The sequence below is a fragment of the Mesorhizobium sp. LNJC394B00 genome (assembly GCF_000502555.1).
Classification (GTDB): domain Bacteria; phylum Pseudomonadota; class Alphaproteobacteria; order Rhizobiales; family Rhizobiaceae; genus Mesorhizobium.
Genome location: NZ_AYWH01000008.1, coordinates 57,334 through 168,329, shown reverse-complemented (window position 1 = coordinate 168,329; position 110,996 = coordinate 57,334). Strand labels below are relative to the sequence as shown.

112 protein-coding genes, 1 tRNA gene and 6 pseudogenes (2 of these 119 only partly in view) are annotated in these 110,996 nt (G+C 62.9%); 53 read left to right on the top strand and 66 right to left on the bottom strand.

The genetic code is table 11. The features are described from left to right. Nucleotides 1-168, top strand: partial view of an aromatic ring-hydroxylating dioxygenase subunit alpha gene (locus tag X751_RS140395; RefSeq protein ID WP_023696407.1) — the end only. The gene continues 1,035 nt to the left of window position 1, outside the view; 168 of the gene's 1,203 nt are visible here — the last part of the coding sequence; its start codon lies off the left edge, out of view; the stop codon is at nucleotides 166-168. A 15-nt stretch (nucleotides 169-183) separates the two neighbouring features. Here the strand turns inward: X751_RS140395 and X751_RS140400 are convergent, their stop codons facing one another. Continuing rightward, nucleotides 184-1,596: an aminotransferase gene (locus X751_RS140400; RefSeq protein WP_023745794.1), complete on the bottom strand. Its 1,413-nt coding sequence runs from the start codon at nucleotides 1,594-1,596 to the stop codon at nucleotides 184-186. A gap of 327 nt (nucleotides 1,597-1,923) precedes the next feature. On the opposite strand from X751_RS140400, the gene X751_RS140405 reads away from it, so the two are divergent. From X751_RS140405 to X751_RS140415, 3 genes are all read left to right on the top strand, one after another. Beyond that, entirely contained in the window at nucleotides 1,924-2,805 is an 882-nt protein-coding gene (locus tag X751_RS140405) for an ABC transporter permease (RefSeq protein WP_023745793.1), read from the top strand. Then, nucleotides 2,802-3,626 carry an ABC transporter permease gene (locus X751_RS140410; protein WP_023745792.1) on the top strand — a complete coding sequence of 275 codons (825 nt, stop codon included), beginning with the start codon at nucleotides 2,802-2,804 and terminating at the stop codon, nucleotides 3,624-3,626. Before X751_RS140405 ends, X751_RS140410 begins: the two co-directional genes overlap by 4 nt. Nucleotides 3,627-3,717: 91 nt before the next feature. Further along, on the top strand, nucleotides 3,718-4,791 hold the full coding sequence (locus X751_RS140415) for an ABC transporter ATP-binding protein (RefSeq protein WP_023690124.1): 1,074 nt from the start codon (nucleotides 3,718-3,720) through the stop codon (nucleotides 4,789-4,791). Between the two features lie 40 nt (nucleotides 4,792-4,831). Here X751_RS140415 and X751_RS140420 read toward each other — a convergent pair whose 3' ends face one another. From X751_RS140420 to X751_RS01000000164140, 5 genes are read right to left on the bottom strand one after another with little or no spacing between them, the layout of a single operon-like run. Further along, nucleotides 4,832-6,127 carry a flavin monoamine oxidase family protein gene (locus X751_RS140420; RefSeq protein WP_023745791.1) on the bottom strand — a complete coding sequence of 432 codons (1,296 nt, stop codon included), beginning with the start codon at nucleotides 6,125-6,127 and terminating at the stop codon, nucleotides 4,832-4,834. Then, entirely contained in the window at nucleotides 6,124-7,200 is a 1,077-nt protein-coding gene (locus tag X751_RS140425) for an extracellular solute-binding protein (protein WP_023690122.1), read from the bottom strand. Before X751_RS140425 ends, X751_RS140420 begins: the two co-directional genes overlap by 4 nt. Continuing rightward, the gene (locus X751_RS140430) at nucleotides 7,197-8,399 is read right to left on the bottom strand and encodes an ABC transporter substrate-binding protein (protein WP_023745790.1); all 1,203 of its coding nucleotides are present in this window, start codon (nucleotides 8,397-8,399) and stop codon (nucleotides 7,197-7,199) included. Before X751_RS140430 ends, X751_RS140425 begins: the two co-directional genes overlap by 4 nt. A gap of 58 nt (nucleotides 8,400-8,457) precedes the next feature. Beyond that, a complete protein-coding gene (gene betI / locus X751_RS140435) occupies nucleotides 8,458-9,138 on the bottom strand; it encodes a transcriptional regulator BetI (protein WP_023690120.1) in 681 nt (226 codons plus the stop codon). Between the two features lie 27 nt (nucleotides 9,139-9,165). Beyond that, entirely contained in the window at nucleotides 9,166-9,852 is a 687-nt protein-coding gene (locus X751_RS01000000164140; protein WP_245265822.1) for a class I SAM-dependent methyltransferase, read from the bottom strand. Between the two features lie 314 nt (nucleotides 9,853-10,166). Here X751_RS01000000164140 and X751_RS140440 point away from each other — a divergent pair, with 314 nt between their 5' ends. From X751_RS140440 to X751_RS140455, 4 genes are read left to right on the top strand one after another with little or no spacing between them, the layout of a single operon-like run. After that, the gene (locus X751_RS140440) at nucleotides 10,167-11,786 is read left to right on the top strand and encodes an NAD(P)/FAD-dependent oxidoreductase (RefSeq protein WP_023745789.1); all 1,620 of its coding nucleotides are present in this window, start codon (nucleotides 10,167-10,169) and stop codon (nucleotides 11,784-11,786) included. Further along, nucleotides 11,773-13,338, top strand: coding sequence for an NAD(P)/FAD-dependent oxidoreductase (locus X751_RS140445; RefSeq protein ID WP_023745788.1), 1,566 nt, complete (start codon nucleotides 11,773-11,775; stop codon nucleotides 13,336-13,338). The genes X751_RS140440 and X751_RS140445 overlap by 14 nt, the downstream gene beginning before the upstream one ends. Before the next feature lie 51 nt (nucleotides 13,339-13,389). After that, the gene (locus tag X751_RS140450; RefSeq protein WP_023745787.1) at nucleotides 13,390-14,616 is read left to right on the top strand and encodes an aminomethyltransferase family protein; all 1,227 of its coding nucleotides are present in this window, start codon (nucleotides 13,390-13,392) and stop codon (nucleotides 14,614-14,616) included. 2 nt (nucleotides 14,617-14,618) lie between these two features. Then, on the top strand, nucleotides 14,619-14,864 hold the full coding sequence (locus X751_RS140455) for a hypothetical protein (protein WP_023690115.1): 246 nt from the start codon (nucleotides 14,619-14,621) through the stop codon (nucleotides 14,862-14,864). A gap of 3 nt (nucleotides 14,865-14,867) precedes the next feature. Here the strand turns inward: X751_RS140455 and X751_RS140460 are convergent, their stop codons facing one another. The 4 genes from X751_RS140460 to X751_RS140475 form a co-directional block, all read right to left on the bottom strand. Beyond that, nucleotides 14,868-15,926 carry a dipeptidase gene (locus tag X751_RS140460; protein ID WP_023690114.1) on the bottom strand — a complete coding sequence of 353 codons (1,059 nt, stop codon included), beginning with the start codon at nucleotides 15,924-15,926 and terminating at the stop codon, nucleotides 14,868-14,870. Nucleotides 15,927-16,175: 249 nt separating this feature from the next. Then, a complete protein-coding gene (locus X751_RS140465; protein WP_023683956.1) occupies nucleotides 16,176-16,475 on the bottom strand; it encodes a GNAT family N-acetyltransferase in 300 nt (99 codons plus the stop codon). Then, complete coding sequence (locus tag X751_RS140470) at nucleotides 16,468-17,100, bottom strand: alpha/beta hydrolase (RefSeq protein ID WP_023683957.1); 633 nt, start codon at nucleotides 17,098-17,100, stop codon at nucleotides 16,468-16,470. Before X751_RS140470 ends, X751_RS140465 begins: the two co-directional genes overlap by 8 nt. Before the next feature lie 4 nt (nucleotides 17,101-17,104). Then, complete coding sequence (locus tag X751_RS140475) at nucleotides 17,105-18,037, bottom strand: VOC family protein (protein ID WP_023724468.1); 933 nt, start codon at nucleotides 18,035-18,037, stop codon at nucleotides 17,105-17,107. Nucleotides 18,038-18,251: 214 nt separating this feature from the next. Here X751_RS140475 and X751_RS01000000164135 point away from each other — a divergent pair. Further along, nucleotides 18,252-19,800 (top strand): annotated as a pseudogene (locus tag X751_RS01000000164135) (alkaline phosphatase family protein). Between the two features lie 89 nt (nucleotides 19,801-19,889). Here X751_RS01000000164135 and X751_RS140480 read toward each other — a convergent pair. Beyond that, entirely contained in the window at nucleotides 19,890-21,194 is a 1,305-nt protein-coding gene (locus tag X751_RS140480) for a PRC-barrel domain-containing protein (RefSeq protein WP_023670087.1), read from the bottom strand. A gap of 258 nt (nucleotides 21,195-21,452) precedes the next feature. Here X751_RS140480 and X751_RS140485 point away from each other — a divergent pair, with 258 nt between their 5' ends. Further along, a complete protein-coding gene (locus X751_RS140485) occupies nucleotides 21,453-22,373 on the top strand; it encodes a diacylglycerol kinase family protein (protein WP_023670088.1) in 921 nt (306 codons plus the stop codon). Between the two features lie 26 nt (nucleotides 22,374-22,399). Here the strand turns inward: X751_RS140485 and X751_RS05630 are convergent, their stop codons facing one another. Then, on the bottom strand, nucleotides 22,400-22,627 hold the full coding sequence (locus X751_RS05630) for a hypothetical protein (RefSeq protein WP_023670089.1): 228 nt from the start codon (nucleotides 22,625-22,627) through the stop codon (nucleotides 22,400-22,402). A 154-nt stretch (nucleotides 22,628-22,781) separates the two neighbouring features. On the opposite strand from X751_RS05630, the gene X751_RS140490 reads away from it, so the two are divergent. Then, nucleotides 22,782-24,314, top strand: a complete 1,533-nt coding sequence (locus tag X751_RS140490) for an HWE histidine kinase domain-containing protein (RefSeq protein WP_023745786.1) — start codon at nucleotides 22,782-22,784, stop codon at nucleotides 24,312-24,314. 163 nt (nucleotides 24,315-24,477) lie between these two features. Here X751_RS140490 and X751_RS140495 read toward each other — a convergent pair whose 3' ends face one another. The 3 genes from X751_RS140495 to X751_RS140505 form a co-directional block, all read right to left on the bottom strand. Then, nucleotides 24,478-24,939 (bottom strand): hypothetical protein, encoded by a 462-nt coding sequence (locus X751_RS140495; protein WP_023670091.1) that lies wholly within the window; start codon nucleotides 24,937-24,939, stop codon nucleotides 24,478-24,480. 11 nt (nucleotides 24,940-24,950) lie between these two features. Further along, nucleotides 24,951-25,277: a DUF883 family protein gene (locus X751_RS140500; protein WP_023670092.1), complete on the bottom strand. Its 327-nt coding sequence runs from the start codon at nucleotides 25,275-25,277 to the stop codon at nucleotides 24,951-24,953. A gap of 124 nt (nucleotides 25,278-25,401) precedes the next feature. Continuing rightward, the gene (locus X751_RS140505) at nucleotides 25,402-26,163 is read right to left on the bottom strand and encodes a Crp/Fnr family transcriptional regulator (protein WP_023670093.1); all 762 of its coding nucleotides are present in this window, start codon (nucleotides 26,161-26,163) and stop codon (nucleotides 25,402-25,404) included. Nucleotides 26,164-26,502: 339 nt separating this feature from the next. Here X751_RS140505 and X751_RS140510 point away from each other — a divergent pair, with 339 nt between their 5' ends. Further along, on the top strand, nucleotides 26,503-26,820 hold the full coding sequence (locus tag X751_RS140510) for a response regulator (RefSeq protein WP_050485906.1): 318 nt from the start codon (nucleotides 26,503-26,505) through the stop codon (nucleotides 26,818-26,820). 56 nt (nucleotides 26,821-26,876) lie between these two features. Here the strand turns inward: X751_RS140510 and X751_RS140515 are convergent, their stop codons facing one another. Next, entirely contained in the window at nucleotides 26,877-27,428 is a 552-nt protein-coding gene (locus tag X751_RS140515) for a sigma-70 family RNA polymerase sigma factor (RefSeq protein ID WP_023670095.1), read from the bottom strand. A gap of 3 nt (nucleotides 27,429-27,431) precedes the next feature. After that, nucleotides 27,432-27,635, bottom strand: coding sequence for a NepR family anti-sigma factor (locus X751_RS140520; RefSeq protein WP_023670096.1), 204 nt, complete (start codon nucleotides 27,633-27,635; stop codon nucleotides 27,432-27,434). A gap of 212 nt (nucleotides 27,636-27,847) precedes the next feature. Between X751_RS140520 and X751_RS140525 the strand changes: the two genes are divergently transcribed. From X751_RS140525 to X751_RS140550, 6 genes are all read left to right on the top strand, one after another. Beyond that, the gene (locus X751_RS140525) at nucleotides 27,848-28,642 is read left to right on the top strand and encodes a response regulator (protein WP_023670097.1); all 795 of its coding nucleotides are present in this window, start codon (nucleotides 27,848-27,850) and stop codon (nucleotides 28,640-28,642) included. Between the two features lie 220 nt (nucleotides 28,643-28,862). Further along, nucleotides 28,863-29,030, top strand: coding sequence for a DUF1328 domain-containing protein (locus X751_RS1000000166045; RefSeq protein ID WP_023670098.1), 168 nt, complete (start codon nucleotides 28,863-28,865; stop codon nucleotides 29,028-29,030). A gap of 163 nt (nucleotides 29,031-29,193) precedes the next feature. After that, on the top strand, nucleotides 29,194-30,228 hold the full coding sequence (locus X751_RS140535; protein WP_023670099.1) for a PAS domain-containing sensor histidine kinase: 1,035 nt from the start codon (nucleotides 29,194-29,196) through the stop codon (nucleotides 30,226-30,228). Between the two features lie 129 nt (nucleotides 30,229-30,357). After that, entirely contained in the window at nucleotides 30,358-30,534 is a 177-nt protein-coding gene (locus X751_RS1000000167575; protein WP_023745785.1) for a hypothetical protein, read from the top strand. A 142-nt stretch (nucleotides 30,535-30,676) separates the two neighbouring features. Beyond that, nucleotides 30,677-31,003 carry a hypothetical protein gene (locus X751_RS140545; protein WP_023670101.1) on the top strand — a complete coding sequence of 109 codons (327 nt, stop codon included), beginning with the start codon at nucleotides 30,677-30,679 and terminating at the stop codon, nucleotides 31,001-31,003. Nucleotides 31,004-31,086: 83 nt separating this feature from the next. Then, nucleotides 31,087-31,329, top strand: a complete 243-nt coding sequence (locus X751_RS140550; RefSeq protein ID WP_023670102.1) for a YMGG-like glycine zipper-containing protein — start codon at nucleotides 31,087-31,089, stop codon at nucleotides 31,327-31,329. 39 nt (nucleotides 31,330-31,368) lie between these two features. Here the strand turns inward: X751_RS140550 and X751_RS140555 are convergent, their stop codons facing one another. From X751_RS140555 to xylF, 4 genes are all read right to left on the bottom strand, one after another. Beyond that, nucleotides 31,369-33,015 carry a CHASE domain-containing protein gene (locus X751_RS140555; protein WP_023745784.1) on the bottom strand — a complete coding sequence of 549 codons (1,647 nt, stop codon included), beginning with the start codon at nucleotides 33,013-33,015 and terminating at the stop codon, nucleotides 31,369-31,371. Nucleotides 33,016-33,170: 155 nt separating this feature from the next. Beyond that, nucleotides 33,171-33,968 (bottom strand): ATP-binding cassette domain-containing protein, encoded by a 798-nt coding sequence (locus tag X751_RS140560; RefSeq protein ID WP_023670104.1) that lies wholly within the window; start codon nucleotides 33,966-33,968, stop codon nucleotides 33,171-33,173. 12 nt (nucleotides 33,969-33,980) lie between these two features. Further along, the gene (locus X751_RS140565) at nucleotides 33,981-35,297 is read right to left on the bottom strand and encodes a sugar ABC transporter permease (RefSeq protein WP_023745783.1); all 1,317 of its coding nucleotides are present in this window, start codon (nucleotides 35,295-35,297) and stop codon (nucleotides 33,981-33,983) included. A gap of 144 nt (nucleotides 35,298-35,441) precedes the next feature. Beyond that, a complete protein-coding gene (gene xylF, locus X751_RS140570) occupies nucleotides 35,442-36,482 on the bottom strand; it encodes a D-xylose ABC transporter substrate-binding protein (RefSeq protein ID WP_023683968.1) in 1,041 nt (346 codons plus the stop codon). Between the two features lie 265 nt (nucleotides 36,483-36,747). On the opposite strand from xylF, the pseudogene X751_RS0134015 reads away from it, so the two are divergent. Continuing rightward, nucleotides 36,748-37,509: pseudogene (locus tag X751_RS0134015) on the top strand (ROK family protein); the annotation flags it as partial. A 35-nt stretch (nucleotides 37,510-37,544) separates the two neighbouring features. Next, nucleotides 37,545-38,090, top strand: a pseudogene (locus tag X751_RS0134010) (ROK family protein); the annotation flags it as partial. Nucleotides 38,091-38,120: 30 nt separating this feature from the next. On the opposite strand, the gene phoB reads toward X751_RS0134010, so the two are convergent. The 7 genes and pseudogenes from phoB to X751_RS01000000164130 all read right to left on the bottom strand — a co-directional run bounded on the left by phoB (nucleotide 38,121) and on the right by X751_RS01000000164130 (nucleotide 49,446). Beyond that, complete coding sequence (gene phoB / locus X751_RS140575; protein WP_023822590.1) at nucleotides 38,121-38,810, bottom strand: phosphate regulon transcriptional regulator PhoB; 690 nt, start codon at nucleotides 38,808-38,810, stop codon at nucleotides 38,121-38,123. 16 nt (nucleotides 38,811-38,826) lie between these two features. Next, the gene (gene phoU, locus X751_RS140580; RefSeq protein WP_023670109.1) at nucleotides 38,827-39,531 is read right to left on the bottom strand and encodes a phosphate signaling complex protein PhoU; all 705 of its coding nucleotides are present in this window, start codon (nucleotides 39,529-39,531) and stop codon (nucleotides 38,827-38,829) included. 40 nt (nucleotides 39,532-39,571) lie between these two features. Continuing rightward, a complete protein-coding gene (pstB, locus tag X751_RS140585; protein WP_023670110.1) occupies nucleotides 39,572-40,396 on the bottom strand; it encodes a phosphate ABC transporter ATP-binding protein PstB in 825 nt (274 codons plus the stop codon). Between the two features lie 17 nt (nucleotides 40,397-40,413). Further along, the gene (gene pstA / locus X751_RS140590; RefSeq protein WP_023683971.1) at nucleotides 40,414-41,730 is read right to left on the bottom strand and encodes a phosphate ABC transporter permease PstA; all 1,317 of its coding nucleotides are present in this window, start codon (nucleotides 41,728-41,730) and stop codon (nucleotides 40,414-40,416) included. Beyond that, the gene (gene pstC, locus X751_RS140595; protein ID WP_023745782.1) at nucleotides 41,727-43,187 is read right to left on the bottom strand and encodes a phosphate ABC transporter permease subunit PstC; all 1,461 of its coding nucleotides are present in this window, start codon (nucleotides 43,185-43,187) and stop codon (nucleotides 41,727-41,729) included. Before pstC ends, pstA begins: the two co-directional genes overlap by 4 nt. A gap of 95 nt (nucleotides 43,188-43,282) precedes the next feature. After that, entirely contained in the window at nucleotides 43,283-44,311 is a 1,029-nt protein-coding gene (locus X751_RS140600; RefSeq protein WP_023670113.1) for a substrate-binding domain-containing protein, read from the bottom strand. A 496-nt stretch (nucleotides 44,312-44,807) separates the two neighbouring features. After that, a pseudogene (locus X751_RS01000000164130) lies at nucleotides 44,808-49,446 on the bottom strand (PAS domain-containing protein). A 188-nt stretch (nucleotides 49,447-49,634) separates the two neighbouring features. On the opposite strand from X751_RS01000000164130, the gene X751_RS140605 reads away from it, so the two are divergent. Next, entirely contained in the window at nucleotides 49,635-49,991 is a 357-nt protein-coding gene (locus X751_RS140605) for a hypothetical protein (protein ID WP_023742935.1), read from the top strand. Between the two features lie 110 nt (nucleotides 49,992-50,101). On the opposite strand, the gene X751_RS140610 is transcribed toward X751_RS140605, so the two are convergent. Continuing rightward, nucleotides 50,102-51,007, bottom strand: coding sequence for a DUF2865 domain-containing protein (locus tag X751_RS140610; RefSeq protein WP_023737394.1), 906 nt, complete (start codon nucleotides 51,005-51,007; stop codon nucleotides 50,102-50,104). 292 nt (nucleotides 51,008-51,299) lie between these two features. Here X751_RS140610 and X751_RS140615 point away from each other — a divergent pair, with 292 nt between their 5' ends. Further along, nucleotides 51,300-51,515 carry a hypothetical protein gene (locus tag X751_RS140615; RefSeq protein WP_023690098.1) on the top strand — a complete coding sequence of 72 codons (216 nt, stop codon included), beginning with the start codon at nucleotides 51,300-51,302 and terminating at the stop codon, nucleotides 51,513-51,515. A 135-nt stretch (nucleotides 51,516-51,650) separates the two neighbouring features. Here the strand turns inward: X751_RS140615 and X751_RS1000000167115 are convergent, their stop codons facing one another. The 6 genes and pseudogenes from X751_RS1000000167115 to X751_RS140635 form a co-directional block, all read right to left on the bottom strand. Next, nucleotides 51,651-51,911: a hypothetical protein gene (locus tag X751_RS1000000167115; protein WP_032887139.1), complete on the bottom strand. Its 261-nt coding sequence runs from the start codon at nucleotides 51,909-51,911 to the stop codon at nucleotides 51,651-51,653. A 55-nt stretch (nucleotides 51,912-51,966) separates the two neighbouring features. Then, on the bottom strand, nucleotides 51,967-52,842 hold the full coding sequence (locus X751_RS140620) for a glutathione S-transferase family protein (RefSeq protein ID WP_023696433.1): 876 nt from the start codon (nucleotides 52,840-52,842) through the stop codon (nucleotides 51,967-51,969). After that, nucleotides 52,826-53,454: pseudogene (locus X751_RS01000000164120) on the bottom strand (VOC family protein). The gene X751_RS140620 and the pseudogene X751_RS01000000164120 overlap by 17 nt, the downstream one beginning before the upstream one ends. Nucleotides 53,455-54,137: 683 nt before the next feature. Further along, a tRNA-Glu gene (locus X751_RS140625) sits at nucleotides 54,138-54,212 on the bottom strand. Between the two features lie 91 nt (nucleotides 54,213-54,303). Next, nucleotides 54,304-54,711: a VOC family protein gene (locus X751_RS140630; protein ID WP_023735221.1), complete on the bottom strand. Its 408-nt coding sequence runs from the start codon at nucleotides 54,709-54,711 to the stop codon at nucleotides 54,304-54,306. 13 nt (nucleotides 54,712-54,724) lie between these two features. Beyond that, nucleotides 54,725-55,105 carry a hypothetical protein gene (locus tag X751_RS140635; RefSeq protein ID WP_023735222.1) on the bottom strand — a complete coding sequence of 127 codons (381 nt, stop codon included), beginning with the start codon at nucleotides 55,103-55,105 and terminating at the stop codon, nucleotides 54,725-54,727. Between the two features lie 26 nt (nucleotides 55,106-55,131). On the opposite strand from X751_RS140635, the gene X751_RS140640 reads away from it, so the two are divergent. Next, complete coding sequence (locus X751_RS140640; RefSeq protein ID WP_023745781.1) at nucleotides 55,132-56,190, top strand: RluA family pseudouridine synthase; 1,059 nt, start codon at nucleotides 55,132-55,134, stop codon at nucleotides 56,188-56,190. A gap of 244 nt (nucleotides 56,191-56,434) precedes the next feature. Next, on the top strand, nucleotides 56,435-57,346 hold the full coding sequence (rpoH, locus tag X751_RS140645; RefSeq protein ID WP_023670124.1) for an RNA polymerase sigma factor RpoH: 912 nt from the start codon (nucleotides 56,435-56,437) through the stop codon (nucleotides 57,344-57,346). 162 nt (nucleotides 57,347-57,508) lie between these two features. Here the strand turns inward: rpoH and X751_RS140650 are convergent, their stop codons facing one another. The 4 genes from X751_RS140650 to X751_RS140665 all read right to left on the bottom strand — a co-directional run bounded on the left by X751_RS140650 (nucleotide 57,509) and on the right by X751_RS140665 (nucleotide 60,027). Then, nucleotides 57,509-58,381, bottom strand: a complete 873-nt coding sequence (locus X751_RS140650) for an MBL fold metallo-hydrolase (RefSeq protein WP_023690091.1) — start codon at nucleotides 58,379-58,381, stop codon at nucleotides 57,509-57,511. Nucleotides 58,382-58,527: 146 nt separating this feature from the next. Continuing rightward, nucleotides 58,528-59,187: a peroxiredoxin gene (locus X751_RS140655; RefSeq protein ID WP_023683982.1), complete on the bottom strand. Its 660-nt coding sequence runs from the start codon at nucleotides 59,185-59,187 to the stop codon at nucleotides 58,528-58,530. A gap of 189 nt (nucleotides 59,188-59,376) precedes the next feature. Next, nucleotides 59,377-59,742 carry a cell division protein ZapA gene (locus X751_RS140660; protein ID WP_023670127.1) on the bottom strand — a complete coding sequence of 122 codons (366 nt, stop codon included), beginning with the start codon at nucleotides 59,740-59,742 and terminating at the stop codon, nucleotides 59,377-59,379. 12 nt (nucleotides 59,743-59,754) lie between these two features. Continuing rightward, the gene (locus tag X751_RS140665; RefSeq protein WP_023670128.1) at nucleotides 59,755-60,027 is read right to left on the bottom strand and encodes a DUF4164 domain-containing protein; all 273 of its coding nucleotides are present in this window, start codon (nucleotides 60,025-60,027) and stop codon (nucleotides 59,755-59,757) included. A 273-nt stretch (nucleotides 60,028-60,300) separates the two neighbouring features. Here X751_RS140665 and tkt point away from each other — a divergent pair, with 273 nt between their 5' ends. The 8 genes from tkt (at nucleotide 60,301) to X751_RS140705 (ending at nucleotide 70,082) form a co-directional block, all read left to right on the top strand. Continuing rightward, entirely contained in the window at nucleotides 60,301-62,292 is a 1,992-nt protein-coding gene (gene tkt, locus X751_RS140670; RefSeq protein WP_023745780.1) for a transketolase, read from the top strand. Between the two features lie 155 nt (nucleotides 62,293-62,447). Beyond that, nucleotides 62,448-63,458: a type I glyceraldehyde-3-phosphate dehydrogenase gene (gene gap, locus X751_RS140675; RefSeq protein WP_023683984.1), complete on the top strand. Its 1,011-nt coding sequence runs from the start codon at nucleotides 62,448-62,450 to the stop codon at nucleotides 63,456-63,458. Nucleotides 63,459-63,664: 206 nt separating this feature from the next. Then, complete coding sequence (locus X751_RS140680) at nucleotides 63,665-65,551, top strand: potassium/proton antiporter (RefSeq protein WP_023745779.1); 1,887 nt, start codon at nucleotides 63,665-63,667, stop codon at nucleotides 65,549-65,551. A 145-nt stretch (nucleotides 65,552-65,696) separates the two neighbouring features. Further along, nucleotides 65,697-66,899, top strand: coding sequence for a phosphoglycerate kinase (locus X751_RS140685; RefSeq protein ID WP_023745778.1), 1,203 nt, complete (start codon nucleotides 65,697-65,699; stop codon nucleotides 66,897-66,899). A 120-nt stretch (nucleotides 66,900-67,019) separates the two neighbouring features. Beyond that, the gene (locus X751_RS140690; protein ID WP_023745777.1) at nucleotides 67,020-68,045 is read left to right on the top strand and encodes a class I fructose-bisphosphate aldolase; all 1,026 of its coding nucleotides are present in this window, start codon (nucleotides 67,020-67,022) and stop codon (nucleotides 68,043-68,045) included. 174 nt (nucleotides 68,046-68,219) lie between these two features. Beyond that, the gene (locus X751_RS140695; RefSeq protein ID WP_023683988.1) at nucleotides 68,220-68,960 is read left to right on the top strand and encodes a thioredoxin family protein; all 741 of its coding nucleotides are present in this window, start codon (nucleotides 68,220-68,222) and stop codon (nucleotides 68,958-68,960) included. A gap of 62 nt (nucleotides 68,961-69,022) precedes the next feature. Then, nucleotides 69,023-69,736: an SGNH/GDSL hydrolase family protein gene (locus X751_RS140700; protein WP_023745776.1), complete on the top strand. Its 714-nt coding sequence runs from the start codon at nucleotides 69,023-69,025 to the stop codon at nucleotides 69,734-69,736. Between the two features lie 25 nt (nucleotides 69,737-69,761). Then, entirely contained in the window at nucleotides 69,762-70,082 is a 321-nt protein-coding gene (locus X751_RS140705) for a hypothetical protein (RefSeq protein ID WP_155924185.1), read from the top strand. A 9-nt stretch (nucleotides 70,083-70,091) separates the two neighbouring features. Here the strand turns inward: X751_RS140705 and X751_RS1000000166035 are convergent, their stop codons facing one another. Beyond that, complete coding sequence (locus X751_RS1000000166035) at nucleotides 70,092-70,253, bottom strand: hypothetical protein (RefSeq protein WP_023683991.1); 162 nt, start codon at nucleotides 70,251-70,253, stop codon at nucleotides 70,092-70,094. A 204-nt stretch (nucleotides 70,254-70,457) separates the two neighbouring features. On the opposite strand from X751_RS1000000166035, the gene X751_RS1000000166030 reads away from it, so the two are divergent. From X751_RS1000000166030 to X751_RS140715, 3 genes are all read left to right on the top strand, one after another. Continuing rightward, nucleotides 70,458-70,628, top strand: a complete 171-nt coding sequence (locus X751_RS1000000166030; RefSeq protein ID WP_023670139.1) for a hypothetical protein — start codon at nucleotides 70,458-70,460, stop codon at nucleotides 70,626-70,628. A gap of 182 nt (nucleotides 70,629-70,810) precedes the next feature. Next, nucleotides 70,811-71,221 (top strand): hypothetical protein, encoded by a 411-nt coding sequence (locus X751_RS140710; protein ID WP_031247235.1) that lies wholly within the window; start codon nucleotides 70,811-70,813, stop codon nucleotides 71,219-71,221. Between the two features lie 126 nt (nucleotides 71,222-71,347). After that, nucleotides 71,348-72,067, top strand: coding sequence for a YafY family protein (locus X751_RS140715; protein WP_023683994.1), 720 nt, complete (start codon nucleotides 71,348-71,350; stop codon nucleotides 72,065-72,067). A gap of 63 nt (nucleotides 72,068-72,130) precedes the next feature. On the opposite strand, the gene X751_RS140720 is transcribed toward X751_RS140715, so the two are convergent. From X751_RS140720 to X751_RS140725, 3 genes are all read right to left on the bottom strand, one after another. After that, nucleotides 72,131-72,823 (bottom strand): DUF1013 domain-containing protein, encoded by a 693-nt coding sequence (locus X751_RS140720; protein WP_023670142.1) that lies wholly within the window; start codon nucleotides 72,821-72,823, stop codon nucleotides 72,131-72,133. A gap of 326 nt (nucleotides 72,824-73,149) precedes the next feature. Continuing rightward, nucleotides 73,150-73,290, bottom strand: a complete 141-nt coding sequence (locus X751_RS1000000166025; protein WP_023670143.1) for a DUF1127 domain-containing protein — start codon at nucleotides 73,288-73,290, stop codon at nucleotides 73,150-73,152. A gap of 325 nt (nucleotides 73,291-73,615) precedes the next feature. Beyond that, the gene (locus X751_RS140725; protein WP_032893124.1) at nucleotides 73,616-74,626 is read right to left on the bottom strand and encodes an NAD(P)H-quinone oxidoreductase; all 1,011 of its coding nucleotides are present in this window, start codon (nucleotides 74,624-74,626) and stop codon (nucleotides 73,616-73,618) included. Between the two features lie 146 nt (nucleotides 74,627-74,772). Between X751_RS140725 and X751_RS140730 the strand changes: the two genes are divergently transcribed. From X751_RS140730 to X751_RS140740, 3 genes are all read left to right on the top strand, one after another. Beyond that, on the top strand, nucleotides 74,773-74,967 hold the full coding sequence (locus tag X751_RS140730) for a DUF1192 domain-containing protein (protein WP_023670145.1): 195 nt from the start codon (nucleotides 74,773-74,775) through the stop codon (nucleotides 74,965-74,967). Nucleotides 74,968-75,063: 96 nt separating this feature from the next. Beyond that, nucleotides 75,064-76,302, top strand: coding sequence for an MFS transporter (locus X751_RS140735; protein ID WP_023670146.1), 1,239 nt, complete (start codon nucleotides 75,064-75,066; stop codon nucleotides 76,300-76,302). 32 nt (nucleotides 76,303-76,334) lie between these two features. Next, a complete protein-coding gene (locus X751_RS140740) occupies nucleotides 76,335-76,598 on the top strand; it encodes a metalloregulator ArsR/SmtB family transcription factor (protein WP_023670147.1) in 264 nt (87 codons plus the stop codon). Here the strand turns inward: X751_RS140740 and X751_RS140745 are convergent. From X751_RS140745 to X751_RS140760, 5 genes are all read right to left on the bottom strand, one after another. Beyond that, nucleotides 76,564-77,103 carry an SRPBCC family protein gene (locus X751_RS140745; RefSeq protein ID WP_023727308.1) on the bottom strand — a complete coding sequence of 180 codons (540 nt, stop codon included), beginning with the start codon at nucleotides 77,101-77,103 and terminating at the stop codon, nucleotides 76,564-76,566. The two genes, X751_RS140740 and X751_RS140745, sit on opposite strands and share 35 nt — an antisense overlap. Before the next feature lie 16 nt (nucleotides 77,104-77,119). Beyond that, complete coding sequence (locus tag X751_RS140750; RefSeq protein WP_032893136.1) at nucleotides 77,120-77,494, bottom strand: nuclear transport factor 2 family protein; 375 nt, start codon at nucleotides 77,492-77,494, stop codon at nucleotides 77,120-77,122. Nucleotides 77,495-77,517: 23 nt separating this feature from the next. Continuing rightward, nucleotides 77,518-77,844: a metalloregulator ArsR/SmtB family transcription factor gene (locus X751_RS0133995; protein WP_023699361.1), complete on the bottom strand. Its 327-nt coding sequence runs from the start codon at nucleotides 77,842-77,844 to the stop codon at nucleotides 77,518-77,520. Between the two features lie 5 nt (nucleotides 77,845-77,849). After that, complete coding sequence (locus tag X751_RS140755; protein ID WP_023683999.1) at nucleotides 77,850-78,506, bottom strand: glutathione S-transferase family protein; 657 nt, start codon at nucleotides 78,504-78,506, stop codon at nucleotides 77,850-77,852. 116 nt (nucleotides 78,507-78,622) lie between these two features. Further along, nucleotides 78,623-79,456, bottom strand: coding sequence for an alpha/beta hydrolase (locus tag X751_RS140760; protein ID WP_023727309.1), 834 nt, complete (start codon nucleotides 79,454-79,456; stop codon nucleotides 78,623-78,625). A gap of 115 nt (nucleotides 79,457-79,571) precedes the next feature. On the opposite strand from X751_RS140760, the gene X751_RS140765 reads away from it, so the two are divergent. The 3 genes from X751_RS140765 to X751_RS140775 all read left to right on the top strand — a co-directional run bounded on the left by X751_RS140765 (nucleotide 79,572) and on the right by X751_RS140775 (nucleotide 81,019). Further along, entirely contained in the window at nucleotides 79,572-80,099 is a 528-nt protein-coding gene (locus tag X751_RS140765) for a helix-turn-helix domain-containing protein (protein WP_023684001.1), read from the top strand. Between the two features lie 79 nt (nucleotides 80,100-80,178). Next, on the top strand, nucleotides 80,179-80,412 hold the full coding sequence (locus X751_RS140770; protein WP_023684002.1) for a hypothetical protein: 234 nt from the start codon (nucleotides 80,179-80,181) through the stop codon (nucleotides 80,410-80,412). A 175-nt stretch (nucleotides 80,413-80,587) separates the two neighbouring features. Beyond that, a complete protein-coding gene (locus X751_RS140775) occupies nucleotides 80,588-81,019 on the top strand; it encodes a heme-binding protein (protein WP_023690074.1) in 432 nt (143 codons plus the stop codon). Between the two features lie 122 nt (nucleotides 81,020-81,141). On the opposite strand, the gene X751_RS140780 is transcribed toward X751_RS140775, so the two are convergent. From X751_RS140780 to X751_RS140795, 4 genes are all read right to left on the bottom strand, one after another. After that, a complete protein-coding gene (locus X751_RS140780) occupies nucleotides 81,142-81,543 on the bottom strand; it encodes a hypothetical protein (RefSeq protein ID WP_023670154.1) in 402 nt (133 codons plus the stop codon). Nucleotides 81,544-81,736: 193 nt separating this feature from the next. After that, nucleotides 81,737-82,684, bottom strand: coding sequence for an agmatinase (locus X751_RS140785; protein ID WP_023745773.1), 948 nt, complete (start codon nucleotides 82,682-82,684; stop codon nucleotides 81,737-81,739). Between the two features lie 198 nt (nucleotides 82,685-82,882). Next, nucleotides 82,883-83,065 (bottom strand): 50S ribosomal protein L32, encoded by a 183-nt coding sequence (gene rpmF, locus X751_RS140790; protein WP_008834724.1) that lies wholly within the window; start codon nucleotides 83,063-83,065, stop codon nucleotides 82,883-82,885. Between the two features lie 153 nt (nucleotides 83,066-83,218). Then, on the bottom strand, nucleotides 83,219-83,926 hold the full coding sequence (locus X751_RS140795; protein ID WP_050587122.1) for a transglycosylase domain-containing protein: 708 nt from the start codon (nucleotides 83,924-83,926) through the stop codon (nucleotides 83,219-83,221). Between the two features lie 132 nt (nucleotides 83,927-84,058). Between X751_RS140795 and X751_RS140800 the strand changes: the two genes are divergently transcribed. Then, nucleotides 84,059-84,976 (top strand): polyprenyl synthetase family protein, encoded by a 918-nt coding sequence (locus X751_RS140800; protein WP_023693656.1) that lies wholly within the window; start codon nucleotides 84,059-84,061, stop codon nucleotides 84,974-84,976. Between the two features lie 97 nt (nucleotides 84,977-85,073). Here X751_RS140800 and X751_RS140805 read toward each other — a convergent pair whose 3' ends face one another. After that, nucleotides 85,074-86,075 (bottom strand): NADP-dependent oxidoreductase, encoded by a 1,002-nt coding sequence (locus X751_RS140805; RefSeq protein WP_023745772.1) that lies wholly within the window; start codon nucleotides 86,073-86,075, stop codon nucleotides 85,074-85,076. A 68-nt stretch (nucleotides 86,076-86,143) separates the two neighbouring features. Next, nucleotides 86,144-86,959: an oxidoreductase gene (locus X751_RS140810; RefSeq protein WP_023745771.1), complete on the bottom strand. Its 816-nt coding sequence runs from the start codon at nucleotides 86,957-86,959 to the stop codon at nucleotides 86,144-86,146. Between the two features lie 102 nt (nucleotides 86,960-87,061). On the opposite strand from X751_RS140810, the gene X751_RS140815 reads away from it, so the two are divergent. After that, nucleotides 87,062-87,649, top strand: a complete 588-nt coding sequence (locus X751_RS140815; RefSeq protein ID WP_023745770.1) for a TetR/AcrR family transcriptional regulator — start codon at nucleotides 87,062-87,064, stop codon at nucleotides 87,647-87,649. A gap of 308 nt (nucleotides 87,650-87,957) precedes the next feature. On the opposite strand, the gene X751_RS140820 is transcribed toward X751_RS140815, so the two are convergent. Next, a complete protein-coding gene (locus X751_RS140820; protein WP_023745769.1) occupies nucleotides 87,958-88,851 on the bottom strand; it encodes a LysR family transcriptional regulator in 894 nt (297 codons plus the stop codon). Between the two features lie 154 nt (nucleotides 88,852-89,005). On the opposite strand from X751_RS140820, the gene X751_RS140825 reads away from it, so the two are divergent. From X751_RS140825 to X751_RS01000000164115, 4 genes and pseudogenes are all read left to right on the top strand, one after another. Continuing rightward, nucleotides 89,006-89,839, top strand: a complete 834-nt coding sequence (locus X751_RS140825) for an SDR family oxidoreductase (RefSeq protein WP_023745768.1) — start codon at nucleotides 89,006-89,008, stop codon at nucleotides 89,837-89,839. A gap of 239 nt (nucleotides 89,840-90,078) precedes the next feature. After that, entirely contained in the window at nucleotides 90,079-90,570 is a 492-nt protein-coding gene (locus tag X751_RS140830) for a (2Fe-2S)-binding protein (protein WP_023730815.1), read from the top strand. Further along, the gene (locus tag X751_RS140835; protein WP_023745767.1) at nucleotides 90,567-91,559 is read left to right on the top strand and encodes a xanthine dehydrogenase family protein subunit M; all 993 of its coding nucleotides are present in this window, start codon (nucleotides 90,567-90,569) and stop codon (nucleotides 91,557-91,559) included. The genes X751_RS140830 and X751_RS140835 overlap by 4 nt, the downstream gene beginning before the upstream one ends. Then, nucleotides 91,556-93,948: pseudogene (locus X751_RS01000000164115) on the top strand (xanthine dehydrogenase family protein molybdopterin-binding subunit). Before X751_RS140835 ends, X751_RS01000000164115 begins: the two are co-directional and overlap by 4 nt. Nucleotides 93,949-94,113: 165 nt before the next feature. Here X751_RS01000000164115 and X751_RS140840 read toward each other — a convergent pair. From X751_RS140840 to X751_RS140855, 4 genes are all read right to left on the bottom strand, one after another. Further along, nucleotides 94,114-95,214: an ABC transporter ATP-binding protein gene (locus tag X751_RS140840; protein ID WP_050592396.1), complete on the bottom strand. Its 1,101-nt coding sequence runs from the start codon at nucleotides 95,212-95,214 to the stop codon at nucleotides 94,114-94,116. Nucleotides 95,215-95,228: 14 nt separating this feature from the next. Further along, the gene (locus X751_RS140845) at nucleotides 95,229-97,433 is read right to left on the bottom strand and encodes an iron ABC transporter permease (protein ID WP_245265821.1); all 2,205 of its coding nucleotides are present in this window, start codon (nucleotides 97,431-97,433) and stop codon (nucleotides 95,229-95,231) included. A 75-nt stretch (nucleotides 97,434-97,508) separates the two neighbouring features. Continuing rightward, on the bottom strand, nucleotides 97,509-98,561 hold the full coding sequence (locus X751_RS140850; protein ID WP_031247227.1) for an ABC transporter substrate-binding protein: 1,053 nt from the start codon (nucleotides 98,559-98,561) through the stop codon (nucleotides 97,509-97,511). Between the two features lie 34 nt (nucleotides 98,562-98,595). Next, nucleotides 98,596-99,429: an inositol monophosphatase gene (locus X751_RS140855; RefSeq protein WP_050592393.1), complete on the bottom strand. Its 834-nt coding sequence runs from the start codon at nucleotides 99,427-99,429 to the stop codon at nucleotides 98,596-98,598. A 218-nt stretch (nucleotides 99,430-99,647) separates the two neighbouring features. On the opposite strand from X751_RS140855, the gene X751_RS140860 reads away from it, so the two are divergent. The 3 genes from X751_RS140860 (at nucleotide 99,648) to X751_RS140865 (ending at nucleotide 103,318) form a co-directional block, all read left to right on the top strand. Further along, on the top strand, nucleotides 99,648-100,667 hold the full coding sequence (locus X751_RS140860; RefSeq protein WP_031195645.1) for a substrate-binding domain-containing protein: 1,020 nt from the start codon (nucleotides 99,648-99,650) through the stop codon (nucleotides 100,665-100,667). Between the two features lie 37 nt (nucleotides 100,668-100,704). After that, nucleotides 100,705-100,890, top strand: a complete 186-nt coding sequence (locus X751_RS1000000167110) for a hypothetical protein (protein ID WP_023684018.1) — start codon at nucleotides 100,705-100,707, stop codon at nucleotides 100,888-100,890. An 85-nt stretch (nucleotides 100,891-100,975) separates the two neighbouring features. Continuing rightward, on the top strand, nucleotides 100,976-103,318 hold the full coding sequence (locus X751_RS140865; protein WP_023745762.1) for a response regulator: 2,343 nt from the start codon (nucleotides 100,976-100,978) through the stop codon (nucleotides 103,316-103,318). Here the strand turns inward: X751_RS140865 and X751_RS140870 are convergent, their stop codons facing one another. The 6 genes from X751_RS140870 to X751_RS140890 form a co-directional block, all read right to left on the bottom strand. Continuing rightward, nucleotides 103,319-104,071, bottom strand: coding sequence for a Stf0 family sulfotransferase (locus X751_RS140870; RefSeq protein WP_023745761.1), 753 nt, complete (start codon nucleotides 104,069-104,071; stop codon nucleotides 103,319-103,321). It lies immediately after the preceding gene. An 80-nt stretch (nucleotides 104,072-104,151) separates the two neighbouring features. Next, on the bottom strand, nucleotides 104,152-105,288 hold the full coding sequence (locus tag X751_RS0133980) for a sterol desaturase family protein (RefSeq protein WP_198022460.1): 1,137 nt from the start codon (nucleotides 105,286-105,288) through the stop codon (nucleotides 104,152-104,154). Between the two features lie 164 nt (nucleotides 105,289-105,452). Next, nucleotides 105,453-106,004, bottom strand: coding sequence for an AAA family ATPase (locus X751_RS140875; RefSeq protein ID WP_023745760.1), 552 nt, complete (start codon nucleotides 106,002-106,004; stop codon nucleotides 105,453-105,455). Nucleotides 106,005-106,018: 14 nt separating this feature from the next. After that, on the bottom strand, nucleotides 106,019-106,876 hold the full coding sequence (locus X751_RS140880; protein WP_023745759.1) for a lytic transglycosylase domain-containing protein: 858 nt from the start codon (nucleotides 106,874-106,876) through the stop codon (nucleotides 106,019-106,021). 3 nt (nucleotides 106,877-106,879) lie between these two features. Then, nucleotides 106,880-108,133: a flavodoxin-dependent (E)-4-hydroxy-3-methylbut-2-enyl-diphosphate synthase gene (gene ispG / locus X751_RS140885; RefSeq protein ID WP_023745758.1), complete on the bottom strand. Its 1,254-nt coding sequence runs from the start codon at nucleotides 108,131-108,133 to the stop codon at nucleotides 106,880-106,882. Between the two features lie 294 nt (nucleotides 108,134-108,427). Next, a complete protein-coding gene (locus X751_RS140890; protein ID WP_023684024.1) occupies nucleotides 108,428-108,607 on the bottom strand; it encodes a YdcH family protein in 180 nt (59 codons plus the stop codon). Nucleotides 108,608-108,847: 240 nt separating this feature from the next. On the opposite strand from X751_RS140890, the gene X751_RS140895 reads away from it, so the two are divergent. Continuing rightward, the gene (locus X751_RS140895; protein ID WP_023673103.1) at nucleotides 108,848-109,051 is read left to right on the top strand and encodes a YdcH family protein; all 204 of its coding nucleotides are present in this window, start codon (nucleotides 108,848-108,850) and stop codon (nucleotides 109,049-109,051) included. 24 nt (nucleotides 109,052-109,075) lie between these two features. Here X751_RS140895 and X751_RS140900 read toward each other — a convergent pair whose 3' ends face one another. Then, a complete protein-coding gene (locus X751_RS140900) occupies nucleotides 109,076-109,891 on the bottom strand; it encodes an IclR family transcriptional regulator (protein WP_023745757.1) in 816 nt (271 codons plus the stop codon). A gap of 156 nt (nucleotides 109,892-110,047) precedes the next feature. On the opposite strand from X751_RS140900, the gene X751_RS140905 reads away from it, so the two are divergent. Together X751_RS140905 and X751_RS140910 are read left to right on the top strand one after the other, a co-directional pair. Further along, entirely contained in the window at nucleotides 110,048-110,878 is an 831-nt protein-coding gene (locus X751_RS140905) for a transporter substrate-binding domain-containing protein (protein WP_023673105.1), read from the top strand. A 69-nt stretch (nucleotides 110,879-110,947) separates the two neighbouring features. Next, nucleotides 110,948-110,996 carry the beginning of an amino acid ABC transporter permease gene (locus X751_RS140910; RefSeq protein ID WP_023693641.1) on the top strand. The gene runs 617 nt beyond the window's last position, so the window shows 49 of its 666 coding nt (coding positions 1-49); it begins with the start codon at nucleotides 110,948-110,950; its stop codon lies off the right edge, out of view.

Below are 110,996 nucleotides of genomic sequence, written 5' to 3'. Positions count from 1 at the left end.
TCCATGATCTCGGAGGCCTTCGAGGGTTTTTATCTCTCCGACCTCGAATACGGTGTGCGCACCCACCACGACCATCTGCGCAAGCAGATCCCGGTGCTGGGCCTGGAGACGGCGCCGGAGGAGAAGGACATGTGGAACCTCAATGAGGCTATGCGCTCGCAGGTGTAGGGGCGGAACTGCCAGTCACCCCTGCCACACGCCCTCTTTGCGCAGATCATCCATGGTCCGCGAAATGCCTTCGCGCAGGATCGCCACCATGTCGTCGATCTGCTCTCGCGTGATGATCAGCGGCGGCGACATCACGCACATGTTGATCAGCGGCCGGACCAGGAGGCCGAGTTCGTGGCAATGCGCGTCGATGCGCTTGCCGACATCCTTGTCGAGCTGCAGCGGATCCTTGCTTTCGCGGTCGGCTACGCACTCGACGCAGCCCATCAGGCCCATGCCGCGGACTTCGCCAACCAGCGGCAGTTCCTCCAGCGTCTTCAACTGCGCCTGGAAATAGGGCGCGACATCGCGCGTGTGGGCCAGCACGCTGTCTTCCAGGATATCGAGGTTCTTCAGCGCCACCGCGCAGCCGATGGGATGACTGGTATAGGTCAGGCCATGGCCGAACATCGCATCGGGATGGTTGGAACGGCGCATTTCCTGAAGCAGCCGCTCCGAGATGATGACGCCGCCAAGCGGGAAATAGCCTGATGTAACGCCCTTGGCGAAGGTGATCATGTCGGGGTCGATGCCGAAGCCATCGCCGGAGGCAAAGACATGGCCGAGCCGCCCGAAGCCGGTCACCACCTCATCGGAGATATAGAGGATATCGTTGTCCCTGCAGATTTCGCGAATGCGCTGGAGATAGCCATCCGGCGGCACGACGACGCCGCCGGATGCCTGCACCGGTTCGCCGACGAAAGCACCGATCTTCTCTGCGCCGACGCGGGCGACCGTATCGCGAAACTGATCGACCAGGAAATCGCAGAAGGCGGCGATGTCAATGCCTTTCGGCCGCCGGAACGGGTCTGGCGAGGACAGTTTGACGACCAGATCGTCGGCGCCGTCCATCCAGTCGCGGTCGCGCGGCCGGCCGTTGAGCGAGGCCGACAGATAGGTCGAGCCGTGATAGGCGCCGCCGCGGCTGAGGATCAGCTTCTTTTCCGGCCGCCCGCGCACATTGTTGTAGAACTGCATGAAGCGCAGCGCCGTCTCGACAGCCGACGATCCGCCGGTGGTGAAGAAGGTATGGCTGAGATCGCCCGGCGCATGATCGGCGAGGCGCTTGGCGAGCTCGGCCGACGGCGCATTCATCGTATACCAGGGCGTGTTGTAGGACAGCATCATCGCCTGGTCGTACATCACCCTGGCCAGCTCCTCGCGGCGGTGGCCGACATTGATGCACCACATGCCGGCCGGCCCGTCGATCAGTCGCTTGCCTGTTACATCGGTGATGTAGATGCCATCGCCCTCGCCAATCAGCGCACGCGCTTCATTGCCGACCGAGCCGGCATAAGGCCAGGGCTGGATGAGATGGCGCTTGGCCAGCTCGACCGCATCGCCACCGTCAGCCATTTCCATCGCTCTTAGGTCTCTTGCAGCCGCCATCATTGCCTCGCATCGTCTGAGCGTAATTTCACCGGACAGAAAGCGAAGCGCCAAGGGCAGGAAAGCCGGCTTTCTTCACTTCATTTTGAATGTCCGTTCAATCAATATTGCAGAAATAGCGCTTGATTTCAATGCACGGATGCGCTCATGATGAAAGAAAGCCGGCAAGCTTGGAGCGCAACCAGCAAAGCGCGCTCCGCAAAAATTGGGAACAGGCAGCCGGCCCGGTCAATGGGAGCATCATGGCGGAACAGTTCGAGCCAGCAACCGAGATCACGCCCGGGTCGCTGCAATGACGGTAGCTGCCGAAGGGGTGCCCACGCGACCATGACGCGAGCAAGGCGAAACGCCCTTCTGCAGTCCGAATCCGTCCAGGGCCTTGCCCTGATCAGCCCGACCTTGGTCTACGCTTTGATCCTGCTGCTGGTGCCGATCCTGGTGGTCTTCGCCCACTCCTTCTGGACGCAGAACTACCTCACCATCGACCATACATTCACGCTGGAGAATTATCGCATCGCGCTGACCGAGCCGATCTACCGCGATCTGCTCTGGCGCTCGCTCTACATTTCGCTGACGGTGAGCTTTTTCACCGTCATCCTCGCCTATCCGATCGCCTATTTCATCTCGTTCCATGGCGGTCGCCACAAGAGCCTGTGGCTGTTCCTGATTACCATCCCGTTCTGGACCAGCTATCTCCTGCGCGTGATGTCATGGAAAGTCATCCTCGGCTATAATGGCGTGCTGAATTCCGGCCTGATGGGCCTCGGCATCATCGACGAACCATCGACCGCGCTACTCTACAATTCCAGCGCCGTCATCATCACGCTCACACACGCCTGGGCGGCCTTCGCCATCCTGCCGATCTTCGTTTCGCTCGAGAAGGTCGACCGCACCTTGGTCGAGGCTGCCACCGATCTTGGCGACGGCCCGCTGCGCTCCTTCCTGCGCGTGACGCTGCCGCTGTCGGCGCCGGGCGTCATCTCGGCCGCTCTCATCGTCATGATCCCCACCGTCGGCGACTACGTCACCCCAAGGCTGGTCGGCGGCAAGGATGGCGTGATGATCGCCAATGCCATCGAGTCGCAGTTCCATAAGGCCTCCAACTGGCCACTCGGCGCGGCATTGTCCGTGACCACCATGCTGGTCGTGACGCTGATGGCGGGCGCCACCGTGCTCATCATCCGCGCGCTGCAGAGGCTGGCGCGATGACGGCGAGGCGGCGCCTTTTTCCCGGCGGCTGGCTGTCCGCCTACGCCTTCCTCTACGTCGTCTTTCTCTATCTGCCGGTGATCTTCCTGCCGATCTTCTCGATCAACACCACGCCGACGCCAAAATTTCCTCTCACCGGCTATACGCTGAAATGGTACCAAGACCTGCCGAAGACGCCGGCGCTGCTTGACGCCGCCTGGAACAGCCTGATCGTCGGTATCTCGGCATCGGTGCTGGCGACGCTGCTCGGCATCCTCGCCGCCCGCTCGATCACCCGCTACCGCTATCCCGGCCGCCGCACAATCAATGGCCTGATCATGGCGCCGCTGGTGCTGCCGGAAATCATCCTCGCCATCTCCATGCTGCTGGTCATGCTGCAGTTAGGCCTGAGCCTGTCGCTGTTCACCGTCGTGCTCGGCCATGTCCTGATCTGCATTCCCTATTCGATGACGGTGCTGACCGCCGGTTTCGAGGGCTTTGACCGCAGCCTCGAAGAAGCCTCCGCCGATCTCGGCGAGAGTGCCTTCGGCACCTTCCGGCGGGTGACGCTACCGATGGTGGCGCCGGCGATCATTTCCAGCCTCCTGGTCTGCTTCACCATCTCGCTCGACGAGTTCGTCATCGCTTTCTTCCTGACCGGCACCGAGACGACGCTGCCGATCTATATCTGGGGCCAGTTGCGCTTTGCCGCCAAGCTGCCGGGTGTGTTGGCGCTGGGCACGCTGCTGCTGGTTGCCTCTTTCGTTTTGATGACCGTTGCCGAGATCCTGCGCCGCCATGCGGCCAGACGCACCCAGAGCGAGGGAGGCCTCTATGCCTGAGCAGTCCCGGGCCGAACGGCCTCAGGATGAGCCATCCAAGCAAGATAATTCCGAGCGGGCCCAATCTGATCGACCCCAAACCGACCGGGCAATGATCGAAATCCGCAGCGTTACCCGCAGCTATGGGGCGTTCAAGGCGCTCGACGACGCCTCGCTGACCATCAAGGAGGGCGAGTTCTTTTCGCTGCTCGGCCCTTCCGGCTGCGGCAAGACCACGCTGCTGCGCATGATTGCCGGTTTCGACAACCCGACCAGCGGCTCGATCTCGGTCGGCGGCCAGTCGATGGAAGGCATCCCGGCCAACCGCCGGCCGACCAACATGGTATTCCAGAGTTATGCCATCTTCCCGCATCTCAATGTCGAGCAGAATGTCGCCTATGGGCTGAAACGGCTCAGGCTGGGAGGAACGGAAGAAAAGCGCCGCGTCGAGGAAGCGCTGGCGCAGGTGTCGCTCACCGGCCTCGGCAAACGCCTCGCCACCGAGCTTTCCGGCGGCCAGCGCCAGCGCGTGGCGCTCGCCCGCGCCTTAGTGATGCGGCCCAAGGTGCTGCTGCTCGACGAGCCGCTGTCGGCTCTCGACAAGAAATTGCGCGAGCAGATGCAGGTCGAACTGCGCCGCCTGCAGCAGGCGGTCGGCATCACCTTCGTGCTGGTCACCCATGACCAGTATGAGGCGCTCGCTATGTCCGACCGCATCGCCGTAATGTTCGGCGGCAAGATCGCCCAGGTCGCCTCGCCCAAGGAAATCTACCAGCGGCCGGTCAACCGCCAAGTCGCCGATTTCCTCGGCGGCATGAATTTCGTAAAAGCGCAGATCATAGAGGAGAATGCCGCCTCGCTGGTCGTCGACACGCTGGGCTTCGGCCGCGTCAGGACCGACAAGCCGAAGGCCTTCATGCGCAATGGGGGCGGCGCCACTCTGGGCATCAGGCCGGAGCGATTGCGCGTGCTGTGGGACAATGCGACGGCGAAATTCGAAGTGGCCGGCAAGGTGGTCGAACGCCACTATTTTGGCGAGATCACCCACCTGATCGTCGAGATACCCGGATTGGAAAAGCCACTGTCGGTCACCGAGACCAACGACTTCGGCGCCGACGATATCCCCGTCGGCACGTCGGTCCGCCTCGGCTACGATCCCGAGGCCCTGGTGGCGATGGCGGACTGAGCATGATCCCGAAAAGTGGGAACCGATTTTCGGAATAAGATCATGCTCCACTAAGAATTTTAAGTTCCGTCGCGATCTGTTTGGCTGCGATCCGCCCCATCACGATGGCGCCTTCGACATAGCCCGGGAATGACGGCGACAGTTCCGACGATGCGAAATGAACAGGATCTGCGCCGGCACGGATCGTGCGCTCGGCATCCCGTGCCGTCACATCGACAATAAGGTCGCTGTAGGCGCCGCCGCTCCAGCGGTCATCGATCCAGTCGCGCTGGCTGAAATCGACAATGTCGGCCGCCTCCGCGCCAAGGGCATCAACGAGCCTTGCCGTGACCTCCGCACGCAACGCCGCGTCCGCGAGCGGACGCCAATGCAAGGCCAGCGGTCCGCCGACGAAGACGACCAGCGCGGCATGTTGCGCATCCTTGCTGGCGTCACAGGCGAACAGGCCCGGCAGGTCGCGCCACATCACCATGCCGCACAGGTCGCGCTCGCGCCAGAACGGCGTGGGATAGCGCACCAGGATCTTGATCACCGCACCGCTTTCCCAGACGCCGAGCGCCTTTGCGAGAGCCGGCGGCAGAGCGGGCGCGAAATCCAGCTTCGCGGCCGTCGCCGGCGGCAGCGCGACCAGCACTCTTCGCGCTTCGATGGCGCTGCCTGCCGAGACGGCACGAACCCCTTGCGGCCCGTGCTCGATGCGCGTAACCGGCTCGTTCAGCCGAACGCTATCGCCGAGATCTCCCGCCATGTCCTCGGCCAGCGACTGCATGGTTTCGAGCAGCGAATATTGCAGCTCGGGCACCTCGTTGGTGATGCGGCGGTCATTGTCGATGAGGTACCACAGCGGCACCTTGTCCATCGCCAGGCACCACAGGCCTTCGATCATCGAGCGGAAAGCCGTCTTGGCGTCAGTGGGATCAGGCTGGCGTTCGAGCCAGGCGGCAGCGCTCATGCCGGCGATCGAGGGATCGTCCGGCTCGATCGCATTCATCCGCTCGCGGATTGCGATCGCGCCATGATAGGTCCGTTCGGCCTCTTCGACCGACAGCGATGGATGGGTGATGAAATCGCCATTCACATAGGTTTCGACGAAGGCCTTGCCACGGGACGCGGCCAGCGCCGTCACCTCCGGCATGTCTTCGCAGAAAAACTGGCCGCCGCTGTCGATGCGCTCGCCAAGCCCGTTGCGAATAGCCTCGACCCTGCCGCCGACGCGGTCGCGTGCTTCGAGCAGCACGACATCGATGCCGGCCTTTCTCAGCTCAAGCGCAGCCGACAGGCCCGTGAAACCGGCGCCGACGATGACGACATCGGTTCTTTCAGTCCTGTCGCTCAATAGCCGGCCTTGATCTTCTCGAATTCCGTGACCATGCGCTGCTTGAGCTCAGGCGGCACCGGCTGCTGGAACAGCGTCTTGTCCAAAAACTTGTCGAGATTGTCGAAGCCACGGTCGCTCAGCACCTGATGGTCGATCGCGGCCATCCCGGCGCTGTTGCCGTGGCCGTAGCCGAAGGTCTTGACCAAGTAATCGGACACGGCATGCGCGTTGACCGCACTGAGGAAATCATAGGCCTGATCGAGCTTGCCCGGCGCATCCTTCATCAGCACATAGCCGCACACCCAGGTGGATATGCCTTCCCTGGTGTCGCGGTTCATGGCGATCGGCATGCCTTGGCCCTTGAGCGTCACGAAGGTCTCATTCCAGCCCCAGACGAGGTCGACCTCATTGCCGGTAAAGGCCTGGTTGAGGTCGGTGTCGTCGGTCCAGTAAAAGCGGACGTTCTTGTGGACGTCACGCAGGAAGGCGGACGCCTCCTGGAACTGCGCGTCGGTCATCTTGGTCCAGTCCTTGAGGCCGATGACCAGGCTGGCCAGCGCATAGGCGTCATCGACATTGTCGCCGATGGTGACGCGGCCCTTGAATTTGGGATCGGCGAAAATCTTCAGCGACTGCGCTTCCTCCGCCGTGACCTTGTCGGTGCGGTAGAGCAGCGAAGTGTTGCCCCAGTCGAACGGCATGAACCAGGCCTTGCCGTCGGCGGTGACGGCGAGATCCTTCATCGCCATGATGCCGGGATTGAGATCCTGCCAGCCGGCGATCCGGGAGGTGTCGAGCGGCTGCAGAATGCCGGCCGCGCGCCACTTGGTCACGCTTTGCGAGCAGGGGTGGGCGATGTCGGCCTTGAAGCCGGCGCGCATCTTCTGGAACGCTTCCTCCTCGTCGCCGAAGAAAGCAAAGGTCGGCTCGGCGCCGTATTTGGCGGTGTAGTCGGGGTGCAGCAACGGATCTTCATAACCCGACCAGTCGAACACGACGAGGTCTCCGCCGCCTTCGGCATAAGCAAGCACGGCGCCTGCGCCGACCGTAAGGGCGGCAGCAAGAGCAAGGCGGCGAAGCATGGAATTCATGGCGCGAAACTCCTCATCGCGAAAAGCGGCCGGGCGACGTTACGGAATTTCAGCGGCCTTGGCGAGACCGTCTGCCCGGCGCACTGACAGGCAGACGGAGGAAGCCGGACAGAGCTTTTGTACCCCGCCTTGATCTTCTCGAATTCGGCGATCATCTTGAGCTTGAGCGACGACGGCACGGGCGATTGGAACAGGGTCTTGTCGACGAATTTCTGCACATCGTCATAGCCCTTTTCTTTCAGGATCGCCGGGTCGACGCCGGCCATGCCCTTGGCGTTGGCCTGGCCATAACCCCAGTCCTTGACCAGCACCTTGGCGGTCTCGGGATCGTTGATCGCGTTGAGGTAGTCATAGGCCTTGTCGACATTGCCGGGTGCGTCCTTGAACAGCACGTAGCCGCAGACCCAGGTCGAGATGCCTTCGTCCGTATCCTTCTTGGACTTGATCGGCACACCGGCAGCGACGGATTGTACCGTGGCATCGTTCCATGCCCAGGCGAGATCGACCTCGCCGCCGCTCAGCAACTGGACGACGTCCGTGGTATCGGTCCAGTAGGAGCGGACATTCTTGTGCACCTGGCGCAGGAAGTCGGACGCCTGCTTGAACTGGTCGTCCGTCATCTTGGTCCAGTCCTTGAGCCCCATGGCAAGGCTGGCCAGCGCATAGGCGTCGTCGACATTGTCGCCGATCGAGACCCGCCCCTTGAACTTGGGATCGGCGAAGGCCTTCAGCGACTGCACATCCTTCGCGTCGATCTTGTCGGAGTTGTAGGTGAGCTGGGTGTTGCCCCAGTCCCACGGCATGAACCAGGCCTTGCCGTCCGAAGTGGTGGCCAGATCCTTCATCGCCATGATGCCGGGATTGAGATCCTTCCAGCCGGTGATCCTCGAGGTGTCGAGCGGCTGCAGCAGCCCCGCCTCGCGCCACTTTGTCACGCTCTGCGAGCAGGGATGACCAAGATCGGCCTTGAAGCCGGAGCGCACTTTTTCGAAGGCTTCGTCCTCGTCGCCGAAGAAGGCGAAGGTCGGCGAGTCGCCGTTCTTCTCGACATATTTGGGGTGGAAGCTCGGGTCCTCATAGCCGGACCAGTCGAACACGATCAGGTCCTTGTCGGCGGGGACCGCAATCGCCGCGGCCGAACCAGCCAGCGTCGCCGTCAGCGCCAATGTCAGTGTCAGGCGTCGGGCTATTCTTTTCATGCTGTTCCATCCTCTTTGTTTCTGATTGTTCGCTCCGGCTTGGATCCGCCGGTTGTTGTCAACGTCCGCTGTCCGGCGGGTAGTGCTTCGGAAAGGCGGCCGACAGGAATTCGTTTGCCGCCTGTAGCGCGCTCTCACGGGTGACGTCCTCGGTCCCCATCATCAGCCGCAGCCACAAGCCCTCCAGCATGGCGCTGAGCGCCAGCGCCATGACCTGCGGCTCATAGCCATAACCACCGCCCTGCTTGAGCGTGGCACAGAGGTCGATGAAGATCTTCTGGTAGGCCGCGTCGCGCGCGCCGCACAGCGCCTGGTAGGTCGGCCGCGACTTGGCCTCGCCCCAGAACGCGCACCACGCCGCGAGCTTGCGCTTGTTGCAGATCGAACGGTCGAAATCGGCGGCGACCAGCGCCCGCAGCTGCCGGGCTGGATCCTCGCCGGCCTTGGTCAGCGCGACGCGCCAATGCGCCGCATATTCGTCGGCCATATAGGCCAGGGTGGCGACGAGCAGCTTCTCCTTGCTCTCGAAATGGAAGTTGACGATGCCGCGCGACAGGCCGGCGCCGTCAGCGACATCGGCCATCGTCGTTTCCGAATAACCGCGCTTGGCCAGCGAATCGATGGTCGCTTCGATCAGCTGCTGTTGCCTGACCTCCTTCGACGCCTTGCGGCCGCGTTTTTCCGGCTCGGTTTTTCCAGACGTGTCGGAGGATCGCTCTTCGCGCGCTGCAGCTTTCATCGGTGCCGTCATGCTCCACATTGCCGGCTATCCCACCACAGCCGGCTTCCACCCGCGAAGATGAGTGGGACGGTGCTCGCCACTGTCAAGCACCTTCTGCATGGCTTCCCAGGTCTTGATGTTCTTGTCGACATAGGCCGCTCCGACCGCGACTGCCGCCGTCTCGTAGAGCGGGCCTTTCAGCCTTTCCAGCTCGCCGCGTGCGACCTCGCGGTACCAAGAATTGCGGTCCTTCACAGTGACATCGGCAAAGCCGGCGCTGCGCATCGCTTGCGCATAGCGTGCCGGCGAGGCCATGGCGAAGGACAGGCCTTCGGCCGCGACATAGGCCTTCATCTCAGATGACGGCTCGCCGTCATGGCCGATCAGCCAGTCGGAGGCGGCAAGGACGCCGCCCGGCTTCAGCACGCGGAAGATTTCCGCAAACAGCGCGTCCTTGTCGGACACGTGCACCAGCGCATCCTTGGAGAAGACGACATCGAACGAAGCGTCGGCAAAAGGCAGCGGCCCCGGCGGCGCCTGGACGAAGCTGGCGCGGTCTGAAAGCCCTCGTGCAGCGGCATGCTTTCTGGCCGCCTCGATCACCGGCCGCTCGATGTCGAAGCCGGTGGCATGAGCAGCACCGTGGCGCTCCACCAGATGCAGCGCGATGCCGCCGGAGCCGCAGCCGATGTCGAGGATCGTCTTGCCCCTGAGCGACAGCCCTTCGACCACCCGGTCGACCTCGTCTGGTCCGCCCGGCGACAGATAGCCCTCGCCCCACGCGCCTCGAGGAAGCGGATCGCGGCGTCGTCATATTCCGGCTCGCCATCTGCCGTTTCGATCATCAGACCTTAAGTCCCGTCAGCCGAATTGCGCAGGTTCGAATGCCGGCAAAGCGTAGCGTATTAACAGGAAAACGCAATATCATTTGTTGAACATTCATTCAGAACGGCTGGACAGAATAGCCGCTGCCGTGCCAAATTCCGCGCATTCGGCGACAAATCACGCGAAAATGAAGGGTCGAGCACCATGAAGGCTGGGCGCGAATGAAAGCTTGGGATGCGATCGTCATCGGCGGCGGACACAACGGCCTGGTCAACGCCTGCTATTTGCAACGCGCCGGGCTCGACGTGCTGGTGGTGGAAAAGAACGACTGGGTCGGCGGCGCCGCCACCAGCCGCGAGTTGACGCCGGGCTTCCTCTACTCCAACTGCTCCTATGTCTGCTCGCTGTTTCGCCCCGAGATCATGCGCGACCTCGAACTGCCGCGTTTCGGCTTGCAGGTTATTTCCTATGAAGGCGGCGCCGTGTTCACCCGCGACGGCGACTACCTCGCCAATTACCGTGACCACGATGCGCACCGGCGCGAATTCGCCCGCTTCTCCAGGCGCGACGCGGAGGCCTATGACCGCTATTCGCGCGACGTGACGCGGCAGTGCCGTTTCATCCAGCCGCTGCTGATGCGCACCGCACCGGACCCGGCCAGTCTCAAGCCGCGCGACCTCGGAGAGCTTCTCTATCTCGGCAAGAAATTCGTCGGCCTGTCATCAGAAGAAATGGCGCTGACGCTGCGCTTCTGGACCATGTCGATCTCGGAATTCCTCGACGAATATTTTGAGACCGATGTCATCAAGGCGAACTTCGCTTTGTCCGGCATTATCGGTACCGCGCTCGGGCCGATGTCGCCCGGCACAGCCTACGTGCTGCTGCACCATTATATGGGTGAGGTCGACGGCTCGGTCGGCGCCTGGGGCTATGCGCGCGGCGGCATGGGCGCCGTCACCAAGGCGCTCGCCGCTTCATTCAAGGCGTCCGGCGGCGCTATCCGCACCGGCGCCGAGGTCGACCATGTGCTGGTGAGCCGAGGCAAGGCCAAGGGCGTGGTGCTGGCCGGCGGCGAGGAGGTCTACGGCAAGCTCGTCGTCTCCAACGCCGACGTCAAACGCACATTCCTGAAACTGGTCGAGGAGAAGGAACTGCCCGACATTTTCCTGCGGCGGGTCAGGAACTTCAAGATCCGCGGCTCCTCCGGCAAGGTCAACATCGCGCTGGATTCTCTGCCGGAATTCCCGGCACTGCCGAAGGATTCACCCGTTTACCGCGGCGACATGCATTTCACCGATTCCATGGAGCGCATGGAGCGCGCCTATGACGACTGGAAGGCCGGTCGCTGGTCGGCCGACCCATTCCTCGACATGGTCATCCCAACGACGCTCGACCCGACCATGGCGCCGCCGGGCAAGCATTTCATGAGCTGCTTCGTGCAGTACGCACCGCCCAAGGTGAAGGGCCAGGTCTGGACCGATGCCGACCGCGACGGTTTCGCCGAAAGCGTAGTTGCGCAGATCGCCGAATACTCGCCAGGCTTCCGCGACCGCATCGTCCATATGGAGGTGCGCACGCCGCGCGAGATCGAAGCCGAGGTCGGCCTCACCGAAGGCAACATTTTCCAGGGCGAGCTGACCTTCGACCAGCTGCTGTTCAACCGCCCGGTGCCGGGCTACGCACAATACCGCTCGCCGGTCGGCGGGCTCTATATGTGCGGCTCCTCGACACATCCCGGCGGCGGCGTCATGGGCGCACCCGGCCGCAATGCGGCAGCCGAGATCCTGCGCGACCTCGCCAAATCGACCTCCCATATGAGCCCGGCCCATGACGTCATTTGATGCCATCATCATAGGCGGCGGCCATAACGGCCTTGTCGCTGCCGCCACTCTAGCGAAAGCCGGCCGCAAGGTGCTGGTGCTGGAAGCGGCCGGCGATGTCGGCGGCGCGGCGCGCACCGAAGAGTTTGCGCCGGGTTTTCGGGTCTCCTCGATCGCGCATGTGCTGAACCGCCTGCACCCCGACGTGGTGAAGACATTGGAGCTGGAGAAACACGGGCTGCAGGTCACCCGCGCAGACTTCATTCCGTCGGTCGCCTTGGCGAGGGACGGCCCGCCGCTTGTCCTGCATGGCGCCTATGGCGAAGTGCTGACCGGCTCCACTCCGTCCGAGCAGTCCGCCTGGAAGGAATTGCGCGCGCAACTCATGCGCTATGCCGGCATCCTGAAACCGTTCCTGTCGCGGCGCCCGCCCGATCTCGGTGGCATGTCCCTGCTTGAAACCGCAGCGCTCGGCCAGACGGCCGTGGCGCTGAAAAAGCTCGGCAAGGAAGACATGCGCGACTTCCTGCGCGTTCTCCTGATGAACGTCGCCGACCTGCTCGACGAGCAGCTTGCCGATATCAGGCTGAAGGGCCTGCTTGCCTTCGACGCCACGCTTGGTAGCCATCTCGGCCCGCGTTCGCCGACCTCCCTGCTCGGCCTCTACTATCGGCTGGCCGGCGAGACCGGCGGTGCGGCAGGGGCACAGATGCTGCCGAAAGGTGGCATGGGTGCGGTCGTCGCCGCGATCCGCGCGGCGGCGGAGAAAGCCGGCGTTACCATCCGCACAGCGGCCTCGGTGGCAAAGATCATCGTCGAGAAAGGCCGCGCCGTCGGTGTCGCGCTCGACAGCGGCGAGGTGCTGCGCAGCAGAACCATCGTCGCCGCCATCAACCCGGCGACCACCATGCTCGGCCTGGTCGGGTCACGCGAAATCGACACCGGCTTCGTGCGCAAGGTGAAGAACATCCGCATGAAGGGCGATGCGGCCAAGCTCCATCTAGCGCTAGACCGGCCCCCACAATTCACCGGCGTCGACGCCGCCAGTCACAAAGGCCGGCTTGTCATTGCCCCCTCGCCCGACCATGTCGAGCGGGCCTTCAACCCGTCCAAATATGGCGAGTTTTCGCCCGAACCGGTGATGGAAACCACGCTGCCCTCACTTGCCGATCCGTCGCTCGCACCTGCCGGCGCCTGCGTGCTGTCGGCGGTGGTGCAATACGCGCCCTACGCTCTGAAAGAGGGCTGGGACGCTGGCAAGCCGAAATTCCTCAGCGCTGTCATGGCGCAGCTCGAAGCCTACGCCCCCGGTATCAGCAAGTCCGTGCTGCATGCCGAGCTTTTGACGCCAGCCGATATCGAAGCCAACTACCGCATGCCGGGCGGCCATTGGCACCACGGCGAATTGCAGGCCGACCAGATGTTGATGTCGCGGCCGGTCTCCGGCTGGTCGGGCTACGACACGCCGATCGAGGGGCTGTTCCTGGCCGGCGCCGGTTCGCATCCAGGCGGCGGCGTTTCGGGTGCTCCCGGTTTGAATGCGGCGCGGCGCATCATAGCGACGAAGGGATGACCGGATGTTTCAGCCAGTCAACGCCGCACTCTACGGCGAAGGAATGTCGTCATGACGAGTCCGATCAACAACGCCGCCCGCACCACAGCGCAGGGCCATTTCCGCACCTTGCGTCTCGGCACGCCGTTCCAGCCGCGCATCGATGCGGTGGCCAAAACTCAGGACTGGTACAATTGGGCCGGCTATCGCGCGCCGCATTCGCTGTGGGACGAGGAACTCGAATATTTCGCCATCCGCAGCCAGGCGGCTTTGTTCGACATCTCGCCGATGACCAAATACCGCATCGAGGGGCCGGATGCCGAAGCCTTCCTCGATCGCGTCACGCTGCGCGATGTCACCAAGCTGAAACCCGGCCGCGTCCACTACACCGCATGGTGCGACGACGAAGGTTTTGTCCTCGATGACGGCACGCTGTTCCGGCTGTCGCCGACCCGCTTCCGCCTGTGTTCGCAGGAGCGGCACCTGCCCTGGCTGCTCGACAGCGCCATCGGTTTCGAAGTGACCGTCGAAGAAGAGACTGAAAGCGTCGCTGGTCTCGCTCTGCAAGGCCCAACCTCCTTCGCCGTGCTGCGCGAGGCCGGCTTTGCCGGCGTTGAAAAACTCAAAGTGTTCGATCTCGCCGAGTTCCCGCACGATGGCGGCACTATCACCATCTCGCGCACCGGCTTCACCGGCGATCTCGGCTACGAACTGTTCGTGCCGGCCGAAAAAGCGCTCAGCCTCTGGGACCGCCTGATGACGGCAGGCGAACTGCGCGGCATCCGCGCCATCGGCTACGCCGCCCTCAACCGCGCCCGGCTGGAAGCCGGCCTCATCGTCGCCAATGCCGACTTCACCACCGCAGACCATGCCATTCGCGCCGACCGTCTGCGCATGCCGGACGAGATCGGTCTCGGCTTTATGGTCGCCCTGGGAAAAGGCCATTTCAATGGCCGCCGCGCCATCCTCGAAGCCCGTGCCAAACGCAAGCTGCTTTACGTGCTGGTCGGGTTGGAGATCGAAGGCAACATCCCGGCCGAACACGCCATCGTCTATCACAAGAAGCATCAGGAGGTCGGCCTGGTCAACGCCGCCATGTGGTCGCCGATGGCCAAGCGCAACATTGCCATCGCCTCGCTGACGCGTCCCTATGGTGATACGATGGTGGAAGACCTCTGGGTCGAGATCTACGCCATGCGCGAGTTGCAGTACCAGAAGCTGATGAAGCGGGCCAAGGTGGTGGCCCGTCCTTTCATCAAGCTCGACCGCCGCACCGCCAATCCGCCGGCGGATTTCTGATCATGGCCGACGAACCGGATGATGAGACGGAAGCCGCCGAACAGTGGCAGCTGGTCAACACGCCGCTCGGCGAAAAATGGTCGGGTCGTACCCGCTATGCCGCCGCCATGTACTTCTACAAGCGCGGCGAAATGAGCGCCGAGACGCTGGAAGTCTACCGCATCTGCGCGCGGCTGGACTGGGAGAACCCGCTGCCGATGATCAGGGATCGCGGCGGCCAGGATTGGCTGAAGCGCATGGGCGCTTAAGCCTCAGCCTATGGTTCTTTCGAGAACGCTCAGCCAGTTGCGATAGGCTATCTTCTCGATCAACGCGCGTCCGAAACCGCGCGCGGCCAGCGCATCTATCAGCTTCGGCAGACCGGCAACGTCGCCGATGACGGCCGGAATCATCGCCCCGTCGAAATCGGAGCCGAGACCGACGCCGTCCTCGCCCAGCGCCTGCAGCAGCGAGTCGACATGGCGCACCATGATGTCGAGGCTAGTGTCCGAATTCATCCGTCCGTCTTCACGCAGGAAGCCGGTGGCGAAGTTGAGCCCGACCATGCCGCCGGTCTCGCGGATAGCGCCGAGCTGCCAGTCCGTCAGGTTGCGCGAATGGGTGCACAGCGCATGCACGTTCGAATGGGTGGCGACCAGCGGCGCATCGCTGAGTGCGGCGACATCGCGAAAGCCCTTTTCGTTGAGATGCGACAGGTCGATCATGATCTTGAGCTGATTGCAGGCCTTGACCAGCGCCTTGCCGGCATCGGTCAGCCCCGGTCCAGTATCGGGCGACGACGGGAAGCGGAACGGGACGCCATGGCCGAAGGCGTTGGGGCGGCTCCAGACAATGCCGAGCGAGCGCAGGCCGGCTTCGTAGAGCACGTCGAGCAAGGTAAGTTCGGGATCGATCGCCTCGACGCCTTCAATATGAAACACCGCCGCGATCGAACCTTTCGCCATCGCCTCGCGAATGTCACCGGCACTGCGGCAGACTGTCAGCGCGCCCGCGCGCTCCAGCCGAAACAGGATCGAGGCCATGCCGATGGTGGAATTGAGCGCATCAGCGCGCGGCAGTTCCGGCGGCAATGGCTCATTATCGCTCGGCGCCGGCGGCACCGCAGCACGTTTGCTCTTCTCGACCGGCGGTGGAAAGATCGCGAACATGCCGCCGGCAAAGCCGCCCTTCTTGGCGCGCGGCAGGTCTATATGACCGCCCTGCGTCCCCTCGATGAACAGCTTTTCGACGTCTGTGTCTTTCGACTGGTACAGTCGCAGCAGCGTGTCGTTGTGGCCGTCGAAGACGGGGACGAGATCGGGTTCGGTCATTAGGAAGCCATTCGGTCAATTGGCAGGAGCGGACGAACCGCGGCGAACTGTGTACTTAGGCAAGAAGGCCGAACTGCGCAAATGCCAGAGAGGCGTTCGCTCTTGTGGCTGAGCGACTCCGACCACCTGCCGGGTCCCCGCTGCTTCGCAGCGTCCCGGCGTTCGCCGGCCTTTCATCGTGCCACTGGCACGATGAATTCGCCTTCGGCGACCGGCAACTCACCCCACAAGGGGAGAAGGGAAAAAGGTCTATTGCTTCAGCACATCCGCCCATTCCGGATGGCGGCGGAACTGGGCGTTGGCGAAGGGGCAGAGCGGGATGATCTTCTTGCCCACTGCCCGCGCGTCCTCGACGGCGCGTGTGACAAGCCGAAGGCCGGCGCCCTGGCCGCGAAACACGTCCGGCACTTCGGTGTGATCGATGATGATCTGGTGCTCGCCGACCTTGGTGAAGGTCATTTCCGCCTCGGCGCCGCCGGGTCCGCGCAGCACATAACGTCCCTTCGAGCCGCGGTCCTCGAGTTCGATCTCAGGCAATTCGTCAGGCATCGCTTGCTCCTTCAACCGGCGCATCGGCAAAAAGCCGCCTCGCCGCTTCGATCTCGTTTGGTCGAATTTCGTGGCCGCCATCGTGCCACTCCACTGTGACATCGGCGCCATTGGCGCGCAAATAGGCCTCCAGCCGGGATGTCAGGTTGGGCGGGCAGATCGGGTCGCGCTTGCCGGCGGTGACCAGGATGCGGCGTCCGGCAAGGCTGCCCTGCACCTGCGGTTCGAACGGGATCAGCGGGTGCATCAGCACCGCCGCATCGAACAGCTCGGGCGCGGCGAACATTACGGACGCCAGGATGTTGGCGCCGTTGGAATAGCCGAGACCCAAGACCGAAGATGGCCTTGCCGCTGCCACCTGCGCCTTGATGAAACCGGCCATCTTGGCGGTCGCCCGCGCGAGGTCGTCCATGTCGTAGACGCCCTCGCCGGTGCGGCGGAAGAAACGCGCCGCACCATGCTCGGAAACATCGCCGCGCGGCGATACGATCGTCGCCTGTGGCGCGAGGTCGCGCCCGAGCGACAGCAGCTGGCTCTCGTCCGCGCCGGTGCCGTGAAAGACGAAGAGCAGCGGGCCGCCGGGCGAACCCGGCAGCGCCTTATGGATGTAAGCTTCCTTGCTCATCGTCTCAGCCTTCCAGCTTCTGCAGATGCTCTTCAAGATAGGGCCGCAGATGCTGGTGCTGCGTCGGCAGTTTCAGGGCTTCGCCGAGATGGGCGGTGTCCTCGTCGCGGTCGAAGCCCGGCTCATTGGTGGCGACTTCGAACAGCACGCCGCCCGGCGTTCGGAAGTAGATCGCCCAGAAATAGTCGCGGTCGATCACCGGCGTCACGCCATAACCCGTATCGATCAGCGCCTTGCGCACTTCGAGCTGCTGGGCGCGGTTCTCCACCGCGAAGGCGACATGGTGGACCGAGCCGGCGCCGAGATTGGCAAAGCCCGCGGTAGGAAGCGATTCGATATCGACGACATCAGCGCCGTTGCCGTTCTTGATGGCGAGCCGGCTGACACTGCCGGACTTGTCCACTTGCTCATAGCCCATGAACTTCAACAGCTCTTCCGTGGCGCCACCATCCTTCAATCTGAGCGAGACCGAGTGGAAGCCGCGTATCGCCTCATCAGCGGGAATGCCGCCTTTCAACCATGGCGCGCGGCTGTCCGCCTTGTCTTCGACCAGCGCGAAACCGTCGCCGTCGGGACCGGCGAAGGCCAGCCGCTTCTCGCCGAACGTCTCTTCGCGGGAGACACCCGCAACGCCTTCATCGGCGAAGCGCTTTTCCCAATAGCCGAGCGTGCCGGCCGGCACCGAATAGGCCGTGGTACCGACTTCCCCGACGCCATGGCGGCCCCTGGCAATGTCCGGGAACGGAAAATAGGTCATCACCGAGCCGGGCGTACCGTGCTCGTCACCATAATAGAGGTGATAGACATCTGGCGCGTCGAAGTTGACGGTCTTCTTGACCCGGCGCAGGCCGAGCTTGTGCGTGAAGAAATTATTGTTCTGGCGCGCATCGCCGGCCATCGACGTCACGTGATGCAGGCCCTTGATCTGGTCGAGCATTGTCTTGCTCCTTCCCTTCGGTTTGCGGCTCTTGCCGCTGTCCACGCCTATATGAGGGGCCGCCTGGCAATGGCAAAGGCGGCAAACTCAGAATGGACTGTATCCCAATAGTGAACAGCAGGAAATTTTCGTTCACCATTTAAGCAAGACTGACAGGCTTGCGCTGCCGCCAAATTCCGGTTCATTGAACGTCTTCCCGTGACAGGATAGAGCATTGGCCGCGAAAAGCAGACGCCCGAACATCCTATTGATCTCCTGCGACCAATGGCGGGGCGATTGCCTGTCGGCTGCCGGCCATGCCGTGGTGAAGACGCCGAATGCCGATGCGCTCGCCGCCGAAGGCGTCCTTTTCATGCGGCATTACGGCGGCGCGGCGCCCTGCTCGCCGGCCCGCGCGTGCCTCTACACCGGCCTCTACCAGATGAACAATCGCGTCTGCCGCAACGGCACGCCGCTCGACGCCCGCCACGGCAACATGGCGCTTTCGGCCCGCGCCCTCGGCTATGATCCGACTTTGTTCGGCTACACCGACGTCTCGCCCGATCCGCGCACGATGGCGCCGGGCGATCCCCGGCTGAAAAGCTATGAGGGCGTGCTGCCCGGCTTCAGCGTTCGCCAGTTCCTGCCTGAGCATCAGAAACCATGGCTGTCATGGCTGAAGGCACGTGGCGTCGACACCAGCGCGGGCTCTCCCGGCATTCACCGCCCCGTGGGCGGGGAAGCGGGCGACGCCGTGACCAGCGCGCCGCCTGTCTATTCCAGGGACGAGACGCCGACCGCTTTTCTTGCCGGCGAATTCATTCGCTGGCTGGACGAACAGGATTCGCCATGGTTCGCGCATGTCTCCTTCATCAGCCCGCATCCGCCCTTTGTCGTACCGCGGCCCTACAACACGCTGTATGATCCGGCGGACGGACCGCCCTTCNCCGCCCTTCCGCCATGTCGAGACTTGGCAGGCAGAGGCGCAAAGGCATCCCTATCTGGCTTACGACCTTGGTCGCCAGAAGCGGAGAAGCTTCCGCCCCGGCACCGACGGCCACGTGCGCGACTGGGGCGAGGACAACATCCGGGCCATCCGCGCGATCTATTACGGCATGATCTCGGAGGTCGACGCGCAGCTTGGCCGCATCTCGCAAGCGATCAAGACGGCGAATGCATGGGATGACACCATCATCGTGCTGACTTCGGACCACGCCGAGATGATGGGCGACCATTTCATGCTGGGCAAAGGCGGCTTCTTCGACGGCAGCTATCACATCCCATTGATCGTGCGCGACCCACGACGCGGCAATGCAGCCGGCTCGATCGTCAACCACTTCACCGAGGCCGTCGACATCTTCCCGACCTTGCTCGATCTGCTGGACGCCGACGCCCAGCTGCATCTCGACGGCCGCTCCCTAAAACCGTTCCTGCAATATGAACCGCCTAAGGATTGGCGCGACGCGGCGCATTGGGAGTTCGACTTCCGCTCGATTGCCGATGGTGAGGCCGAACGGCATTTCGGCATCGGCTCGCGCCAGTGCAACCTCGCCGTCATCCGTACGGAAAAATTCAAATACGTGCATTTCGGCGGCGGCCTGCCGCCGCTGCTCTTCGACATGGAGAAGGATCCGGGCGAACTGGCCAACGTTGCCGCCGACCCGGCCTATCTCAGCGTGCGGCTTGAATTTGCCGAGCGGCTGCTTGCCTGGCGCGCCGAGCATCTTGACCAGTCGTTGGCGCTTGCAGAGCTGACGGACGAAGGGGTGGTGGGTATGTGGTAGGCAGTAGGCAGTAGGCAGTAGAATGTTCTGGCGGCCTGATGCCTCGTCACTCGGTTTCGCCTACTGCCCAATCCCTACTGCCTATTCCCTTACTGTACCATCATCCGCTGCTGGTCGCGCTTCTCGGCATAGCTGCCCTTGTCATACGCGGCCTGCGCCTGCAGCTGCTCCTTGGTGAAGTTGGTGTAGAGATATTTGTTGCCGTCCTTGTCGGTCATGAATTTGAGCTTGTCCATGCCGACCGCGACCTCCTTGGCGCCGATGCCTAGAAAGCCGCCGACATCGATGATGACGGCATCCGGCTTGCTGTCGGGCGTGAGCACGACGTCGCCGATCTCGCCGACCTTGGCGTCGTTGGCGCCATAGACGGTGGTGCCCTTCAGGTCGTCGCCTCTGATGTTACCGACCGGCATTTCGGTCAGTGTCGACTTGTCGATCGCTGCCGTTTGCGTCGGATCGGTGGCCTTTGTCCCGGCCGGAGCTTCCGCGGTCTTGTCCGCTGGCTGAGCATTGTCAGCCGGTGCAACGGCCGTCGGGGCAGCGGGAGCAGTCGGCTGCGTCGCGTCGGAGGTTGTCGTCACGGGCGCCGGATCATAGGGCTTCCGGTCGAAATCAGGCTGCGCCTGCAGTTCCTCCTTGGTCGTCTGCGCCACCAGCCAGCGATCGCCGTTCTTTTCGGCCCACCGCGCCTTGGCGAAATCATAGGTCACGTTCTTTTCACCCATGCCGAGGAAGCCGCCGACGCCGATCACCAGCGACTGCGCCTTGCCATCCTTGGTCAGCACGATGTCGTTGACGTCGCCGATATTCTGGGCATCGTCGCCAGTGCCATTGTAGACATTCTCGCCGATGATGTTGGTTGCGAGATTGCCGTCAGCGCGTTTCACCGCCGGTTCTGACGGCGCGGCGTTGAGATCAACCGGCTTCTGCGGGTCGTTCTGCGCCGTGGAAGCAGGCGCCGAGGCCGGATCGTAAGGCTTGCGGTCGAAGTCGGGCAGCGCCGTCAACGCTTCTTTCGTTGTCTCGGCGACGAGCCAGCGGTCACCATTCCTCTCGACCCATTGCAACTTGCCGTAGTCGAAGGCGACGTTCTTGCTGCCTATGCCGAGGAAGCCGCCAACGCCGATAATGGCGGATTTCGCCTGGCCGTTTTCATCGAGGACGACGTCGCTGACGTCACCGATCTTCTGGGCATCGTCGCCAGTGCCATTGTACACCGACTCGCCGATGATATTGGTCATCAGCGCGCCGTCGGCCTGTTGCGGCGCCGGCGCGATGGTGGCAGGGGCTTCAGCCGGCGCTGGGGTCGTCGCCGGGGTCGTCGTTGACTGCGCAAACGCACCGGTAGCGATCAGCGTTGCGAGTGCGGTCGTCGCGAACAGTGTGCGGATCATGATTAAGTCTCCTCTTGCGTGATCTCGTGCGCGCCGCAATCGGCAAACCACTTGCCGGGAGACCGAAGGCGGCGCCTCCAATGGGATCACAACGTTGTGACAAGGCGCTTGTTCCGAAAAAACGGCAGCATCGAAATACCCTGGGCAAGTCCGCGGAATCGCCCGACATTCCCGCCCGGCCGATGGAACCTTTGCCAAGCTTGCCCGTTTCAGCCTGCGGCTGGCATTCCGGCCGCTAAAAAGAATACGGAGTGGGGCATGCGATTTGCAGCGGTGCTGAACCGGGACGGCGGCACCTTGCGGACCACCGATCTTTCAGCGCTAACCGACCGGATGCGCCAGACGCTCGAGGCGGCTGGTCACTCCATCGAGATCGACATCGTCGCCGGCAAGGAGATTGTCGCGGCGCTCGACAAGGTCGCCGCGCGGCGCGACATCGACGTCGTGCTGGCCGGTGGCGGCGACGGCACCATTTCGGCCGCCGCGGGGCGGCTGATGAATGGCAAGAAGGCGCTGGCCGTCCTGCCTGCGGGAACAATGAACCTGTTCGCCCGCGGCCTTGGAATTCCGCAGACCATCGATGGCGCGCTGAAGTCCTTTGCCGACGGCGAGATCATGGCGGTCGATATCGCGAGCGCGAATGGCCGGCCGTTCGTGCATCAGTTCTCGATCGGCCTGCACGCCAGGATGGTGAAGCTGCGCGACAATATGGAATTCGCCTCGCGCTTGGGAAAGATTCGCGCTTCGGCCAAGGCCGCTTGGACGACGATCAACAATCCTCCCGCCATGAAGGTGACATTGACGGTCGGCGAAGCCGAGATCGTGACCCGCATCAGCGGCATCGGCATTTCCAACAATCTGTTTGGCGAAGGCCATCTGCCTTATGCCGACAATCCTGCCGGCGGCGTGCTCGGCATCTATGTCACCGTGGCGCGGCAGCGTGGCGAGCTGGTCAGGGCGCTCTTCGACATGGCTCGAGGCAGGTGGCGCGACAGCGATCATGTCGAAACTCATCAGGCCGACAAGGCAATCGTGAAGATCCATACCGGGAGCAAGAAATTCGGCGCCGTCATCGACGGCGAACTGGTCAAGCTGGAGCGCGAAACGACAATCCAGATCCACCCTGGCGCACTGAACGTCCTGGTTCCGGCGCAAGCCGCCCAGGCGAAGGCCGCCTGATGCGATTACGAATGACGCGGAAAACCCTAGCCGCCCGACTGCCCCTCGCCGGCTGGCGAGCTCTGGTTGGCCGGCGCGGTCTGGCCGGTGGGCTGCCCTTGGCTTTCAGGGGTATCTGGATCTATCTTTTGGCCATAAATCTCGGCCGCTCCCCAAGCAATAAAAGCCAGGAGCAACGCGGCGACCAATATGCGCAGGCCGTGCCAACCCCAGCGCCCCTGACGGGCTTTGTTTTCAGGGGCGATCTTGGTCATTGGCGGCGTTCCTGTCGTGCAACCGGCATGGTCGATGAAACCATCGCCGGCGAAACATGGTGGGGTAACGATTGCTTGCTACAAAAGTTCCGGCGCGCGACGGCCGCGCAAGATGCGCGCCACCGCGGGTGGGGCCTGCAAGCGAGGGGGCTTGGTGGATAGCAAGGTGGCGAAGCAGGCTGGTTTGCCGGTTGAGGTCCGCCGCGCCGTGGTGGCGCCGGAGCGGCTTGCCGTACTGCACGGGCTTGACGCGATCGACACCGACTCCGATCCCGACTTCGATCGCATCACCGGCCTTGCCGCCGCCGTGATGCGGGCGCCGATCGCGCTCGTCACGCTGCTCGACACCGAACGACAGTGGTTCAAATCCTGTGTCGGCTTCAACGAGACCGAAACCGCGACCGACATATCGTTCTGCGCCCATACCATTGCCGCCGGCGACGAGCCCATGGTGGTGCCGGATGCCAGCATCGACCCTCGCTTCTCCCGCAACCCGCTGGTCACCGGCGAACACCATGTCCGCTTTTATGTCGGCGCGCCGATGGTGGTCGCCGGCGCGCGCGTCGGTACGGTGTGCGTACTCGACCGGGAGCCGCATGAACTTCCGTCCGCTGCCGCGCTCGATCATTTGAAATCGCTGGCCAGCCTCGCCGCCAGCCTGTTTACCCTCAAGGACGCCACCCGCAGCGGCGCCATTGCCACGGCTGCTTTGGCGCAGGAGGAAAAGCGCCGAGCCATAGCGCTCGATGCCGCCTCGCTCGCCAGTTGGGCCTGGGATATCCGCACCGACATGATCGAATGCGACGTGCGTTTGTCGGAGCTGTTCAACCTGCCGCGTTCGAACCGGCTGCGGGCGCGCGACATTTTGGCCGCCATCGACCCGCGCGACGTCTACCAGACCGAGACGCGCTTTCGCGATGCCCTGACCGGCAGCGACGACTATTTCGGCGAATACCGGGTCAAAGGCTTCGATCCGCCGCGCTGGATAGTCACCCGCGGCCGCGTCATCGAGCGCGACGGCGAAGGCAAGCCGACGCTGATCTTTGGCGTCAACTACGACATCTCGGAACGCAAGCTCGGCGAGGACCGGCAAAGGCTGCTGCTGCGCGAGCTCAACCATCGGGTCAAGAACACGCTGGCGACGGTGCAGGCGCTGGCGACGCAGACCGTTCGCCACGCTCGCCGCCCAAGCGAATTCCTGGAAGCCTTCGGCGCCAGGCTGCAGGCGCTGGGCGCTGCCCATAACCTGCTGTCGGATCGCGAATGGCGCGGCATCGGTATTCGCGAACTGATGCAGATCGAGGTCAAGCCGTTCGATTCGGCAGAACGGCCGCGCATCGTGATCTCCGGTCCGGATCTGCTGCTTTCGCCCGACCAGGCGGTGGGGCTCGGTTTGATCATGCACGAACTGGCCAGCAACGCGCTGCAATACGGATCGCTGTCGGTTGGCTCGGGGAAGGTCGATGTCGACTGGAAGGCGGCGGGCAAGAAAGGCGCGCGCCGCCTTGTGCTGACCTGGAGCGAAAGCGGCGGGCCGAAAGTCGACCCGCCGGAACGCCAGGGCTTCGGCTCTATCCTGATCCGCCGCAGCCTCGCCAAGGTTTTGTCGAGCGAAGTGACCCACGAATTCCGCAGCGAAGGCGTGTTCGCCGAAATATCGATGCCGCTTGAAGATCTGCCGGCCTAAAGCGCGTCACGCTGAAACGGATTCATACGACGCGCTTTAAGTCTTTGTTTTGATGCATGTCGTTGTCCCAGAACCGCGGCACACTTCTGGGCGACATGCATTAAAAGCGATTCCAGAAGTGCGAAGCGGTTTTCCCGGGAACAGCGTATCAGCGCGACGCGCTTTAGTCGGCTTCGCTGTCTGGATCGCCCGGATCCGGCTTGACGTTCTCGCGGTAGATGGCATAGGCCGCGAGCGCGATCATCGGGCCGAGAATGACGCCCTTCCCGCCTTTCCCCTTGAGCAAGGCCGGCAGCACGGCAAGCGCCGCGGTGATACCGAGCGCCTTCAGGTCGGCATTGCGCCTTCGCGCACGTCGGCGTGCATGCGTTCCAGCCGCAAGTTGATGAATGAGCACGATAAGCCCGGCCAGTACCAGGAAACCAGCGGCGAAGCCAAGACAGGCGGCCATCGAGCCATAACGGTCAGCCGCCCAGATGTAGGCCGCCCCCAGGAGAAACCCGAGGCCGCACAGGGCAGCCACGGCGGCGAGCCCGTAGACGATTGCCGCCGTGCGCGCGCGGCGCATGGCGGCAATGGCTTCACCCGAGGCCAAGGCCGAGATAAGCGGTGCCAGCATGCCCATCTCTGTCGAAACTAGCGCCGGGCAAGAAGCGCAAACAGGAAGCCGACGCCGGCCGCGATCGCCAGTGAAGTGACCGGCTTCTCGCGCACATTGGCCGTGATCTGGGCCTCAAGATCCTTGGCGTTGCCACGCAGGCTGTCGAAGACGGCTTCGCCCTGCGCGCGCAACTGGTCGACGCCTTCGGCAGCAGCGCGCCGCGCCGTGCCGTAACCATGTTCGCCGGTCTTGGCCAATTGCTTGGTCAACTTTTCGATATCCGCCTTCAACTGCCGAATGTCGGCTTCCAGGTCGGCGTTCGTCTGACTTTCGTTGGCGGTTTTTCCTGCGGCAGTTGCCATTCTAAACTCCTTGCGTTTGCTTGGCTTCAAACGCCCGACACACGTCATGGTTCCGAAATCGGAGACCGTATCCATGAAAGGGTGTTTGCAAGTGCGAGTCCAGCCCCAGATGGAGGCCTGCCTGTCAGATCAGTGGCCGACGGCCTTCGCTTAGGCCCTCCCAGCGCGCGAGATCCTTCAGCCCCTCCCCGTCGATCACTTCGCAACCGCCGTCGCGCCAGGCGATCAGCTTGCGATCGATGAGCTTGCGGATCGTCTTGTTGGTGTGGACCAGCGACAGGCCGAGCGTATCGGCGACATGCTGCTGGGTAATCGGGATTTGCACCGGCGCCTTGCCGTTGAGCCCGACTGCCGCCGCGCGGCTGGCGATGAAGGCAATGAGATAGGCGGTGCGCTCGACCGCCGTGCGCCGACCGACGCTGAGCAGGTTCTCGTCCAGCATGCGCTCCTCGCGCGACGCCAGCCAGGTAATGTCGTAAGCAAGGCCCGGATGGTTGCGGTAGAGCTCGTGCAGGTTTTCACGCTCGAAGACGCACAACAGCATGGGCGACAGCGCCTCGACCGAGTGCTGCATTTCGCCCATCAGGCTGCCCTGCAGCCCGATAAGATCGCCGGGCATGGAGTAGTTCAGGATCTGGCGCCTGCCGTCCGACAATAGTTTGTAGCGGAAGGCCCAGCCCGAAAGCACGGTGTAGAGATGAGCACTTTGGCTGCCTTCGACCAGCACTGTGGCGCCCTTGTCGACGGCCAGTTCGCCCTTCTTGAACATGCTGACATAGGCAAGCTCCTGCTTCTCGAATTCCCGGAACACCGGCAATGGCCGAAGCGGGCAGATCTCGCATGGGTACTGACGGCTGGAAAACGAACGACCATTCTGGCCAGACATTTCGATCCCTCTTTCGAACGTCTCTTGCCAGAGACTGAGTGCTACGCTTTTGCAAGGCCGCGGTTCCGCTGCCGATGGCATGTCTTTTTTAAATGACAGGATGGCAAATAGCGATCATGACTCGCTACACTCCACTGAGGCGAATTCGAAGCCCGCTTGTGGAGTAGAGCCGGTGGGCGAACTTTTCGGATTAAGGCCTGACCGATCCCCCAAGGTCCGCGATGCGGTTGACTGGAGTCACTGTACCCGATGCTGCAAGAATTGAGGAGAGATTGCCAAGTGCCGCCATTGCTTGAGGGATTGCGAATTCTTGTCTTGGAGGATGAATTCCTGATCGCCATGGATGTCGAGCAGCTTTGCCGCGACCATGGCGCGAACGACGTAGTGATTGCCCGCGCTCTGGCCGAGATCGATGAGCAGAAGGTCGTTGGCGAGTTCGACGCCGCTATCGTGGACCTCATGCTGGGCGGAACGTCCACACTCGATTTTGCCGCGCGGTTGCGCCAATCGGGCCTGCCGTTTGTCTTTGCCTCCGGCTATTCGGACCCCGATGAGATCAAAGGGTCTTTTCCCGGCATCCGCCTGGTCACCAAGCCCTATTCGGGGACCGATCTCGTCGAGGCTCTGGCGGCGGCCTGCGGCCGCGCGCCAGTCTGAGATATCTTCGATGCGTATGTGTAGAGAGCCCAGGCCCGCAAACGGGCCCTCCGCCGTCAGGCAGCGTTTGAACCCGTCACCTGGGACGAGATCGCGTCCGGCCCGTATTCGTCTTCGCCGGAGATTTTGAGGATCTCCTGCAACCGCGTGCGGGCCCGGCTGACCCGGCTCTTGATCGTTCCGACCGCACAGCCGCAGATTTCGGCGGCCTCTTCATAGGAAAAGCCTGAAGCGCCGATGAGGATGATGGCTTCGCGCTGGTCCTCGGGGAGTTGCTCGAGCGCGCCGCGAAAATCCTTGAGGTCAAGCTGGCCGTGCTGAGCCGGATGAACGGCAAGCCTGGCCGTCATGATGCCGTCGCTGTCCTGCACCTCGCGGCCACGCTTGCGCATCTGGGAATAGAACTCGTTGCGCAGGATGGTGAACAGCCATGCCTTGAGATTGGTGCCGGGCTGAAAGCTCTCATGCTTGTCCCAGGCCTTGACCAGCGTCTCCTGCACCAGATCGTCGGCCTTGTCGGCATTCTGCGTCAGCGACACGGCAAAGGCCCGCAGGCTCGGGATCGAGCCGAGCAGGTCGGTCTTGAACCCTTGTGAGACAGCTGCCATGCCTCAGTCCTTCTTCTGTGCGGGTTCGGCCTTTTCCAGTTGGCTGAGCAACTGGGCAAAGCGATCCGGCACATTGTCCGAGACCAGTTCGTCATAATACTGTTTGAGTTTGCGGCCGATTTCCGAATTCGCCCCGAGCGGGTCGCCGGAATTGGCCCGGCGCCTGTCAGCGGCGCCAGCCAGCGTTTCTTTATTCATGTCCTTCATTTCGCCCTTAAATCCAGCGCCCCGAGCCGCCCCATTACACAACGCAAAGCGGCCCCCTCGTCTGGTTGCCCATCGCACCACAAACGTCGCCCGTGCGGTTTCGTTCCACAAGTGTCGGAACTTTTTCGCAAAACCCGCGTTTGGGTGTTGGGGCTTGCAATCAGCTTGACCTGCAATCTATGCAATCACGTCATCTGAGGGAGACGTCTACCATGAGCCTTTCCGCAACCATCGCTCCGCACCTGCCGTTCCTGCGCCGCTTTTCACGCGCCGTATCCGGATCGCAGGAGAGTGGCGATGCGCTGGTAGCCGCGATGCTCGAAGCCATCATCGCCGACGTCGACATCTTCCCGCAAGCGTCAAGCGACCGCATCGCGCTCTATAAGGTATTCGCCAAACTGTTCACCTCCATTGCCATCCGCGTTCCGCAGGAGCAGGCGCAATCGGCATGGGAGCAGCGCGCCGCCGCCAATCTGAACGCCATTGCGCCACGGCCACGCCAGGCTTTCCTGCTGGTCGCGGTCGAAGGCTTCGGTGAAGACGAGGCAGCTGAAATTCTCGATGTCGACGCCAAGGAATTCTCCGAACTGCTTGCCCAGGCGAGCAACGAGATCTCTCGCCAGGTGGCGACCGATGTGCTGATCATCGAGGACGAGCCGCTGATCGCCATGGACATCGAGGAAATGGTCGAGAGCCTCGGCCACCACGTGGTCGGAACCGCGCGCACCCATACCGAGGCGGTGGCGATGTTCGGCAAGACAAGGCCGAAGATGGTGCTGGCTGACATTCAGCTTGCCGATGGCAGCTCGGGTATCGATGCGGTCAACGAAATCCTGTCGTCGACTTCGGTGCCGGTAATCTTCATCACCGCCTTCCCCGAACGTCTGCTGACCGGCGAGCGGCCTGAACCGGCCTTCCTCGTCACCAAGCCGTTCAATCCCGACATGGTAAAGGCGCTGATCAGCCAAGCGCTGTTCTTCGACCGGCAGGCCAAGGCCGCCGCGTGAAGTAGGGCCTTCAATCTCCAACTTTTCGCCGCCTCGCAGCGTTGCCGGCACTGGCGATCGCCTAACCTGGCGATCGGCGGCTGCCCGTCGCTCCGTATGGGACGCACGCGCGTGAATCAATTCGCATCCGGGCCTCTTCCAAAGACTTTCTTTTTCGGCAAATGGTGGAACAAACAGCAATCACTCACGTTTTTGATCCAGTATCGGAAGGAGACAGATCATGCTCTACTGGGCGCTCGTATTTCTCGTCGTGGCGATCATCGCCGGCGCGCTTGGTTTCGGCGGCATCGCCGGTACCTCGGCCGGTATCGCGCAAATATTGTTCTTCATCTTTCTCGCCTTCCTCGTCATCTCGCTTCTGGCCGGCCTGTTCAGACGGGCATCGTAGGAGCGGGCGAAGAACACTGGAAGCCGCACCCCTCAAACGGTTTCCAGCCACCGCCGGGCGATGTCCTCCAACGGGACATCGTCCGGCGGACCTTTTCTGGGGACCTACTCAGGAACTGAGTCCAAGTGAATCGTTCGGTCCTGATCAGGTGGACAGGTGATTGATGCGTTCCATTGGCGGAGGCGAGAGCGGACAGGGCGACGAGGTGATCGCACTGCACCCGGCTGAAAGCGGAATGCAGCTTGGCCGGGCCTTGCTTCACGCTCTGCACAATGCCGGCATTTCCGTCCTCTATCAGGATCGTGAATTGAAGACTGTATGGGCCCGCAACATGCGTGCGCCGTGGGTTTCCGACACAGCCGACAGCAACGGCGCGTTGCCACCGGCGCAAGCTGAGCAAATCGCCGCCGCCAAAAGCAATGTGATCGCTTCCGGCAATCCGGAACGCCTTGAACTGAGTGTTCCCACCGGTGATGGCATGCGCTGGTTCCAGGTATGGGTCGATGCCGATCGGGGCCATCGCGGCGACGTTCAGGGCGTCGTCACCACGATGGTGGAAACCACCGAGCAGAAACGCCGCGAACAGACGCTGAAGACGCTGTTGCGCGAAGTCAGCCACCGCTCCAAGAACCTGTTGGCCATCATCCAGAGTATTGCCACCCAGACCGGCCGCTATTCCGAGACACCCGACGATTTCCTGAAGCGCTTTCGCGGCCGCCTGCAGTCACTGGCTTCCTCGCAGGATCTGGTAACGTCGTCGAACTGGCGGGGTGCAGCACTTCGCGAGCTTATCCGCGGCCAGGTCGTTCGCTACGGCGCCGATCCCGCGCAGAGCCTGCGCTTCAATGGCGTCAACCCCTACCTCAATCCCAACGCGGCCATTCATATCGGACTGGCAATGCACGAACTCGCCGTCAATTCATTCAGCTACGGCGCCCTGGCGCGGCCGGACGGCTTTGTCGAGGTAACCGCCGATCTGTCGAACGTCGCAGAGGCCGCAGACAAGCCGGCTTTGTCGCTGACCTGGGTCGAGGCCATTGTCGCCAATGATAACAGGCGCACCGAGAAACGCTTCGGCAGCGTTGCCCTCGAACGTGTCGTGCCGGCATCGCTGAACGGCACGGCGACGCTGGAGATCACCAGTGACCGCCTCGAATATCGCCTCGTCGTTCCGCACGGCAATTTCGAAACCGAATGAGCGGCGGGATTCCTTAACCGGCTGTTCACCATAAAATCCGATGCTGTGGTTCCCAGAGATTGCTGGATCTTGACCGATTCAACCGATGTTTCGGCCGCAGCCTGCAACGCGAGTATGGGAGGAATGATCATGACGGATGCCGATATGAACAGGCTGGAGCAGGCCGCCCGGGTGTCGATGAGCGGCTTTCAGGATCCTGACGCTTCAGCCTCGCCTTTGCAGCACGCCTGGCATCCCTTGCTTCGCGTCGCCGCTGTCGCGCTCGTCGCCGCTGTTGTGCTGATCGTGGCGTCGCAATTGGCCTGAGCCAGATGCTCAGGTTCACGCTGCTCCCAAGCAGCCTGGCTCAGAAGCTGTCCAGCTCGTAGCCGACCAATTATTAACGCCCCTTTCGGCACAGGAACTTTGACGGCTGTGGACCGTTCTTATGGCGAGAGGACGTATCGCCGTGGAACACATCGCCGCTTTGCTTTTGGTAATTGGCTGTTCGAACAACATGACCGAATGTCGTGAACTGCCGGTGCCGGTCAGTGTTTTCGAAACCGCCGAAGCATGCACGGCAGAACGTCCATTCGCTGCCGGCGACGTGCAGGGTCAGGCCGAGCACGTCGTTGCCAAATGTCTTACGGTCGACCCCGCGCTGGAAGATGATTACGACCAGATCGTCTGGAACGTGCGCCCGGACGGCACCCTCGACGCGTCTTTGCAGATTTCCAGTGTCGTGGTCGCGTCGAACGCCACGCGCCGCGAAAAAGACTCTCTTAGCCAACAATAAGATCGAGCGGGCAAAGGCTGCTGTTTCGTGCTAAATAGCGGCTGGAGCTTACTAAAGTGAGGACAAAAGTGAGGAGAGATTCTATGCGGAAATTGATTATTGCCATGGTTGCGGTGGTCGCCGTCAGCGGCTGCAGCACGACCGAGCAGGATGTCGGTGTCGGCGCCGGTGTCGGTGCTTTGGCCGGCGGACTGATCGGCGGCGGCAAGGGTGCGCTGATCGGCGCAGCCGTTGGCGCCGGTTCCGGCCTGCTGGTGCGCAACCTGCGCAACGGCTATTGCCAGTATCGCGACAATCGCGGCCGGCTCTACACCGCTCGCTGCTGATCCGCTTCAAAAGCGTCAGACAATCGCGACGGAGACCGGTCAGCCGGTCTCCGTTTGTTTGACTGCATCAGGCTGCGGGATCCTGATTTCCACCGTAAGCCCATCGACGCGAAAATCTCGGGCAATCGTGCCGCGCAATTCGCGCGTGACATTGAGGTCGATCAGCTTGGTGCCGAAGCCGGTCTTCGCCGGCGCTTCGAGTTCCTTCTGCCCGGCCTCGCGCCAGTTCAGAACCAGCATCCGCTCAGACCCGCGCCCCTCGAACGACCAGTTGACCTTCAGCGCACCCACGGAATTGCCGGCCTCGCCATATTTCAGCGCATTCGTCGCCAGCTCGTGAAAGGTCAGGCCAAGCGCCTGCGTCGTCCTCTCGTCGAGAAGCACCTGAGGCCCTGACAATATCCCTTCCGGAAGCTCCTTGCCGAACACCTGGCCGAGCTCGATGCGCAGCAGGTCGCCAAGATCGGCCTTCTGCCAGCGCGAACGCGTCAGCATATCCTGGGAAGCCGCCATTGCCTGGAGGCGGGCCGAGAAGGAAGTTGAGAACTCCTGCACGTCGGTTGCTTGCGCCGCCGTCTGGCGCGCAATCGCCAGCACCCGCGTGATCGAATTCTTGATTCGATGCTTCATCTCCTGCAGCATCAAATCCTTTTCGAGCAGGCTTTTTTCCGTCGTTTCATGCAGCAGCGACTTGGCGTCGTAGGCGCGCTCCTGATAGCGCGCCACCAACGCTATGGCGCCGGCCAGAAGCAGGCCGAACAGCCCGAGCATGACCGGAATGGCGCGCGAGGACGGTTGCGAAAATGCACTTGTCGGCCGAAACAGCACCGTCCACGGCCGACCGGCGACGATGATCTTGCGCGTCACCAACAGCCTGTCGCCAAAGCTCGCAACCGGCGGCGTTTCCGACTGGAACAGAAGATTGTCGGCGTCGGCCGTGCCGTCATAGACCGCGGTGTTGACCGGCAGCAAAGGCGTGCGGCTGAGCGCGGTCTGGAACAGGTCGCGGGCGCGGAAGGCCGCGTAGAGAAGGCCTGATGTCGATGATCTGGACGCGTTGATACCATCCGGCGCGGTTTCGACATTGAGCCTGACGAAGACCAGGAAACCGGTAAAGGTCTGCGCCGCGCCCGTGTCCTGGCCGAGTTGGACCAGACCGCTTGCGTGCTGTGCGTCATCGGCCAGCGCTTTTTCGATCGCCTCGCGCCGCACCGGCTCGGTGAACATGTCGTAGCCGATGGTGGATTCGTTGGCAGGGTCGAGCGGCTCGAACAGCACGACGGGCGTGCGCCATGGCTGTGTCGTGTCCGGATAGACCGTGTGGGCGGCGCCGCGGTCGCGCAACATGTCGCGCTCGACCGCCGCTTCGTCACCGGTCTTGGCCAGCCTGAGATAGCCGATGCCGCGCAGGCCGGCGAAATTGTTATCGACATCGAGGGCGCTGAAGAAGGCCTTGAATTCGCTACCTGAAATCTCGCCATTGCGGGCGTCGAACAGCGCCTGCGTCGAGCGCAGCAGTGACAGATGCAGATCGATACGGCTTTCGATGCGGTTGAGCGCGTCGTCGGCCGTCGCCTCGAACTTGATGCGCGCCGCTTCCTGGGTGGCGAAATAGGCGAAGCCCGCCATCGTAAGGCTGATCAGTGCAACGGCAATGAAGGCAAGGATCGGGAAAAACTTCTTCAACGCAGGCCCATGGACGGTTCGGGAACCTTTATGGGCAACTCGCCGCGGCAAGACAATGGCGCGGCCAAGCCATAATGACGGCTGGCATATCACGTATATTTAGCCGGCTTATCGGTCGAACATCGGTGAAGATGAGAGCCGATGATATCGTGGTCTCAGGCCGCGATCTTCAGCGCACCCGGACCGGGAATGGCGCCGGGCGGACACTTTCCCAAGATGATCATGCCGAGCACTTCGTCCTGCGTCACATCGGTGGTGAGCGCGGTGCCGACGACCTGGCCGTTCTTCATTACGCAGACCCGGTCGGCAAGCTCGAACACGTCGTGAATGTCGTGGCTGATCAGGAAAATGCCGATGCCCTCGGCCTTGAGCTGCTTTACCAGTTCGCCGACCTGCGCCGTCTCCTGCGGCCCAAGCGCGGCCGTCGGTTCGTCCATGATCAGGATGCGGGCGTTGAACAGGATGGCGCGTGCGATCGCCACCGACTGGCGCTGGCCGCCCGATAGCTTGATCACGGGCTCCTTGAAGCGCTGGAAGCGCGGATTGAGCCGGCCCATCACCTTGCGCGCCTCGGCCTCCATGGCGACATCGTCGAGTGTCCCCCACGCGGTCATCAGTTCGCGGCCGAGGAAGAGGTTGGCGGCAGCGTCGACATTGTCGGCCAGCGCAAGCGTCTGGTAGATCGTTTCGATGCCGTATTTCTTGGCGTCGCGCGGATTGGAGATCGAGGCCTCCTGGCCGTTGACCAGGATCTGGCCGGCATCGCGCTTGTAGGCGCCCGACAGGATCTTGATCAGCGTCGACTTACCGGCGCCGTTGTGGCCAAGCAGCGCCACCACTTCGCCCGGGAAAAGATCGATGGACGCATCGTCGACGGCGCGAATGCCACCGAACGCGATCGAGATGTTGCGCATGTCGATCAGTGGCGTACCGGTGGGAGCAGTTTTTTCCATAATCGTTCCTCCCTAGACGCGCTTGCGATAGACGGTGTCGAGCCAGACGGCGATAACCAGGACGGCGCCAACGACAATGCTCTGGAGCGGCGAGTCGATGCCGAGCAGCACCATGCCGGATTGCAGCGACTGCATCAGAAGCGCGCCGAGCATGGCCCCCATCACCGTTCCGGCGCCGCCCGCGAGCGACGTGCCGCCGATGACAGCGGCCGCGATCACCAAAAGCTCGTCCAGTGTGCCCAGCGCGTTGGTCGACGCATTGAGACGGGCAGACGAGATCGCCGCGCTGATTGCAGCCAGCACACCCATGATCATGAACACCTTCATGGTCACCCAGCGCGTGTTGATGCCGGCGAGTTCCGCTGCCTCCGGATTGCCGCCGATGGCGAAGACATAGCGGCCGAAACGCGTGCGCTTGGTGATAAACGTCATGATGATGCCGACAGTCACCGCCATCAGCACCGGTATGGCGATGCCATGCGCGATGAACAGCCCGCCTTCGGGAACGGTGATGCCGTTCTGCTGTGCGTACTGGCGCACGACGCCGATCGGCCATGGATAGGAATTGGCGATCCACACGGCGCCGAGGATGGCCGCGCAAGCGACCACGCCAAGCAGGGTCTCGGCCCAGACGGGGCGCAGTGGAAAGCTGAAGCGCTTGCGCTGCGAGCGACCGTTGAGCAGCGCGAAGGCGACCGCCGCGCAGGCGACGATGCCGACCATCCAGCTGGCAGCGGCGCCAATCGAGCCGCGTGGTCCGCCGCCCATCAGCTGGAAGGTGGCGTCGAGTGGCGCGACCGTGCGCCCGCTGGTGATGAGCCATGCCATGCCACGCCAGACCAGCAGGCCACCAAGCGTCACGATGAAGGCCGGAACCTGCATATAGGCGATGATGAAGCCCTGGAACGCGCCGATCAGCAGACCAAGCACCACGCCGGCGGCAAGCGCGACGATCCAGAGCCAGGGGTTTCCAAGCTGGAAGCCGATGACGCGAATCAGGAATTCGGCCTGTGCCACGCCCATGATCATGCCGATCACGCCTTCGACGGAGCCCACCGAAAGGTCGATGTTGCGCATCACGATGACCAATACCATGCCGGTCGCCATGATCGCGACCGAGGACGTCTGCACCGACAGGTTCCAAAGATTGCGCGGCGTCAGGAAAAGCCCGCCCGACAGGATATGTATGCCGACCCAGATGACCAGCAGCGCGCCGACCATGCCGAGCATACGCGTGTCGAGTTCGGTCGCTTTCAGGAACCGGGCGACCGCGCCGAGTTCAGACGCTCGTGCCGTATCGGCCTGCGGATTTGAGGTCGTGTCGGTCATGATGTCCTCCAGCGGCTTGCCGTCTGGCGCGGATGCCGGACCACAGCCTAGAAGTTTGCCGCCGATGGCGGAAACACACAATTCTCGTAGAGAAAACGCCGCGGCTTGACAGCCGCGGCGCCTCATTTCTTCAAGTCATCGAGATCAGTTGCAAGCCGCGACGCTGCCGGCGGCGACGCCCGTGCAGACTTCGTCCTTCTTGATCCAGCCGGCGTCGATGACGACGTTGAGGTTGTCCTTGGTGATCGCGACGGGGGTCAGGAACAGCGACTTGACGGTGTTGCCGCCAGGCGTGGTGAAGTCCTTGGCGCCGGCAATGTCGCCCGTCTTCTTGCCATCGGCAAGCTGCGAGGCGATCTCGGCGGCGTTCTTGCCGAGTTCGCGCGCGTCCTTCCACACCGACACCGTCTGCGTGCCGAGCGCGATGCGGTTCAGAGCGGCATGGTCGCCGTCCTGGCCGGAGACCGGAACCGTTCCGGCAAGGCCCTGCGCCGTCAGCGCGGCGACAACGCCGCCGGCGGTGCCGTCATTGGCCGCAACCACGGCATCGACCTTGTTGTCATTGGCGGTCAGGAACTGTTCCATGTTCTTCTGGGCATTGGCCGGCAGCCAGCCATCGGTATAGGCCTCGCCGACATTCTTGATCTTGCCCGAGTCGATGGCTTCCTTGAGCACTTCCATCGAGCCCGAGAACAGGAAATCGGCATTCGGATCCGAGCCCGAGCCCTTGATGAAGACATAGTTGCCTTCGGGCTTCGCCTTGAACACTTCGCGGGCCTGCATGCGGCCGACTTCCTTGTTATCGAAGGTCAGGTAGAAGACGTCCTTGTTCTCGATCAGGCGGTCATAGCCGACGACCGGAATGCCTTCGTCCAGCGCCTTCTGCACCGCCGGGCCGATGGCCGAGGCGTCCTGCGCCAGGATGATCAGCGAGTTGGCGCCCTGCGAGATCAGGCTTTCGACGTCGGTCAGCTGCTTGCCGGGATTGGACTGCGCGTCGGCCGAAATGTACTTGTCGCCGGCAGCCTCGATCGCCGTTTTCATCGCCGCCTCGTCGGTCTTCCAGCGCTCTTCCTGGAAGTTCGACCACGACACGCCGATGACCTTGTCCTTCGCCTGCGCGACCGACATCAGCGCCAGCGACATGGCGACACCCGCCAGCATGGCGGCTGCAAATCTGTTCATCATAATCCTCCCTGCGCCGCGTGCGGCGCGACAAAACTGGCCCGAGGGCCGGCACACAGAGGCCCTATTTTTTCGAGCCTCGAAAAAATACTGGTTCAATGATAAGGCGCTGTCAACATCGATTCTGATGGATTCTGATGGCCTTGCCGAATTTTTTCGAGGTCCGCAATAAACAATGACAGGGCTGCCGGCGTCTGCCAATATTTGGCTGGTGCCGTCGAACGCCTTCACTATCATGAGGCGCGAGGAGGCCGGGAGGAAACAAATGTCGGTTGGAATCCGCCACGACGATCTGCGCCGTCGCAACCGTGCCATGGTGATTTCGGCCGTGCGCCGGGCCGGCCAGCCGTCGCGGACCGAGATTGCGGCGACCACCGGCCTCAGCCACTCGACCATATCGGCAATCTCGTCTGATCTGATTCAAGAAGGCGTCCTGATTGAAGGCAAACCTGGCGAGACAGGCGCACTGAAACGCGGCCGGCCGCAGGTCGGCCTTGGCCTCAACCCGGAAGCGGCGGCGGTGATGACCGTCGTGCTGTCGCTCAATTTCCTGTCCGTCACCGTCATCGACTATGCCGGCCACGTCGTCGCCGAGGAACAGCGCCGGCTGGACACGCTGACCAAGCCGCGCGACGAGCTGATTGGCGAATGCGTAGCAATCGTCCGGCGGCGGCTTGAGGATCCCGACCTCGATGTCCAGAGCATCGCCCGCATTGCCATGGGCATCCAGGGCATCACCGATTCGCAGGCGCGCGCCATGCTGTGGTCGCCAATCACGCCACTGACCGACATTGCCTTCGCCGACATGTTGGAAGTGGAATTCGGCATTCCGGCCACCATGGAGAACGACTGCAATATGATGGCGGTGGCGCTGCAATGGCGCCAGCCCGAGCGCTACCGCGACAACTTTATCGCCATCCTCTTGTCGCACGGCATCGGCATGGGACTGGTGCTGAAAGGCGAACTGTTCACCGGCACCCATTCCTCGGGCGGCGAGTTCGGCCACATGATCCACCGTCCGGGCGGCACGCGCGAAAGGTGGTGGCAGCCGGTTACCACGNGAAAGGCGAACTGTTCACCGGCACCCATTCCTCGGGCGGCGAGTTCGGCCACATGATCCACCGTCCGGGCGGCGCGCTCTGCCGCTGCGGGCGGCGCGGCTGCGTCGAGGCCTATGCCGGAAACTACGCCATCTGGCGCAGCGCCAAAATGATGGGCGAGGATGCCGAGCCGGTCGATATCGGCGACGCTGATATGCGCGCACTCGCCGCGCGCGCCCGCGAAACCGATGGCCCGGAGCGCGAAGCCTATCGCAGGGCCGGTGAGGCGCTCGGCTTCGGCCTCGGCAGCCTGTTTGCTCTGATCGATCCGGCACCCGTCGCCATGGTCGGCGTCAGCGCCGCCGCCTTCGACCTGATCGAACCGGCATTGCGCGAAGCGATCGCCCAGACCGCCGGCGGCCAGCACTCGAAATCGATCTCCTTCGACACCGAGCCCAACGAGCTGCCGCTGATCCGCGAAGGCTGCGCCATGCGCGCGCTCGGCTTCGTCGACCAGGAGATTTTCGCGCCGGGCATTCAGGCGAAATCCGGCAAGCATGTCGCCTGAATGGCCGGCAACGGCGCGACGCGCAGCATCCTAGTCTTCCCTAATAGCGTAGCCGGCGCCGCGAATGGTACGGATGACATCCGGCATGCGGCCGTTGTTGACGGCCTTGCGCAGCCGCCCGACATGCACGTCGACGGTTCGCTCGTCTATATAGATCGTCTCGCCCCAGACATTGTCGAGCAGTTGGCTGCGCGAGAACACGCGGCCGGGATGGCGCATCATGAATTCGAGCAGCCGGAACTCGGTCGGTCCGAGCCTGATCTCGCTCTTCTTGCGGTAGACCCGGTGCGATTCTCGATCGAGCACGATGTCGCCGACCTTGAGCACGCTCGACAGCACTTCCGGCTTGGCGCGGCGCAGCAGCGCTTTCACGCGCGCCATGAACTCCGGCGTCGAGAATGGCTTGACCAGATAGTCGTCGGCACCGGTGGACAGGCCGCGCACGCGGTCGCTTTCCTCACCGCGCGCGGTCAGCATGATGATCGGCAGCCGCTCGGTTTCGGGCCGCACTCTAAGCCGCCGGCAGAGCTCGATGCCGGAAACAGCCGGCACCATCCAGTCGAGCACCAGGAGATCGGGCACGTTTTCCTGCAGGCGGATCTCGGCCTCGTCGCCGCGTGTCACCACCTCGACCTGATAGCCTTCGGATTCGAGGTTGTAGCGGAGGAGCACGCCTAGTGGCTCCTCGTCCTCCACGACCATGATGCGTGGCGCGATCATAGGCAGTTCACCCTCATCAGGCCGGCGTGGCCATCGCCGTCTCGTCCTGCTTCGGACGATTGGCGGGCAATTGCTGGCCGGTCAGCACATAATACGCATTTTCGGCGATGTTGGTGACATGATCGCCGATGCGCTCAAGATTCTTGGCGCAGAACAAGAGATGCGTGCAGGCGGTGATGTTGCGAGGGTCTTCCATCATGTAGGTCAAGAGCTCACGAAACACGGACGTGTATTTGACGTCGATGCGCTCGTCGTCATTCCTGAGTTTTGCAAGAGCTGCCGCATCGGTGGCGGCATATTCCTCGACGACGCCTTGCACCTGGATCAGCACCAGTTGCGCCATGGCATCGATGGAGTGCGAGAGGTCGCGCGGCGTGACGCTCAAGCCCACGGTGCCGACGCGTTTGGCGATGTTCTTGGCGAGATCGCCGATGCGCTCGAGGTCGCCGGCCATGCGGATCGAGCCGACCACGGCGCGCAGATCGTTGGCCATCGGCTGGCGCTTGGCGATCAGCGTGATGGCGCGGTCGTCCAGTTCGCGCTGGCGCGCATCCATGATGGCGTCGTCGGAAACGACACGCTGTGCCAGCGCATTGTCCGAATTGAGCAGCGCCCTGGTCGAGCCGCTGACCATCGAGCCTGCCAGATCGCCCATGTCGCGGATCAGCTTGCTGATCTGCCCGAGCTCTTCATCGAAGGAGGCGACGGTATGTTCACCCATGATCTTGGTCCTCGTGCCTGAAATTCACCCGCCGGAAGGTTCAGCCGAAGCGGCCGGTAATGTAATCTTGGGTGCGCTTGTCGTCGGGGTTGGTGAACATCTTGTCGGTTGCGCCCTCCTCGACGAGATAGCCGAGATGGAACATCGCCGTGCGCTGCGACACGCGCGCCGCCTGCTGCATCGAATGGGTGACGATGACGATCGTGTAGTTCTGGCGCAGTTCGTCGATCAGCTCCTCGACACGGGCGGTGGCGATCGGATCAAGCGCCGAGCAGGGCTCATCCATCAGGATCACTTCCGGCGACACGGCGATGGCGCGCGCGATGCACAGGCGCTGCTGCTGGCCGCCGGACAGGCCGGTGCCGGGCTCCTGCAGGCGGTCCTTGACCTCGTTCCAGATCGCCGCCTTCTTCAGGCTCTGCTCGACGATCTGGTCCATGTCGGACTTGCGCTTGGCCAGCCCATGGATGCGCGGGCCGTAGGCGACGTTCTCGTAGATCGACTTCGGGAACGGATTGGGTTTCTGGAACACCATGCCGACGCGTGCGCGCAGTTCGACGACATCGATGTTCTTGTCGTAGATGTCGTCTTCATCGAGCGTGATCTTGCCGGTCACCCGCGCCGAATCGATGGTGTCGTTCATGCGGTTGAGGCAGCGCAGGAAGGTCGACTTGCCGCAGCCGGACGGGCCGATCAGCGCCGTCACCTGGTTCTGGCGGACGTCGAGATTGACGTCGAACAACGCCTGCTTCTCGCCGTAGAAGACGCCGACCTTGTCGCCGCGCATCTTGATGACTTCGTTCGACTTGGCGTTCATTTTGTCGCCCACTGCATTTTCAAGGGACTGTTCGGTCATGATGTTCATACCAAATTGCCTTTTTTCTACCAGCGCCGCTCGAACCGGCGCCGAAGCACGATCGCGGTGATGTTCATGGCCATGAGGAAGACGAGCAGGATGATGATGGCGCCGGACATGCGCTCGACAAAAGCGCGCTCAGCCTCGTTTGCCCACATATAGATCTGCACCGGCAGCGCGGTCGCCGGATCGAAAGGCGTCGTCGGATAATCGGCGACGAAAGCGACCATGCCGATCAAGAGCAGCGGTGCTGTCTCGCCGAGCGCACGCGCCAGGCCGATGATGGTGCCGGTAAGGATGCCCGGAGCGGCAAGCGGCAGGATGTGGTGGAACACCATCTGCATCTTGGAGGCGCCGAGGCCGAGCGCCGCCGAGCGGATCGACGGCGGCACCGCGGCAAGGGCGGCGCGCGTGGCGATGATGATGGTCGGCAGCGTCATCAGCGTCAGCACCAGGCCGCCGACGAAGGAAGCCGAGCGCGGCATGCCGAGGAAGTTGATGAACACGGCAAGGCCGAGCAGGCCGAAGACGATCGACGGCACCGCCGCGAGATTGTTGATGTTGACCTCGATCAGGTCGGTGAAGCGGTTCTTCTTGGCGAATTCCTCGAGATAGATCGAGGCGGCGACGCCGATCGGCAGCGCCAGCAACAGCACGATCACCATCATGTAGAACGAGCCGATGATCGCCACGCCCATGCCCGACGTTTCGGGCCGGCTGGAGGCGCCATAGGTGAACAGGCCGGTGTTGAAATGCTCGGCCATCACGCCGTCGGCTTTAAGCTTGTTCATCCAGTCGATCTGCTGGTTGGACACCTTGCGGCGCGCTTCATCGACGCCGAGGTCGATCTGACCCTTGAAGGCCGAGTCGAGGTTCGCGGCAGCCAGGATGTCGACGTCACGCGTCCTGCCGATCACCGACGGATCGGCGGAGACGATGTCGCGCAGCTGGACGCGGGCGCCTTCCGACAGGAAGCCCTTGAGCTTCAGCATCATCGGCTTGTTGGCCGGATCGATGCCGAGCTTGGCCACCAGCGCGTTTTCGGCGAGCTTGGGATAGTTCGCCTTGATCAGCACGGTAGGGTCGGTGGCGCGCTTGCCGGAGGGATCGATCACCTTCTCGTCGAAGGTCACCGGCAGCGTCACGGTCGTCTGCCAGAAGGCGGTGTAGCCTTTCGAGACGATGGTGATCAGCATGATGGCCAGGAACGCCAGGCCCACCGAGATCGCAATCACGCCATAGATGCGGAACCGGCGTTCGGCGGCATAGCGCGCCTTCAGCCCGATGTCGCGGCGCGGACGCGCGACGGCACCCGCCATCGTGTCCAGGGGGATGTCGGTCATTCGTACTGCTCCCGGTACTTGCGCACGATGTAGAGGGCGACGATGTTCATCACCAGCGTCAGCGCGAACAGCGTCAGGCCGAGCGCGAAGGCGACCAGCGTCTGCGGTGAGTTGAACTCGAGATCGCCGGTCAGCTGGTTGACAATCTTGACGGTGATGGTCGTCATCGCCTCGAACGGATTGGCCGTCAGATTGGCGGCGACGCCCGCCGCCAGCACGACGATCATCGTCTCGCCGATGGCGCGCGACGCCGTCAACAGGATGGCGCCGACGATGCCGGGCAGTGCCGCCGGCAGGATCACCCGCTTGATCGTCTCGGAGCGCGTGGCACCGAGGCCGAGCGAGCCGTCACGCATTGCGCGCGGCACCGCGGTGATGATGTCGTCGGACAAAGAGGACACGACCGGGATCAGCATGACGCCCATCACCAGGCCGGCGGTGAAGATGCTCTGGCCCTGGATGAAGGGAGAGCCGCCGGTGAGGGCTGCCGAGAGGTCGCGCAGGAACGGTCCGAGCGTGACCACGGCGAAGATGCCGTAGACGATGGTCGGGATGCCGGCCAGCAGTTCAAGCGCGGGCTTGACCACCGACCGGACGCTGCGCGAGGCGTATTCGGACATGTAGACCGCCGACATCAGCCCGACCGGCACTGCCACCAGAAGGGCGACGGCGGCGATGTAGAGCGTGCCGGCAAGAAGCGGGATCAGGCCGAACTGACCCTGGCTGCCGCCGGAACCGGCGGCGGCGAAACGCGGATCCCACACCGTGCCGAAGAAGAAGCTCATCGGCGACACGCTCTCGAAGAAGGTGATGGTCTGGGACAGCATCGACAGCACGATGCCGACCGTGGTCAGGATGGCGATGGTCGAGGCCGCAAGCAGCCCCCACAGCATCAGCTTCTCGACGTTGTTGCGCGCCCTGGCGCGCGGCGCGATCTGCCTCAGCGCATAGAAGGCGCCGGCGACCGACAGCGCGAAGGTCAGCACGGCGCTGAACAGGCCGAGCCGGTCCTGGACCTGGTTCGCCTCGACCGCGATCGGGATCATATAGTCCTGGGTGTCGCTGGCCAGTGCCACGCCCTTGGCGGCGAGCAGCGGCTGCAATTCGGCGAAAGTAGCGGGAAGTGCGGTATCGCCATCGAGCCGACGCAGGCCCTTGGCCAGGCTCTTCACCAGGCTGGCGTCGAGCGCTTCGCTGGCGACCTTTGTGTCGGCGGTGCGCTCGGGCAAAGCGGCATGGATATGCCGGTCGAGATAGAAGGAAGAGCCGATATCCCAGACGGCGAGCAAAAGGACGGCAGGCAGGACCGCGAGCAGAAAGGCCCACCAGCCATGATAATGCGCGCGCGAATGCGGCTTGACCTTGCCGGTATCCTGCGCCGCGGCGCGCTGGCGGCCGACTACAAAAGCGACCACGCCTATGGCAATGACTATGGCGAGTACGAGCAAGGACGACATAACCCACCCCAGGGAAAATTCAGATCGCCGCCGCCGTTGCGGCAAGCGGCGAAATCAGGGCGCGGAGTTCATCCGCGCCCTGATCCGTCCGTTGATTACATTGTCTTTCCGGCGGCGAAGGCGTCGCGCTGGCCCTGACGTTCGGCGTCGGGAGCGGAAACCAGGCCGTACTGGGCGAGCGGGCTTTCCGGGCCGATCATCTGGTCATCAAGGAAGAACTCGACATATTCCTTGAGGCCGGGAACGACGCCCAGATGCGCCTTCTTGACGTAGAAGAACAACGGCCGCGACACGGGGTACGTGCCATCGGCGATGGTCTGCGTCGAAGGCACGATGCCTTCCACGGTAGCGACCTTCAGCTTGTCGGCATTGTTCTCGTAGAAGGCGAGGCCGAACACGCCAACGCCGGTCTTGTTGGAGTCGATGCGGGCCAGCGTCTCGGTGTAGTCGCCATCGATGTCGACAGCCTTGCCGTCCTTGCGGATGGCGATGCAGGTCTTGCCGATTTCCTTGTCGTCGGCGATGCCGGCAGCCTTCAAAGCGGCCTTGTCGCAGCCGGCGTCGAGCAGCTTGGTCTCGAACACTTCACGGGTGCCGTGCTTCTCACCCGGGATATAGGCGGCGATATCCCAGTCGGGCAGCTTCGGATTGACCTGGTTCCACTTGGTGTTCGGGTTGTCGACCAGCTTGCCGTCGACCACCAGCTTGGCGGCGAGCGCCTTGTAGATGTCGGCGGGAACCAGCGCCCAGTCCGGACCCTTGATGTCGGTGGCAAAGACGATGCCGTCATAGCCGATGCGGACTTCCTGGACGTCCTTGACGCCGGCGTCGGCGCAGGACTTCAGCTCGTCCTTCTTGATCGGGCGCGAGGAGTTGGCGATATCGATCGTGTCTTCGCCGACGCCCTTGCAGAACTCCTTGATGCCGGCGCCGCTGCCGCCGGACTCGACCACCGGGGTCTTGAAGTTGGTGAAGGTTTCGCCGAACTGCTCGGCGACGATCTTGGCGTAAGGCAGCACGGTCGACGAACCGGCGACCTGGATCTGGTCACGCGCAGCGGCGACACCGGACGATGCGGCGAACGCTACCGCCACGGCCGATGCCGTAACGAGGAATTTCTTCATGTGGCCTGCTCCTGTTCGGAAGATGGTCTCTTGGCGCCCTCTTCAAACCGGCGCCCGCTGAGGCCAATAGCCTTCGATTATTACAGTCGCATGACAGTTTCGTGTCAGCCCGGTAACGTCGCACAGACGTCTTGTGGGCCGCACCCTTTAAGCCGGTTTGTGGGAATGGAAGTTGCCGCTGGAATCAGACGCTTGCGCGATTCGTGCTGGCATCAAGTCCCGGCACACCGCAGGCCGCGATGCCGAGAAAGAAAAACCGGACGGGAGCGCGTTGCCCGTGACCAGAGCGAATCTTGGCCGAGCCATCGCCAAAAACAGGTCCGTTGGGGTAGATTCGACGCTGTTTCTTGTCGGCGGTCGCTTGCTCCCGCCCGTAACTGAATGAGCGGTTTCGTTGCGACCATTGTCCTGACTGGGCGCCAGCTTTGATATGGTGCGATCGCACCATATCCTTGGCTGTTGCGGCGCGGCCGAATCCCGGCGGCGCCGCAGGTTGCTATCCAGCGTCTCGTTGGGCTTCGCCTGATATGCCGACCCAGCGCTCGACCTTTTCGAGCAGCGCCCTGGGGCTGATCGGCTTGGGCAGATAGTCGTCCATGCCGGCTTCCAGGCAGCGCTCACGGTCGCCCTTCAAGGCATGCGCGGTGACGCCGACGATCGGGATATGCATTCCCGTATGTTCTTCCAGCCGGCGAATTGCGGCGGTGGCCTCGAGCCCGTTCATCTCCGGCATCGAGACGTCCATCAGGATCATGCGCGGATTAAGCCGGCCGAAGGCGTCGAGCGCCTTGCGGCCGTTGCCGACGATTTCGAAACTGTAGCCGGTTTCGCCGATTATCTGGGTGAACACCATCTGGTTCACCTCATTGTCCTCGGCAACGAGAATGTCGAGCCGGCTTTCATCCCCGACGGCCCGGGCGCGGGCACGAACCGGCGGCGGTTGCAGCAAGGCGCGTTCCGATGCAGCGAGCGGCGGCTTTGCCGGCGACGGTTCGTTCCTGCCGCCGCCGGAACCGCTGCTTGCCGCCGGCAGCACACGGCCGTCCGTGATATTGTGATGGTGCCGCTGGATGGTGGCGACCAGCGTTTCCAGAAGCACCGAGGAACGCGCCGGCTTGATCAGCTGGGCGTCGATGCCGAGATCGCGATAGCTGGTGTTGGCGAGCGACTGGTCGACCGAGGTCAGCATGATGATCGGCGTGTCGGCCAGCCCTGCGGTGTTGCGCACGACGCGCGCCATTTCGGCGCCGCTCATCCCCGGCATCTGATAATCGAGCACGACGCAGTCGACCGGCACGCCGTAGGCAGCCGCGGCGACCAGCACCTTGAGCCCTTCGGGTCCGCTTTCGGCGGCGCAGGAATCGAAGGTCCATGACGCCATCTGCTCGCTCAGGATCGATCGGTTGACGGCATTGTCGTCGACGATCAGCACCCGTGAGCCGGTCACGTCGACCGGCATGATCCGCCGTCCGGTCTGTTCCTCGGCCCTGGGCAATGTCACGGTGAACCAGAAGGTCGAGCCCTTGCCTTCGGCGCTCTCGACACCGATCTCGCCGCCCATCAACTCGACCAGCCGCGAGGTGATGGCGAGCCCGAGCCCTGTGCCTTCGTGGCGTCTGGTCGACGAGGTGTCGGCCTGACTGAATTTTTCGAAGACGAGCTTCAGTTTCTGCTGCGGAATGCCGATGCCGGTGTCGGTGACCGAAACGGTAAGCTTTGTCCCCGTCGGCCCCCTTTGTCCGGTAACGTCGACCAGCACGTGGCCTTCGTCGGTAAACTTCACCGCGTTGCCGACCAGATTGGTGACGATCTGCCTGACGCGACCGACATCGCCGACGAACAGGCTTTCCAGGCCCGGCTCGACGCGCACGATGAGCTCGAGGTCCTTCTCCTTGGCGCGCGTCGATATCAGCGTCGCCACATCCTCGATCGCTTCGGGCAGGTTGAAGGGCGCAGGGTCGAGCACCAGCTGTCCGGCATCGATCTTGGAGAAGTCCAGTATGTCGTTGATGATGGTCAAGAGCGCGTTACCCGACTTGACGATGATATCGGTGAACGTCTTCTGCTTGGGATCGAGGTCGGATTTGGCCAGCAACTCGGCCATGCCGAGTACGCCGTTCATCGGCGTGCGGATCTCGTGGCTCATATTGGCCAGGAATTCCGACTTGGCGCGGTCGGCCAGCACGGCGCGCTGGCGCGCCTCGCGCAGTTCGGCCTCGCGCAGCTTCAGTTCGGTGATGTCGGTGGTCGACCCAATCAGATAGAGCGAACCGTCGGACGCGATCATCGCGCCCTTGCGGGCGAACTGGTGGCGCACGCTGCCGTCGGCAAGCGTCACCGTTTCCTCGATCTCCTGTGTATCGCCTGTGCGCAGCACGGCGAGATCGCTGTTGACGAAGGCTTCGCCGTCTTCGCCGAAAATCTCGATGTCCGTCTTGCCGATCGCGTCTTCCCTGCGGAGGCCGGTGAGGTCGCACCAGCCCNTCTTCGCCGAAAATCTCGATGTCCGTCTTGCCGATCGCGTCTTCCCTGCGGAGGCCGGTGAGGTCGCACCAGCCCTTGTTGACGTAGAACTGCCTGAGGTCGGAGCGCTTGGCGTAGATCGACACCGGCACGTTGTCGATGAGATTGCGGAACACCTCGTTCTCGCGCATGCTCTCTTCCAGCGCCTGCTCGCGCGCCTTGACGTCGGTGATGTCGGTGCTGGAGCCGACAAGGTGCACCGACCCATCGAGCGCCACCAGCCGGCTCTTGCGCGTCATCAATTGCCGCACCGTGCCGTCGCGATGGGTAACGGGCTCCTCGATCTCGCGGCCGCGGCCGGTGACGACGACCTCGGTGTCGTCATGGGTGTAGGTTTCGGCGTCGTCGATGCCGAAAAGCTGGAGATCGGTCCGGCCGATGACTTCCTCCTTGGGGATGCCGGTCAGCGCGCACCAGGCCTTGTTGACGAATTCCATGCTCAGATCCTGCGCCTTGATGAAGGCGGCGACCGGCAGTTCGTCCATGACGTGGCGGAACAGGTCGATCTGGCGCATGCTTTCCTGCAGCGCCTTTTCGCGGCTCTTGATCTCCGAGATGTCGACGCGCACGCCGATGAAGGTGCCGTCCTCGGTGCGCATATCGTAGACCTGATACCAGCGGCCGTCCGCATTGAGGCGCTCATAGGACGAGTTGGGCAGGCGATAGCGGGCGAGGATGGCATTGAGCCAGACATCGGGGTCGCCTTCATAGAGCCTATCGATTTCTCGATCGCCGCTCGATCGGAAATAGCCGACCGAATGTCCGAGTTCCAGGGCCTCGCGGAAGCTGCGGCCGGGCTGCCATGCCGGTTTCAGCTCCGGCAGCGTGTCCTGCAGCTTGCGGTTTGCAAAGACGAACTTGTCGTCGCGGTCATAGATGATGACGGCCGCCGGCAGCGACTCCAGCACCGTGGTGAGGTTCTTGCGGGCGTCCTCGGCTTCGGTCTCGCGGCGCTTCATGTCGGAGATGTCGAACAGGAAACCGGCGACATAGTTGCGGCCGCTGGGCATGCCGACGCGGTTCTTGCGCACGATGCGCGAGCGGCTGGCGCCCTCGGCGTCGAAAGTCTCCTCGACCTCGTAGGGCGTGCCGGTCGCCAGCACGGCGCGTTCGCTGTCTTCGAATTGCGCGGCGTCCTTTTGCTTGAGGAAGTCGCCGCCGGGCCTGCCCAGCATCGCTTGCGGGCTCTGTCCGAACAGTGCCGAAAACGCCTCATTGACGAAGACGAAACGCAGATTGTCGTCCTTGACGAAGATCGGGTCCTTGACGCCGTTGATCACCGCCTCGGCCAGCCGCGATTTCTCCAGCGCTTGGGCGAGTTCAGCCTCGCGATCCTTCATGTTGGTGACGTCGACATAGGAGATCAGCCTTTTGCCGCCGGCGAGCGGCGCCAGCGAGGCAATCAGCGTACGGCCGTCATTGCGTGGCAGTTGCCTGGAGCCAACCAGGCCGGCCGAGATTTCTGCTTCGCGCTCGGCGATGTGGCCCTGCCATTCGGCATCGTCAGCACCGTACGGGTCCATATCGCGGCTGGCCTGCATCAGTTCGCGGAAGCCGCAGCCGATGCCGGCGCGTCGGGGATCGATTTCCCAGAAATCATAGAAGGCGCGGTTGATCACCTCCGCGCGCATCTCCGCATCGAGGACAAGCACGCCGATCGGCATCTGGTCGACCATCGTGCGAAGATTGGCGAAGGTCTCCGTGATTTTGGCGTTGGCACTCTCGATCTCTGCGTCGCGACGCTTGAGCTCGGAGACGTCGTAGTAGGTCAACAGCCGCTTGCCGCCGGACAATGCCGTCACCGAGAACATCATCGTCCTGCCGTTGGCATGGAGAAATTCGCGTGGCGCAACCGAGCCGGCGCTGATCTCCTCGATGCGGGTGGCGAGGTAGTGCTGCCACTGCTGTTCATCGAGATCGCCGTAGATGCCGTTGCGGCGGTTGAGTTCCATCAACAGGCTGAACGGCGCGCCGACCGTGACGGCGCCGTCGGGAATCCTGGAGAGCTCGCGATAGGCCTTGTTGACGATGAGCGTATCGAACTTCGCGTCAAGCACCACGACGCCCATATGCATGGCATCCATCGTCCGCTCGAGATCGGCGAGGTGCTGCGTGGCCTCGCCGGCCGGCGGATCGCTCTCCTCCTCCCGCAGTTCGTCCAGCGCACCGGCCAGTGCCGTGACGTTGCGGCCGATGCCGCGATAGCCGATGAATTCGCCTTCGCCGTCGAACCGCGGGGAACCGGTGATCGAAACCCAGCGGCAGCCGGGACGGCCGCCCTTCAACTCATAAACAAAGTCGCGAAACGGCCGATGCGCCTGCAGATCCTCCAGATGCGCGGCGGCGTGTCGATTGCCGTGCACCATCTGCTTGAGGAAATCGAAGCGGAAACGGCCAAGTATGCTGGCGGGATCGATGCCGGTGGCGGCCTGGTAGTTCTCCGAAAGCCAGGAAAAGCGCAGCTCGGCGTCGGTCTCCCAGACCCAGTCGGCGCCGGCCTCGACCAGTTCGCGCAGCGCTTCGGGCGAACCCCCGACGGACGTATCCTCGCCGTTCACCACCCCTTTTCGGGAACCGCGTCCGCCGCGTGTTCCAACAGTCCCGTCAGCCATCCCGTTCCCACCCCGAAAGCCAAGGCCGAACCCCCTCAGCGGTTCGCCGGCGGAATGTGCCCGAGAAGCATTAATGATCCGCTAACCATAACCAATCCAGACTGCGGCCAGAGCCACATTGCCCTGCGGTATTCCGCCGGTTGTCGGCGGAACCCCGGCCGGGCTATAAGTCGGCGGGGGTGTTGCTGATGACCGGTTGGATCGTGCCTTGTTTCCTGTGCCTGGCGCTGCTTGCGGGCAGCGGCTGCGCACGCAGCTATGACGGCACGGTGGTGATCCCGAAGCCGCTCGATATCAGGCGGGTCTGGGATCGCGATCCGTCGCAGACTGAGGCCAGCCGGATGCAGGCGGCAGCCGGTGTGTTTCCGACGCCGCCGCCGCAGGAGCCCTACCGGCTCGCGGCACGCAGGCACACGACACAAATAGCTGCGCCAAGCCGGCACGTCAGGTCCAGCCCGCCCAGCATGGCTTCCGAACCGGCCAATCCGCTCACCTGCAAGAATGTCAGCGAACCCGGCAAACGCTACAGGATGGTTTGCGAATAGCTGGTACTAGAGCAATTCCAGGAAAAGTGTGAAACGGTTTTCCGTCCGGAATTGCGTAAAACAAAGACATAGAGCGGTTCGCCGTTTCGGTGAAACGCTCTAGGCGCAGGTTACTCCGCCGGGAAGAAAGCCGGCCCGACCACCCTGACCGGCCGCGAGCCGGCCAATGGCTCGACCGATTGTCGCTGGGCGGCGCCCCTGGCCTCTGCAGCGTCTGCGCCAGGCTGGAGAAGTTGCGCCACGGTGCCAAGATCCGGCTTCGCTGACGGCAAAGGAATGATCGCGTTGGCCATATTGGCTGGCGTCACCGTGCGCGCTCTCAGCTCGGCAACGCGCCGGTGATAGCGCTTGAGGTCGCAGGCCCTGAAGTTCGCATCATTGCGATATTTGAAGGCCGTCGGCAGGTCCTTGTAGGATGTGCGCGTATCGAGCGCGACCATCTCTTCGGTTTCAAGGCTTGGATCACTGAGCGTGTACAGGTCGACGCCGGCATCGTCGCAGATGTAGCGGCACTGATCGACCATCTCCTTGACATCGCCGCCTTGCACGAACTGCGATTTCGGCGCCGGGAAGAAATAGCCGTCGGAGAGACGAACGCAAAACAGCATCGAATTGCTGCCGATCATGGCGCCAGCCGGACGCTGTCTTTGTTGCCCGGCGGCGGGCGTGCAGCCGAGCGCGACGAGCCTGGCCTGCAGTCCGGACGCATCCCGGCGCGAAATCGCGGCGCCGGCGATCTGGCGTTGCACCTGTGTGCGGCTTTTGGCGAGGTCGGCGCAAGCATTGAAGAAGCCCCCCACCGCACTTTGCGCCGTGCACCGGCGTTGCCTCTCCAGCCCCTGGATCGCCGCAAGCTGGCGACGCAGCTGCGCAAGCTCGGAGCTGATCCCGCCGCTGCGGCCGGACGGTGCCAGCTGGCTCCTGAGCGCGGCGCATGGATCGGCAAGGGAAGCCGAAATGCCGAGGACGCTTGCCGACACCAGTGCAAAGGTCACGACAAGCCACAAACGCATCATCGGCGACACCTCGTCCTTGTACCCCTGTGGAGCCGATCGCCGCTCCAGCCGATTGAGCCTCAATGCGTGAGGTAAGTCTAATTCAAGAGACGCCAGCAACCGCCAGGTATTTTATGCCGAGTGTATTATGCCGGTTCCTGTAAATTCGCTATTACACTTTTGTTTCAAGATTGCGACGAGGCCAGGCTCGGGCGAGCCCGGGCCGCCGCAATCATCGATCCCGCGTTATCGGGCCCTTGCGGATGAAACCTTTCTCCGGTGTCTCGCGTTGTGTCGGGCAAAGGAGACGAAGATGTCTATTCACTTCACTGTCTCTGGCCTGACCAGGAACCTGTTCCACTCGCTGGGGCTGGACCATGAGCGGGCGCCGAGAGCGCTCGATCCCGAACAGAGCCTGTTGCTGGAATGCTATCTGGCCGGACAGATTCCGGAATCCGCCTGGGCCGACTACGTCTTCGAGACGCCGGAACTGCAGCGGCATGTCGATATCAGACGCCCGCACAACTGATCAGAGCAACTTCAGGAAAAGTGTGAGTCGTTTTTCCGGGAAAAGCGCGTAGCGCTTTCCCCTGGGAATTGCGTAAAGACAACGAGAGAGGGGGTCGCCGTTTCTGTGAAAACGGTGAAACGCTCGCCCGCTCGCCTACTGCTTGGGCGAAGCGAATTGCACGGTGAAGACATTGCCCGCGACGCCTTGCGCCAGCGTCGGCGAGAAGCTCAACGGGAGGCACTTTTGCAGGGCAGTGGTTGCGGCGTCGACGAATGACTTCCTGGTATCGGCATCGCCATCGACCTTGATCCTGATGTCAGACTTTACGGCATGAGACGGGCCTGATGGCGCATCGGCGAAAAGCAAAAGGCCGGCATTGCGCCGACCTTTCCCTTCACCCTTGCGCCAGTACATCCGTGGTCGCGCGGTGCCTTCAATAGACAGCGTTCTGGTTAATGAATCCTTAGCTTTACGCGCTGGCCTGCGACTTCACATAGGCGATGTAGCCGCGCACGTCGCCGGCCGGCTCGGCATAGGCCTTGCCGAGTTTCTTCTCCATCGCCGCGACATACTCCTTGGCCCATTTTGGCAGCGCATAGTCGATGACGGCCAGGAACTCCAGCGTCGATGCCAGGCGTATGTCGGCGATCGACGGGTGCTTGCCGCCGATGAACGGCTTGCCGTCCCTGAAGAAGGAGTGAAACACCTCCAGCGGCTCGGCAATCGCCGCCATGGCGGCCTTCTGCGCCTCGGACTTCTTCTCCGGATGAGCGTCGCTATGGCCGACCTCGCCGGCATAGTGCGGGAAACCCAGCGCCGGATAGGTGGCGCGCGCCACATAGGGGTAGAGCGTGCCGATCAGGTAGAACATGGCGCTGTCGACCATCGCCCGCTTGGCCGGTGCCTTGGGATAGAATTTCTCCAGCCCGTGCTTGTTGGCGAGATACTGCATGATGGCACAGCTCTCCCACAGCACGCCGCGCGGCAGCCCCTTGTCCTCGATCATCGGCGTCAGATGCGCCGGATTGCGCGCCATATATTCCGGCGACCGCGTGTGGCCCCAGGCGTCGGTCTCGGCGGCGTCGAACCCGGCTGCACGGGCAAACACCCGAACGGTCATGTTGTTGACGCTTGGCTTCAGCATCGAGAGCTTCAGCGCAGGTTTTTTCGCCGCCTTGGCCTTCGGCGCGGATTTCCTGGCAGCCGGCCTCGTCGCGGTTTTGGCGGCCGGCTTTGCGGCTGCCTTCGGCGCGGCCTTTACGGCCGCTTTTGCCGCCGGCTTCACTGCCTCTTTTACTGCTGGCTTGGCCGCTGGTTTGCCAGCGCTCTTAACTGTCTTTGCCATTGTGGTCCTCCCCTTTTGCTGGCCGTCGGTATGGATTCTTCGGCGTCCGGTCGTCTGACAAGGTCGCGCGCGACCATTCGACCAGCGTCTGGATCGCGTCGGCAAGGTGTACTTCGGCGATGTTGTAGTCGCCGCGCGCAACGCGCAGCTTGTGCGCCTGCATCAGCACGTCGGCATGGGTGAAACCTGCCGGCGGATCGAAGCGATAGGAGGCGAGTTCGATCAAGAGGCCGAGCGGATCCTCGAAATAGATCGAATCCATGAAGCCGCGATCCTTGACGCCGCTGTGCTTGATGGCGCGCTCATCGAGCCGAGCGACCGCCTGCAGGAAGGTCACGCGCGACANGACACCGAGAACGCAATATGATGGACGCAGCCCGGTTCGGTCGGCGTGCGCCGCTTGACCGGCGTGCGGCTCTCGTCGGTGAAGACGGTGATCAGCCTGCCGTCGCCGGGATCGAAATAAAGATGGCTTTCGCTTGGCTTGTCGAGGTTGGGCTGCTCGAAAATGAACGGCATGCCGAGCACGCCCTCCCAGAAATCGATCGAGGTCTGGCGGCCGGCGCCGACGAGCGTGATGTGATGGACGCCCTGCGACTGCAGTTTCTGCATCGGTCTCCTCCTCGCCGACCCCTCGCCTTCCGGGGCGAGCTTGGATCCCGCCACCTCATACCATCGCCGCACGCCATGCGCGTGGCCGATGTGCATGCCTGGCGGCGTTTCCCCCTATCTGTTCCCCGGCGTTTTGCGCGCCGTAACGAGCCCTTTGGAAAGGCTTCGTACAATGATGCTAGTGCAATTGGCAGCGCCGCGCCAGAAGCGACGATAGCTAACGATGCGTGGAGAGCCAAGCGCTCAAGGTTGTCGAATCTTGGCTAAGCGACGGCTCTAAGTTCGGCCTCCGCCAGCGTGCCCAGGCCCGCGCATTCGGCGCATGCCATGGTCTGCCCGGGACAGCCGGCCCGATGCGTACCTTGCGGGCAGCAATGCCCTTTCGACTCACGCCATTTCAAGCAATCGAAAACCTGCCCGCTGCCGTGACAGCGCGAGCATATCATTTTTGCCGAACTCATACTTGCTATGCCCAACCAAATCCGCGTTGCCGCAGATGCTATCCCCGCACCGCAAGTAACAGAGATCGCTACGCTTTCAAGCGTCGCGGCCTGACTTAAATTGGGTGTATTCGGGTGCGCGGACTTGCCGAATTTCGCTGATGCCGCCGACCCTCGCGGTCACACGCGATCCGCGCGGCTGCTGCCCGAAATTTTCGATGATGCGGAAGGAAAGTCGTTGCTTGGTACGCCCAAGGGGAATCGAACCCCTGTTCCCGCCGTGAGAGGGCGGTGTCCTGACCGCTAGACGATGGGCGCGTTCAAGAACCGGCGATATAGGCTGACGGTTTGGAAAAAGCAACTGGCTTCGAACGGCCGGACCGCTTCTGTGCAATGTCGGTTCGTGGACCTAGCGTTTCGGCTCGATCAGGTCCCACAGATTGCCATAGAGGTCGGCGAAAACCGCCACGGTGCCGTAAGGCTCATGGCGTGGCGTTTCGTGGAACTCGACGCCGTTTTCCAGCATCGTCGCATGGTCCCTGGCAAAATCATCGGTTTCGAGAAACAAAACCACGCGGCCTCCGGTCTGGTCGCCGACGCGGCTCTTCTGCACATCGTCCAACGCTTCCGCCAGAAGCAGCCGGGGCCCTTGCCCGACCGCCGGCGTTACCGTCACCCAGCGCTTGCCGTCGCCGAGCTCGATGTCGTCGCAGAGGACAAAGCCAAGCTTGCCGACATACCAGGCGATCGCCTCGTCATAGTCGGCGACGACGAGCGTGATGGTTGCGATGCGGCGATGGTCGGCAAACCCGGTCATTGTTTCGGCCCGCTCATTTGTTGCGGATGGCGAAGCGGCCGATGATACGGCGCTCGGCGATGTCGTAGACGAAGATGGTGCGGCTGCCGTCGCTGATCTCGGCGTCGATCGAAATGCGATTGCCCGACAGAGCCTGGCTGATCACCTTGGCTCCGACCGGGAGCACTATGTCGGCCACGAGCGGCTCGCCGGGCGGAACTGGAATGTCGTTGGCGAGCGGCGGGTTCGCGGGCGGCGCTTTGCGCGATTTGTAGACAATGGCCGCGATCACCACCATAAGGGCCAGCAAAAGCAGGCCGAGATTGATGGCCATGAAACGGATGAGCCTGCCGCGCACCTTTTCGATCTCGGGATCGAGCGGCTTTTCTTCTTCATCGGCAACGGGCCGGGCCATGGCAGAACTTTCCGGAACTTTTTTCGATGAGCGCTCATAGCGAAGAGACCCCTGAATTGATAGAGGCTGGACAATTCATAGAGGCGGCGCCGACCGTGCTCGAAGCCGGCGCGGAAGCGGCCGGCCAGCGCCTCGACCAGTGGCTGGCGAGCGCCCTCGGGCCTGACATGTCGCGCAGCCGGGTGCAGATGCTGATCCGGCAAGGTGCCGTTTCGATCGACGGCAAGCCGGTCGACGAGACCAAGCGCAAAATGAGTGCCGGCGAGCGCGTATCGGTCGTCATGCCCAAGCCCGAACCGGCCGAACCGCAAGGCGAGCCCATCGCGCTCGACGTGCTTTATGAGGACGACGAGCTGATCGTCATCAACAAGCCGGCCGGCCTCGTCGTCCATCCCGGCGCCGGCAACTGGACCGGCACGCTGGTCAATGCCCTGATCCACCACTGCGGCGACAGTCTTTCAGGCATTGGCGGCGTCAGGCGGCCGGGCATCGTCCATCGGCTGGACAAGGAAACCAGCGGCGTCATGGTGGTGGCCAAGACCGACCGCGCCCACAAGGCGCTGTCGGAGGCCTTTGCCGACCACGGCCGCACCGGCGACCTCGAACGTGCCTATCTGGCGCTGGTCTGGGGAATCCCGTCGCGGCCGGCCGGAACGGTCGATGCGCCGCTTGGCCGTGCCGCCGACCGCGTGCGCCGCGCCGTCGTGCCGGAAGGCCGTGACGATGCCCGCCACGCCGTGACCCATTTCACCGTCAAGGAGCGTTTCGGCGAGGGCCAGCAGGCGTTCGCCACCGCCAGCCTGGTCGAATGCCGGCTGGAAACCGGCCGCACCCACCAGATCCGCGTCCACATGGCCCATATCGGCCATCCCGTCATCGGCGACCCCGATTACGGCCAGGCCTTCCGCACCAAGGCCAACCGGCTGCCCGAGCGGCTGAAGGGTCAGGTCAAGGCATTTTCCAGGCAAGCTTTGCATGCCTGGCTCCTTGCATTTCGGCACCCGGCTACCCATTTATCGATGAGGTTCGAGGCGCCGATACCGGGGGACATGGAGGAACTCGTCGGCGGCTTTCGCAAACTCTGAACCCGAGCAATTCCAGGAAAAGTGTGAAACGGTTTTCCGTCCGGAATTGCGTCTAAACAAGCCAGCTAAAACCTGAGCGGCATTGTTCACTTCAGCGTGACACACTGTTTCGTGTTGAACAAATGCCTGTCTTTTCTGGTTTTGTTCCTATATAAATCAGTTGCCGCGGGCGAGCCTTTTGGTGCTCGCGTCACATGCCCGCCGCGTTTCGGGGGCATCACTCCAATAGAGAGGGGGCGCAATCATGGCCCAGTCACTACCCAGTATTGTTTCCGGCGAAGGCGGCCTCAGCCGCTACCTGGAAGAAATCCGCCGCTTTCCCATGCTTCAGCCGCAGGAAGAGTACATGCTCGCCAAGCGCTACGCCGAGCATGAAGACACCAGCGCTGCGCACAAGCTCGTCACCAGCCACCTTCGGCTCGTTGCCAAGATCGCCATGGGCTATCGCGGCTACGGCCTGCCGATCGGCGAAGTGATCTCGGAAGGCAATGTCGGCCTGATGCAGGCCGTCAAGAAATTCGAACCCGAGCGTGGCTTCCGCCTCGCGACCTACGCCATGTGGTGGATCAAGGCCTCGATCCAGGAGTACATCCTGCGCTCGTGGAGCCTGGTCAAGATGGGCACGACCGCCAATCAGAAGCGCCTGTTCTTCAACCTGCGCAAGGTGAAGGGCAAGATCCAGGCGCTGGACGATGGCGACCTCAAGCCCGACCAGATCACCGAGATCGCCACCCGGCTGAACGTGTCGGAAGCCGAAGTCGTGTCGATGAACCGCCGCCTGTCGGGCGACGCGTCGCTGAACGCGCCGATCCGCGCCAGCGAAGGTGAATCCGGCGAATGGCAGGACTGGCTGGTCGATGACCACGAAAGCCAGGAAGACATGCTGATCGAACAGGACGAGCTGGAAAACCGCCGCGGCATGCTGTCGGGTGCTTTGGCCGTGCTCAACGATCGTGAGCGGCGCATCTTCGAGGCACGCCGCCTCGCCGAGGAGCCGCTGACGCTGGAAGAGCTGTCGTCCGAGTTCGACATCAGCCGCGAGCGCGTGCGCCAGATCGAGGTGCGCGCCTTCGAGAAGGTGCAGGACGCGGTCAAGGCCGCCGCCAAGCGCCAGATGCAGGCGCTGCGCACGATCGAGGCGCAGCCCGCGGCGTAAAGCCGGGTTCGGCTAAGGAACAGAAGGCGGCGTCGGGAAACCGGCGCCGCCTTTTTTGTTTTGTCGTCCGTCGGCGGTTAGCGAAAGTCGGGCAACAGCTGATCTCCCCCCTTGAGGGGGAGATTGGCAGCTTCGGCGACGGCGCCACCAGCATGAACCGATCTACAGCCCATCCAGCGGAAACTTGAGATACCTTCGGCCGTTGGCCTCCGGTTCCGGCAGCCGTCCACCATTCATGTTGACCTGCAGCGCATGCAGGATCAGCCGCGGCATCGGCAGTGTCTTGTCGCGCGCTTCGCGCAAGTCGACGAACTCGGCTTCGCTGCGCGCCGCAACGAGGTGGATATTCTTTGCCCTCTGCTCGGCGACCGTGCTCTCCCAGCACGGCTCGCGGCCGCCGGCCTGATAGTCGTGGCCGACGAACACGCGCGTATCGTCCGGCAGCGCCAGAATGCCCTCAATCGAATGCCACAGCCGCGCGGCACTGCCGCCGGGAAAGTCCGTCCTTGCCGAGCCGCTGTCGGGCATGAACAGCGTGTCGTGGACGAAGGCTGCGTCGCCGACGACATAGGTGATCGAGGCGAGCGTGTGGCCGGGCGAGAACAGCACCTTGACCGGCAGGTTGCCGATCATGAACGTTTCGCCTTCCCCAAACAGCCGGTCCCACTGCGAGCCGTCTGCGGGGAAATCCGGCCAGTTGTAGATCGCCTTCCACAGCGCCTGGACTTCGATGATCCTGTCGCCGATCGCCGTCGGCGCGCCGGTCTTTTCCCGGAGATAGTGCGCCGCCGAGAAATGATCGGCATGCGGATGGGTGTCCAGGATCCACTCGAGCTCCAGCCCGTTTTCGCGGATAAAATCCAGCAAGGCGTCGGCATTCTTCGTCGCCGTCGCGCCGGATTTTTCGTCGAAATCGAGGATCGGGTCGATGACGGCGCAGCGTCTCGTCACCGGGTCGGTGACGACATACTGGATGGCGCCGGTCGGCTTGTCGTAGAAGCCGGCGACCTCAGGTTTGGCCGAAGCGATGTCCAATATCCGGCTCCCCTGCCCCTTGCCCGACAGGAACCGTTTTCTCCGTCGGGGCTGAACAAGAGCATGGTCATCTGGCAAAGCGCGCCGGTCAAGCACGCCTTGCCACAAATAGGACTGAAGCCCGAAATAGCTCCGACGGAGAAAACCTAGGCTGACGGCTGCTTGGTCTTCCTGAGATAGGGCAGGATCGTCTCGAAAGCGCCAAAACGCTTGACCGCATCTTCGTTCGAAACCGCGGCGGTGATGATCACATCCTCGCCCTGCTTCCAGTTGGCCGGCGTCGCCACCTGGTGCTTGGCGGTCAGCTGCATGGAATCGACCGCGCGCAGGATCTCGTCGAAGTTGCGGCCCGTCGTCATTGGGTAAGTCAGCACCAGCTTGATCTTCTTGTCCGGCCCGACGACATAGACCGAGCGCACCGTGGCGTTGTCGGCCGGCGTGCGGCCTTCCGACGTCTCGCCGGCGCCCGCCGGCAGCATGCCATAAAGCTTGGCCACCTTGAGGTCCTTGTCGCCGATCAGCGGGTAGTTCACCGTCTGGCCGGTCGCCGTCTTGATGTCGGCCTGCCACTTGTCGTGGCTCGCAACGGGATCGACGGAAATGCCGATGACCTTGACGTTGCGCTTCTTGAACTCGCCTTCGAGCCCCGCCATCGTGCCCAGCTCGGTGGTGCAGACCGGGGTGAAATTCTTCGGATGGCTGAACAGGATCGCCCAGCCGTCGCCGATCCAGTCATGAAACTTGATCGGCCCTTGCGTGGTCTCGGCGGTGAAGTCAGGCGCGATGTCGTTGATACGAAGGCTCATGGCATTATTCCCCAGCAACAGATTTCGTCAGGAGCGGCCGTGGACGGCGTCAACGCTCCGGCATTCCCGCATCTTAGCGCAAAAATCGCGGCTGCAGGACAATAGGAAACTATTATTGGCGACCGAACGAGCACTTTCGTTCTACGGACCGACGTTGGGCCGACAATCTTTCGTTTGTGCGGGGAAGACTCAGGCCTTGTTGACCGCCAGCGACGTGGCCAGGTCTTCCATGCGCTGGGCGAGCGCGCCGAGCGCGCTGGTCAGCACGGTGTCGTTCTTGTCGGCCTTGGTCAGCGCTTCGTCGCGCGTCTTGCGCAGTGTCTGCACTTCGGTCTCCATGCCCTTGACCCGCTTCTGCAGCTCCGAAAGCTCGTCCATCACCATGATGCCGGCCATCACCGTCAGCCGCTGGTCGCCGATCTCGCCGAACGAATCCTTCAGATGCGAGACATAACGGTCGAACCGCTCGGCGAGGTCGATCAGGTGCTCTTCCTGACCCTCGTCGCAAGCCATGCGATACTGCTTGCCGTCGATGGAAACCGTGACCTGTGCCATGGCCTGCAGCTCCTACCTGTCCAGCACCGCGCGGATGGTTTCCATGGCGGTCACCAAGCGGCGCGACACTTCCTTGTTGGCATCTTCCAGCCGTTCGGCGCGGGCTTCGGAATTGTCGAGTTCCTGCGCCAGCCGTGAACGGTCGGCGTTCATGCGCTGCACCTCAGCCTCGGCTTCGGAATAGTCGCGCTCGTGCTCGAGCTTGGCCGCGACGGCGTTTTCCAGCCCCTCGATGGCCTTGCCCAGCCTGTGGATGACTTCCTTGAGTGTGGTTTCGCCGGTCATGGCCTTCGTCCTGTGCCCTGCCCATCACCGAATCGCTTCGCGTTCAGAACGCGTTAACAAGGAAACATTAGGCACCGGGTGAAGGCAACGTCAACAAAGCTCTCGCGACTGTCCCCCGCTAACGCTAATGTAGGTCGCCCCATAAGGTCTCAAAGCCATCACAAGACCGGCAAATGTGCAGCCGATTTGTTGACTAAAAGCCCGTGGCTGCTATGTGTCGCGCACTCTTTCCTGGGCTCTGCCAAGCCCACAAATCCCCACCCCGGAGGTACCATGACGTCGCGTGAACAACATGACCGGATGGCCAATGCGATCCGTTTTCTCTCCATGGACGCCGTCGAGAAGTCCCAGTCCGGCCATCCCGGCCTGCCCATGGGCTGCGCCGACATCGCCACAGTGCTGTTCACCCGCTTTCTGAAATATGATCCGAAGAACCCCCATTGGCCGGACCGAGACCGCTTCATCCTGTCGGCCGGCCACGGTTCTATGCTGCTCTACTCGCTGCTGCATCTGACCGGTTACGAGGACATGACCCTCGACCAGATCAAGCATTTCCGCCAGCTGGGTTCCAAGACTGCCGGCCATCCCGAATACGGCCATGCCACCGGCATCGAGACGACGACCGGCCCGCTCGGCCAGGGTCTCGCCAATTCGGTCGGCTTCGCGCTCGGCGAGCGCATCATGAACGCCGCCTTCGGCAACGACCTCGTCGACCACTACACCTATGTGCTGGCCGGCGACGGCTGCCTGATGGAAGGTGTTTCCCAGGAAGCCATCGCGCTGGCCGGCCACCTCAAGCTCAACAAGCTGATCGTCTTCTGGGACAACAACAACATCTCGATCGACGGTCCGGTTTCGCTTGCAGACAACACCGACCAGGTCGCCCGCTTCCAGGCCTCGGGCTGGAATGCCAGCCACATTGACGGCACCGACCCCGAGGCGATCGCCTACGCCATCGAAGCCGCCCGCCATTCCGACAAGCCGACGATGATCGCCTGCAAGACGACCATCGGCTTCGGCGCCCCGACCAAGGCCGGCACCAACAAGGCGCACGGTTCGCCGCTCGGCGCCGACGAGATCGCAGGCGCGCGGAAATTCTTCAACTGGGACTCGCCGCCCTTCGAAATTCCGGCCGACATTCTCGACGCCTGGCGCACCGCCGGCAAGGCCGGCGCCAAGCCGCGCACCGACTGGGAAGGCCGGCTCGCCAAGGCCAAGCCCGAGCTGAAGGCCGAGTTCGAGCGCCGCCTCGCCGGCAAGCTGCCGTCGAATTTCGATGCCGTCATTGCCGACTACAGGAAGAAGCTGTCGGCCGACAAGCCGAAGGTCGCCACCCGCAAATCGTCGGAAATGGCGCTGGAAGTCATCAACGGCGCGGTGCCGGAAACCATCGGCGGCTCTGCCGACCTGACGGGCTCCAACAACACCAAGACCAGCCAGACCAAGAACATCACGCCGGACGATTACGGCCAGCGCTATGTCCACTACGGCATCCGCGAGCATGGCATGGCGGCCGCCCTCAACGGCCTGACGCTGCATGGCGGCCTCATCGCCTACGGTGGCACCTTCATGTGCTTCTCTGACTATGCCCGTCCGTCGATGCGGCTGGCGTCGCTGATGGGCATCCGCTCGATCTTCGTCATGACCCATGATTCGATCGGTTTGGGCGAAGACGGCCCGACCCACCAGCCGGTCGAGCACCTGGCGGCGCTCCGCGCCATCCCCAACCACAATGTCTTCCGTCCGGCCGACGCGGTGGAAACCGCCGAATGCTGGCAGATTGCCATTGAATCGGAAAAGACCCCGTCCACCCTGGCGCTGACCCGCCAGAACCTGCCGACGGTGCGCACCGAGCACTCGGCCAGGAACCTCTCGAGCCAGGGCGCCTATGAACTGGCCGCGGCGAGCGGCGAAGCGGCGGTGACGATCTTCGCGACCGGCTCCGAGGTCGAGATCGCGCTCGGCGCCCGTGATTTGCTTGAAAAGCATGGGCACCCGACCCGCGTCATCTCGGTGCCTTGCTTCGAACTGTTCGACCAGCAGAGCGACGCCTACCGCAAGGAGACGATCGGCAACGCGCCGATCAAGATGGCGATCGAGGCCGGCATCCGCCAGGGCTGGGATCACCTGATCGGCTCCGACGGCATCTTCATCGGCATGACCGGCTTCGGCGCTTCCGGCACCATCGAGCAGCTCTACCCGCATTTCGGCATCACCGCCGAAGCCGCGGCCAAGGCGGCGGAAGCCCGCCTGCACGGCAAGTAAGATCAGGGTCAGTCCCGCGCACCTCCAAGGCGGATTCGCGGGGCTGGACCAACCTAATCGATTTAAATTCGGCCTTCTGCGGCTGGATTCTTGTGCCATCCGCCGCTATGAAGCTGCGGACCCATCTGCCGCCTCCAGCTCCCAGGGAGAGTAAAATGACCGTCAGAGTTGCCATCAACGGATTTGGCCGCATCGGCCGCAACATCCTGCGCGCCATCCATGAATCCGGCCGCAAGGACATCGACGTCGTCGCCGTCAACGACCTCGGCCCGGTCGAGACCAACGCGCATCTGCTGCGCTATGACAGCGTGCACGGCCGCTTCCCGCACGAAGTGTCGGTCTCGGGCGACCAGATCACCGTCGGCAAGGAGACCTTCAAGGTCACCGCGATCAAGGACCCGGCGCAGCTGCCGTGGAAGGAGCTCGGCATCGACATCGCGCTCGAATGCACCGGCATCTTCACCGCCCGCGACAAGGCTGCCGCGCATTTGACCGCCGGCGCCAAGCGCGTCGTCGTCTCCGCGCCTGCCGAAGGTGCTGACCTCACCGTCGTCTACGGCATCAACCACGACAAGCTGACCAAGGACCACATCGTCATTTCGAATGCGTCCTGCACCACCAACTGCCTGGCGCCGCTCGCCGCAGTGCTGCACGAGACCGTCGGCATCGAAAAGGGCATGATGACGACGATCCACTCCTACACCGGCGACCAGCCGACGCTGGACACCATGCACAAGGATCTCTACCGCGGCCGCGCGGCTGCCCTGTCGCAGATCCCGACCTCGACCGGTGCGGCCAAGGCGATCGGCCTGGTGCTGCCCGACCTCAAGGGCAAGCTCGACGGCATCTCGATCCGCGTGCCGACCCCCAACGTCTCGGTCGTCGACTTCAAGTTCATCGCCAAGCGCGCCACCACCGTGCAGGAGATAAACGAAGCGGTGATCGCCGCCTCCAACGGCAAGCTGAAGGGCATTCTCGGCGTCACCCATCATCCGAATGTGTCGATCGACTTCAACCACGATCCGCGCTCGTCGATCCTGGCGCTCGACCAGACCAAGGTCATGGACGGCAACTTCGTTTCGGTGCTGTCCTGGTACGACAATGAGTGGGGCTTCTCCAACCGCATGGCCGACACCTCGGTCGCCTTTGGCAAGACCATCGCCTGACCTGAAGGCATCGTCTCGCAGCTTCGAACGCCCGGCTGTGCCCGGGCGTTTTTCGTCAGCGCGCCGGGCAAGGCGCGCCGAGCCGCCAAACGCCGGAAAATCAGCGGCATAAGGCAAAAAGCCATCCTTGCGCCTTGCACCGGCCATGCCTTCGCCCCACTCTCCCGTGAATCGGTAGAAAGAGGAATTCGAGGGGCAAATCACGGATGGAGCATGCGATCTATCTCGTCACGCTGGTCGGCACAGCGCTAGTCGTCGCCGCAGCGTTCTCGAGCCTGATCGCCTTCCGCTTCGGCGCCCCTTTGCTGCTGCTCTTCCTCTGCATCGGCCTCGCCAGCGGCGTCGATGGTCTCGGCATCGAATTCGACAATGCGCGCGTGGCATATTTTGCCGGCTCGCTGGCGCTGGCGGTCATCCTGTTCGATTCCGGTTTCGGCACGCCGCTCAACGCGCTGCGCCAGGCGACCGGACCGGCGGTGTCGCTGGCGACCTTCGGCGTAATCCTGACCACTGGCCTGTTCGGCGCCGCCTCCTATTACCTGCTCGACCTCAGCTGGCTGGAATCCTTCCTGCTCGGCGCCGCGGTCGCCTCGACCGATGCGGCGGCCGTCTTCTTCCTGCTACGCGCCGGCGAGATCAATCTGCGCGAACGCGTGCGCGCGACACTGGAAGTCGAATCCGGCACCAACGACCCGATCGCCATCTTCCTGACCATCACGCTGGTCGAGATCATCGCCGCCCACGCCAATCCCGAGACCCATGTGCTGGTCACCGACCTGATCCTCGGCTTCCTGCTCAATATGGGGCTCGGCGCCGTCGTCGGCGTGCTTGGCGGGCTCGGCATCGTGCGCCTCGTCGACCGGCTCAACCTTGACCATGGCTTGCTGCCGATCTTCGTGCTGACCCTGTCGCTGATGGTGTTCGCCGCCGCCGGCGCCATTGGCGGCTCGGGCTTCCTGGCGGTCTATCTCGCCGGGCTGATTGCCGGCAACTCCGACATCCGCGCCGTCACCATCCTGAAGCGCTTCCAGGACGGCATGTCGTGGCTGGCACAGATCATCATGTTCCTGATCCTCGGCCTGTTCGCGACACCCTCGCAGTTTCCGGCGATCATGGTGCCGGCGGTGCTGCTCGGCCTGTTCCTGATGTTTGTCGCGCGCCCTGTCGCCGTCTGGCTCTGCCTGATCCCGTTCCGCCTGCCGCGTCCCGAGATCGCCTTCGTCTCCTGGGTCGGCCTGCGCGGCGCCGTGTCCATCCTGCTTGCCATCACCCCGCTGCTCGGCGGACTGGAGAACGGCCGCACCATCTTCAACGTCGCCTTCATCATCGTGCTGGTATCGCTGGTGGTGCAGGGCTGGTCGGTCGGTCCGCTGGCGCGCCGGCTCGGCCTGATCGTGCCGGCGAGGCTTGGGCCGCTCGACAAGGTCGAACTCGAACTGCCGGGCTCCGCCCACCACGAACTGCTCGCCTACCGCGTCGCGCCCGGCAGCCCGGTGGCGCGCGGCGAGCGTATCCCGCGCTGGGCACGGCCCTCGTTGGTGCTGCGCGACGGCCGCTCGATGCGTTTCCAGGACATGGGCCGGCTCGCGGCCGGCGACCAGGTTTACATCTTCGTGCCCGACCGCTATCCGCGCCTGCTTGACAAGCTGTTTGCCAGCCGCGCCGTAGTCGACCCCGAGGATGCCGACTTCTTCGGCGCCTTCGCCGTCGATCCCGCCCGCTCGGCCGCAGAGCTCGAGGCCGCATACACTCCGGGATTGAGCGAAGCCGAGCAGAAGCTCACCGTCGGCGCGCTGGTGACGGCGCGGCTCGGCGGCCATGCCGAATATGCCGACCGGGTGCTGATCGGCCCGATCGAATTGATCGTCCGCGACGTCGACGACAAGGGCAAGATCACCGGTCTCGGCCTCTCCTTCGAGCCGACCGCGCCGGTGGCGCGGGTTCCGGTGTTCCTGAGCGCCGGCGAGATCGGCGATCGTGTCTCCGCCTTCATCCGCAACTGGCGCAAGCCGACCGAGACGCAGACTGCAGAGGCGACAGCCAATGAGAAGGCCCTTGAGCCGACGGCGGAAAAGATAACGACAGAAGGCTGACAAGCGATCGGTTCACGCTGACGTCCCGCATCATCACGACAGCCTTCGCCTTGATCTCAAAATTTAGCTCGCACCCCGGCTCAAGCCTTGCATCGTCATCGATGCGAGGTATGGTCCCGGCGATTTTCCACGGAAAGGAACCCGCATGGCCGCCTTCAAGACACTCGACGATATCGGCAATATCAGCGGCAAGCGCGTGCTGGTGCGCGTCGACCTCAACGTTCCCGTCGCCGATGGCAAGGTCACCGACGCCACCCGAATCGAACGCATCGCACCGACCATCGCCGAACTGTCCGGCAAGGGCGCCAAGGTCATCCTGCTCGCGCATTTCGGCCGCCCGAAGGATGGTCCCTCGCCCGAATTCTCGCTGAGGCCGATCGCCAAGGCTACCGCGGAGGTGCTTGGCCGCCCGGTCGGCTTTGCCAGCGATTGCGTCGGCGACACGGCGGGCAGTGCGGTCGCCGCCATGAACAAGGGCGATGTGCTGCTGCTGGAAAACACCCGCTTCCACAAGACCGAGGAGAAGAACGATCCTGATTTCACAGAGCGGCTCGCCGCCAATGGCGACATCTTCGTCAATGACGCCTTTTCCGCCGCCCACCGGGCGCACTCCTCGACCGAAGGCCTGGCGCGGCTGTTGCCGTCCTATGCCGGCCGCACCATGCAGGCCGAGCTCGAGGCGCTGGAGAAGGGGCTCGGCAATCCGGTCCGCCCTGTCGTCGCCATTGTCGGCGGCGCCAAGGTGTCGACCAAGATCGACCTGTTGATGAACCTGGTGAAGAAGGTCGACGCGCTGGTGATCGGCGGCGGCATGGCCAACACTTTTCTCGCCGCGCGTGGCACCGCTGTCGGCAAGTCGCTGTGCGAGCATGACCTTGCCGCGACCGCCAAGCAGATCATGATCGAGGCCGCCGAGGCCGGCTGCGCCATCATCCTGCCTGTCGACGGTGTCGTCGCCAAGGAATTCAAGGCGGGTGCGGCCAGCGAGACCGTTGCCATTTCGGATGTCCCGGCTGACGGCATGATCCTCGATCTCGGCGAAAAGACCGTGAAGACGATCGGTGAATGGATCGACCGCGCCGCGACGCTGGTCTGGAACGGCCCGCTCGGCGCCTTCGAGATCGAGCCTTTCGACCACGCCACGGTGGCGGCGGCCAGGCACGCGGCGGCCCGCACCAGGGCCGGCAAGCTGGTCTCGGTCGCCGGTGGCGGCGATACGGTGGCCGCCCTCAACCATGCCGGCGTCGCCGACGACTTCACCTATGTCTCGACCGCCGGCGGCGCTTTCCTCGAATGGATGGAAGGCAAGCCGCTGCCCGGCGTCGACGTGCTGAAGAAACAAGCCTGACCGGATCGGGGGCGCAAAAACGGACGCCAGGAACTTTCAATCGATTCGAGCTTTCCGATCCCATTCCTTTGGCGGTAGACTTCCGTTACGCGCGGAACGTACCCCCTTAGGAGAAGAAAAATGAGCGAACGTCTCGAAGACATTGCCGCCGCGATGGTGGCCGGCGGCAAGGGCCTGCTGGCCGCCGATGAGAGCTCCGGCACCATCAAGAAGCGCTTCGACGTTATCGGCGTCGAATCGACCGCCGATAGCCGCCGCGACTACCGCGAGATGATGTTCCGCGCCAAGGACGCAATGACGAAGTACATCTCCGGCGTCATTCTCTACGACGAGACCATCCGTCAGAAGGCTGCCGACGGCACGCCTCTGGTCGACATCATCAAGGCGGCGGGCGCCATTCCCGGCATCAAGGTCGATGCCGGCGCCAAGCCACTCGCCGGCTTTCCCGGCGATACCGTTACCGAAGGCCTCGACGGCTTGCGCGAGCGGCTCGCAGATTATTACAAGCTCGGCGCCCGCTTCGCCAAATGGCGCGCGGTGATCGACATCGACACCGGCAAGGGCGTGCCCTCGGTCAATTCGATTGCCTCCAACGCCCATGCGCTGGCCCGCTATGCCGCACTGTGCCAGGAGGCCGGCATCGTGCCGATCGTCGAGCCGGAAGTGCTGATGGACGGCGCGCACGACATCGACACCTGCTACGACATCTCGAAGGCAACGCTGATCAAGCTCTATGACGAGCTGCATGCGGCGCGCGTTGTGCTGGAAGGCACCATCCTGAAGCCGAACATGGTGCTGGCCGGCAGGAAGTCGGGCAAGGTGAGCAGCCCCGAAGAGGTCGCGGAAAAGACCATAAAACTGTTCCGCGAAACCGTACCGGCAGCGGTGCCGGGCATCGCCTTCCTTTCGGGCGGGCAGTCGGACGAGGAGGCGACCGCCAACCTCAACGCCATCAACGCCATCGGGCCGCATCCGTGGAAGCTGACCTTCTCCTATGGCCGCGCCTTGCAGGCCGCCCCACAAAAGGCCTGGAGCGGCAAGGCATCGAACGTCGCCTCCGGCCAGGCCGCCTTCACCCATCGTGCCCACATGAACCATCTGGCGGCGCTGGGACGATGGACGGCGAGCCTCGAACAGGCCGCCTGAGCGCAGTCCTCCCGTTGTCATACAACCCGGGCCGATGCGCCCGGGTTTTGTTTATGACAAGGCGGGCTTGGGACGGAGTTCGCCCATCCTTATCTCCTTTTCGGCAAAAGCTGACGGCGATGTCGGTTTCTGCCCACCCCAAACGTCCTTGGGTGAACAGACAGGGAGAACTTCATGACTCGCAGCAAGGTGGTTTCGCGTGAAGACTGGTTTGAGGCGCACAAGGCGCATCTGGCGCGCGAGAAGGAATTGACACGGTTGCGTGAGCGCATCGCCGCCGAGCGGCGTGAACTGCCCTGGATGAAAATCCGCAAGGACTATGTCTTCGAGACCGAGCAGGGTCCGAAGAACCTGGCCGGACTGTTCGGCGCCAACAGCCAACTGATCGTCTACCACTTCATGATGACGCCAGGATCGAACCACCGCTGCGAAGGCTGCTCCTTCCTTGCCGACCATATAGACGGCGCCGATCAGCATCTCAGGCGCCACGACGTGTCGCTGGTGGTGGTTGCGCGCGCGCCGCTGGCGGAACTGCTGCCTTACAAGCAGCGTATGGGCTGGAAATTCGACTGGGTGTCGTCCTACGCCTCGGATTTCAACTTCGACATGCAGGTCTCCTTCACCGACAAGCAGATCGCGGCCGGCGACACCACCTACAATTTCGAGACGCGTCCGCGCACGTCAAAGGACCTTCCCGGCACCAGTGTTTTCTACAAGGACGAGAACGGCGACATCTTTCTCACCTTTATGTCGCGCGCCCGCGGCGGCGAGGCGCAGATCGGCACCTATGACTATCTCGATATGACGCCGAAGGGCCGCGGCGAAAATGGCCCTTATCAAAGCCTGATGGACTGGGTGCGGCTGCATGACGAATATCAGGAAAAGCAGGCGGCTAAGGAAAACTGCTGCGACTAGAAGCGCGTTCACCTGCGCCCAAACATGCGCTAAGGCTGCCGTTAACCTCTAACGGTACTGCCATGCGCTTCCCGGCCCTTCTTACCTGGCTCGCCTACCCCGTCTATGTCTGGCAGGGCATCGGCGTGCGCCGCCGCACCACCCGCATGCTGCCGGCACAAGGGCCGGTCATGCACGAAATATCGGGCAAGGCGCCGGCCATCTCGCTGCTGGTGCTGGGCGATTCCTCGGCCGCTTCCGTCGGCATCGGCAATTCCGAGAACGGGCTTGCCGCGCAGCTTGCCGTCATGATCGCGCAGCGAACCGGCCTTGCCGTGCGCTGGCGCGCCGCCGGCTTCAACTCGGCAACGTCGGGCCAGATCCGCGACCATGTGCTGCCCAATCTGTCGGCCGATCGGTGGACGCATATAGTGCTGGCCATCGGCACCAACGACACCAAGAATTTCCACTCGGTGCCGCGCTTCAAGAAAGAGTTCGGCGGCCTGCTTTACGCGCTGCGCGCCAAATGGCCGGAGGCCCGCGTCGTCTGGTCGCCGGTGCTGGAATTCACCCGTGCGCCGGCCATGCCGCCGCTGCTCGGCAAGATACTCGAAATCCGCGCTACCGCAATGAACCGCATGGGCGAGCGCCTCTGTTTCGAGCGCGGCGCCGTGCCGGCGCCACGGCTGCCGATCACCAACCCTGAGGCCGGCTTTGCCTCCGATGGCTTTCATGCCTCGGAAGCCGGTTACCGCGCCTGGGCCGAACATCTGGTCGGATGGGTGCTCGCCGATTGACCTGAGGGGGCACAAGCTCGGACTGGTGGGCTTCAGAGAACTGACGCGAGTATTTCCAAATACTGTTGATTGCAGCCTGCTTCCAATGGATCTGAGCCAGAATATCATCCAGCAGCAATGGACGAGCTACGGCCTGGATTCCGAAACCGGCAACGACACCTGCACGCTGACCGGCAACCGCGCCGAATCGAGCAAGCATGTCATTCCGGCCGGCCCGGCCAACGCCACGCCTTTTATTGCGGCGAACCTGCCGGAATTCATGACGACGCGCGGTGGCGATTACTTCTTCGTGCCCAGCCTCAACGCCATCCGGATGATTGCCATGGGAACGGTGGACCCGACCTGACCCTCAAGGCTATGCCCAGTGCCCCAGCGCACCCGCCAGCGCGATGGCCGCCATGGCGATCAGGGCCAGCTTCCAGAAATCGCCGCGCCGCTTCAGGCCCGGCCAGCCGAGCGGCTTGATCAGCTGAATGGCCATCATGCCGATGATGACGAGCGCGAGGAGTTTCGACATGCCCGCCTTTGAGCAGCATCGCGACAGGCTGTCAAAGCGGTTCTTGCATGGTCTCGGTCGACTTGGCCATTCCTGACAAAAGGCTCGTTTCCGAACCGACCGCCAAGCACCTCGCAGCTTTCTTCAACGAGCTGACATGCTCCTGACAGACTGCTGTCAGGAGGGGTATGCGATAGTGTCTCCATCAGAGAAGAGGAGATGGTCATGAACAGCTTTGGTATTTTGAACAGCGTACAGCACTATGTCGGCAAGATCCGCACGATGCGCAATGAAGTCCGTACCCAGCGCTTCCTGAACTCCTTGCCGGCGGACATCCGCAAGGACATTGGCTGGCCGGATATGTATGAGGGTCACAGCCGCATTCGCGAGATCTGAGGCGTTTTACATGACAATGCTTGGATGCGGACCCCGCAACGCCCGGATCATTGACATGGACCCCCGGGCGGCGACGCCTTGGGCTGGCGCAAAGACTTTTGGCGCCTGCTACGGACAATGCTGAAGGCTCCTGACAGAATGCTGTCAGGAGCACCATGCCATAAACGTGTCAGGAGACATGAATGGTGAAAAGCTGGAACGACAGGCTGAACACGCCGGGCGTCAACGGCGTGAAGCCGACGCCACGCACAATGGGCGACGTCGTCGAGGGCCAGCCGATGCTGGTGCCGACGGCCCGTCAGGTCGATGATTTCATCCGCACGATCCCCAACGGCCTCGAGATGGATGTACGCGCCTTGCGCACCACGCTCGCCATCGAGCATGGGGCGCAAGTGACATGTCCGGTCACCATCGGCTATCATCTGCGAACCGTCGCCGAGGCCGCCAATGAGGATCTCGAACGCGGCATGACGCTGAACGATATCACGCCGTACTGGCGTGTGCTCGACGTGAACACGCCGACAACGAAGAAGTTGTCCTTCGGCGCGGAATTCGTCGCCGTGCAGCGCAAGCGCGAAGGACTTAAACCATAATGCGTGTCGCCCAAAAGTGCGCAGCGGTTTTTGGGAGAACGACAAGCATAAAACAGGACATGGATGTCACCCGGAACCGGTTTTGGCCCCATGACATTCATAGACAAGCAGCCGAGGGACCATACGATGCGACGTGCCGACAGGCTCTTTCAGATCGTGCAGCACCTGCGTGGCGGCCGGCTGGTCACCGCCCAGAAGCTCGGCACATGGCTCGAGGTTTCCGAGCGGACCATCTACCGCGATATCGCCGATTTGCAGTCGACCGGAGTGCCGATCGACGGCGAGGCCGGCGTCGGCTACATGATGAGGGAGGGTTTCGACCTTCCGCCGCTGATGTTCACGCGTGACGAAATCGTCGCGCTGGTCGCCGGAGCCCGCATGGTGCGGGCCTTTGGCGGCGCGGCCATGGCGCGTGCGGCCGACGAGGCGCTGGTCAAGATCGGCGCCGTCCTGCCCGACGCCGAGAAGGACCGCATCGCCCGCACCGAGATCCACACGCCGATGTGGGTGGTGAGCGACGCCGCGCGTGAGGCGATCGACGTGATCGAGCGCGCTGTCGAGAAGCGACAGGTGCTGACCATCGACTACCGCGACGAGGCCGGCCGCGGCACCGGGCGTGACATCCGTCCGCTCGGTCTGTGGTTCTGGGGCAAGGTATGGACGCTGGTTGCCTGGTGCGAGATGCGCGACGATTTCCGCGCCTTCCGCATCGACCGCATCGCCTCGGTGGTCATCGCCGGCCGCATCTTCAAGCCTGAGCGAGGCAAGCAGCTTGCCGACTTCTACCGCGCCGTCGAACGCTCGGAGGACTATGGCATGACGCCGGACCGGGCGGCGCGCAGCTGAGACTTCGATAATCAATGAAAAAGCCCGCTCGAAGCGGGCTTTTTTGATGAACTGTCGCAAACCTTACTCGTCGTCCGCATCTTCCTTCTTGGACTTGAGCGCCGAGAGCTTGGCGAACACGGCGTTTGCGTCGAGCTCGGCATCCTCGTCCTTCGGCTTCTCCGGCGCCGGCACCAGGCGCTCGGTCACGGCAGCCGGCAGCAGCGTGTCGCCGACAGGCTGCGCCTGCTCGCGGCCGCGCGAGGCGCGGTTGACTTCCATGTCGAGGTCGATCTGCGAAGCGAGACCCAGCGTCACCGGGTCCATCGGCTGCAGATTGGCCGAATTCCAGTGCTTGCGCTCGCGGATCTGTTCGATCGTCGACTTGGTCGTGCCGACCAGGCGCGAAATCTGCGCGTCCTTCAATTCCGGATGGTTGCGGACCAGCCACAGGATGGCGTTGGGCCGGTCCTGGCGCTTCGACAGCGGTGTGTAGCGGGGACCCTTGCGCTTGGATTCCGGCACCCGCACCTTGGGGTCGGACAGTTTCAGGCGCTGGTTCGGATCCTTCTCGGCGCGCGCGATCTCGTCGCGGGTCAGCTGTCCGGTCATGATCGGATCCATGCCCTTGATGCCCTGCGCCGATTCGCCGTCGGCGATCGCCTTGACCTCGAGCGGATGCAACCCGCAGAACTGCGCGATCTGCTCGAAGGAAAGCGCGGTGTTGTCGACCAGCCAGACGGCGGTCGCCTTGGGCATCAGCAGCGTATTGGCCATTTCAAAAATCCTTCTCGTTCGCCCGCGTTCCCGCGCGGGCGGTGGTTTAGAGCCACCAAAATGGGAAATTCGCGGCCTGTATAACCGCTCCGCTGCCGTTTCGCAATGTTTTTGGCGCAGGGCGCAGCCGTCGGACACCGGACAGCGGGGGAGGCCAGGAGGACCTCGGCTCCGGCGATCATTGATGCCGAGTTGTACAGGGGGTCCAAGACGACAAAACCCGCCGGACAGGGTCCAGCGGGCTCGGAACCGGCGACGGGATACCGTCTGCGGCGGCTCTTGCTTCTGCCGCGTGGTCAGGCCTCACTGGCCGACCATGCTTCGAATTAGATGGCCTTGCGGGCAATCCTCTCGATGTCGCCGCGGCTGATGCCGAGGTCGCTGAGCTGACGGGCGTTGAGCTTGTTCAGCTCGCGCACGGTTTCGTTGTACATACGCCAGTTACGGAAAGCGCGGATCGGGTTCATGGTTGTCCTCCAGTTGTTGGATCAAATCGTTTCGATGACGCTTAGATAGGCAGTGCTGCCCACGAATTGAACAGACGTCTTTGCATAGCCGCAATGCAAATGCTGCATTGCAGCATTAAGCTTCTGTTCATCTTGCCGACAGGCTGAGCGCGGAGCATGGGGCGAGATTCAGGCCAGGCCGAGCCGAGAATGGCGGCTCCCGAGAACCGGCCTACGCCGGCCGTAGCCTTAACTGCCGCAACCCTCATGAGGGCTTCGGCCGGCGAAGGCCGGAAGCGCAGGGAGCCGCCATTCGCAGGCCGGCCTCACCTGAATCTCGCCCCATCTAGCCGACGTCGAGAACGATCTTGCCTATATGCTCGCCCTCTTCCAGGCGCTCATGCGCCCGCCAGGCGTCGGTCAGCGGGAAGATCATGTCCATCACCGGCGCTACCTTCCGGGTGCCGAGCAGCGGCCACACCTGTGCTTCCAGTGCGGCGGCGAGCGCCGCCTTGAACTCGACCGTGCGAGGCCGCAGCGTCGAGCCGGTGTGGGTCAGCCGCTTGACCATGATTTTCGAGAAATCGGCGCTCGCCACCGCGCCGGCCTGGACGGCGATCTGGACGATCCTGCCCTCGACCGCGGCGGCCTCGTAGTTGCGCGCGATATAGTCGCCGCCGACCATGTCGAGAATGACGTCGGCCCCCTTGCCGCCGGTCGCATCCTTGACCGCCGCGACGAAATCCTCCTCGCGGTAGTTGATCGCCCGGTCGGCGCCGAGCTTCAGGCAGGCGTCGCATTTTTCCTTGCTGCCGGCGGTGGTGACGACATAGGCGCCGAAGGCCGACGCCAGCTGGATCGCCGTGGTGCCGATGCCCGATGAGCCGCCATGGACCAGCAGCGTCTCACCCTTTTTCAGGCCGCCGCGCTCGAACACATTGTGCCAGACGGTGAAATAGTTTTCCGGAACCGCGGCCGCCTCCGTGTGGGTGAAGCCGGCGGGCAGCGGCAGCACGCTGCCGGCATGAACCTTGACATATTCGGCATAACCGCCCCCCGGCGTCAGCGCGCAGACCCGGTCGCCGATGCGCCAGCGCGATATCTCGTCGCCAAGGGCGGCCACTTCGCCCGATGCCTCGAGACCGGGCAGGTCGGAGGCGCCGGGCGGCGCCGGATAGGCGCCCTTGCGCTGCTGCACGTCGGGGCGGTTGACGCCGGCCGCACGCACCCGGATCAGGATTTCGCCGGGACCAGGCACCGGCACGTCGCGCGTTTCCGGTTTCAGCACCCGCGGCCCGCCCGGTTGCGAGATTGCGATGGCCGTCATCGTGGCTGGAATTTTATGTCCGCTCGCCATGAAATTTCCCGTCTCGGTCCGCCGGTCTGTCGCCGGCTGCCAGCTTCTTGCCGGCTGTTTGCATCTGCGCCCCTGCCCTATGTATGCTGATTGCCGGATCAGGCAAATGGCCAAATCAGCCCAATACTGAATAGGGAGGAGCGACGATGGCGATCTTCGACGACGAACCCAAAAAGAAAGCCCGCCCGCATGAGATCGGACAGGATCTGTCGCTGCTTTCGGTCGGTGACCTTACCGAACGGATCAGCATCCTGCGCGAGGAGATTGCCCGGCTCGAAGCCGAGCTCCAGACCAAGGGCAGCACCAAATCGGCGGCCGAAGCCCTGTTTCGCCGCGGCTAGTTTTCGCGTTAGTTTCGGCGTTGAGCATCCGCCGCCGAAAAGCCCGAATGCGCCTGTCTTCAGACCCCGCCACCGAATCTCCAGACGGATCAAACAATGTTTGCAAGCTACAGGCCGATCCTCTCGCTGCTTCGCGGCACCGCTTTCCTGCTTGCAGCTTCGGGATTGCACGGCCTGTTGTTGCCGTTGCGCGGCCAGATCGAAGGGTTTTCGACCGCATCGCTCGGTCTGATGGGCACGGCCTGGGCCGGTGGCTTCGTCACCGGCTGCTTCTTCGCACCGCGCCTGGTGCGCCGCGCCGGCCACGTCCGGGCGTTCGGCGCCTTTGCCGCTTCGGGCGCCATCGTGGCGCTGCTTACCGGCCTGATCATCGACGAATATGTCTGGATCCTGCTGCGCGCCTTCACCGGCTTCACCATGGCCGGAGCCTTCATGGTCATCGAAAGCTGGCTGAACGAGAAGGCCACCAACGAGAACCGCGGCACCGTCTTCGGCCTCTACATGATGGTCACCTATGCCTCGATCATGGGCGGCCAGATGATCGTTGCGGGCGGCGACGTCAGATCGGCGTCGCTGTTCATGATCACCGGCATATTGTTCTGCTTGTCGCTGATCCCGACCGCGGTGTCGTCGGCTTCGTCTCCCAAGCCTTTGCAGGACGTCAAGCTCGACGTCAAAGGTCTCTACGCCAACTCGCCGGTGTCGGCGATCGCCTGCCTGTTGGTCGGCATCGCCAATGGCGCCTGGGGCACGCTTGGCGCCGTCTACGGCGCCCGTATCGGCATCTCCACCGCCCAGATCGCACTGATGATGAGCCTTGTCGTTATTGCCGGCGCGGCCATGCAGCTTCCGGCCGGACGCCTCTCCGACAAGACCGACCGCCGTTTCGTGCTGGCGGGCGCGGCTTTCGGCGCCGCACTGTTCGCCATCCTGATCTTCCTGTTCGAACCGCGTTCCGCCGTCCTCGTCATTGTCTTCGCCGCCGCCTACGGCGCCTTTGCCTACACGCTCTATTCGATCGCCGTGGCGCATGCCAACGACCACGCCCGATCGGAGGATTTCGTCAAGGTCTCGGGCGGCCTGCTGCTTCTGTATGGCTTCGGAACCATGATCGGGCCCCTGCTGGCTGCCGCCCTGATGGGTTGGCTCCGCCCCGAAGGCCTGTTCCTGGCCACCGCGCTGGCGCATCTCAGCCTCGCCGCCTACACGTTGCTGCGCATCAGCCGCCGCGCGCCGGTGCCGATCGAAGACCGCGACGCCTTCAAGACCCAGCCGGCCGATCGCTCGGTCACCCCTGAAGCACTGCGGCTCAGAAAAGCGGAAGCCGACGGTTGAGATTTGAAAAGCTTTGCCCCACAAGTATAGGCATGATCTTTTCTGACGCCTTCATGGCGATTGCGGACCCCAACCGGCGCTATCTTCTGGAAGAGCTCCGGCGTGGCCCGAAAACCGTCAACGAACTGGCTTCGGGCCTGCCAGTCTCCCGCCCGGCCGTGTCCCAGCATTTGAAAGTGTTGCTGGACGCCGGTCTGGTTCAGGCCAAGGCCGAGGGCACGAGGCGGGTCTATACAGTCAGCAGTGGCGGCTTCCTCAAGCTCAATATTTGGCTTGATCAGTTCTGGGAAGCATAGGCCGCGATTCCAGCTCGCCTCCCTGGCTTTCAAGTGTCCGTTGCCAGCGCCTTGCCCANGCCTTGCCCAGCGCATCGAGCAGGAATCCGGTACCATGCTCGCGCGATGACGGTGTGTCGTGCCCATCGAGAAACGCGCCCTGCTCGGTGAGCACCAGACGCGTGCCCGTGCCTTCCGGGCGAAGCTCAATTGTCGCCAGCGAAACCGAGATTCTGACATCACCGAACAGCATGTCGTAGCTGTAGACGATGCGCTGGTTGGGCACGATGTCCTGATAGGTGGCGGTATAGGTGTGGATCGGCCCGTCCTTCGGCCCGCCGGCATTGACCTCCTGGCCGCCGACGCAAAAATCCATTTCGTGCCTGTGGGTCATCGGGTTGTCGGGGTCGGCGAACCAGCGCCGCTTGGCGGCCGGATCGCTGAGCGCGAAATAGACTTTCGCCGGCGCAACTGGATAGAGGCGCTCGAGGACGAAGGTGGAGTGGACGACGGATCGTTCGGCCATGGTCGGGTCCTCTTGGTCAGCTTGATGGTTTCTGCGCGACGAAGACGCCGTCGCGATAGGACGCGCCGAAATAGACTTCGACGGCGCGCAACCTGTCGCCATGGAACAGATGCAGTTCGGTGTTGCGGAAGGTCTTTCCGTCCGCCGTCTCGCAGCGATAGAGGACAAAGGCGGCGTCCTCGTCCTCGCATATCCGCTCGATGACGATCGAGCTGAAGGCCGGGCTGTCCGGCCAGCAGCGCTCGAAATAGGTCGCACGGTCGATGGCGTCGTCATAGGGGCTGGTGAAGGTGAAATCGTCGGCGAGCACCGCCGCGACGGCAGCCTTGTTATTCGCCTGGTAGGCGGAAAAATAGCCGCGGATCAACTCCGCTCTGCTTTTGCCGGGCATGGTCATTTCTCCTCTGCTTCAGGTCATTCGGTCCCGGCGAGAAAATCGCCGAGCCGGTCGAGCCGACGCTCCCATGTCAGCCGCCGTTCGTTGATCCAGTGTTCTGCGCTGCGCAGCGCCTGCGGCGCGATCTGGCAGGTGCGCACGCGGCCGAGCTTTTCCGAGCGCACCAGCCCGCTTGCTTCGAGCACGTTGAGATGCTGGACGACGGCCGACAGCGACATCGCCAGCGGTTCGGCCAACTGGCTGACCGAGGCCGGCCCACGCGACAGCCGTTCGACCATGCTGCGCCTGGCCGGGTCTGCGAGCGCCTGGAACATCAGGTCGAGCTGGGCGGGATCGTGCAGCATCGCGATCAGCCGTTATTGTAGGGAAAGAACTTGAAGTAGGGCTGCGCCTCCTCGACCACCCGGGCGAAGGACGGCCGCTTGAGCAGGCGGTCGTGGTAGTGTTTCACGGCCGGATAGCTGTCGCCGAACGGCTCGACCTTGTTGGCGTAGAACAGCGCCGGCGAGGCCGCGCAGTCGGCCATGGTGAAGGTGGGGCCGGCCGCCCAGATTTTCGAACGCATCTCCTCCTCGATGATCGCATAGGCGTTGCGCAGTTGCGCGCGCGCTTCCTCGACCCCGAACGGATCGGTCTTGTCCTGCGGGCGCAACCTGTCGCCGACGATCTTCTGCATCGGAGCCTGCACGTAGAAATCGTAGAAACGGTCGGCCTGGCGGACCTGGAGAGCAAGGTCGGCCTCGGCCGGGATGAGCTCGACCGGCCCGGGATAATGCGCGGCCAGATATTCGATGACGATGGTCGATTCCAGCACCGTGCGATTGCGTGCATCGTCACGCAGCGCCGGCATCTTGCCGGTCGGCGACACCTTCAGGAATGCTGCCCGCGACTGCTCGTCGCCGAGGTCGACGATAACCGGCGTGAAGGGCGTGTCGTTCTCGTAGAACGCAATCAGCGGTTTCCAGCAGAACGATGCCAGCGGATGGAAATGGAAGGTCAGGGACATTTTTTGCTCGTCTGTTTGTGGTTCGCCGATGCTGGAGCGGTGCCAGCCTGCGCCGACACTGAAGCAATTACTTAACTATTTCCGTGAGGCGAATGTGTCAAGGTTCCAGACTGCCTTCAGGGTTTGGTATGCGTGACGATGGCGGCAACGATCGTGCCCCAGTCGTCGGGATGCAGTTCGTGGCCACCGCCTTCGACGCGGACAAGCCGCCCGCCGGCAACAGCGTCGGCAAGGGCTGCGCCATGCTCGACCGGAAAGATCGGATCCGATGTCCCGTGAATGACGAGCAGCGGAACCTTGATCTCGCGCAGGCGTCCTTTCAGATCCTCGCAGCTCTTCAGCATGAAATGGTTGGTCGCGCTCAGGAAGCCGCCGGATCGGTCGTAGTCCCGTTCGACGAACGCCCGCATCGCCTTCTCGTCGAAGGGATGCGCGGTGCTGGCGATCGCACGCGCATCCTTGACGACGAAGCCGACCACCTGGTCGCGGTTCGACCAGTCGACTCTGGCGCCATCGGCCGAGTGCTCCATATAGGCTTCGGTCGTTCCCGGCAGCTGCGATGTGTCGATCCCCACCGGCGAACTGCTGATTACGGTCAGCGAGATGACACGCAAGGGATGTTTCAACACCAGTCGTTGCGCGATCATGCCGCCCATCGACATCCCGATCACATGCGCCTTGCCGATGCCGCAACTGTCGAGGACGCGCACCGCATCGTCCGCCATGTCGTCGAACGTATACGGCGGCTCGCCCGGCGTATATTTGGTCGACAGGCCGGTGTCACGATTGTCGTAGCGGATCACGAAGTGGCCTTCGCCGGCGAGCTTTTTGCAGAGCGCCTCCGGCCACCAGAGCATCGAGGCCATGGCGCCCATGATCAGCAGAATGGCTGGATCTCCGGGATCGCCAAACGTCTGGGAGACGATTTCGGGTGCTGCGGCCCTTGTCATGGGACTCTCCTCCTATCGGCCAATCAAAGGCCAATCAAACTGGTTGCATTTTGCAATCGGTTGCACGATAATAAAACTGATACGATAATGCAACCGGTTTTTTGAGGAGAGTCGGATGAAAACCGAACACCGCTCGGGATGCCCTATCAATCTGTCGCTGGAAGTGTTCGGCGATCGCTGGAGCCTGATCATCCTGCGCGACATGATTTTTGGCGGCAAACGCCACTTTCGCGAACTGCTCAACGGCTCGATCGAGGGCATCGCTTCCAATATCCTGGCCGACCGGATGAAGCGGCTGATGGAACTCGGCATGCTGACCAAGGCCGACGACCCCTCGCACAAGCAGAAGGCGATCTACAGCCTGACCGAGATGGCCATCACGCTGGTGCCGATCATGGCGCATCTCGGCGCTTGGGGCCGCGTCTGGCTGCCGGTGAGCGAGGAGCTTTCGATCCGCGCCGAGCTGCTGGAGAAAGGCGGGCCGCCAATGTGGGAGCAGTTCATGGACGAGTTGCGCCACGACCATCTGGGCACGCCTGTCGCCACACCCGCGCAGCCTTCCGTCCGCGCTACATTGCAGGCCGGATATGAGGCGGTGGTAGCCCGCAAGGCGTCGAGCGGCATCGAGGCCCCGGCCGCTTGACCAACTTATTTCCCCATTATCAGGCCGGCTCTGCTATCAAGGGGCTGAAAAACATAATTTACGGGATTGGATAACGCTCTTGGTCGAGAACTCTAAGGATACTGCCCGCGCCAGGGCAGATATGCGTTTCAAGAAGCAGGAAGAGGCAGCCACGGTGCGGCAAAAGGCGATGGCGGAGTATGTCGCCGAGGCCGACGCCCGCCAGGCCAAGACCAACAAGCTCCGGGCATTGCGCCTTGCCAAGGAAGCGGAAGACCTCGCCAACGCCCCTGCCGTTCCGGTCAAGAAAGCGCCCCGAGCCAAGAAAAAATAGCGCGGCCTTCTTCATCGACGCCCGATCTGGATGCCGGCGGATCGTATCGGCCATGTGCCACGATCAGCAATGCCCGCCATTTCCGCTTTCCCACGCGAAGCAATTTCAACCGCAACCGGGATTTCGCATCCCGCATGTCAGGCGATGATTGACGCGTTTTGATCAGGAGACAGCCATGACCGCACTGACCCTCGAAAAAGCCAAGCACATCATCGACGCCGCCTTCGCCAAGGGCGCCGAGCTGAAGCTCAAGCCGCTCGGCGTTTCCGTGCTGGATGCCGGCGCGCATCTCGTCGCCTTCCAGCGTCAGGACGGCGCCTCGTTCCTGCGCCCGCAAATGTCGGCCGGCAAGGCCTATGGGGCGCTGGCCATCGGCATGGGCTCGCGCCGTGTCGAGGCTTTCGCCAAGGAGCGGCCGCATCTCGTCGCCGGCATTTCGGACGTTTCGGGTGGACGCGTATTGCCGGTCGTCGGCGGCGTGTTGATCCGCGACAAGGCAGGCGCCGTCATCGGCGCCGTCGGAATTTCGGGCGATACGTCGGACAATGACGAGGCCGCCGCCATCGCCGGCATCGAAGCGGCGGGCTTCACCGCCGATCCGGGCTGAGGGGGAGCTTCGTCATCCCAGGGCGAAGCAGGAGCGAAACTCCGTCGCGAAGACCCTGGGATGACGACCAGAAAGAGCAGCCACGCCAATCGCGAACGGATGCGACCATCCAACGAAGGCGGCTAGTTCAAATTTATGTCTCTACTCGCCGACCGCATCGACACCGAAAACCCGGCCAGCACATCGAACAGGGCGATCACCATCAGCGTGAAGAAGACGGAGTGCGCCGCGCCCTTCACCAGCAGGAACTCGACCAGGAACGCCACGAAGACCAGCGTCGACAACAGATGGTCCATGATCGAAGCGTTCGTGGTGCGCACCGACTTCACCATTTCGAGGAACAGGAAGATCAGCCCGATCACGACCATCAAGTCGCCGAGCGTCATCGAAAACACTCCGCCCGACATCATGCTGAACGAGAAGATCTCGGTCGCCCACGGATCGTCGCCGCTGCCGAATATTCCGAGGAGTCCGAGATTGTAGGCCACGAAGGGCACGATCAGCAGCGGGATGGCACCGAACATCAGGCGTCTCCTCTAGCAATTCCAGGAAAGCGGTTTCCCAAGGAATTGCCTAAACAATGGGGGCACCTTCTGTAGAATGCCCCGCAGGCACGCCGTCAAGATTTTTCGCTAGCGCCCGCAAACACGGAAAAAGACCGCGCGAAACAACCCTGTCAGCCACAGTTGCCCCGGCTGACCACCGACACGCCGGGATTCAGCGCTTGAACTGGCCTGTCCGCACGGCGGCGCCGATAGCGTTGAGGATGAAAAGGCCGGCGGTCATCGAGGTGATCTCGTTGACGTCGCGCGCCGGCGCGATCTCGACGATGTCGATGCCGACGACACGTCCCTTGGCGAACAGGCCCTTGATCAGTTCGATCGTCTGCCGGTAGCTGATGCCGCCAGGCGCCGGCCCTTCGACCGCCGGCATGACAGCGGGATCGAGACCGTCGGCATCGATGGTCAGGTAATAGCGGCCACGGTCCGGGATGCGCTTGAGCAGCGCCGCCGTACCGATATCCTGCCATTCATTGGCGGTGACGATGTTGGAGCCGTAGGCGCGGGCCGCCTCGACCTCCTCGAGCCGGGCGCTGCCCTGGCCGCGGATGCCGAGCTGGAAAATCCCGGCTATATGCGCCATCTCCGAAGCGCGGCGGATGGGGCTGGAATAGCCTTCCCTGACCCCGTTGACATTGTCGCGCCAGTCGAGATGGGCATCGATCTGAACCAGGGTGATCGGCCCTTCGTCGTCAAGCGCCCGCAGGATCGGGATTGGAATGCCGTGATCGCCGCCAATGGTGATCGGCAAGGCGCCGGCGACGCGGATCTTGCGGATCGCCGTTTCGGCCAACCTGTAGTGGCCGCCGGCGGCATCGCCGGGAACATCGCCGACATCGACCACCTTGACGTCCTGCCCGTCGAACAGGGTTCCGCCAATGTCGAAATCATAGCGGTCGAGCCCGAGGCTGATGCGCTGCGAGGCGCGCCGCACCGCGGTCGGCGCGTTGGTCTGGTCGTTGACCAGCTCGTCCATCGTGTAGGGACTGCCGTAAGGCATGCCGATGATGGCGACATCCGCCTTCAGCGCATCGAGGTCCTCGACCAGCGGGAAGTTCATGAAGGTCTGGAAGACATCGCGGGGTGCTGTGGTGAGCTTGGTCATGCGGTCCCTCTGAAGCCGGTCGATCATCGCGCGGAAGCGCCGCGACAAGGCATGCGGACTCAATACAGCACCGCCGCCGCAGCTTGTATCGCCACGGACGCCCGGTCTTTGGCATAGTTGGCGGCGCGGCGCACCAAACGCAAAAAAAACCGGCCAATGGCCGGTTCTTTTGGCATTCAAACCCTTCGAAAGCTGGTCTCAGCTTTCCTTGGGCGTCAGCACCTGGCGACCGCGATACATGCCGGTCTTCAGGTCGATATGGTGCGGGCGGCGCATTTCGCCGGAATTCTTGTCCTCGACATAGGTCGGGGCCTTGAGAGCGTCGGCCGAGCGGCGCATGCCGCGCTTGGACGGAGAGGTTTTTCGTTTCGGAACGGCCATGGATATGCTCCACTACATGGTCAAAATGCCCCGATAGCCCTCGTGAAAGGGCCGCGTCAGGGCCATAATCTGAGAAAGTCGGGTGCCTATACACGCCCTGCGCCGTTTTGGCCAGCACCGTGGCGATTTTTTTTGAACTGGCAGCGGTTCTACCTAATCAAGACAACCGACATACGCGCCCGAACGGCCGGCGCGGCGTTCGATCAGCGACGCCAGCCGCCGCAGACCCGGACCGGGCTTGGCCGGATTGCGGGCGATCGGATTGGGCAGCGAGACGGCCAGCAATGCCGCCTGCCGCCGCGACAGCTGTTTGGCCGAAACGCCGAAATGGTGCTGCGCCGCCGCCTCGATGCCGTAAATGCCCGGCCCCCATTCGGCGATGTTGAGGTAGATCTCCATGATCCGCCGTTTCGACATCACCGCGTCGAAATAGACGGCCAGCGGCAGTTCGACCACCTTGCGCACCGAGCCCAGCGGCCGCGACCACAGGAAAAGGTTCTTCACCGTCTGCATGGTGATGGTCGAGGCGCCGCGCGTCGCCTCGCCGGCCAGCGCATCGTCGACGACGCCGCGCAATTCGCCGAGATCGATGCCGCGATGGAAGCAGAATTGCCCGTCCTCCGACATGATCACCGAATTGGCCAGCACCGGGGACACATCGTCGATCGACACCCAGCGCCGGTCGTAACCGGAGAAGGTCGCGAGGTCTTTGACCATCAAGGTCGATATCGGATGCACGAAGGACGGCAGATAGAGGAAGGTCAGCACAATGGGTATCGCCGCCAGCACGACGGCGACGACCAGGCCGCGCCGTGCCAGGCGCTTCAGACCGGCGCGGTTCACGCGCCTTGGTCGCGCCATCTCAAACCCTTCGGTTTCATGATCGACGATCGGTTCCGTCAAGCCGCCCCCACCCGCGCCACTCTCCCGCCTCCGGCATAATGGCGCGAGGCTTCTTGCGCAACGTCTGAGTGTCGGCTACCGCTCCCGGCCATGACGAAAGACGAGCAATTGGCCTTTGAGGCCGCACTTCTGGGGCGGGCGGCGGCGATCGAGGCCGGGCTCAGGCTGCTGCTCGACGGCCGCACGCTTGCCGGCGAGATCGCCCGACCGGAGCGTCTGATGGCGGCCATGCGCCATGGCGTGCTGAACGGCGGCAAGCGGCTGCGCCCCTTCCTGGTCATGGAAAGTGCCGCCCTTTTTGGCGCCGATGGCGAGGCGGCGATGCGCGTGGCGGCGGCGCTCGAATGCGTGCATTGCTATTCGCTGATCCATGACGATCTGCCTGCCATGGACGACGACGATCTGCGCCGCGGCCAGCCGACCGTGCACAAGGCCTTCGATGAAGCTACCGCCATACTTGCCGGCGATGCGCTTCTGACGCTTGCCTTCGATGTCCTCGCCGATGAGGCGACGGCGCTGCCGGCGGAGCGCAGGGCGGCGCTGGTGCTGGCGCTGGCGCGCGCGGCTGGCACCGGGGGCATGGTTGGCGGGCAGACGCTCGACCTCGAAGCCGAGCGCAACAGGCCGGACGAAGCCGGCATTATCCGGCTGCAGGCGATGAAAACCGGCGCGCTGATCCGCTTCGCCTGCGAAGCCGGCGCGATCATTGCCGGCGCCGCACCGCAGGACCGCGACCGGCTGGCCGAATTCGGCTCGGCGGTCGGGCTTGCCTTCCAGCTTGCCGACGACCTGCTCGACCTGACCGCCGATGCCAGCCAGATGGGCAAGGCGACCGGCAAGGACGCAGCCGCCGGCAAGGCGACGCTGGTGGCGCTGCATGGCGCGAACTGGGCGCGCAGCCAGCTCCATGGGCTGGTCAAGCAGGCCCATGAATTGCTCGAGCCTTACGGCGGACAGGCAGCCTTGCTGAAGGCAGCGGCAAGCTTCGTTGCAATCCGCAACAACTGAGGTTTGGGCGATCGGATGCCGAACCGTTTTCGGAATTTGTCGGCCTTGCGCTGCCTTGCTTTGGTGTCTCTCAAATGCCCCAAAGCAACTGGGCGCGCTATCTGACCTTGACGACGACCTTGCCCTTGGCGCGTCCTGTTTCGACGTAAGCCAGCGCCTCATTGGTCGCTTCAAAAGGAAAGACCCTGTCGACGACCGGGCGAATCGCCCCATCTTCGATGAGGGACGTGATTTTGCTCAGTTGCTCACCTTGCGCCGACATGAACAGGAACGAAAATCCCACGCCCCGGCGCTTGGCTTTGGTCCTGATACCACGGCTCAGCAGCCGCAGCAGCAGCCTTAGCACCACGTTCAGTCCCTGTTTCCTGGCAAATTCGGGATCCGGAGGACCGGAAATCGAGATGAGCTTCCCACCCGGTTTCAGCACAGTCAGGGATTTCTCAAGCGTCTTGGCGTCCTGGCTGTTCAGGACGACGTCGTAGCCCGACAGGATTTTCTCGAAGTCGTCCTTCCTGTAGTCGACGACGACATCGGCGCCGAGATCCCTGACCAGATCGTTGCTTGCCGCGCCCGCTGTTGTCGCAACGATCGCGCCGAGGTGCTTTGCCAACTGGATGGCGAATGTCCCCACGCCGCCGGAGCCAGCCTGGATGAAGATCTTCTGGCCTGTCTTCAGACCCGCCCTCTCGATGAGAGCCTGCCAGGCGGTCAGACCGACCAGCGGGATCGAGGCCGCCTCTTCCATGCTGAGGTTCGCCGGCTTCAGCGCCACGTCGGCTTCATCGATTGCGATGAATTCGGCGAATGTCCCGATCCGGCCGTCGCGCGGCCGCGCATAGACGGCGTCGCCGGGTTTGAATTTGCGGACTTTCGAGCCCACCCTGACAACCCTCCCGGCAACGTCGTGACCGAGGATGAAGGGCCGGCGATAGGGAAGGACGAGTTTGAATTCGCCGGTCCTGATTTTGGAATCCAGCAGGTTCACCCCGGCGGCATGGACCTCGACCAGGACGTCATTGTCCAGCAGCTCCGGCTCCGGCATCTCGGCCAGCCGCAAAATGCCTTTCTTGCTATATTTGTCGACAACGAATGCCTTCATGGCAGTGACTTTCTGAGAGTGTCTGTTGGCCTGCTGTCTGTGCGTGAAATTCTCCGTCCCACCGTTGTTCAGACCGGCAAGCGGAACTGCTTGCGCAAGGTCTTGTCGAACATCCCCGCGGGGGCGAAGCGGCGCAGCAGGCCGACCTGGCGCGCTGCCTTCCCTGCGGTATAGCGCCGTCGCGGACGGGCGTCGGTCGCTGCCTTGACGACCACATCCGCCACCACTTCCGGCCGATCGGCTTTGGGCATCACATCGGCAAGCAGCGCCTTGAGCCCGGCGCGCGCTTGATCGTACTCCTTCAACAGGGAATCCGGCTCGATGCCGTTCTGGTCGAAGACGGTGCGCACGAATGCCGGCTCGATGACCGAGACGCGAATGTTGAAGGCGCGAACCTCATGATCGAGCGATTCCGAATAGCCCTCCAGCGCGTGCTTGACCGCCGAGTAGTGCGCTGAGTATGGCGCGGGCACCAATCCCAGAATCGAGCCGATGTTGACGATGCGCCCTTGGCCGCGGCGCCGCATCGACGGCAACACCGCATTGGTCATGCGCATGACGCCGAACAGATTGACGTCGAACAGAGCCTGCACCTGTGCGACCGAAGATTCCTCGGCACCGCCAAGCAGGCCGACACCGGCATTGTTCACCAGCAGATCGATACGACCGGTCTGGGCCAGCACGGTTGCAACGAGGGCGCTGACCGACTCCCCGTCGGTCACGTCGCAGGTCAGCATGGACACCTGCGCCGGGCCGTTGCCGGCCTTGCTGCGGCTTGTCCCGAAGACGGTATACCCCGCCCGCGCCAAGGCCTCGGCACTGGCGCGGCCGATGCCCGAAGAGGCTCCGGTCACGACTGCGGTTCTTCCCGAAAGGGTACTCATTTGATACTCCACAGACATGAGGGCTAGCTTTTTGCCGTTGATTGAATTATGATCGTAATATCACATTACACCTATAATGCAATAGCAGAAAGGAGGAGCGCCATGCGCTACGAAAAGGGCCGAAAGGACGCCTCCCGCGATCGCATCGTCGAGGTCGCAGCCCAGCGTTTTCGCGGTGACGGCATCGCCGCGTCCGGACTGGCAGCCATTATGGGCGACGCCGGGCTGACGAACGGAGCCTTCTATCCGCATTTCCAGTCCAAGGCGGAGCTTGTGCGTGAAAGCCTGGTAGCGGCACTGGAGAGCCAGTCGCAGCAACTGCAGGAGGTATTGACCGCCGGTGGCCCGGAGATGGGCATAGCGGTGTATCTGTCAGCTGAGCACCGGGACAATCCGGGAGCCGGCTGCGCGTCGGCCGCCCTGTTGCCGGAACTCGCGCGTCAGCCGCCCGAAACGCGCCAAGTCTATACCGAACGCTTGCTGGTTCTGGTGCGCCAGTTGTCTGCAGTACTTCCGCAGACCAAGGACCCGGAAGCCGCCGCCCTGGGCGTTTTTGCGACCCTCATAGGCACGCTTCAGCTGGCCCGCGCGGTGGCAGGGACCGAATTGTCGGATCGCTTCCTTGCGGCAGGAGCAGATGCCGCGCGCAGCCTGATCCAGCCACGTGAGGGCGAGAAGGCATCCATTTAGAGATAGAGCGGCAGCAGCAAAGAGCCTGACATCCTCATCATGGCGGGCCGCATTACAAGAAGGGTCGCTTTGCCTAAAGTCATCGGCTATTGCCAGCACGAGGCCATCTCAACCTGCATCAGGGAATGACCGCATTAGGGCCGGAAGCGACTGGCAGCTTCAAGGCTCGGAATCGGACGGCCACCGCGACGCAGTCCGTAAGGGGGGTAACTTGCGACGGAGGAATCGATTGGACGCCCGAAAATTGTGCTGATGAGGGAGGGATAACTCACTTCGCCAAGTTAGAGCGGCGTGTTTTCGCCCTTCCGTCACGCCTTGAGACGGAGTGCCTCCACAAGAAGAGCGAACGCTGCAGTGTGCTGGCGTCGGCTGGGATAATAGAGGTGATAGCCCGGGAAGGGTTGGCACCAGTCTTCCAGCACCCGGATCAGGCGTCCGTCTGCGACGAACGGAGCGACCTGGCTTTCAAATGTGTATGCTAGTCCGAGCCCGTCGAGGGCCGCAGCCTCCAGCATTTCCCCGTCATTGATAATGAGTGGGCCATTCATCCTGACTTCAAGTTCCTCACCGCGTTTTTCGAACTCCCAGGCAAAGAGCCCGCCGCCGGTCTTCTGACGGTAGCTGATGCCTTTGTGTTCCCCAAGTTCGCGCGGTGTCTTTGGAACCGTTCGGGTTGCAAAATACGACGGTGATCCAACTACCGCCATACGCAGGTCCGGGCCGATCCTTACTGCCACCATGTCCTTCTGGACCTGCTCGCCGATCCGGATACCGGCGTCGAATTTGTTTGCAACGATGTCAACCAGACCTTCGTCCAGGCTCAATTCTACTTCGATATCCGGATACTCCAGAAGGAGTCTGCCGATGACGGGCCACAGTACTGATTTGGCAGCATACCGGAATGTCGTCAGGCGAATGAGGCCAGTGGGCTTGTCGCGCAGGGCGGCGACGGCGGCGATCTCGCTTTCGATGTGATCGAAGGCCGGTCGCAGGCTTCGCAGCAAGCGCTCTCCAGCTACCGTCACGGACAGGCTGCGGGTGGTGCGTGAGATCAGCCGGACTCCCATGCGCTGTTCCAGCGTTCTGACAGCGTAGCTGAGCGCCGACTGCGATAGACCAAGCTTTGCTGCGGCGCGCGTGAAGCTGCCCGCCTCTGCTACGGCGATGAAGACTGCCAGCTCGCTGAAATCTCCGCGCCTCATTTATCAATCCCATTTCTAACTTCATGCAGATTATAGAGGCTAATCGTATCGAGTCCTATTCCCTATGTCACCTGGCAGACAACGAAACGCTGAGACGGACGTGCCAAGCCAACGCGGCATAAACTGAAAGATACCGACCAGGAAGGATACGACTATGAGTAGAGTATGGATGATCACCGGCGCAGGGCGAGGCATGGGCCTCGACTTTGCCAAAGCGGCCCTGGCCATCGGCGATAAGGTCGTTGCGACCGGTCGTAACCCAGATCGGGTCGCCAAGGCGATCGGGCAGTCGGACAATCTTTTGGTCGTCACGTTGGACGTGACCAAGCCGGCCGACGCCGACGCCGCGGTGAAGGCAACCCTGGACCGCTTTGGTCGCCTCGACGTGCTCGTCAACAATGCTGCGGGCTTCTATGCCGGCTATTTCGAGGACCTGACTCCGGCCCATATCGAACTTCAGCTCGCGTCCACCCTGACCGGCGCCATGAACGTCACGCGCGCAGTCCTGCCGGTCATGCGCGCGCAGGGTTCTGGCAAGGTCATTGCCATCTCATCGACGGCAGGCCTGGTCGGCTTTGAGTTCTGTTCTGCATACGCCGCGGCAAAGTTCGGCGTTGATGGCTGGATCGAGTCACTGCAAGCCGAGGTGGCGCCGTTCGGCATTGAAACGATGATCGTGAACCCCGGGTTTTTCCGCACGGAGCTGCTGACGGACGAATCCACTCAATATGCTCCGTCATTCGTCTGCGATTACAGCGAACGTCGGGCCCAGCAGATAACGGGTTGGAAAGCCGCGAACGGCCAGCAAGTCGGCGACCCCGCCAAACTCGCGCAGGCGTTGATCACTCTGGTCGACAAGCCGGAGCTGCCCAGTCGGTTCATCGCCGGTGCCGATGCTCTTGCAATGGTCAGGCAGAAACTCGCTCTGCTGCAGCAGCAGGTCGATGCCCATGAGGAGCTATCCGGCTCACTGGCCTTCGACAGCTGAACGTCGCATCCAGCACTGCCGTCGTCGCAGGTCTATTTATGAGCGCCATCGATAGGCTCATGCGAATTCTGGGGGCTAATCCGAATGTCGCGCCCGTGCTCTCCTGAGGGTTGACCGTTGGGCAACCGGCCAACGACCGAACTTCGGAATGGACGTTCCCTTTCCCACTGATGCCGCCAGGCGTCGTCGGTCCGATTAGCTTCGCGTCCTATATCCCGCCCGCCACTCGAGGAGACGACATGCCAGAGCCCCGACAGCTAGCCTTGGACATCAACAGCCGGCGCCACCAGTTCAATCTTGATGTACGCGTGACTCTGCTGGATGCACTACGCGAGCATGCCAACCTGCCCGGCACGAAAAAAGGCTGTGATCATGGGCAGTGCGGCGCCTGTACCGTCCACGTCGACGGCGAGCGGGTATTGAGCTGCCTGACGCTGGCGGCCCAGGTCGAAGGCCGTCAGGTCACGACGATCGAGGGTCTCCAGGCTGCCGACGGCGTGATGCACGCAGTCCAGACCGCGTTCATCGAGCACGATGCATTCCAGTGCGGCTATTGCACCCCCGGTCAGATCATGTCGGCCGTTGCATGCATTCGTGAGGGCCACGCCGATACGGACGAGGACATCCGCGAATACATGAGCGGCAACATCTGCCGGTGCGGCGCTTACCCCCATATCGTCGCCGCGGTGCGCGATGCCGCCAGCCGCCTGAAGAAGGAGGCAGCACTATGAGACCTTTCGAGTATCTCCGCGCCAAAGATGCCGCGACGGCCATTGCCGAGGCTGCCAAGCCAGAGACAAGATTTCTCGCCGGTGGGACCACGCTTGTTGACCTCATGAAGCTGAATGTCGAGCGTCCTGCGCGGGTGGTCGACATCACGCGCCTTCCCGGCCTGGACACGATCGAGGTATCGGCGGATGCCATTCGCATCGGTGCGCTCGCCAAGATGAGCAAGGTCGCCGACCACGCCGATATCAAGCAGGCTGCGCCGGTGCTTTCCGAAAGCCTGTGGCGCGCTGCCTCGGCACAGCTGCGCAACATGGCGTCCATCGGTGGAAACTTGATGCAGCGAACCCGTTGCACCTACTTCCGGGACCCGGGCGCTTATTCGAACTGCAACAAGCGCAATCCAGGTTCCGGATGCGCTGCCCTTGGCGGCGTCCACCGCAACTACGCGGTGCTCGGCACGAGTGACGCGTGCATAGCAATCTACCCCGGAGATTTTGCGGTTTCCCTGGTGGCATTCGACGCCACGGTCATCATCCGGGGAGCTTCCGAACGCAAAATTCCCGCCGACGAATTCTTCCTGCTCCCTGGCGATACCGCACACCTTGAGCATAATCTGTCGCCCGGAGAGATGATCGTCGGGATCGAGATCCCGCGTTCGGCAGCCCTGGAACGCTCGCATTATCTCAAGGTCCGGGATCGCGCGTCGTACGAGTTCGCCGCGGCCAGCGCCGCTGTCGGAATCGAATTGGAAGCCGATGGCAAGACAATTCGCGAAGTACGCATTGCGGTCGGCGGCCTCGCCACCAAACCCTGGCGCCTGCGCGCCGTCGAAAATTTGCTCAAGGGAAAAACGCTCGACGAGGCGACGCTTCGTAGCGCCTCGTCAGCCGCCGGCGACGGCGCGAAGTCGAGCGGACACAACGCATTCAAGATTGAACTGGCACCGAAGGTCGTGGCCCGCGCCCTGATGACGGTAGGAGGTATCGCATGACACATGGTAACGCGTTCGAACTCAACCGCCGCACCGTCTTGAAGCTCGGCGCCGGCGTAGCCGCTGTCGCTGGCGCCGCTGTCGATCTCTCGTCAAAAGCCGTTGCGGCTGAGACCGTCCCCGCCAAGGCGCCAGCTCTCGGCGCCAGGCTTTCCCGCGCCGAAGGCCCGTTGAAAGTCACCGGGCAGGCTCGCTATGCGATCGAGCAGAAGCTGGAGAACCTGGCCTATGGCGTTACCGTCCAATCGACGCGGCCGGCGGGGCGTATCGTCAATATCGATACGTCGGCTGCCAAGGCTCTACCGGGTGTCCTGGATGTCTACACAGCGCAGAATTCCCTGAAGCTCAACAAGCCGACCGTCTACAGCAAGGGCGGCGGAGCCACCGAGGAATTTACCCCAATTCAGGACGATGTGGTCCGTTTCAACGGCATGCATATCGCGCTCGTGGTCGCTGAAACCTTTGAACAGGCAACGGAAGCGGCAAGCCTTCTCAAGGTCGAATACGAGGACGGCGACCCTATTCTCGACATCAACGATCCCAAGGCAAAAGCGCAGCCCATCGATGAGATGGGTGCCGCGTGGGGCGATGCGGCGACAGCGTTGGCCAATGCCGAGGTCAAGGTAGACGTCACTTACACGACGTCACGCGAATACAATGTGCCGATGGAGCCGCATGCGTGCATCGCTTCCTGGGAGAACGGGAAAATCACCGTCTGGGAGCCCAGCCAGTGGGTTGGCGGGGCACGGAGCGTCGTGTCGGAATGGCTCGGCATCGACATCGAGAATGTGCGGGTGATCTCGCCCTATGTCGGCGGTGGGTTCGGGTCCAAGATCGGGGCACATCCGCATGTGGGGCTGGCTTGCGCGGCCTCGCGGAAACTGGGCAGGCCGATCAAGGTTTCTCTCACGCGGCCGCAGACCTTTACCGGCCTTGGCGGCCGACCGGCGACACGGCAGACACTCTCAATCGGAGCCTCGAAGGACGGAAAGATAAGCTCGATCGTCCATGAGAGCTGGAACGAGACGGCGATTGACGAAGTCCATATCGAGGCTTGCAACAATGTGACGAAGATCATGTATGCGACGCCGAACTTTTCTTCACGTCTCAACGTCGTCCCGGTCAATACGGTCCAGCCCGGCTGGAAACGGGGCCCCGGCGAAAACCCCAGTGCCTATGCTGTAGAAAGCGCGATCGACGAGCTGGCGTACGCGCTCAGCATGGATCCGGTCACGCTGCGCCTTGCCAACTGGGCGGAGACGGATCCCAGCAATGGGATGAAGTGGAGCACTCGACAGTTACGCGAAGCCTATGCCGTGGGCGCGGAAGCCTTCGGCTGGTGGAACCGGAACCCGGCCCCTCGCTCGATGCGCGAAGGCCGCGAGTTGATCGGTTATGGAATGGCCGCCGGGTCATACCCCATGATCCGTACCGCGAGCGAAGCCAAGATCGTACTCCATGCCAGTGGACAGATCGAAGTCCTCAGCGCGGGCACCGACATGGGAACGGGGACCTATACCATTCTCGCCCAGACAGCGGCTGACGCATTGGGCGTTCCTGTTGAGACAGTCGCGGTGCGGCTGGGCGATACCCTCCTCCCCAGATCGGCGCTCGCAGGCGGTTCCCAGCAGGCCAACAACCTGACGGGAGCGGTGGACAAGGCGGCCAGGAATGCACGGGACGCCTTGCTGGCGCTTGCCGCATCCGATCCGAAGTCGCCGCTGGCAGCCTCGAAGGCGACTGACCTCACGTTCGAAAACGGCTCGGTGCAACCGACCCGACGGCCGAACGGCGGTATCGGCATCGCGGAACTCTTGAAGGCGGTGGGCAAAGACAAACTGGAAATCGAGGGTAACACCTTTGCTCCCGGCGCCACCGAGGAGATGAAGAACGGAGCTGACCGCAGTTTTGCACAGTTGAAGGGCGCTGTGGAAGGAGGCGTCTCGGCCCATAGCTGGTGTGCGCATTTCGTGGAAGTTCGGATCGATGAGGATTTTGGCACGATCCGCGTCAAGCGCATGGTCTCGGCATTCGATAGCGGCAGGATCTTCAATCCGAAGCTTGCGGAAAGCCAGTGGATCGGCGGTATGGTCATGGGTCTCGGGCAGGCTCTCCTGGAAGAAGGTTACGTCGACCAGCGAGACGGGCGCACCATCAACGCGAATTTTGCCGACTATGCCGTCCCGGTCAACGCCGATGTGCCCGACATCCAGGTGATTTCGGTTGGAATTCCGGACATGCAGGCAACCGCTCTTGGCGGCAAAGGCGTCGGCGAGATCGGTGNGAGATCGGTGTCGTAGGGGTCGCACCTGCGATCGGTAATGCCGTCTTCCACGCGACCGGCAAACGCATTCGAAGCCTTCCGATCACGCTGGAAAAGCTCGTTTGAGTTCGGTCGATGCGCCCTGGTGACCCTCAGGCTCGCAAATAGGCGAGCATGCAAAAACAACGATTCTAAACCCAAGGCAAAACTGGGTCGCTAATCCCTGGTCGCCGCCTGTTGTAACGTCACCAAGCAACGCCGGGAAAGTGTGCAACGGTTTTCCCGGCGCGTTCAATCGTCTTTGATCAGCACGATCTTCGCCGGATCGAAATCGATCCCGACCATCGTCCCTTCCGCCACGGCGGGTGTGACATCAGGCGATGTCGCGAACAGTTCGACCGCCGGATCGCTGATCGCGATGCGGTATTCCATGTGGTCGCCGAGATACGAGCTCTTGACCACCCGGCCCTTCATGGTGCCCGCTGGCTGGCCGGGCAAGATGCGCACGGCATTCGGGCGCACAGCGAGCATCGCCGGCCCCGGAGCGTTACCGCGACCCGGCATGTCGAGCAGCAAGGGTCCGACCTTGACCCTTGCACTGGTCGCATTGCTGGAAAGCACCTCGACGTCGAGCAGATTGGCGTCGCCCATGAAGTCGGCGATGAAGCGGTTGGTCGGCTCGTTGTAGAGGTCGCGCGGCGTGCCGTCCTGGGCGACGCGAGCGGCGTTCATGACGATGATGCGGTCGGAGACGGCGAGCGCCTCTTCCTGGTCATGCGTGACATAGACCATGGTCAGCGCCAGATCTTGCTGGAGACCCCGGATTTCGTCGCGCATGCGCCGGCGCAGCTTGGCGTCGAGATTGGACAGCGGCTCGTCGAACAGCAGCACCTTCGGCTCCAGTACGATGGCTCGCGCCACCGCGACGCGCTGCTGCTGGCCGCCGGACAATTCGCTCGGCTGGCGCTTCTCGTAGCCGGACAGGCCGACAAGCGACAGCTTTTCTGCGGCGCGCTCGGCTGCCTGCGCCTTGCCAAGCCCCATCGCCCGCAGGCCGTAGCTGACATTCTCCATCACGTTCATATGCGGAAACAGCGCATAGGACTGGAAAACCATGGAGACATCGCGCTCGGCGGCGGACAGCAAGGTGACGTCCTTGTCGTCGATCAGGATGCGCCCGGTGCTGGTCTGTTCCAGTCCGGCGATCAGCCTGAGCGTCGTCGTCTTGCCGCAACCCGAGGGCCCGAGCAGCGTCACCAGGCTGGCCGGCGCGATGTCGAAGCTGACGTTGTCGACGGCGGTCACCGCGCCGTATTTCTTGGTGACGCCCTCGAACCGCACGGCCGGCCTGTCCGTGACAACCGGGGCAGCAGTCTTCGCCGTCTGATCCACGCCGCTTCTCCCCATCAGATTGCTGCCACAACGGCTTCCGGACCGGCACGGCGCCGGCCGAGCCGGCGTTCGCCGACCAGCAGCTGGATGCCGATGAGGAAGACCATCATGACGACGATCATCACCGCCGAATAGACAATCGCGATGCCGTATTCGCCGACATCTGCGCGCCCGACAATGTAGACCGTGGCGAGGTTGAACCGGCCGCTCGCCAGGAAGATGACGGCGCTGACCGCCGTCACCGCGCGCACGAAACTGTAGATCATCGCGGTCACGATCGCCGGCTTCAGGATCGGCAGGATCACCCGCCGCAAGGTAGCAAAAGACCGCGCCCCAAGCGTCAGCGATGCCTCGTCCAGGCTCTTGTCGATCTGGCCGAGATTGGCGAGCCCGGCGCGGATCGCCACCGGCATGTTGCGGAAGATGAAGGAGATGACGATGATCAGCCCGGTGCCCGTCAACTGCACAGGCGGCACGTTGAAGGCAAGGATATAGCTGACGCCGATCACCGTGCCGGGAATGGCAAAGCTCATCATCGCCAGGAATTCGAACATGGTGCGCCCGGCGAAACGCTGCCGGTCGAGCAGATAGGCCGTCAGGATGCCGAGCGCCGCGGTGAACGGCATCGCCACCAGCGCCAGGCCGATGGTCATCAGCAGCGACGGCCAGGCCGAGCCGCTGAAAAACCAGCCATTGACGCCTTTCTCGATCGAAAAGGCGGTGAGGAAATATTCGAGCGTCGGCGTGTTGTCGCGCCCGATCGATTGCACGAAACCGCCGCACAGGATGATGCCGTAGACCACGATGGTCAGAACCAGCCACGGAACGACGGCGGCGTAGCAGCCGATCCGCAAGGCCTTGGGCAGCGTCGCCGGTACACCGCCATCGCCCTTGCCTGCGACGGTGACGTAGCTGCGGCTGCCGATCCAGCGGCGCTGGATGACGAAGGCTGCCAGCGTGAACATCAACAGCACGATCGCCAGCACCGCCGCGCGGCCCTGGTCGTGCGCCGCACCGACCACTGCAAAGAAGATGTCGGTCGACAGCACGTTGAAGTTTCCGCCCAGCACCAGCGGATTGGCGAAATCGGCCATGCTCTCGATAAACGAAATCAGGAAGGCGCTGGCCAGGCCCGGCCGGATCAACGGCCAGGTGACGGTGCGAAACGTGCGCCAGCGGCTGGCGCGCAGGGTTTGTGATGCTTCCTCCATGCTTGGGCTGACCCCTTGCAGCACGCCGACCAGAACCAGGAAGGCAATCGGCGTGAAGGCCAGCACCTGCGCGATGGTGATGCCGGCCATGCCGTAGATCCAGCGGCTGCGCGGAATGCCGAGATGCACCGACATGAGGTTGGTGACGATGCCGGCGCGGCCGAACAGCAGGATCAGCGCCAGGCCGATGACGAAGGGCGGCGTGATGATCGGCAGGATGGACAGGCCGCGCAGCAGCCATTTGGCCGGCAGCTTGGTGCGAAGCGCAATCAGCGCCAGAGCCAGCCCAAGCGCCGTGCAGAAAAAGCCGACGAGGACTGCGATCGCCACCGTGTTCCACGCCACGCCGCAGGAGCCCTCGCCATAGAGGCAGCGCAGGCTCCATATGTTGGCGCTGAAGATCTTTTCGACGAACAGCGCCGGCACGACATTGCCGTCATTGTCCTTGATGGCCGAGGTGAGGATCGACAGCAGCGGATAGGCGACGAACAGGATCAGCGAAGCAATCACGATTGAGAGCGAGCCGACGACGAAGCGGTCGCCCTTGCACCAGCCGCGCGCGGCGAGCGCCTCGGCGATGAACATCAGCATCGCCACGGCATAGAGCGCCGCACCCCAGCCGAGCCCCGGCTGTATCGGTCCCGGCGTGCCGGCGATCTGGGTAAGTAAGCCAAATCCCCAGCCCGAATGGATGATGGAAAAGCCTTCGATGGCCAGCCACAGCAGGCCCGCCGCGCCTGCAACCGCCAGGCTCTTGGGGTTGTTGCGCGCCACTAGCCAGCTCGCCAGCAGAAGCGGCAGGATAAGCGGCAACAGCCAGGGCCGGCCACCGAGCGCCAGCAAGATGGCCGGCGTCGCATCCGCCGGCTGTGCCAGCCAGTCGAACGACAGGAAGCCGCCTTCGACCTTGTACCAAGGCAAGAGCACGAAGCTCGCCCACGCGGCCATTACCCAGGCGAGCGCGCTGCGTCCAGGAGCGGAACTGACCATGGAACCGGCCGCGGCCATTCAATGTCTTTCTGTTGCCAAAGGATGGTGCGCCGGCTGCCGCGAAGGGCAGCCGGCGAGCGCGAAAGAACGCGCTCAGCCGCCATTGCGGACCTCGTCGGTGAACTTCTTCAACAGCCGCTTGCGTTCGGCCGACGAGCCGTATTTGGCGAAGTCGTAGTCGATCAGCTTGATCTTCGAGAGGTCCGGCGCCTCGGGCGGCACCGGCGTGGCGGTGTTCGACGGGATCTGGAAGCTGCCGTTCGGCGCCGCGAGCTTCTGCGCGTCCGGGCTCAGCGCCCAGTCGTAGAATTTCTGCGCCTCTTCGGCATGCTTGGCGCCCGTCGCGATGCTCATCGAACCGATCTCGAAGCCGGTGCCTTCGCAAGGCGACACCACCTTCACGGCAGGGTTCTGTTTCGCGGCATTGATCACGTCGTGCTGGAAGGAGATGCCGATCAGCGTCTCGCCCTTGCCGACGGCGAGCGCCGGCGCGGCCCCTGCCTTGGTGTATTCGGCGATGTTCTTGTTGAGCTGCTTGAGATAGTCGAATGCCTTGTCCTCGCCCATCAGCTGGACGATGGTGGCAAGCATAGTCCAGGCCGTGCCCGATGAATTCGGGTCGGCCATCTCGATCTCGCCCTGGAATTCCGGCTTGACCAGATCGGCCCAGCACGCCGGAGCGGTCAGCCCGCGCTGCTTCAGATCTTCCTCATTATAGCCGTAGCCGAGCGCACCGAGATAAATGCCGACCGTGCGGTTCTTCGACCTGTCGGCCTGCTTCAGCGCCCAGTCGCGCAAGTTTGCCAGTTGCGGCGACTTGTATTCCTGGGTGAGGCCCTCTTCCGCCGCCTGCAGATGCGGGTCGCCGGTGCCGCCCCACCAGATATCGGCTTGCGGATTGTCCTTCTCGGCCCGGAGGCGGGCGTAGATTTCGCCGGCGCTCATGCGGGTCATGTCGACGCTGACGCCCGTCTCCTTCTGGTAGGTGGTCGCCATCGCCCGGCACCAGGCCTCGTCGACGGCGCAATACATTGTGAGGCTGCGGTCGGCCGCCTGGGCGGCACTCGCCAATCCGAACATGGCCAGCGCCGCGCCAAGGCCAAGCCAGGCGGCGCGCAAGCCTTGCTTACTGTCAAATGTCTTCATCGATATTCCTCCCTGTCTTCTCACTGGAAACGATCTACCCGTCGTCGAGCGGCACTCCGATCACCTGGGACAATGTCGCCGCAACGCCGGGTGCTGCCGCTAGCACGGGATTGCCCTTCGCCATGCCGTCGCCGTCGAGGAACCGGTTCACACGGCCGCCGGCCTCCTCCACCAGCAGCAATCCGGCCAGGCAGTCCCACGAATTGATGTGCAGCTCGGCATAGGCATCCGAGCGGCCGTCGGCTACATAGGCCAGCCCAAGCGCTCCGGAGCCGGAGCGCCGCACATTGGCGCCGAGTGCCCAGACAAGGCTCACCTTGTCCAGATAGTCGCGATTGGGAATCCTCGGCGACCAGCCGAACTCGACAAAGGCGCGGTCGAACGCTTGCGTCGGCGACACATGGATCGGCGCGCCATTGCGCGTCGCGCCTTGCCCGCGACGGGCAAAGTACGTTTCGCCGACGGCCGGATTGGCAATGCCGCCGATCTCGCTGCGGCCGTCCTCGACGAAAGCTATCGAAATGCAGAAATGCGGAATACCGCGCATGAAATTGGCGGTGCCGTCGATCGGGTCGACGACCCACATGCGGGCAGAGCCGATGCCGCCGCCTTCCTCGCCCAAAAACCCGTCCTGCGGAAAAGCCTCTGCCAGCGTGGCGCGGATGTGCTCCTCGACCTTACCGTCGGTTTCAGTGAGAAAATCCTGCGGGCCTTTCATCGCCACCGGCTGGACGGCGCCCTGCCGGGCATAGCCTTCCATCGCCAGTTGCCCGGCCGTGACAAGCAGTTTCCGGCAGACCTCGGCACGCCTGTCCATCTCGGCCTTGGACAGCCGGTCCGCCTTCGGATGCGCCGATGCCCTGCTCATGCAGCCGGTCCGGACAATCGCGCCCTCAATGCCGTCTTCGGCGAAATGGACAGGGTATTCCTCCGATGCCACTCTTGAGCCGGCTTGTATTGCACGGCTGTGCAAAGCTGTTGCATTCGGCCATGCCTGTCAAGTGCGGTGGGTGGCAATGGCAGAAGAGTTGCATTACATTGCACTCGCGTGCAAAGAATCACGAAAACAGCAGCGAGAGCGTTCGCTTGACGGTTCCGAGAATCCGCACCGGTTTTTCCAGCGCCCAGCAGGTTGCCGACCTCGCCGGAGTTTCACGCTCGGCCGTGTCACGTACCTTCACGCCCGGCGCTTCCGTTTCCGGGGAAACCCGCGAGCGGGTGATGCTGGCGGCCGAGCAACTCGGCTATCACGTCAACCATCTGGCTCGCGGCCTGATGCGGGCCTCGACCGGCATCGTCTGCCTCATCGTTGCCGATGGCGACACGCCCTATCATGCCCGCCTGCAGAAGGCGCTGACCCAACATCTGCGGGACGCCGGCAAAATGGCCATGGTGTTCAACACCTCCGGCCCCAGCCACCATGTCGACCAGGCGCTGCGCAACACGCTGAACTATCGCGCCGATGCGAGCATCGTTCTGTCCGGCTCGCCGCCGCAGTTGCTGATCCGCACCTGTCTTGAGAACGGCCAGCGGCTGGTGCTGATCAATCGCGATGACCGCTTCGACGGCCCGCACAATATCGGTGTCGACAACGCTGCAGCCGCAGAGGCAGCGCTGCATGCCTTCATCCGGGCCGGCTGTACCCGCCCCGCTTTGGTGACCTCGGCTGCCGGCACGCCCAGCCTGCTCTCCCGCGAAACCGCCTTCCTTACCGCCGCGCAGAAGGAAGGGCTGGAGGTGACCGTGTGGCGCGAGGGCCGCACCGGCTATGCCACCGGAGCCGATGGCGCCAGGCGACTCTTTTCCGGCCGGCAGCGGCCGGATGCGGCGTTCTGCGTGACCGACCTGATTGCGTGCGGCTTTCTCGATGCGGCCCGCCACGAGTTCGGCATCAACGTACCCCGCGATCTCTGCGTCATCGGCTTTGACGACATTGAACAGGCCGACTGGGCCTCTTACCGGCTGACGACGTTCTCGCCGCCGATCGAGGAGATCGCCAGGCGCGCCGTGCGGCTCGCGACCGGCGCGCGGGAGGAGGCTGGCAGCCGCCTGATCTGCCATGCGCCCATGGTCTGGCGCAGCACGGTGAGGCCGGGCCAGGGCTGATGCGAAACATGTGTCGGTCAAGACGGGAAACGTACTGATGTCCAAGAAAAAGGCCAGGAAGACCCGCCAGGCGGCAAGACCGGTGGAGATAGCTGTAGGCCCCGAAATCCGGAGCATGATGCGCAAGTTCGGCCTGACCGAGGAAGAAGCACTGCGCATGATGCGCGAATGCGATGCCACCCTCTATGGCGCCAACTCCGGGCACGTGCAGCCAGGATCTTGACGGCCCGCCAGGCGCGAACGGAATTTTAATGTAAATCAAGCGTAATCCCGACCGTTAAAATGATGCGTATGTGTTGGGGTTGCGCATGCCGGAATATTCTTTCTTCATCCGCTCGATCCGGATCCGCTACATCTCGGGATTGCTCATCTTTGCGCTGGCTTCCACCGCGGTGATGTTTGCGCTCAATCGCGTCAATTCCTTCCGCCACGACATCGACGCGCTGAGCAGCAATCTCGTCGTCTTCACCCGCGACCTGCGCAACGCCTCCAGCTTTGCCGAAACCGCCAGCACGACCTGGCGCACCGAAACCCGTGACGGCCTTGCCGCCGCCGCGCGCGGCCATTCGCAACGCCTGACCAGCGAGATCGAAACACTGTCCGCGGAGTTGGCCGCGATCAAGCCGAGCCTGTCGGCCAAAACGCTGGACGAACTCTCGTCGGCCGCCGTCAACGGCGACCTGTTCTGGTCGTCGCGCGACATCGTGCGCAACTTCAACCTGATGTCGGCGGCGCAACAGACCGACGAATGGAGTTCGCGCGAAATCCTCAACCAGAACGACCTGTTCGTCCAGCCGATGCTGGTGCGTGTGCGTACCGCCATGGATGGCGAACGCCATCTGGCCGACGCCTCCAGCGACAGGCTGCTGTTGTGGGCAAGCGGCCTTCTGTTCGCGGTTCTTGCCATCGTTGCCCTCTGGATCTTCCGGCCGATGGAAAAGGCGATCCGCCGCGCCTTCACCGAATCCGCCGCATCCTTGTTCAAGGCCGAAGCGGCCGACCGCGCCAAATCGGAATTCCTGGCCAATATGAGCCATGAGATCCGCACGCCGATGAATGGCGTGCTGGGCATGGCCGAACTGCTCGCCAAGACCGAGCTTAACGGGCGCCAGAAGACCTTCACCGAAGTCATCGTCAAGTCCGGCAATGCGCTGCTCACCATCATCAACGACATCCTCGATTTCTCCAAGATCAATGCCGGTCAGCTGACGCTCGATCCTGCACCCTTCCGGCTTGCCGAAGCGGTCGAGGACGTGGCCACACTGGTGTCGGCGCGCGTCGCCGAAAAGAACCTCGAGCTGATCGTGCGTGTCGACCCGCGCCTGCCTGCCCATGTCGTCGGCGATGCCGGACGGTTTCGTCAGATCGTCACCAATCTGCTCGGCAATGCGGTGAAGTTCACCGAGAAGGGCCATGTGCTGATCGATGTCGGCGGCGAGGTGGTCGACGGCATCGTCCAGCTCAAGGTCCGCGTCGAGGACACAGGCATCGGCATTCCTGCCGAGAAGCTCGAGAACGTGTTCGAGAAATTCGCGCAGGTCGACGGCTCGTCGACGCGCCGCCATGAAGGCACCGGCCTCGGCCTTGCCATCGCCGCCCGCCTCATCGACCTGATGGGCGGCAAGATCGGCGTCGAAAGCGAGATCGGCCGCGGCTCGGTGTTCTGGTTCGCCGTGCCGCTGCCGGCGCATCAGCAGGACACGCGCAACGAGATCGTGCCGGTCGATGTCACCGGCGCCCGCGTGCTGGTCATCGACGACAACCCGGTCAACCGCGAGATCTTGCTGGAACAGCTCAGAAGCTGGAGCTTCGACTGCGCGGCCGCCGAAAGCGGCGCCGTTGGCCTCGCCTTTCTAGACCGGGCCAGCCAGCTCGGTGCTGCGGTCGACTGCATCATCCTCGACTACCAGATGCCCGGCATGAACGGCGCCGATGTCGCCAAGGCGATTTCCGCCGACAGCCGTCTCTCCGCCATCCCGGTGGTGCTGCTGACCTCGGTCGATCAGGTCGATTTCGGCAAGATGGTCATCGATTTCGGCATCGCCGCGCATCTCACCAAGCCGGCGCGCTCGGCCATCCTGCTCGGCACCGTCATCTCGGCCATCCAGAAAGCGCGGGCCCAGATCGGCAAGGCCCAGTTCGTTCGCGAGCCTGTTGTTCCGCAGGCGGCACCCGTGACGCCACCCGCCTTCACCGTCATTCGCGGCCCGGCAATTCCGGCGGCCACAGTGCCTGAATCGATCGCCACGCCAAACGGCCCGATCGATATTCTGATCGCCGAGGACAATGACGTGAACCAGCTGGTGTTCGGCCAGATCCTCAATGGGCTTGGCCTCAGCTACCGCATCGCCAGCAATGGCCGCACGGCCGTCGAGATGTACCGGGCGCTGCGGCCGAAGCTGATCCTCATGGACGTCTCCATGCCGGAGATGAACGGCTACGAGGCGACCCGCGCCATCCGGGCGGCGGAGGCAGCGAGTGGCAATCACACACCAATCATCGGCGTCACCGCGCACGCACTGAAGGGCGACCGCGACAAATGTATCGAGTCCGGCATGGACGACTATCTACCCAAGCCGGTGTCGCCCGACCGTCTCGGCAGCAAGATCGGCACATGGCTCAGCGAAACGGTGGCGGTAAAGAGGGCTTGATCAAATCGCCGCGTCCAGATGATAGCGGCGCATCCAGTCGAGGCTGATTTCATCCGAGAGCTTGGCGACGCCCGGCTTTACGTCGGCGGCATTCGGCGCCGGAACGTCCAGGGCCTTGCAGATGGATGCCAATGCCGCTGCCGGATCGGCTGACAGGCGCTTATAGCCGATTCGCAGCGGGACGATCCCCTGCTCCGCGAACCAGACGTTCCAGGCCGCGTCATAGGCTTCGAGTTCGGCAAGCTCGCGCTGGATCCGCTTGAAATCGTAGCGGGGTTCTTGCGACGGTGCGACCCGTTCGATCTCGGTTCCGTCGGGCGCGATGTGCCAAAGCCCGGTCTGCTCGGCCTTGATCAGCGACACCGCCTGCGCCAGCTTGTTTTCGCGCGAAAGATGGATGTAGAGGACCCGCCCGAAGGCCTTTTCAAAGCGTGCTTTGTCCGATGGCAGGTCTGGGTAGATCCGGTCGAGGATGGCCGAGAGTTCACCCAGGTTCTCCCTTATCAGGCGCAAGCCGAAGACGGCTGTTCCGCCCTTTCCCGCGCTGATTGCCGCCTTGAGGTAGGCGACATCGAAGTCATGCGCGCTCATCGTATCGGGATGCGGCAATTTCCACTCTTCTGCCCATTCCGCCTTGTCCTGCCGCCGGTAGAACGAGTGCGGATCGCCGGCTGTTTTCGTCGAGGCCAGAAAGCCGCACAACAAGGTGCTTCCGGTTCTCGGCGTGCCGCAGATTATGTAGCCGTCACGCATCTCGGGGCTCTGTCGCTTGTCATGGATTGGGCTAACATCGCCAGGCGCGGTGACACGCGCGCTTCGCGAAGGACTCCAGTCTAGCCGCGCCGGAAGGGATAGAGGAATTGCTGCCAGTATCCGTTCGGAACGGGATGTCCGTGAATGCCGTAGCCGTTCGGCCAGCGTCCTTCAGGCATATGGTGGGTACCGAACAGCCGGTCGAGCAGCGGGAAATGGATGGCGAAATTTACGTCGATCGCTTCTTTCTCGAAGCCGTGATGCCAGTGGTGGTAACGCGGCGACACCAGCACCTTTTCGACTGGACCGAAACTGGTTCCGATGTTGGAATGGATGAAAGACGAATAGACGTAGACGATCAATATATACGTCTGGATAGCCGATTCATCGAACCCCAGCACGAACATCGGGGTTGCCGTCAGGCTGCGCAGCATGATGATTTCCAGGAAATGCATGCGCGCACCGGCAATCCAGTCCATCGACTTGGCGGAATGGTGCACGGCATGAAACTTCCACAGCCAGGGAATGCGATGAAAGGCCCGATGCACCCAATACTGGGCAAAGTCGGTCAGGAACATTACCGCCATCAGTTGCACCAGCCACGGCAAGTCGTGGACCCAGGCGCGCACCGAACCAAGGGCGCCCTGTGCATTGACGAAGTTGGACGGCGCCAAGGTCAGGTAGGTCAAAATCTGCACCAGCAGCGATGAGACCAGATAGTAGAACAGGTCCTCGCGCCATTCGTCGCGGAACACGGTCTGATCCTTGTTGCGCGCGAAAAGACGTTCGAGCGGGACGAACAGCACGCCCATGAACAAGGCGTTCAGGATGAAGAAATCGAGCCCGAAGAACACCCCGTCGATGTGCAGTTGATGGCGCACCGGAAGCATGCCGACCAGCGACGCCAGCAGCACAGTGAACATCGCTGCCGCGCCGAGCGTCTTTTGCCTGCGCAGCATCATGCTGAGGATCGCCAGGATATAGCCGGAGATGAGGACGAAATAGAGCACCGGCTTGAAGAACAGCATCTGGTGGATGGGGGCCAGATCCGGCATCGATGTAAGCGACGGGTAGCGCAGCACGATGACCATCAGCAGGGCGGTGACCCCGGCAAGCAAGCCAATCGAGCCGGACAGCCAGCCAGAACCGAACGGCCGTTTGGCGCGCGGCGTTTCAAGTTCACTTACAACGCGTCTAAGGAAATTTGCCACCGGCATGATGTTCCCCCGTTAACGGCCCCAAAGGTCTCGCCAGAAATTTCGACCCGTCTTACTACAGCAAGGCTCATAAATATTAATCGACACGACTTTGCAGGCCAGAGACGGCTATCGGCGTTTTGGGCAATTGGTAAAAGCTGCGATCGTGTCAAAGACACCGGCCACTATAGTCGGAATCTTTCCTGGATGCGACGGGCGCATTCAAGCGGCGTCAGCCGGCTGGTGTCGACTTCGAGGTCGTAGTCCATGCCCTTGTGGACGCGTCCATATTGCCGGCGCGCCAGGCCAGGCAGCCTGTCGGCGCGCGCGGCCTCGCGCGCTTCCAGCACCTCCAGCGGCGCCATGACGCCGACCAGATGCAGATCGAAACCCGACAGCAGCATGCGGTACTCCGCTATCTCGTCATTGAAGACCACGTCGTCGACAATGAGATTGTTGCCTTGCCCGGCCATGGCGGCGATGGCATGGCGCATGCCGCGCATGGCTAGCGCCGCGACCGGCCCGCTCCTGATCACCACCGACGGCTTGCCGTCTTCCAGCACGGTCTCAAAGGAAAACCCGTCGGCATGATCCTGCAGCGCCGGCGGCAGCATGTCGATGAAAGCATCCATCTGGACATGCAGGAACGGTTCAGCGGTGATTGTTTGCAGCGCCCTGGCGATCGAGCTTTTGCCGGCGCTGCCGACGCCATTAAGCAGGACGATTTTGGCCGTCATGTCGCCCCCTCGGCCTATCGGTTGCGCACGACGATACAGGCGCCGCCGACGCTTTGCAGTTTCTGGCAGATGACGTTGGCGGCGGCACGGTCGTCGACGCCGATCCTGACGGCGTAGATGCCGCGTCGGCCGATCGGCGTGCGCACCCGGCTGACCACCGGGTCACGACCGGAAAGCAGCGCCGGAAACCGGCTCCTGACCCGCAGCCACTGATTGATCGCCGCGCCCCTGCGGAAATTGCCGGCCACCTGGACGCCCCATGGCTTCACATTGATCGACGCCATCGCCACGGTTCTCGACATGATCACCGGCAGCTTGCGGCAGGCGACGGCAAAGCTGGTTTTCGCGTCGAGCGGCTCGACCGTCCCGGTGTAAGCGCTGTCGGAAAACTTGTCGACGGGTTCGCCCATGACGTCGAAGACATAGCTCTCTGTCTCCATCGGCAGGAAGCCGCCCGAACCCAGCCAGCGCGACACCCGGTTCTCGCCGGCATTGTAGGCGGCCGCCGCCAGGCCGAGATTGCCGTAGGCGAGCTTCATCTCGCCGAGATATTTCGCCGAAGCCGGGATCGCCTGCTCGATGTCGAAAGGATCGGCCAGCCCGCGCATCTTGGCGGTGCCCGGCATGAACTGGGCGATGCCTTCGGCACCGACAGGGCTCACCGCATTGGGGTCGAAGCGGCTTTCCTTCCAGATCAGCCGGGCGAAGTAATCCTTCGGCAGGCCGTTCCGCTCGGCATGCGTCTCGATCAGGTCACAGACACGGCCGATCAATCGTTTCGCCGCCGAGCGCGATTGCGGTGGATCGGCGAGCGCCTGTCCGGCACCCAGCCCGCAGAGCAAGATCACACCGGCTTTGAGCAGCCCCCGCATGGCTTATTCGGCCGCAGCCTTGCCGTGCTGGCCAAACCGCTGCTCGATATAGTCGGCAACCATTTTTTCGAAATCGGCGGCGATCGACGGCCCGCGCAGCGTCGCCGACTTCTTGCCGTCGACGAAGACCGGCGCTGTCGGCGTCTCGCCGGTGCCGGGCAGCGAAATGCCGATATCGGCGTGCTTGGATTCGCCGGGGCCGTTGACGATGCAGCCCATCACCGCGACCTTGAGGTTCTCGACGCCGGGGTATTTCTCGCGCCAGACCGGCATGTTCTTTCTGAGATCGGCCTGGATGTCCTGCGCGAGTTCCTGGAACACGGTGGATGTCGTGCGGCCGCAGCCGGGGCAAGCGGCGACGATCGGCACGAACTGACGGAAGCCCATGGTCTGCAGCAGTTCCTGCGACACCTGCACCTCGCGGGTGCGGTCGCCATTCGGCTCCGGCGTCAGCGAGATGCGGATGGTGTCGCCAATGCCCTGCTGCAAAAGGATGCCCATGGCGGCCGACGAGGCGACGATGCCCTTGGAGCCCATGCCGGCTTCGGTGAGGCCGAGATGCAGCGCATGGTTGGAGCGCGTGGCAAGCTCGGTGTAGACGGCGATCAGATCCTGCACGCCGCTGACCTTGGCCGACAGGATGATCTTTTCGCGGGCCAGTCCGATCTCTTCGGCCATCTCGGCCGACAGGATCGCCGACTGCACGATCGCCTCGCGCGTCACCTCCTGTGCCGTCAGCGGAAAACCTTGCGCCTGGTTTTCGTCCATCAGCCGGGTGAGCAGTTCCTGGTCGAGCGAGCCCCAATTGACGCCGATGCGCACCGGCTTGTCGTGCTTGATCGCCATTTCGACGATCGCCGCGAACTGGCGGTCCTTCTTGTCCTTGAAGCCGACATTGCCGGGATTGATGCGGTATTTGGCCAACGCCTCGGCGCAGGCCGGATGGTCGGCCAGCAGCTTGTGGCCGATATAGTGGAAGTCGCCGACCAGCGGCACATTGATGCCGAGCCGTTCGAGCCGTTCGCGGATGCGCGGCACGGCGGCGGCGCTCTCGTCACGATCGACAGTGATGCGCACGATCTCGGAGCCGGCGCGATGCAAAGCCGCAACCTGCGCCACGGTCTGGTCGATATCGGCCGTGTCGGTGTTGGTCATCGACTGCACGACGACCGGCGCGCCGCCGCCGACGATCACGCCGCCGACATCGACGCCGACCGATGTGCGGCGTGGAAAGGGGGAGGAAAAATACCCGGTCATGCCGGCAGCCTCTTGATCACCTGAGCGACATACGTCCACGTCGACGCACAACTACGCTCAAACAGTTATCAGCGCATTGCGCTGAGGTTCGGGCATGAGGTGGAGGAGCAAAGATGGCTTGTCAATGGCGGTGGACAAGCAGAGCTGCCAAATCGCAGTGGCGCGGCGACCCGTCACAGACGGGTTTCGCCGGCAATAGTGTGGGAATGCGTAACAGCAACACACCTCCGGCGGCATGTCGCCACCGGAGCGATAGTCACGCGCCAAGGCGGCGCGTCTAATCCTGGAAGGGCGTCAGTGTCTCGTCGGTTTCGCCTTCAGTTTTTCAATCTCGTCCTTGAGTGCCAGCTTGCGTCGCTTCAGATTCACGATTTCGAGGTCGTCGACCGATGGATGGTTCATCGCATCGTCGATCTCGCGTTCGATATCACCGTGTTTCCGCTGCAACTCATCAAGATGGGATGCAAGAGACATGATTGGTTCTCCCTTTCATGGTTTTCCTCGATTGCAGCCGTCAAAGGCACGTCCACCGCAGGTCGCATCTGTGACGGCACCATGACAGTCTGCCACCATCCGGCTGCGATGTCGAATGCTGCGTGGTAGCATTCCACGACAATGTGATATGTGATATTGGCTGCGCGCCGGCGGCAATTGATGCCGCCCCCGCCCAATCATGCCCATTGCCGGGCGCCGCAGACATGCAGACGGTAGAGAATGTCCGACCAGGAAAAGGCCGATGTCCGCCTCGAATTTTCCCGCCTGAAGCAGGAGCATGCCGATTTCGACGCGGCCATCAATGCGATGATCGCCATGGGCTGCGACCCCTTGCAGATCCAGCGTATGAAGAAGAAGAAGCTTTTCCTCAAGGACCGGCTGATGGCGCTGGAAGACAAGATCATTCCGGACATCATCGCTTAGCCGACGGCCTCCGGACCTAACTGCTCACCCCGCTATCGACAGCCGCGCCGCGCGATGGCGCAACAACGTCAGCAATTCGTCGGTCTTCTCCGCTGAAGTGTCGATCGGCACCACCAGGCACATCGTCGCCTCGACCTTGCCGGCGGCCGCGAAGACAGGGGCGGCCAGGCATTTGGTGTAGGCGTCGACCAGCCCCGAAGTGATGCAATAGCCGGTCGTTCTGGCCGTCGCGATATCGGCAATGAAGTCGTCGAACTGCAGCCTGCGGCCGTCGGGCAGCAAAAGGTCGTCTTCCGAGACCATGTCCTGGATGGCGGCCCTTTCCAATCCGGCCAGAAGCAGCCGCCCCGATGCCGTCCATGGCAGCGGGATCTGCAGGCCGGTGGCCGAGCTGATGCGGAACGGCCTGGTGCCGGGGCTGGAATGGACGATGGTATAGCGCCCGCTTTGCAGCATGCACAATTCGGAGGTCTCGCCGGTCTCGCGCGACAGATTGTCGACCTCCTGCCGGCCCCGCCTAAGCAGGTCGTTGCCCCTGACATAGTCCATCCCATAGAGGTAGAGCTTCTTGCCGAAATAGACCCGGTTGCCGTCGCCCTCCATCTCCAGGAGACCCGCATCGACCAGCGAACGCACCAGCGTATAGGTGGTGGAGCGCGGCGCATTCACCCCCTTGGCTAGATCGCCAATGCCGATGGCGCGCTGGTTAACATGCAGGAAGTCCAGGATCTCCAGCACCCGGTTGAGGCCCTTCTCGCGCGAGCCGGAGGTCTTGTCGGGCGTCGGGCTCTCGGCTGGACCAAGCTCCGCCCGATCCGTGAGTCCATTGCTGTCTTGCATAACTGATTCCTGATGTTAGTATCTGTCTTGTACAGGATACATGTGTCTATTGTAAGAGACAATTCAGGTCGGAGACACGTGTGTCTGTAAGGGGAACTCAAACAACAGGAGGTCGCAGTGAACGACGCATCCAAGCGAGATTTTCTGAAACTGGGCATGGCCGGGCTTGCAACGGCGGGCGTGATGACCGCTGTCAGCGCCGAAAAGGCGGCGGCACAAGCCGCATCCGACAGCGTTCTGCGCACCGCGCTTGACCGCGGCAAGCTGATCGTCGGCACCGGCAGCACCAACGCGCCATGGCATTTCGAAAACGATGCCGGCGAGCTGGTCGGCATGGACATCACCATGGGCCGCATCCTGGCCAAGGGTCTGTTCGACGATCCGAGCAAGGTCGAGTTCGTCATGCAGGATCCGGCGCAGCGCATCCCCAATGTCACCACCAACAAGGTCGACATCACCATCCAGTTCATGACCATGACCGCGCAGCGCTCGCAGCTGATCCATTTCTCCAGGCCATACTATGTCGAGGGCGTCGCCCTGCTGACGCTGCCGACTGCGGAAAACAAGACCTTCGACAAGCTGCTCGCCGGCGGCTCGGCGACGCGCATCTCGATCCTGCAGAATGTCGATGCCGAAAGCTCGGTCCATTACGCCCTGCCGGAGGCGCAGGTGCTGCAGATCGACACCCAGGCCAATGTGCTGCAGGCACTGGAATCGAAACGCGCCGATGCCGCCGCTGTCGATCTTTCAACCGTGCGCTGGCTGGCCTCGCGCAACCCCGACAAATATTTCGATGCCGGCAAGAGCTGGTACTCGATGCTCTACGGCGCGGCGGTCAGGCAGGGCGACCTGGACTGGCTGACCTTCGTCAACCAGACCTTCACCATCGCCATGTTCGGCCATGAGACCGCACTCTACGACGCCGCCTTCAAGGACTATTTCGGCCAAGAGCCGCCGGCCCGCCATCCCGGTTTCCCGGTTGTCTGACAAGCGCTGGCGGAAGGGTTAGCCCTTCCGCCTTCTAGTTCGCATCCCCTTGGTTATTGCGGGAGACGCATGGGCTATACGCTCAACTTCAACCTGATCTGGCGCCATTTCGACAAGC

Excerpts from the sequence above, each read along its gene's own strand:
- X751_RS140635 (WP_023735222.1), bottom strand. The coding sequence starts at position 55,105 with ATGGCCCGGCCCGTTGCCGATGAAGAAGAAAAGCCGCTCGATCCCGAG.
- X751_RS140600 (WP_023670113.1), bottom strand. The coding sequence starts at position 44,311 with ATGAAGAAATTCCTCGTTACGGCATCGGCCGTGGCGGTAGCGTTCGCC.
- X751_RS140720 (WP_023670142.1), bottom strand. The coding sequence starts at position 72,823 with ATGGCCAATACGCTGCTGATGCCCAAGGCGACCGCCGTCTGGCTGGTC.
- X751_RS140685 (WP_023745778.1), top strand. The coding sequence starts at position 65,697 with ATGGCCGCCTTCAAGACACTCGACGATATCGGCAATATCAGCGGCAAG.
- X751_RS140890 (WP_023684024.1), bottom strand. The coding sequence starts at position 108,607 with ATGTCTCTTGCATCCCATCTTGATGAGTTGCAGCGGAAACACGGTGAT.
- X751_RS140870 (WP_023745761.1), bottom strand. The coding sequence starts at position 104,071 with ATGCGTGACGGCTACATAATCTGCGGCACGCCGAGAACCGGAAGCACC.
- X751_RS140620 (WP_023696433.1), bottom strand. The coding sequence starts at position 52,842 with ATGGCAAAGACAGTTAAGAGCGCTGGCAAACCAGCGGCCAAGCCAGCA.
- X751_RS140660 (WP_023670127.1), bottom strand. The coding sequence starts at position 59,742 with ATGGCACAGGTCACGGTTTCCATCGACGGCAAGCAGTATCGCATGGCT.
- X751_RS140850 (WP_031247227.1), bottom strand. The coding sequence starts at position 98,561 with ATGAAGACATTTGACAGTAAGCAAGGCTTGCGCGCCGCCTGGCTTGGC.
- X751_RS140550 (WP_023670102.1), top strand. The coding sequence starts at position 31,087 with ATGCGGAAATTGATTATTGCCATGGTTGCGGTGGTCGCCGTCAGCGGC.
- X751_RS140425 (WP_023690122.1), bottom strand. The coding sequence starts at position 7,200 with ATGAATTCCATGCTTCGCCGCCTTGCTCTTGCTGCCGCCCTTACGGTC.
- X751_RS1000000167575 (WP_023745785.1), top strand. The coding sequence starts at position 30,358 with ATGACGGATGCCGATATGAACAGGCTGGAGCAGGCCGCCCGGGTGTCG.
- X751_RS140785 (WP_023745773.1), bottom strand. The coding sequence starts at position 82,684 with ATGACCAAGCTCACCACAGCACCCCGCGATGTCTTCCAGACCTTCATG.
- X751_RS140405 (WP_023745793.1), top strand. The coding sequence starts at position 1,924 with ATGACGCGAGCAAGGCGAAACGCCCTTCTGCAGTCCGAATCCGTCCAG.
- X751_RS140820 (WP_023745769.1), bottom strand. The coding sequence starts at position 88,851 with ATGAGGCGCGGAGATTTCAGCGAGCTGGCAGTCTTCATCGCCGTAGCA.
- X751_RS0133980 (WP_198022460.1), bottom strand. The coding sequence starts at position 105,288 with ATGCCGGTGGCAAATTTCCTTAGACGCGTTGTAAGTGAACTTGAAACG.
- X751_RS140750 (WP_032893136.1), bottom strand. The coding sequence starts at position 77,494 with ATGCCCGGCAAAAGCAGAGCGGAGTTGATCCGCGGCTATTTTTCCGCC.
- X751_RS140475 (WP_023724468.1), bottom strand. The coding sequence starts at position 18,037 with ATGCTCGACCAGATCAAGGGCCTGCATCACGTGACGTCGATGGCCGGC.
- X751_RS140410 (WP_023745792.1), top strand. The coding sequence starts at position 2,802 with ATGACGGCGAGGCGGCGCCTTTTTCCCGGCGGCTGGCTGTCCGCCTAC.
- X751_RS140655 (WP_023683982.1), bottom strand. The coding sequence starts at position 59,187 with ATGAGCCTTCGTATCAACGACATCGCGCCTGACTTCACCGCCGAGACC.
- X751_RS140480 (WP_023670087.1), bottom strand. The coding sequence starts at position 21,194 with ATGATCCGCACACTGTTCGCGACGACCGCACTCGCAACGCTGATCGCT.
- betI (WP_023690120.1), bottom strand. The coding sequence starts at position 9,138 with ATGAAAGCTGCAGCGCGCGAAGAGCGATCCTCCGACACGTCTGGAAAA.
- X751_RS140695 (WP_023683988.1), top strand. The coding sequence starts at position 68,220 with ATGACTCGCAGCAAGGTGGTTTCGCGTGAAGACTGGTTTGAGGCGCAC.
- rpoH (WP_023670124.1), top strand. The coding sequence starts at position 56,435 with ATGGCCCAGTCACTACCCAGTATTGTTTCCGGCGAAGGCGGCCTCAGC.
- X751_RS1000000166030 (WP_023670139.1), top strand. The coding sequence starts at position 70,458 with ATGAACAGCTTTGGTATTTTGAACAGCGTACAGCACTATGTCGGCAAG.
- X751_RS0133995 (WP_023699361.1), bottom strand. The coding sequence starts at position 77,844 with ATGCTGCACGATCCCGCCCAGCTCGACCTGATGTTCCAGGCGCTCGCA.
- X751_RS140510 (WP_050485906.1), top strand. The coding sequence starts at position 26,503 with ATGGATGTCGAGCAGCTTTGCCGCGACCATGGCGCGAACGACGTAGTG.
- X751_RS140825 (WP_023745768.1), top strand. The coding sequence starts at position 89,006 with ATGAGTAGAGTATGGATGATCACCGGCGCAGGGCGAGGCATGGGCCTC.
- X751_RS140400 (WP_023745794.1), bottom strand. The coding sequence starts at position 1,596 with ATGGCGGCTGCAAGAGACCTAAGAGCGATGGAAATGGCTGACGGTGGC.
- X751_RS140500 (WP_023670092.1), bottom strand. The coding sequence starts at position 25,277 with ATGGCAACTGCCGCAGGAAAAACCGCCAACGAAAGTCAGACGAACGCC.
- X751_RS1000000166045 (WP_023670098.1), top strand. The coding sequence starts at position 28,863 with ATGCTCTACTGGGCGCTCGTATTTCTCGTCGTGGCGATCATCGCCGGC.
- gap (WP_023683984.1), top strand. The coding sequence starts at position 62,448 with ATGACCGTCAGAGTTGCCATCAACGGATTTGGCCGCATCGGCCGCAAC.
- X751_RS140765 (WP_023684001.1), top strand. The coding sequence starts at position 79,572 with ATGAAAACCGAACACCGCTCGGGATGCCCTATCAATCTGTCGCTGGAA.
- X751_RS140560 (WP_023670104.1), bottom strand. The coding sequence starts at position 33,968 with ATGGAAAAAACTGCTCCCACCGGTACGCCACTGATCGACATGCGCAAC.
- X751_RS140895 (WP_023673103.1), top strand. The coding sequence starts at position 108,848 with ATGTCCGACCAGGAAAAGGCCGATGTCCGCCTCGAATTTTCCCGCCTG.
- X751_RS140450 (WP_023745787.1), top strand. The coding sequence starts at position 13,390 with ATGACGAGTCCGATCAACAACGCCGCCCGCACCACAGCGCAGGGCCAT.
- X751_RS140810 (WP_023745771.1), bottom strand. The coding sequence starts at position 86,959 with ATGAGTACCCTTTCGGGAAGAACCGCAGTCGTGACCGGAGCCTCTTCG.
- X751_RS140735 (WP_023670146.1), top strand. The coding sequence starts at position 75,064 with ATGTTTGCAAGCTACAGGCCGATCCTCTCGCTGCTTCGCGGCACCGCT.
- X751_RS140615 (WP_023690098.1), top strand. The coding sequence starts at position 51,300 with ATGTCTATTCACTTCACTGTCTCTGGCCTGACCAGGAACCTGTTCCAC.
- X751_RS140455 (WP_023690115.1), top strand. The coding sequence starts at position 14,619 with ATGGCCGACGAACCGGATGATGAGACGGAAGCCGCCGAACAGTGGCAG.
- X751_RS140505 (WP_023670093.1), bottom strand. The coding sequence starts at position 26,163 with ATGTCTGGCCAGAATGGTCGTTCGTTTTCCAGCCGTCAGTACCCATGC.
- X751_RS140835 (WP_023745767.1), top strand. The coding sequence starts at position 90,567 with ATGAGACCTTTCGAGTATCTCCGCGCCAAAGATGCCGCGACGGCCATT.
- X751_RS140865 (WP_023745762.1), top strand. The coding sequence starts at position 100,976 with ATGCCGGAATATTCTTTCTTCATCCGCTCGATCCGGATCCGCTACATC.
- X751_RS140665 (WP_023670128.1), bottom strand. The coding sequence starts at position 60,027 with ATGACCGGCGAAACCACACTCAAGGAAGTCATCCACAGGCTGGGCAAG.
- X751_RS140755 (WP_023683999.1), bottom strand. The coding sequence starts at position 78,506 with ATGTCCCTGACCTTCCATTTCCATCCGCTGGCATCGTTCTGCTGGAAA.
- X751_RS140535 (WP_023670099.1), top strand. The coding sequence starts at position 29,194 with ATGCGTTCCATTGGCGGAGGCGAGAGCGGACAGGGCGACGAGGTGATC.
- X751_RS140875 (WP_023745760.1), bottom strand. The coding sequence starts at position 106,004 with ATGACGGCCAAAATCGTCCTGCTTAATGGCGTCGGCAGCGCCGGCAAA.
- X751_RS140905 (WP_023673105.1), top strand. The coding sequence starts at position 110,048 with ATGGCCGGGCTTGCAACGGCGGGCGTGATGACCGCTGTCAGCGCCGAA.
- X751_RS140680 (WP_023745779.1), top strand. The coding sequence starts at position 63,665 with ATGGAGCATGCGATCTATCTCGTCACGCTGGTCGGCACAGCGCTAGTC.
- X751_RS140445 (WP_023745788.1), top strand. The coding sequence starts at position 11,773 with ATGACGTCATTTGATGCCATCATCATAGGCGGCGGCCATAACGGCCTT.
- pstA (WP_023683971.1), bottom strand. The coding sequence starts at position 41,730 with ATGACCGACATCCCCCTGGACACGATGGCGGGTGCCGTCGCGCGTCCG.
- X751_RS140515 (WP_023670095.1), bottom strand. The coding sequence starts at position 27,428 with ATGGCAGCTGTCTCACAAGGGTTCAAGACCGACCTGCTCGGCTCGATC.
- X751_RS140610 (WP_023737394.1), bottom strand. The coding sequence starts at position 51,007 with ATGATGCGTTTGTGGCTTGTCGTGACCTTTGCACTGGTGTCGGCAAGC.
- X751_RS140440 (WP_023745789.1), top strand. The coding sequence starts at position 10,167 with ATGAAAGCTTGGGATGCGATCGTCATCGGCGGCGGACACAACGGCCTG.
- phoB (WP_023822590.1), bottom strand. The coding sequence starts at position 38,810 with ATGATCGCGCCACGCATCATGGTCGTGGAGGACGAGGAGCCACTAGGC.
- X751_RS140565 (WP_023745783.1), bottom strand. The coding sequence starts at position 35,297 with ATGACCGACACGACCTCAAATCCGCAGGCCGATACGGCACGAGCGTCT.
- X751_RS140640 (WP_023745781.1), top strand. The coding sequence starts at position 55,132 with ATGAGCGCTCATAGCGAAGAGACCCCTGAATTGATAGAGGCTGGACAA.
- X751_RS140485 (WP_023670088.1), top strand. The coding sequence starts at position 21,453 with ATGCGATTTGCAGCGGTGCTGAACCGGGACGGCGGCACCTTGCGGACC.
- X751_RS140795 (WP_050587122.1), bottom strand. The coding sequence starts at position 83,926 with ATGGCGCGACCAAGGCGCGTGAACCGCGCCGGTCTGAAGCGCCTGGCA.
- X751_RS140740 (WP_023670147.1), top strand. The coding sequence starts at position 76,335 with ATGATCTTTTCTGACGCCTTCATGGCGATTGCGGACCCCAACCGGCGC.
- X751_RS140900 (WP_023745757.1), bottom strand. The coding sequence starts at position 109,891 with ATGCAAGACAGCAATGGACTCACGGATCGGGCGGAGCTTGGTCCAGCC.
- pstC (WP_023745782.1), bottom strand. The coding sequence starts at position 43,187 with ATGTCGTCCTTGCTCGTACTCGCCATAGTCATTGCCATAGGCGTGGTC.
- X751_RS140780 (WP_023670154.1), bottom strand. The coding sequence starts at position 81,543 with ATGTTCGGTGCCATCCCGCTGCTGATCGTGCCCTTCGTGGCCTACAAT.
- pstB (WP_023670110.1), bottom strand. The coding sequence starts at position 40,396 with ATGAACATCATGACCGAACAGTCCCTTGAAAATGCAGTGGGCGACAAA.
- X751_RS140760 (WP_023727309.1), bottom strand. The coding sequence starts at position 79,456 with ATGACAAGGGCCGCAGCACCCGAAATCGTCTCCCAGACGTTTGGCGAT.
- X751_RS140730 (WP_023670145.1), top strand. The coding sequence starts at position 74,773 with ATGGCGATCTTCGACGACGAACCCAAAAAGAAAGCCCGCCCGCATGAG.
- X751_RS1000000166025 (WP_023670143.1), bottom strand. The coding sequence starts at position 73,290 with ATGAACCCGATCCGCGCTTTCCGTAACTGGCGTATGTACAACGAAACC.
- X751_RS140630 (WP_023735221.1), bottom strand. The coding sequence starts at position 54,711 with ATGACCGGGTTTGCCGACCATCGCCGCATCGCAACCATCACGCTCGTC.
- X751_RS140605 (WP_023742935.1), top strand. The coding sequence starts at position 49,635 with ATGACCGGTTGGATCGTGCCTTGTTTCCTGTGCCTGGCGCTGCTTGCG.
- X751_RS140805 (WP_023745772.1), bottom strand. The coding sequence starts at position 86,075 with ATGAAGGCATTCGTTGTCGACAAATATAGCAAGAAAGGCATTTTGCGG.
- X751_RS140700 (WP_023745776.1), top strand. The coding sequence starts at position 69,023 with ATGCGCTTCCCGGCCCTTCTTACCTGGCTCGCCTACCCCGTCTATGTC.
- X751_RS140725 (WP_032893124.1), bottom strand. The coding sequence starts at position 74,626 with ATGGCGAGCGGACATAAAATTCCAGCCACGATGACGGCCATCGCAATC.
- X751_RS140830 (WP_023730815.1), top strand. The coding sequence starts at position 90,079 with ATGCCAGAGCCCCGACAGCTAGCCTTGGACATCAACAGCCGGCGCCAC.
- X751_RS140880 (WP_023745759.1), bottom strand. The coding sequence starts at position 106,876 with ATGCGGGGGCTGCTCAAAGCCGGTGTGATCTTGCTCTGCGGGCTGGGT.
- X751_RS140845 (WP_245265821.1), bottom strand. The coding sequence starts at position 97,433 with ATGGCCGCGGCCGGTTCCATGGTCAGTTCCGCTCCTGGACGCAGCGCG.
- phoU (WP_023670109.1), bottom strand. The coding sequence starts at position 39,531 with ATGGGTGAACATACCGTCGCCTCCTTCGATGAAGAGCTCGGGCAGATC.
- X751_RS140460 (WP_023690114.1), bottom strand. The coding sequence starts at position 15,926 with ATGACCGAACCCGATCTCGTCCCCGTCTTCGACGGCCACAACGACACG.
- X751_RS140690 (WP_023745777.1), top strand. The coding sequence starts at position 67,020 with ATGAGCGAACGTCTCGAAGACATTGCCGCCGCGATGGTGGCCGGCGGC.
- X751_RS140465 (WP_023683956.1), bottom strand. The coding sequence starts at position 16,475 with ATGCCTGACGAATTGCCTGAGATCGAACTCGAGGACCGCGGCTCGAAG.
- ispG (WP_023745758.1), bottom strand. The coding sequence starts at position 108,133 with ATGACCGGGTATTTTTCCTCCCCCTTTCCACGCCGCACATCGGTCGGC.
- X751_RS140800 (WP_023693656.1), top strand. The coding sequence starts at position 84,059 with ATGACGAAAGACGAGCAATTGGCCTTTGAGGCCGCACTTCTGGGGCGG.
- X751_RS140525 (WP_023670097.1), top strand. The coding sequence starts at position 27,848 with ATGAGCCTTTCCGCAACCATCGCTCCGCACCTGCCGTTCCTGCGCCGC.
- X751_RS140495 (WP_023670091.1), bottom strand. The coding sequence starts at position 24,939 with ATGGGCATGCTGGCACCGCTTATCTCGGCCTTGGCCTCGGGTGAAGCC.
- rpmF (WP_008834724.1), bottom strand. The coding sequence starts at position 83,065 with ATGGCCGTTCCGAAACGAAAAACCTCTCCGTCCAAGCGCGGCATGCGC.
- X751_RS140470 (WP_023683957.1), bottom strand. The coding sequence starts at position 17,100 with ATGAGCAAGGAAGCTTACATCCATAAGGCGCTGCCGGGTTCGCCCGGC.
- X751_RS140715 (WP_023683994.1), top strand. The coding sequence starts at position 71,348 with ATGCGACGTGCCGACAGGCTCTTTCAGATCGTGCAGCACCTGCGTGGC.
- xylF (WP_023683968.1), bottom strand. The coding sequence starts at position 36,482 with ATGAACAGATTTGCAGCCGCCATGCTGGCGGGTGTCGCCATGTCGCTG.
- X751_RS1000000167110 (WP_023684018.1), top strand. The coding sequence starts at position 100,705 with ATGTCCAAGAAAAAGGCCAGGAAGACCCGCCAGGCGGCAAGACCGGTG.
- X751_RS1000000167115 (WP_032887139.1), bottom strand. The coding sequence starts at position 51,911 with ATGTACTGGCGCAAGGGTGAAGGGAAAGGTCGGCGCAATGCCGGCCTT.
- X751_RS140520 (WP_023670096.1), bottom strand. The coding sequence starts at position 27,635 with ATGAAGGACATGAATAAAGAAACGCTGGCTGGCGCCGCTGACAGGCGC.
- tkt (WP_023745780.1), top strand. The coding sequence starts at position 60,301 with ATGACGTCGCGTGAACAACATGACCGGATGGCCAATGCGATCCGTTTT.
- X751_RS140415 (WP_023690124.1), top strand. The coding sequence starts at position 3,718 with ATGATCGAAATCCGCAGCGTTACCCGCAGCTATGGGGCGTTCAAGGCG.
- X751_RS140815 (WP_023745770.1), top strand. The coding sequence starts at position 87,062 with ATGCGCTACGAAAAGGGCCGAAAGGACGCCTCCCGCGATCGCATCGTC.
- X751_RS140430 (WP_023745790.1), bottom strand. The coding sequence starts at position 8,399 with ATGAAAAGAATAGCCCGACGCCTGACACTGACATTGGCGCTGACGGCG.
- X751_RS140775 (WP_023690074.1), top strand. The coding sequence starts at position 80,588 with ATGACCGCACTGACCCTCGAAAAAGCCAAGCACATCATCGACGCCGCC.
- X751_RS1000000166035 (WP_023683991.1), bottom strand. The coding sequence starts at position 70,253 with ATGTCGAAACTCCTCGCGCTCGTCATCATCGGCATGATGGCCATTCAG.
- X751_RS05630 (WP_023670089.1), bottom strand. The coding sequence starts at position 22,627 with ATGACCAAGATCGCCCCTGAAAACAAAGCCCGTCAGGGGCGCTGGGGT.
- X751_RS140710 (WP_031247235.1), top strand. The coding sequence starts at position 70,811 with ATGGTGAAAAGCTGGAACGACAGGCTGAACACGCCGGGCGTCAACGGC.
- X751_RS140855 (WP_050592393.1), bottom strand. The coding sequence starts at position 99,429 with ATGAGCAGGGCATCGGCGCATCCGAAGGCGGACCGGCTGTCCAAGGCC.